The sequence below is a fragment of the Wolbachia endosymbiont (group A) of Therophilus tumidulus genome (assembly GCF_964277345.1).
Classification (GTDB): domain Bacteria; phylum Pseudomonadota; class Alphaproteobacteria; order Rickettsiales; family Anaplasmataceae; genus Wolbachia; species Wolbachia pipientis.
The window spans coordinates 1-115,343 of sequence record NZ_OZ195515.1 but is presented as its reverse complement, the minus strand read 5'-3'; the positions used below and the strand labels follow the sequence as shown (position 1 = coordinate 115,343).

Here is a 115,343-nt window from a genome sequence, read left to right as displayed (position 1 = left end):
TCTACGAAGCAGTCTGTTGTTAAAGAGGAGCTAATAAAAAACATATTCTAAGATAATATTAAATCTCATATTATATTTTTTCTAAAGTAAACAAATGAATCTTGCATTTTGCCTGAGTTATTGATACTCTGAGTAAAGAAGTCGGGGCGTAGCGCAGCCTGGTAGCGCATTTGGTTTGGGACCAAAGGGTCGGGAGTTCAAATCTCTCCGCCCCGATGTTAGTATAATTGTAAGAACGCTGTAACATAAGAGCAATCTCCATCAGTAAGCAAGTAGCTGACACTGGAATGACATTATTTACCATGTAAATTATGGCATATTACATTTTAACGCTCAAGTTTATAAAATAATTGACAATGTTAATTTTCTAATTTATAAATAGATTTTGAAATGATTACCGAAGGAGGTATAGAGTTTGATAGAAGTATCAGTCCATTATGGTGATGTAGACAGAGCTCTTCCAGTATTGAAAAAAACAATTCAAAAGGAAGGAAGAGGGTTGAAAATGAAAAAACAATATCATGAAAAAAAATCAGAAAAAAGAGCTAAAAAGAAAGCTGAAGCTAAAAAAAAGAGGTACCAACAAGAGTGCAGAAGGCAACGTTATGGTTGGTAGTTTGTACTCAAGTTAATAGTTTATCATTGGTTATTTTATGAATATTCACGAATATCAAGCGAAAGAAGTTTTGCATAAATTTAATGTCCCAGTGCCAAAAGGTTTTGTTGCTACATCTGCAGAAGAAGTAAAGACTCAAGTAAGTCAATTAAAATCTGACGTGTTTGTAGTTAAAGCTCAAATTCATGCAGGTGGTAGGGGTAAAGCCGGTGGCGTAAAGCTAGCAAAGTCAGTTGAAGAAGCTCAACAGTTTGTAAAGGACATGATTGGTATGACTTTAGTTACTCATCAAACAGGGCCAAGCGGGCAGCAAGTAAGAAAAGTGTACGTTGAAGAAGGCTCAAGCATTAAGAAAGAGTATTATTTAAGCCTGGTAATCGACCCGAAGCTCAGTAGGCCAATATTCATATTTTCCTCAGAAGGTGGAATGGACATCGAAGAAGTGGCAAAAAATTCTCCTGCAAAAATTGTGAAATTTGATATTGATCCTGCTACAAGTTTTGATAGCAGCAAGTTAAGCAGCAGTTTTCATTTGAGTCCAGAACAAATAGAAAAGATATCGAACATTGCAAAAAAAATATATGATGCGTTTATTGCAACTGATGCGAGCCAAATTGAAATTAATCCACTGGTTGAAACAAATTCTGGAGATTTTATTGCGCTCGATGCAAAAATTAATTTCGATGATAATGCTTTATATCGTCACCCAGAAATTATGGAACTTCGTGATTATGATGAGGAAGTGAAAGAAGAGATAGAGGCTTCAAAGTATGGGCTCAGTTACATCAAAATGGATGGCAGTATTGGTTGCATGGTAAATGGTGCAGGTCTTGCTATGGCAACAATGGATATAATAAAATACTACGGAGCAGAGCCTGCTAACTTTTTGGATGTTGGTGGTGGAGCGAGTAAAGAAACTGTAACTGAAGCATTTAAAATCATATTGTCTGATAGCAACGTAAAAGGAATTCTGGTTAACATATTTGGTGGTATAATGCGTTGCGATATTATCGCAAGTGGAATTGTTGCGGCTGCAAAAGAAATGAGCATTAAAGTTCCTCTAGTGGTTAGATTATCAGGTACTAATTTTGAAGAAGGAAAAAAAATTTTAGAAGAGTCAGGATTAAATATTATTGCTGCAGATGAGCTAGATGAAGCTGCGCAAAAGATAGTAAAAGAGGTAAAATAAAGCATGTCCGTTTTAGTAAACAAAGATACAAGATTAATATGCCAGGGTTTTACTGGTGCACAAGGCACATTTCATTCAGAGCAAGCTATTGACTACGGGACGAAAATGGTTGGCGGTGTAACTCCTGGAAAGGGTGGGAGCACTCACCTTAATTTACCGGTTTTTAATACTGTAGCAGAAGCCAAAGAAAAAACCGGTGCAAATGCTACAGTTATATATGTACCTGCTAAATTTGCTGCTGCTGCAATACTTGAAGCAATAGATGCAAAAATAGAATTGATAATTTGTATTACAGAGGGCATTCCTATACTTGATATGGTGAAAGTTAAGCGTGCGCTTATCGGCTCAAAAAGTCGATTGATTGGTCCTAACTGCCCGGGAATTATTACACCTGAAGAATGCAAAATAGGAATTATGCCTGGTCATATCCATAAGCGTGGACACATAGGAATTATGTCTCGCTCTGGAACTTTAACTTACGAAGCAGTAGCACAAACAACCGCTGTTGGTCTTGGTCAATCCACATGTATCGGAATTGGGGGAGATCCAGTTCATGGTATGACATTTGTCGACTGTATGGAGCTCTTTTTAAAAGATAACGATACTCATGGTATTGTAGTTATTGGTGAAATAGGTGGAAACGAAGAAGAAGATGTATCACATTTTGTGAAAACAGAAAAAACTAAAAAGCCAATCGTTGGTTTTGTAGCAGGCCAAACGGCACCTCCAGGAAGACGTATGGGACACGCTGGAGCAATCATCTCTTCCAGCGGTGGAAGTGCTGGTGCAAAACTAGAAGTTATGCGAAGCGCTGGAATTGCAATTGCAGAGACTCCTGCGGTGATTGGTAAAAAAGTTTTGGAAGTAATGCATCACTAGAATTAGGGTTACAAAAATCCTATATCACCGGTCATGAATACGTTATTTGCCCATTCGATTAATAACTTACCTCCTGGTAAATCTACTGAAGTCTGTTGGGCAGTCAGATATCCACGTAGTGTGGATGCAACAAGTGCCGCACAGGCTGCACTACCGCATGATGCAGTAATGCCTGTACCTCTTTCCCAAACTCTTAAAGTTATTTCTCCAGACTTTTCAACTTGTGCAATACTAATATTAATTTTCTGAGGAAATAATACGTGATTTTCCAGCTTTGGTCCTAAACTTTGCAATGGTATTTCATTTACGTTATCAACAAAAAAAACTATGTGAGGATTACCAATATTTACTGCAACGGGCTCTTTTAGCATTTCAAGCTCTATAGGTAAGTAAAGAGTGTCACACTCAGTAGATAAGGGAATTTCATGCCATTTTAGCAAAGGTTTACCCATGTTAACCTTTATGGATTTATCACCCACTTTAAAACACTCTAAAATGCGTTTGTTTACCAGCTCAATAGTGATATACTCAGTACCTTTTTCTGACATTAGCAAATATCCAACGCAACGTGCTGCATTTCCGCACATTTCAGCTTTGCTACCATCAGCATTATAGATATGCATAAAGCAATCGGCTAAACTGGAGTTTGTTATCACTATGACTTGATCGCAACCGTTTTGGTTAGCAATTTTTTTATAGTTCCAATTTAAATCATTTGCTGAACGTGAGTCTATGATAACGAAGTTGTTACCAGTTCCGTGCATTTTGATAAAATTTTCAGGACCTTGGCCACTCATCATAAAAAAATATTTCTTCTATTGGTCTTCTTTTCTTCTTACTTGTTTCAGCACCCTCTTCTTCGTAACCAACCGCTATCACTGACATTACGTTAAAGTCATTGGGTATATTGAACTCTTTCACTATTTTATCTCTATCAAATCCACCCATTTGATGGGCCATTAAGTTCATAACTGCAGCTTGTAACATAAGTCCATAATTCGCTGCACCAGTATCGTGATTAGCCCAAAAATTTTCACCTTTATCAGATTTGCGGAAATTCTTAGCGCTTAAAGATATGATTAACACTTGTGCATCTTTTGCCCACTTTTGATTAGATTCATCAAGGCAATTTAGCAGCTTTTCCCATGCGCTTTGATTGTTCTGTTTGTTGCATATTACGTATCTCCAGGGTTCATCACCAAAACATGAGGGAGTCAGCCTTACAGCTTCCATTAAAATATCCATGTCTTCCTGAGATATTGCTCTTGTAGGATCGTATGAACGTCCGCTGTGTCTTGCTTTCATCAACGATAATAGATCTTGTTTACTCATCATTTTTAATTTAATAGTGCATAAATAATTCATTGTAGCACAATATAAGCAAAATTTAAATTGCAAAACCTCTCATACACATATATTACATTTAATAAGTTATTTTTATTGGGAAGGTATGTTTATAACACAATCTAGCAGCAGATCAACACTGGCTGAAATATTGTCTTGCGTTTTACTTTTATTCTTGATGGCTCAAATAAGTATACCATTGCAGCCTGTGCCTATCACATTGCAAACTTTAGGAGTAATGCTTATTGGGCTTAAATTTAACCGCAGAACAGCATTCTATTCTGTGCTTACATATCTATCACTTGGTGCAGCAGGATTGCCTGTTCTTGCAAATTTTTCTGGTGGTTATCACGCTCTCCTTGGACCAACAGGTGGATATTTAATTGGCTGTTTAGCTGCTGTTATGGTAATGAGCAAAGTAAATGAATTACTGAACTCTAAATATAAATCATTTGTGTGTAATTCTTTAAGTTGTCTGGCTGGTACAGTTGTAATCTTTATTTGTGGTGTTAGTTGGCTTGCTGTTTACTTGGGTCTGGGACAAGCAATAATGGTGGGTGTTTTACCATTTATCCTTCCTGGTTTGATAAAAATTTTTCTACTTGTAGCAGCTTTGCAATATTTGAAAAAATGATAAAATTTCGCCCTCATCATTTTATGTGCACCCTCGCGTTTCGGGGATATGGGTATTCTCAGGGTTTTGTAGAAAATTATAAAAGGATAGCAAGCAAAGTAATTAGTACTCAAATCGAAGTAGTTGGTAACCTTGATAATATCTGTAGTGCTTGTCCAAATCAGACTAAACAAGGTAAATGCACCACACAAGCTAAAGTTTTAGAGCTAGATAGAAGGCATATGGAAATTTTAGGAATTAAAATTGGCGAGACTTTGACCTGGAGTGAAGCGGTAGAAAAGATTAGGGAGAAAATGTCTTTAGAGAAATTCGAGTACGCATGTGAGGGGTGCAACTGGCAGCCATATGGAATATGTAAAAATGCCCTTTTAAATCTACAAAGGTAGTTGACAAAATGTTAAGATAAATTGAAGCATTTTTGTGGAAATAAAGCGAAATATGGAAGACAAAAGATAAATGCATTCTGAAAGGCTACACAGCATGTTCGTCCCGCTAATTAATAATATCTTTATTATTGTATGAGATAGGTAATTTAGCATTTATGAATTTGTAATGTGTTGCATATAGCTCAAAGAAATAAGGTTTACTGGTTACACGCTGCAGCCAATGCCACAACACTAGGACCTATGTTTATCTGCATGTTAATTTGCGTTGTGATTTTATGGAGGTCTTCTGTTACCTATGCTAGTGAAAATTTGGAGATACAGAAGGCCTTTGATAGTGTTGTCAAGCATATAAAAGCTGATAAAAAATATAAAGATCTTGATGTTATTGAGAGAAAAAGTGATAAATTTAACATCAAAATTGCGCAGAATTCTGGCAAGAGTTTTGACATATACTCTACTTTAAAAAAAGCAAAAGATTCCTTTGAATCAGGAGATAATGAAACAGCTATTTCTCTCCTTAATCAGATCATTGCAAAGTTTCCTTATCATAAAAATGCTTTAATTGGATTGGGAAATATTTATTACGCTAATAAAGAATACAAAAAAGCTGTAGAGATTTACACAAGACTGTTAAAAGAACACCCTAGTAACCCTTACATATTAAAAAATTTTCTGACGATAATCTCACAATATGATCCTGATCTGGCGTTGAGTGAAATGTTAAAATTGTATGATATACATAAAAATTATGCTCCTTTATTAGCAAATTTAGGTCTGATCTATATGAAAAAGGAGGATTATGTAAAAGGTAAAGAGTATATGATAACTGCTATTTCCCTCGATGAAAACAATATTTTTTATACTTATAATTTAGCTGTTATTCTAGATAAACTTTCAGATTTTCAAAATGCTACAATATTCTACTTAAAGTTGTTAAACATGGCTACAACTTCGAAAGATGTGAGTGAAAAAATACCTTTATACAAAGTGACAGCAAGACTAAAATTTATAAAACTTCACAGCACGCACCCAAAGATTTCATAAAAGCTTATAGCTTACCTAAAGCTAATTTATCGTATCTGTTCAAGGGAGTGGCTAATGTGCAAATATTGAAGCAAAGTGTGTGACACACAGCTGTACGAACATTTGTTTGCAAAGGTAATTTGCACAACAAATGCATAACTGTACGAACATTGTGATTTTGGCCCATCAGGAGGGTGTCATCCAAGTGCTTGACACTGGGATGGCTTTGTTGCATCGCTACTTATGAAAGGCTAACTATAGTTAGAATTATAATCAACCTATTGAAAATCTTGTTTTTTTGCAATCAATCTGATCAAATTTAAGAATAGTAATTTATTATTTATATTAATAAATTTAATTCTATTGAAAATAGCTAAAGCATTGAAATTCTTGAATTTTAGCCAGATTAGTGAGTGGTAGTGAAATTTCTTTTACTCAAATTTAGGTATTCACTGACCGTTCTTATTATAAATACCAGAATAATAAGCTACTGATATTCTCCATCTTTTTTATCTTTAATCCATCATAGCTAGCGATGCAACAAAGCCCACTGGGATCCAGGAATTTTATTAAGTTGGCGAGCATAAAAATAGCTGTTTTATGTAAAAATACAACGTTTTAATGATTATGAAAAAGCTGGATTCCAGTGTCAAGCACTGGAATGACACCATTCTTTTTTCTGGATCCCAGTGTCGGCTACTTGGATGACACCATTTATTGTAAGGACTTACCTCACATTTACTCTATGATTATCTTTTTAGATCACCTTGTCTACCTATTTTGCCACTCTGCTGAACGGACAATGGCGTCAACTTAAGGAAAAATATCAGCGATAGTGTATAAAATTTCTCTCTAAAACTTTTACCATTAAATTATCCAGAAGCCGCAGGAAACAGCACTTTTGTTTCTATTTTATTTCAACAAAGAAGTTTAAAATGTGTCCTTTTTAGGTGAAACATGCAAAAAGGAAAAAATTTTATTCTACAAATTAAAAATATAATATACTCGAAAGCTTTTCAGAGAATCCATTGTGTTGAGTTTTACACGAACAAGAAAACTTCCTTTTTCGACAGTATTTTCTATGATTTTAAAGTTAGTTAAAAAAAGTTTGGGAATAGAATGTGAACTTATGGAGCCATTGACATGTACCCTCAAAGCAAGCTTTTTCTAAAGCAAGGTATAAGATTTACCATACAGGCTTTCAAGAATTTAAGCATCCAAACAGCCTATCAGGATGAACCTGAGTTGGAGAGGCTATAGACTTATTGCAGCAGATGGTTCTGGTATGAGATTACCCAGCTCTGAGGAAATTGTATCCGAGTTTGGCCGCTTTAAACCAAATGGAACAACAGGCACAATGCCACCATTGGCAATTTGTTTGTTGATTTGTGTACTTCGCTGATTTGTAGTGCTCGTCTTGCGGCTTGGAATATAGGTGAACAAACGTTGGCGGAAGAGCAATTACCCGAAGTTATCACTCAAATGCGTTCATTAAATCAAATTATTTATCTATGATCGTGGTTATCCTTCAGTAAAATTCATTCAGCAGCATTATGATTTGGAAGTAGATTTTATTTTTCGCTTGCAAAAAAGAAATTATAGCAAGCTATGGGAACGAATTGCATCTGGCGAATTAGATTTCGATTTTATATTAGAAAATGAAAAGCTAAAAAATAAAATGAAAGGACAGAAAGTAAGAGTTATAGTGCTGACATTAGCCAACGGAGAAACAGAGGTATTGATTACTTCACTTTTTGACCGAGTAAAATTTACTTTGGAAGATATCAGCAAAGCTTATGTGTTAAGGTGGCATATAGAGGAGTGCTATAAACGACTCAAAATAGGTGCAGAATTAGAGAATTTTTCTGGCGTAAATTTAGAGGCTGTATTACAAGAATTTTGGGCAAACTTAGTCATGTGTAATATATTGTCGCTTCATATGTGTGATGCACAAGGGCCTTGGAATCCAGATCAAATTGCTGAGTATCGTTTAAATTTTTCAGTTTTATTTGGTGTAATGAGGCAGAAACTCTATCAGGTACTTATTGCGCCAAAAAACTTTCAAGCCCTTTTTAAGTATACGCGCTAAAGTTAAAATCCGACCAGGACGATTGTATAGCCGCGATAAGGTAGATAAGCCCAAACGCCATCATGTCTTTAGGAGAGTTTGCTAATGGAGGCTCTTAAGTTGACGCCATTGCCTGAACGGATACAATTTATTGCTATTTTTGTTTACAATAATAATATTGAGCTATAGAATTAGATCTAAAGGGGCAATTAGCTCAGCTGGTAGAGCATCTCGTTTACACCGAGGAGGTCGGCAGTTCAAGTCTGTCATTGCCCATTTGCTTAACTGAATGTTAGTATTATTAATTACTTCAATCAAAATATAGAAAATGCAGGATAATATAGTACCAATCTCAATAGTAAAAGAGCTGGAAGATTCTTATCTCTCCTACGCAATGAGCGTTATCATAAGCCGGGCTATACCTGACGTGCGGGATGGATTTAAACCTGTTCACAGGCGCATATTATATGCAATGTCAAGAGCTGGATTCGATGCCGGTAAGCCATATAAAAAAGCAGCTCGTATAGTTGGGGATGTAATGGGGAAATATCACCCACATGGTGATGCAGCTATTTACGATTCCTTGGTCAGGATGGCTCAAGATTTTTCTCTTCTTTTACCACTTATTGATGGGCAAGGTAACTTTGGTTCGATAGATGGAGATCCACCAGCTTCAATGCGATACACAGAAGCAAGACTTCAAAAAGTGTCACACTTTTTACTAAATGATATTGATGAAGATACAGTTAATTTTAGGCCAAACTACGATGGAAATGAAACAGAACCAGTTGTGCTGCCTGCAGAGTTTCCGAATCTATTGGTAAACGGTGCAAGTGGTGTTGCAGTTGGTATGGCAACCAATATTCCTTCTCATAATCTTGGAGAAATAATAGATGCTTGTATATTATATGTAGATAATCCTGAAGTTACTTTGGATGAGTTACTTGAAGTGATGCCAGGGCCGGATTTCCCAACTGGGGGAACGATTCTTGGAAGGTCTGGAATAAGATCAGCATTTGCAACGGGTCGTGGATCAATTGTTGTGCAAGGCAAGACTCACATAGAAGACCTGCCACAAGATAGGCAAGCAATAGTGATTGATGAAATACCTTACCAGGTAAATAAAGTAAAATTAATTGAGAAGATAGGTGAGCTTGTAAAAGAAAAAAGAATTGATGGCATAACAGAAATTAGGGATGAGTCCGATAAGTCTGGTATTAGAGTAGTAATTGACCTCAGAAGAAATGCTGAAGCAAGTTTTATACTTAATCAAATATTGGGACTAACTCCACTAAGAAGTAGTTTTAGTGTTAACACTTTAGTACTCAATAACAACAGACCTGCTTTGATGTCGTTAAAAGAAATCATAGCTGCTTTTGTTGACTTTAGAAAAGAAGTGTTAATCAGGAGAACAGAATTTCGTCTAAGAAAAACGAGAGAAAAAGCTCATATATATATAGGGCTCTACATTGCGGTCCTCAGCATAGATGAAGTGATAAAAATCATCCGCGGTGCAAAAGATCCTGCGGAAGCAAGTAGAGAACTTTTAAATAAAGAATGGAAAACTTCGAATGAAATCAACACTATCATCGAGTTGATTTCAGATAGCGCAAGCTTTTTGAAAGATGGAGTGTATAGATTAACTGAGCTACAAATTAAAGCTATCCTTGATATGAAACTGCAGCGTTTAACAGGCCTTGAAAAAGACAAATTAGAAGCTGAGCTAAGTTCAATGATCAACCTGATAAAAGAATATATCGCTTTTCTTGGCTCAGAAGAGAAGTTGATGAAGGAAATAAAAAACAATCTACAAGAAATAAAGAACAGATTTGCTGTGCCGCGAAAAACTTCAATAGAGGAATCAGATACGGACATTGAAGCTGAAGATCTAATTCCACAAGAGGATATGGTGATAACCGTAACTATGAATGGTTATATCAAGCGTGTAAAACTTTCTCACTACAGAACTCAGCGTCGTGGTGGAAAAGGAAAGCTAGGACAGGGATTAAAAGAAGAGGATGTAATCACAGAATTATTTGTTGGAAATACCCATACTAGCTTTTTATTCTTTTCTAACATTGGTCGAGTTTATAGATTAAAAGTTTATAAGTTACCTCTTGCAGAGCCAACCGCACGTGGAAGAGCACTTGTTAACATATTTCCGCTTAGCGATGGTGAAACTATAACTAATATCATGCCATTGCCAAGTGAAAATGACGAAAATCAAAACATAGTTTTTGCTACTGCCTATGGAAACATAAGGCGTAACTCCTTAGCGGACTTTCACTATATTCCAAGCAATGGAAAAATAGCAATAAAGCTCGATGAAGGAGACAAATTAGTATCGGTTAAGGTATGTAATGAAATTGACCATGTTTTACTTTCAACAACGCTTGGAAAAAGTATCAGATTTGTTGTAAGTGATGTGCGTCAATTTAAGAGTCGCAATTCAGATGGCGTAAGAGGTATCAAACTTGTAAAGAATGACAGCGTGATATCCATGACCATATTAAATGGGATAGGTGTAGCAACAGAAACAAAAGAACTTTACTTAAAAGTTCCACTTGCAAAAAGACTGGGGAATGCAATTAATAACTCCATTGATTCTAAATTGGAAAAGACTTTGAATGATTTAGGAATAGATAACGAATTATTCTTAAAACTTGCAGTGAATGAGGAGTTTATATTAACTATTACTGAAAATGGCTTTGGTAAAAGAACTTCTGCGTATGAGTATAGAGTAACTAACAGGGGTGGTGTTGGTATCACCAATATTCTTACTACTAGCAGAAACGGTAATGTTGTTGCTAGTTTTCCAGTTGAGCAGGGTGATAATATAATGCTTATTACAGATAAAGGAAAGTTAATTCGCATTTCGGTCAATGAGATTAGAATTGCAGGACGCAGCACTCAAGGAGTCACTCTGTTTAAAACAGAAAGTAGAGAAAAAGTGGTGTCAGTAGCGAAAATTGAAGATCCTGATTCCACTGAAGATAGTATTTTTGAAGTTGAAAACTCTATCGCTTCTTAACCGTAGTATAGGTTAAACAAAAAGCGCAAGTTTTTGTTGATTAATACGCAGTATTTAAATTAAAATATATACTTATGGCTAAGTAAAGATCAATGGACAAAAAATTAACTAAAAATAAAAAACCACTGGCAGACAAAGAGGATAAAAAAACACCTCCTGTTAAAGATCTTACTAAAAATAAGAGTAGGAGAGATTTTATAACATTAACTACATGCGCTATGGCAGGTATAGGAGCTGCAAGCGGACTTTGGCCACTGGTTAAATCTATGAATCCTTCTGCTGAAGTTCTAGCAACTTCCACAGTGGAGGTGAATTTGTCTGGAATTCAGGAAGGACACGGAGTAAAAGTAAAGTGGCAAGGTAAACCAGTATTCATTCGTAGACGCACAAAGCAAGAAATTGAGGCTGCAAGAGCTGTGAATGTGAAGAGCTTGAGGGATCCTCAATTAGATGAGCAGAGAGTATACGAAGGAAAAGACGAATGGTTAATTATGCTTGGAATATGTACACATCTTGGGTGTGTACCGGTTGACCACGCTACAAGAGATGGTAATGGTTGGTTCTGTCCTTGCCACGGTTCATATTATGATACATCAGGTCGAGTAATTGGGGGTCCTGCACCGAAAAATATGGCTGTACCTGATTATTTTTTTCCCAGTGAGAATGTTGTGGTAATTGGCAAGAAGGCTTAACGAATATAAATAAACTCGTTAAAAAAAACTCACAGGATCAACATCTATTATCACTGCAATACTCGAATTCAAGTTACAATTTTTAATCCAATATTTCAGCTTTTTTTGTATGGATAGACTATGCTTATTGTGTATTTTTAATAATACCCTATACCGATACTTATTATTTAAAAAATTTATCGCTGCTGGTGATGGGCCAAGAATTTCAAATTCCTTTTTGTCTACACCTACATTTTTTTCCTGGATACAAATAGTTGAGCTACTTGAATGACAGAGAAGAGATTTTACTATTTCATTCGCTGCTTTTTGTGTTGCAATCTGATTCTTACCACAGATTATAAGCGCTATTAATCTGCTAAATGGTGGCATTTTGGCTTCGCGTCTTGACTTAAGTTCGATTTCATAAAATGAGTCTCTTTTTTGATGCAGCAATGCTTTTATTATTGAACTTTCAGGATTATTGGTTTGCACTATTACCATTCCTTTTTCATTAAACCTTCCTGATCTGCCTGCAACTTGGTGCAATAATTGATACGTCTTTTCCGCTGCTCTCAAATCAGAATTTTCGAGACTCAAATCTGCATTCATTACTCCAACCAAAGTTAATTTGGGAAAATTGTGCCCTTTAGCAATTATTTGTGTGCCGATTATAATGTTCACCTCTTCTTTCAATATCAAGTCAATTACGTTACTAACCGACTTCTGATCGCTGCTTATCATCGCAGTTTTTGCGTTTGGTATTAATTTCACCATTTCTTCAAGCAACCTTTCAATTCCTATGCCGTAGAGGGACAATGGCTGTTCACTTTGGCAATTAGAGCATTTTTCTGGAAGTTTCAATTGATAAGAGCAGTGGTGGCACAAAAGAGCATTTTTTTTCTTGTGATATGTAAGCCAAACAGCACAATTTAAGCAGGAAATTTTATATCCACACTTTTTACAAATTGCCAGTTGTGCATACCCTCTGCGGTTTAGAAAAAGCATAACCTGCTGTTTTTTCTCTATGGTTTGTTTGATGCTTTCAAAAAGCTCAGAGGAGATCCATTGCTTGTTGTTCCTCATATCTACTACTTTAATGAGTGGCAATTCTGCACCACCAAATCGTTTAGTTAGCTTTACATGATTGTAATTCCCGTTTTTAACATGATGAATCGTTTCAAGCAGTGGAGTAGCTGATGATAAAATAATCGGAATATTTTCAAATTTGGCTAAGATTATCGCCATATCTCGAGCATTATATATAATTCCCTGTTCTTGTTTAAAAGATGAGTCGTGCTCTTCATCAACGATAATCAATTTTAGGTTTTTATAAGGCAAAAAAAGCGCTGACCGTGCACCAATAATTATCTGCGCATTTCCATTTGCTATATTGAGCCAATTATTCCGGCGAGTTTTTGGAGTGAGCCCTGAGTGCCATTCAACTAAGTTTTTTGATATCTGACCGCGAACACGATTTACCAATTGTGAAGTTAAAACAATTTCAGGTAGGAGGATTAAAATTTGTGTATTACCTTCTCCTGATGTCATTTCAACATATTCTGGTGTCATACTAGTACGTGGCAAAGACGGTATGCTAAATGTTACAGTGGGTTTTGCCTTGAGTATAAAGGTGTCATTCCAGTGCTTGACACTGGAATCCAGGAATTTTGATTGTAAATTAGGTATTGGTTTTAAGTTAAAATAAACATTTGTAATGAGGTTATATGAAAAACTGGATCCCAGTGTCAGGCTACTCGGATGACACCCTCTTGGTAGACCCAAATCACAATGTTCGTACAGTTGTGTCTCTGGGCACTGGGATGGTAAAGTCTGAGCAGCATTTGGAACGGCAGTGTAATTCTTAATCAATTGTGCAATCACAGAGAGATAAACTTCCGTTTTTCCAGATCCTGTCTCACCGTCAAGCAAAGTCACTGAATACTCGTTCAAATTGCTGATTATTTTATCACTAGCTATCTGCTGTTCAGGGCTTAATTGGCAACTTATTTCACTTGTTTCCTGCTTTTGTTCAACACAAACCAATTTATCTATGTGATTTACTTTTAACACTCCTCCCATTATCACTTTGGCAAGCATACCAATAGGTATTAAATTGTATTGTGCAACCCACTCTGCAAATGCAATCAATTTTGGTCTAATATTTGGTAAATCGATTTTTTGCTCAATAAATTTTAATTCTCGGTTACTTTTATCACTGTATTTCCAAACTATTCCGATTAAGCGTTTTTTGCCAAATGGCACTACTACGTAATCTCCAAGTAAAATCTCAGTACTTTCCTCAATTGCATATGAAAATAACTGATCAATTGGAAGTGGTAGTAATACGTCAACTGTTTTTGCCATAGTGATTGAGTTTAACATTGTTTTAAAGAGCTTGTAACTTTATTAAGCTTGGCAATATAGATGAATCGGTACAGAGAAAATCTTAATGTTTAACACATTTTTCATAGTACAGACCGTATGATTGATAAATAAAATGATTTATAGAATTTGTGGAGGCTACCAATGGTCAACGACAAGATTACTTTGAACTTTGAAATAGAAAAAGGCGAACCTATAGATCGATACTACTTTTCTGCACATATAAAGCTTACAGATGAAAGCAAAAATCTTTTGCGGGAGAAGCTTGGCAGTACAATTCAATTCGATAATCTAGATGATCACTTCAATCTTAACCATGAGAATTTTTATATCTACTACAACAAATATAGTGAGCACAATGGTAGAAGTGAGCTACACGTTAGGGATGATAACGGTAAATATTTAACCTCCAATCTTCCACTTAATTACTATGGATTCTCAATGGAACTATCACCTGACGGAGCGTCAATTGCAGATTATGGTTTTTATCCTCTGTATGCAATCTATAACCCAAATCACTATGATAAAGCAAAGGAAAAAGTATTTGATGATCACGGTGAATTGTCACCAATTGCATCAAATGTGTTAGATAATTTTTTAAGCAACACAAATAGCTTAACCACACAAGATATATTACAAAATGTATTCTCACAACTGCAGAAGAAAGCTGATGAAGAAGCAGAAAGATTGGCAAGAGAAAGAGAAGCAGAAAGACAAAGGGAGGAAGAGTTAAATGAAAAGAACGAGGAGTTAAAAGAACTTGTAGAAAAGGATGAGATTAAAATATTCAAAGTGGTAAAAGGTAATGATTTAGGTAATGGGCATTCAGCAGTAGTTTTACAACTTGATGGGGAAGAAGGTGACAAGATACCTCTCGACTCTAGTAAATACTACATAGCAGAGTATAGACACCACCCAGAATGGGAAGGCGATGAATATTTAAATTTTGTTAGCCCTGATAGTGATATGCTGGTTAATTATGAAAACTTATTTTTTGTGCTCAATCAAAGCTCCTACTCAGACTTTGAAAGTGGGTTTTATTCAGAAAACAGAACCGATCCCCATAATTATGCTAAATATTCAAAGGAACCATATTTGAGTGGTGACCAGCTATCTGAAAAATTATCTAATGAATTGGAGGAAGATAGCAATCAGATAGGTACTGAATTTACAATTGATGATGAGCAAGTAGACGAAGAAGTTGTGGTAGAGAGTGAAGCCAAGTCTGGGGAGAAAGGAACGGTTGGTGAGGATAACGCAAAAAATACTATACAGGAAGAAGAATCTAACTATAGTACTTCCCAAAGTAAATGATAAAGGTATAATAAGCTATTTGAGTTATAATGGCGTATAGTGTGGATTTAAGGGAAAGGGCAGTATCGATGATAGAAAAAGGGAAGTCAAAGGTTGAGGTGGCAGAGCTTTTGGAGATAGGAATAGCAACTCTGTACCGCTGGTTAAGAAAGAAAGCCGCTGGTGAAAGCCTAAGGCCATCGAAAAACGGCAGCTTTATTCGAAAAATAGACCCAAAAATACTCGAAGAATATGTTAAAAAGAATCCAGATCATACGCTGGCAGAGATGAAACAAAATCTTGGATTTGGAATAAATTCAATTTGGTATAGGCTGAAACAGCTAAGAATTACTTTAAAAAAAAGTTACACTATATCAAGAGCGCAATCAAGAAGATAGGCAGCGATTTACCGATAAAATCTCAAAAATAGACCATTCCAGCATCTTATATATAGATGAAGCAGGAGTTGATAATAGGTTATACCGAGAGTATGGACGTGCTCCAATAGGAAAGAAAATTTATGCAGATATTCCAGGAAGAAAACGAGAGAGAATCAGTATAATAGGCGGGTGGATTGGAAAGAGATTTATTGCACCAATGACTTTCAAAGGTGGGTGTGACAAAGAGGTATTCAATACATGGTTAGAGAAGATGTTATTACCTAAATTGCCACATGGTACTACAATAGTTATGGACAATGCCACATTCCATAAAACTCCCAAAACAAAGGAGTTAATAGATAATGCTAGATGCCGTTTGCTCTATCTACCAACATATTCACCAGATTTGAACCCTATAGAGCATTGTTGGAATACCATCAAAAGCCGCCTCAGACCTTTAATGCATAAATATACAGACTTACAACTTTTGGTTGGTAATACCATAATGGAAATTTATCATTCATTTTAGAAAATACTATATATAGATCAAATGCAAGCGGATGATAGCAGCAGTTATAAACCAGCTTTGCAAAGCAATCGTGATGATTATGCTGATACGAAAAAAGCTCTGCAGAAAAAATTGCATGGAGATGAAATACACAAGCAAAGTAATGAGAAAGCTCAAAAAGATATAGAAGTAAAAAAAGTAACTGTGGAAACTGACAGTAGCAGTAATAAGACTGAAAAACAAACAGAAGATGAACAAGAAACTGTTATGGCAAGTGTGATAGAAAATATGGATAAAAATTCTGATATTGAAGCAGAAACTTCTAACAGTGTTGCAAATTCACAACATCCCTTAAAAATAAAGACAGGAAGTCCTCTTGAAGTGGGAAAGTATAAGGTGGAGCTGCAAGTGACATATGATGATGTAAAGAATTTTTATGATACCGTACGTGGTAAATATCATGCTGGCGATGGATATAACTACGAACAAGTAATGGTTTTATATAATGAAATTGTTAGGCCCGCTCACAATCATCATTACGAGCTGTTTACTCTTGATGAAGCACATGTTGCTAATGATCACCTGTTTATCAAGGGTCAGGATTTTGGAACTCTAAATGATTTTAATGAGATGTTCTATAAAAGTGATGAGTTAATGTGATGTAAAAAGCAAGATTCAATCTGGTGAACGAGAGTTAACTGACAGAGGAGATTGACACGTATGCCTTTATCTTTAAGATTGTTTATCAAGTATAGACATCAGCTCGCCCCATTCTCTTTTACCAATATTACTTTCTTCTCTAGTAACGTTTTCCCCTTTAATTAATTTGCGAATTATTTCTAGACCAGTTCTTGAAATACAGGCTGATTCTAGGCAATATTCAACAAAGGCATTGTAGGCCAGTGGAACCCATTTTTTTATTATATCCAGCATAACTTCTGCATAAACTCTGATTTCATATTGGGCATGCTTATCAGCTCTAAGCTTCAAAAAATGAAGGAGATTATGCAGATCTATTTTCCAATAAAATTGTGTGTAGTAATTAAGCATTAGGTTAGTTCTGGCAATTTCTCTTGCAAGCCCCTGCTCAATAAATTTTTCATAATGAGAATATACTAAATTAGAGTCATTTGTTAGAGAATCTATTATTTCCTTTGAGGTATCTGGATCAAAAGCTTCCCCGCTACCTTGTTTATTATTGTCAGATTGTTTTGCAACTTGTTCTGGTTTAGGTGTATAAAATTCATTATCAAGTATTGAATACCTTGCTGAATATTCATTCACATTTGCAGTTCTATGCCTTATCCATTGCCTTGCAACAAAAATTGGAAGTTTCACGTGAAACTTAATTTCACACATTTCAAATGGAGTTGTATGATGATGTCTCATTAAATACTTTATAAGTGCTTCATCCTGACTTATCTGTTTTGTTCCCTTGCCATAAGAAACACGAGCAGCTTGAACTATAGCGCTATCAGAGCCCATATAATCCACTACTCGAATAAATCCATGGTCTAATACCTTATGTTCTTCATATAAGATTGCATCTATTTCTTTTACTATAGTTCGTTTGGTTGCTTCATTCATAAAATATCCTCAAGACGAAATGGAGATATCAGCTCCACATGAATTGAGTTTTTCATGCATTGCTTCATATCCTCTCCATAAATGATGTGAATTATTTATTATAGTTTCTCCACCGGCTACCAAAGAAGCAAGCACCAAAGCTGCTGTTGATCTTAAGTCAGTAGCATATAGATTAGCTCCAGATAAGCTTTTTATTCCACTTATAGTAGCTTTGCTTTTCTCGATGCTGATATTAGCACCTAACTTTCTCAATTCATCTGCATGTGTAAATCTGTTTTCAAAAATGTTCTCTTCAATTACTGATATCCCATCAGCGATGCACATTGCAGACATCAGTTGTGGTTGCATATCACTGGGAAAATTGGGATATGGATCTGTCGCAACGTTAGCAGACTTAATAGAGCCATTTTTTCTGGAAATAACAATGCCTCCATCATACAGTTCAACCATAGCTCCTATAGTCTCCAACTCATTTGTAATACACCTTATATCAGATAGATTTATTCCTTCCAACTCCAACTTACCACCGGTTATTATAGCAGCTAGTGCATAGGTGCCTGCTTCTATGCGATCTGGTATTATTTTATGAACACATCCATTTAGTGCTTCAACTCCTGTTATTATGACCTTTGTATTATCAATTTCAATATCAGCACCCATTTTCTTCAGAAAATCTATTAAATCAAGAACTTCCGGCTCAGTTGCAGCATTGTTTATTGTTGTCACTCCTTCTGCAAATGTTGCTGCCATTATTACATTTTCTGTTGCGCCAACACTTATTTTCTCAAATGTGATTTCTTTTCCTTGTAGCTTTCCTTTCACTGTTGCAATTATATTATAGCCGTCAATTTCAATTTTAGCTCCCATTTCTTCTAATGCTTTAATATGCATATCAACGGGACGCTTTCCAATGTTGCATCCACCAGGAAATGCTGTTCTCGCTTTGCCAAATCTGCTAAGCATTGGACCCAATATTAGAAAAGAAGTTCTTAGCTTACTTGCGGTTTTATATGGCATCACGTGATTGTTGATATTGCTGCAGTCAATTTTCAAAGTATGGTTCGCTTTATAATTTTTATTGTGCATAAAGTTCACTTCTGCTCCAAGACTTTCAAGCAACTTAGACATTAGATGCACATCAATTAAATCAGGTACATTATGCAAAATTACCGGGGAGCTACTTAATAGACTTGCTGCCATTATTGGTAAAACAGCATTTTTTGAGCCATTAATCTTGATTTTTCCGACCAAAGGTTTGTAGTTATTTCTTATTAATATCTTGTGCATTTAATTAGATATAAAGTATAATTCATTAGTTTATTGAAGTCTTACTAAGTATAATAGATTGACCGTAAAAGGCAAAATTTGCTTTTTCTTCCTCATCATCCCAGTGTCATGCTACCTGCATGACACCTGATGCGAATTGCCCCCGAAATTTTATACTATGAATTACTCAAATGACGCTCTCGAGCTTTATCAAACCAAATAACACCAATTGCAACAATGAAATAACCAGCTGCTCCTAATGTAAGGCGAATTACTGCATCGAAAGTTGACAGAGGAGGAGACGGCATTAGAATGCTCAAAACACTATACACAAGATTATTTGTTGCATGAGCAATAGTTACTGGCCAAATCGAGTTGTCTTTTTCAAACAACCAGGTAAACATTATAGACATTGCACAAATATAAAGGGTATAAGCACAAATAGTCGGGAATGTAAAGCCATCCTTCCACAAAGCTGAGCCAGCAACCACATAAGTTGGTATGTGCCATACTGACCAAATAATACCGACAATAATTGCTCTGATATAAAAATTTGATATTTTGCTTTTAAGATTTTTCAAAAGATAGCCACGCCAACCGATCTCTTCACCAAGAGACATAATGATCCACATCACAAAGGTTGATAATAAAACAAATAACATCACTAATGGACTCAAAACTGCACTCAAATCCTTTACACGGTCTAACGTAAAAGACTCTCGGAAAAATGAAAAACCGCAGTAAATTGACAAAAGACCATTGGAAATTAGCATACTTACCAGAATAAGTATAAACCCTAATAGACAGTTTTTTGGCGAACTAAGTTTAAAAAGATCCCTTACCTTCTGTTTATTATAAATGGTTAGCAAAATTGCAACTGAAGCCGGAACAAATGTTGTTAATAATGTTATGTCTTTGAAAGGTAAGCACCAAGCTATAATGCACGTCAAAAAATATGTAATTACAACAAATAATGTACAATTAATAGTGGTTAAATTCATGCATACGCCCATCAATTCCTTTTCTGCATTATTGATCTTTATTCATAAATTGTCAATAAAATACTTCTTCAGGGATGAATAGAATATTTTTTCTTTTTGAATTGCTATTGATAGTTTAATTTTTATATGTATTCCCTTTCACAACCGTTTGTCATCCCAGTGTCACGTGCTGGGATGACAGTAGGAGAGCTGCTTGCATGACAAGAGGAGGGTACTGGAATGACAAGAGGAAGACACTGGGGTGACATCAACTAAACTTGTCCAAATATGAGCGATGCATTAGTGCCACCAAAACCAAACGAATTAGAAAGTGCATATTGAATTTTATGCTCCTGAGCTTTAAACGGTACAAAATTTAAATCACATCCTTCTGAAGGCTTGTGTAAATTTAAGGTTGGCGGAATAATTCCATTATTTAACGCAAGAATACTGAATATTGCTTCAACGCTCCCTGCAGCACCAAGTAAATGTCCTATAGAAGATTTAGTTGAAGAAACAGGTATTTTATAAACGTAGTCACCGAATAACTGTTTCATTGCTATTACTTCAATTTTATCTCCAAGTGGCGTTGAAGTTCCATGTGCATTGATATACCCTACTTGATTGGGATTAATTTGTGCGCTCTTTAAAGCAAGCTGCATTGCCTTAAATGCGCCTCTTCCTTCTGGATGTGGTGCTGTAATGTGGTGCGCATCTCCTGTGAGTCCGTACCCAACCAGTTCAGCATGTATTTTTGCCCCCCTTTTTTTCGCATGTTCGTATTCCTCCAGCACCAATATACCTGCTCCTTCACCCATAACAAAACCATCGCGTTCTTCATCCCATGGCCTTGAAGCTTCTTCCGGTTTATCGTTAAATTTAGTTGATAACGCCTTCATAGATGCAAAACCTGCAATTCCAACTCTACACAGTGCACTTTCTGCTCCACCTGCAATCATAACATCCGCTTCACCAAGTTTTATAGTTCTTGCTGAGTTTATGATTGCATGCGCACCTGTTGCACATGCGGTTACTGCTGAATCGTTTGGACCTGTAAATTCGTATTTAATAGAAATATGGCCAGATATCAAATTTATTAGACTTGCAGGGACAAAAAATGGACTGACACGTCTGGGCCCTTTTTCCTGCATGGTAATAACATTTTCCTGAATTGACGGAAGACCACCTATACCAGAGCCAATAGTCACACCAACACGTTCCCGATTGATATTTTGGCTTTCCAAAATTAATGAATCATCTACTGCCTGAATAGCTGCTGCAATACCGTAATGGATAAAACGATCTGTCCTTTTTGAGTCTTTCTCAGAAATATAATCTAGTGGATTGAAATGGTGCTCAATGTTGTCTGATTGCAACGGCACCTGCCCTGCAATTTTGCAAGCAAGATCAGAAGAGTCAAATCTATCCGTATTGATTGCTTTTATGCCAGACTCACTTTTTATTAGCCTTGACCAAGTGTTGTCAACATCTGCCGCTAGTGGAGTGATTAAACCAACACCAGTGACTACTACTCTTCTGCTCATTTAACACTAACTATTAGCCTTTTTTATTATTAATGTACTCAACTATTTGCTCCATAGTTTCCATTTTTTGTGCGTCTTCATCTGGAATTTCTATTCCAAACTCTTCTTCTGCTGCCATGATGATTTCAACTGCATCTAAGCTGTCTGTACCATGCTCCGAAAGCTTTGAAGAGCTGTTGAATTTCTCTACATCCTTACTAATATGCTCTAGTATAATCTTTTTCACTTTTTCTTCTATGTCTTCTCTAGTGCTCTTTGCTAGTTCGCTATTCACATTTCTTACCAAAAAAATAACCTATTCTTTGATGTTATAAAAAATTTTTATGTTTGCAATATCTTTTATAACTGGTAAACTACAGTAAAGTTTTCTACTGCCCTAGCTGGCTAGCGTTACGTGCTAAACAATTAACAATTCAAAAATGCTAGACGAAACAACAAAAAATTTGCTTATTGTAGAAGTAAATAAACTCTTACCCGAAAATAGCGAGAATAAGCTTATATCAGCTATGCGTTATATACTCCTTGCTCCTGCAAAACATATACGCTCCTTTTTAGTCGTAGCTTCATCGCGAGTGTTTAACGCGGAAGCTAAAAAAGTAATATCAGTTGCTGCAGCAATTGAATTTGTTCATGCTTACTCTCTAATTCACGATGATTTACCGTGCATGGACAACAGTGATACTCGCAGAAGCCAGCTAAGCTGCCATAAAAAATTTGATGAAGCAACAGCAGTGCTTGCCGGAGATGCACTACTTACTCTGGCTTTTGAGGTATTATCTTCGTTAAATGAGAAACGCTGTGAGATCATAAAAGTTCTTTCTCAGGCAATAGGAATTAGGGGAATGGTGGGAGGACAGGCTTTAGATATTAACAGTGAGCATATAGATTTTAGCCCCCAACCCTCTGTCATTCAAGTAGCGGACACTGGGATCCAGAAGGCTTTGCCTACAAGCATTTCGTGCAAAAAGCCATGCGATAGTGGAGCTGAACATGAAATGGATTCCAGTGTCAGCTACTTGCATGACACCCTTTCTACCTTAAAACTACAACATTCGTACGGCTGTATGTATGACGCTGGAATGACGTCGGGCCAAGCTGATAAAATAAAAGAAATTCATTTGATGAAAACCGCAAAACTATTTGCAGCTTCATGTGAAATAGGTGCTATAATAGGGGGTGCTACAGACAAGCAACGTAAAGCGTTATATAACTATGGAATAAATCTAGGGCTTATCTTTCAAGCTAAGGATGATATTGAAGACTACGAACAAGATAAAACAAATAATCTTATGTCTGTGCTTGGTAAAAGTGAAGTAGAGGACTATATAGACGGCCTCTTTAAACAAGGCTTGGATAATTTGAGTGCGCTTTCAGGGGATACTAATTATTTATATGATTTATTGAATCAAGTAAAGAAAGATGGTTAGAAAAATTATATTACAAATGCTTATTTCCGTAGTAATGATTCTCACTTTAACTTCTGCTTTTGTGTTTACTATTGTCTATATAAACAAAGGTAAACCGGAAAAAAAGGACAAGCTTTATGAGATAAATGCCACGCATGGTGGTTTGATACAGACGATAGCACATTACCTAGTGAAGCCAATACTTGAATCAGCACTTGACCGCTATATTGAAAAGCATGGGCTGACAGAATATTTAGAAGAAATAACGCAGCAAAAGGAAGAAGATTCAATAAATTTTTATGAAATTACTGAAGGCAGTGGCAGCAAGGCTTTTTGTGGCCTGGAAGTCCTATTGCAAATATATAAAATTTCTAATAATAACTCAGCAACACTCCCTAGCAAAGTTTCTGATGTTACTTTGAAAATAGGTCAAGATGACCTAAAAGAAGTGAGTTTAGGGGTAATAGGTATGAAAGAAGGCGGAGAGCGTGTAGTTACTATTGCCAATGAGAACAAAATGAATTTTAATTCTTATTACGTCAAACTGATCGAAGTAAAGGATAAATATCCCGACTCAGTAAATAATCTGATGGTTTTTAATGACTTAATTAACAAGACTGGAAAACAAGTAAGGTGCGGTGATGAGATATCGGTTAAATATAGCGTAAAGGAGCATAATGGGGAATATATAGTCAAAGATCAAACAGTGCAATTTAGGGTTGGCGATAAAAAAATACCACTTGCTATAGAGCTTGGAGTTGTGGGAATGAGAGCTGGTAATAAAAGAACTATTCTTTCTCCGCCTGACCTTTTGACTATTACTGACGATATGTTAATAAAAGACATAGATTATGATGAAGAAAATATCTCAATAATTGACTTAAGCTTAGATGTTAAGCAAGAGGTCGCAGCACACCATTCTACTGTTGAAAAACAGCCTAAAGAATATAGCTGAAATTTTAGGTCTACTGGCTAATCTTCTGAACACTCTCTATACTACTTAAAGTAGGCTTTTCGTTTTTCCTAAAGTATAAACTTAGATAAATCAAGCTGCTTCGAAATTGACTCAAGTTTATCTTTTACATACTTGCTGTCTATAATGAATTTTTCGCTATTTTTCTCAGAAGCAATGAAACTTATTTCATCTAAAAGCTTCTCCATGACAGTGTGAAGCCTTCTTGCGCCTATATTTTCCACTTGCCTATTAACTGTAAACGCTATTTCAGCTATGGTTTTTATACCATCATCAGTGAACTCAAGTGTCACATTTTCTGTTTTCATTAAAGCTATGTACTGCTTTAACAAACTAGATTCTGGTTCCTTTAATATTCTTATTAAATCCTCTTGAGTAAGTGCCTTAAGTCCTACCCTGATCGGTAATCTGCCCTGCAATTCCGGTAAGAGGTCAGATGGTTTAGACTGATGAAAAGCACCAGATGCAATAAATAATATATAGTCTGTTTTTACATGGCCATACTTAGTTGTAACAGTTGTTCCTTCAAGTAATGGTAACAGATCGCGTTGCACTCCTTCTCTGTTTACTTCACCTTTTACTTCTGTACGCGCTGCAATTTTGTCTATTTCATCCAAAAATACTATACCGTCATTACTAACAAGATCAATGGCTTCTTTGATTATCTTATCTTCATCCATTAGCCTTTCACTTTCTTCATTAATTAATATTTCACGCGCTTCTTTTACCTTCACCGTAATAGTTTTTGTTTTTTTGCTCCCGTTAAACATCTTGCCCATTATTTCTGTTACATTCATCACACCAACTTGCCCACCTGGCATGCCTGGTATATCGAAAGTAGGTAACATACTCTTGCTCTCTCTGACGTTAATAGAAACTTCTCCGTCCTCAAACTCTTTATTCCTCAACCTTTCTCTAAAAATTTTTTTACTCTCTTCGGTTGCATTTTCGCCTACCATAGAGTTTACTATTGTTTTCTCAGCTAAAATTAAAGCCTTTTTAGCTAAGGCTTTACGGGCTTTCTCTTTAACTAAAACTATTGCTGCATCAACTAAATCGCGTATTATCGAATCAACGTCACGTCCAACGTACCCTATTTCAGTAAACTTCGTTGCCTCAATTTTTATGAACGGTGCACCGGCAAGTTTTGCTAAGCGACGAGCTATTTCAGTTTTACCAACCCCTGTATGACCGATCATCAATATATTCTTAGGTATGATTTCATCACGCAATGGAAATGGAACCTGATTGCGACGCCAACGATTTCTGAGCGCAATAGCAACAGCACGCTTTGCATCATCCTGTCCGATTATGAATCTGTCCAATTCTTTAACTATCTTCTGTGGTGGCAGGTCATCTAACAAAACTTGAGTGCTGTCATTAACTTGAACATCGCTGTCATTTGAATCAAAACCACTCTTAGTATCTTTATAGAGGTTATCTTTTTCATCGTAGGTGTCACTACTACAAGACCGCCCTTCTGAAAGGGTTATGGGCTGATTGGAAAAATTGGTGCATAAAGTTTTTTGCTTGGAAGACATATCACTCCTCTATCTTTTCAATAACTACATTATGATTTGTATAAACACATATATCGCCAGCTATCTTCATAGCCTTTTTCGCAATTTCCTCTATTGATATTCCTTTAATGTCAATTAAAGCTCTTGCTGCAGATAGAGCAAAATTTCCCCCAGAGCCAATAGCTGCGACTCCATCTTCAGGTTCAAGAACATCACCTGTTCCCGTAATTACTAATGAAATAGATTTATCTGCAACGATCATCATAGCTTCTAATTTCCTCAGATATTTATCCATTCTCCAGTCTTTTGCAAGTTCAACACATGCTCTCATTAATTGCCCTGGGTGCTTGTCAAGTTTAGATTCTAATCTTTCAAAAAGAGTAAATGCGTCGGCTGTTGCCCCGGCAAATCCAGCAATTACGGAATCACCAGAAAGACGCCTAACTTTTTTTGCTCCAGATTTTATAACAGTGTGGCCCAGTGAAACTTGTCCGTCACCTATTACTACTACACTTTTATCTTTTCTAATTGATAATATAGTAGTGCCATACATTTTATTGTTATCGTGTTGAATCATTTTTCTATCACTTTAAATAAGAATCTCATTATACTTTAATCTTTAGTCAAATTTACTAAATATGTTCAACTATAGCTTATAATATAATACCTTCCTTATAACATTTAAAGTGCAGATGCAAAACATAATTCACCCAGATTTGGAAAAAAGTATAAATAATTGGTTCGAAGCAAAATTTAATGGCCTTACATCGCCATTTTATAGCTCTATAGATCTTAGAAACTCTGGCTATAAAATCGTTCCAGTAGACGCTAATTTATTTCCTGCGGGGTTCAATAACTTAAGTGAAGAATCAAGAACAATGGCAGCAAGATTGATAAAAAGCTACTTTAAAAGACATCAATACAAAAAGGTTCTTATAATACCGGAAAATTATACACGCAATAAAATGTATATAGAAAACGTATTTGTTATAGAGAAAGTACTACAACTCGCAGGTTTTGAAACTAGAATTGGCCTTTTACATAATGAAGTATACAATTTAATAGAACAGTATGAAACTGTTGTGAAAGAAAACTCTCTGCTAAAGACAACTTCAGGATTTGTGCCTGATGTTATTATACTGAACCGTGATATGACGAGCCACATTCCAGACACGCTAAAAGACGTAAAGCAAGATATAGTACCAAGCCCACTATACGGTTGGCATAGCAGACAGAAATTTAAGTATTTTGAAATCTATCAAGAATTAGCGTCTGAGTTTTGTAGCGAATTTAAAATGGACCCATGGCTAATTTCTGTGCTTACAGAAAGCTGTGATGGAGTCGATTTTGATGATGATTCATCACTAAAAGCAATAGCGGCTAAAGTTGACCAAATATTATCTCTAGTGCAAAAAAAATACGAAGAATATAAAATAAAAACACAACCTTACGTTTTTATCAAAGCAAGCAATGGCACATATGGGATGGGCATTATAACAGCAACAAGTGGAGAGGAAATATTAAACCTCAATAAAAAAAAGCGTCATAAAATGAAAAAGATAAAAGAAGGAATAGCAATCAATAGCGTTATTATACAAGAAGGTGTACCAACCATTGACATGTTTAAAAGCAGTTCTGCAGAACCGCTAATATACTATATAGGAGATACTTCAACATGTTACTTATACCGATGTAATAGCAGAAAAGATGTATATTCTAGCTTGAATGCCACTGACTGTGAGTTTCATGATGTTAGCCAGGTTGTGGAAGGTAAAATTCTATCACTTTGGAGTATTGTTAGCAAATTAGCAGTACTAGCGTTGGCAGTAGAAATAAAATCTTTTCATCCCTAATTCTTATACCTCTACAGTGCTGTCATTAGAATGACCGTTTATATTATGAACATCATCAAGTTCAGTGGAAGGATCATCATTGACAGGTTGATTAAACAACTTATCAAGTTGAACTGCAAGAAATACTGCACTATATATTATGCTGACTGTTACGCTTAAGTTGAAATTATAGATTATACCACTACCCAAGTTTATTGGTATAGTTGGAGTTTCTATCCTTCTTAATATGAAGTTTAATAAACCTAACGACAAAGTTAATGTGCTGATAATAAGGTCCTTCTTACACTTAGCAGACTTTTCAGGATCCTTATTATCCAGATATTTCTTGCATGTATAATAATAGCTTATAGGTTCTGAAATGAACAAAAATAGGATCGTTGATGTTGAACTAATATAACTTGTTACATCTGCATTACCTCTAGCCAAAAAATGGATGACTTTCAACATCATCAATGCTTCTATGGTGCTGCTTGCAAGGTTAGCCGATTTACCCAAAATTTTTGCTAATTCTTTTTTACCCTTAGGGTCTTTATAATCTTTTACCAAATCCCGTAAGATAAATGCAGAATGGGCAATGTATAGGGTAGATGTCGGAAATTTCACCCATCGGGCAACATTCTTTATAAAGGAGATATTGGATCTATTATTGTCAATGAACTCGCAGCAAAATTGCAGTGAAATCTTACACAATAGGGCTGTTAAACCTGTTGTGATGCAGATTACCTTTCTGATATCATGATTATAAGCATCATGTACCTTTTGTGCGGGCGTGTTAGATTTCTTTTTTAGCTTGTTTAGCATAAAATAGTTAATAAAATAATAACTTTCTGTTATTCTATCACATAAAATCCTAAAAGAAAAGCCCTATGAATCAGGACTTTAAGGGAGATTTATGCACAAATCGGCTAAGCATTTTATAAACAAGGGATCGGTACTGAGAGTTGGCACACGAAAGTAATATCCATCCTTGATAATTGCTTTATATTCTATATCAAGTTCAACTAGAGTTTCTGAATGCTCAGAAACAAAAGATATAGGTGATAGAACTACAGGTACACCATCAGCTTTTGCGCGTAATAGCTCACTTTCAGTGCTTGGCTCTAGCCATTTTACAGGACCAATCTTACTCTGATAACATATTGACCAATCTAAGTTATTGATAGCTAACTTTTCTACTATTAACTCTACGCTTCTTTCTACCTGTGAAGCGTAAGGGTCGCCCTTTTTAATGATACTAAGAGGTAAGCTATGGGCTGAAAATAGGACTCTTGGTTTACCGATTTTGCTAGCCAATTTATAGTACTTAGCTATCAGATTAGCGTGAGCTTCAATAAAATCTTGGTTATCATAATAACGGTGAATCATTTTTGTATTGCATTTTAGGCCATACCGTTTAGCATTTTTTTGCCAATTCTCGATGGATGACAGAGTTGTGGTAGTTGAATATTGTGGATACAGTGGCAACAGAATTACTTCGTCAGGATCAAATTGTTTTACACTTTTAACAACTTCGTCGGCAAAAGGGTGCCAGTAGCGCATGCAGATGAATACCTTGTATACATGGTTTCTATCTTCATTTAATTTTAGTTCTAAAGCATTAACTTGTGCTTTCGTATTATCCAAAATCGGCGATTTGCCTCCGATTTGCTCATATATTTCTCGTGCAGTATTTTCTCGTTTCGCAGATATAAACTTTGCTAAAAGAAACCGAAAGGGATTCGGTAGATTGATTATTCTCCTGTCATAAAAAAGGTTGAATAAAAAAGGACGAACCGCATTCAATGAATTAGGTCCGCCAAGGTTAAATAAGATAACTGCCTTTTTCACCTACGCACTACTACAACAAGTTACTTTTGGGGTGCCTATAAAATTAGCTACACACTCATCAAATTTAGTTATGGGCACTAAATTTCTTACACTTGCATACAATAAATGACCTGATCTCTGCAGGTTACTCTTGGTAGATGTGAAGCTCCAATCGAAAAATGTATCGACAAAAAGACTTGGTACCGTTTCAAGAAGTTCAACAGCAGCTAAAGATAGCATTATACAACTTTGCAGGACATTCAGAAGAACCTTGAGGGGAAAAAGTAAAACTTTAACGAAAAGAGAGGTGCTATTTGTTTCATCCAGTAGTCGCCCTGAGTTAGGCGAATTATACTCGGTGTGTTTTCTATTTTGATCAAAGATAGGAAATTTTATAGTATCTTTCTTAAATTCCGCGTCTATTTCTTTTCTACTATGGTTAGTGATTTTTTCCATTAACTTCTCACGCAGATGAAAAGTTCTGACAATAAAACATGTGGCAATCATTAAGGAAGCACATAAAAGTGCGCATTGCATGAGGCTCATACTGCCTAGCATAGCTGGCAGTGCAAAACAAACAAGCGGTGCTATGATTGTCATTTCAAGAAATGGAATAGTGTTTCTTTTCATTGCAAAAGCAGCACCTTTTTTTAATTCTGTATTATGATGTAAGCTATATTCCAAAAAGCTTAAAAAGGCCAAATTAAAAGTTAAAAATCCTTTTGTTCCACAAAAAAGTGATGACTTAAAGTTACTTACTAATTTTTTAGTAGTAGATTTAGCTTGTTTTTTAGTGGTAGGCTCAGCTTGTTTAGTAGTGTTATTTTTACAACATTCACCCATACAATACCTCCTTGATGGTTTATTCTTAACTATAAATAAAAAATCACTTTTATGAAATTAAAATTTATAATAAGATAAATCTATAAATATACTATTTTACTTAATATGAGGGAATAATATGGCAATTGAGAAGACACTTTCAATATTAAAACCTGATGCAGTAAAAAATAATATTACAGGCAATATAAATTCCTACATCGAACAATCTGGGCTGAAAATCACAGCACAAAAAATGATGTTACTAACAAAAAAACAAGCAGAGCTGTTTTATGAAATTCATAAAGATAGGCCTTTTTTTGGGGAATTAGTAGAGTTTATGACCTCTGGTTCTGTGGTAGTTCAAGTTTTAGTTGGTGAAAATGCAGTAAGTAAATACAGACAAATCATGGGAGCTACCAATCCAAAGCAGGCAGATAAAGGCACAATCAGGGGTGATTTTGCTGATGATATTAGTGAAAATAGAGTCCACGGCTCGGATAGTCTAGAAAATGCTCGTAAGGAGATAGCTTTCTTTTTTGCTGAATGTGAGTTGGTGTAGTTAACTCAGATTGGCGTCATCCAAGTAGCTGACAACATAGAAACGAAAAAACTTGCTTGACACCCTCCGCCAGCCCCCTTATCATGAAACTGAAGCTATTGTATTTGCTTTCGCCAATCTGCAGATTAAAAGGTAAGGATTACTTAATGTATCGGCGTCTTATGTTCAATTTTTTGCAGTATATAGATACTGTATGTCTTTACAAAACTTCATCTACATCTAGGTTTTTATCTAAATAAGCTGAACGCGCTTATAAAGCGTTACAAGACATCAAAAAATGCCAATACTCGACAGAGATAGTAAAAGACTAGCTAACTCGGGGATTCTTTGTCTTTTTTTCTGCTTAGTAAATTTCTTAAACATTTGCAGCGTAAGTTAGTTGCAATTAAAAGCGGCTGAATCTCGCTTGTCAAGCGTTTAAAACATAAAAAACGCCAATATTTTAAAGCGGATAATAACCCCAGGGCTTCTTTTGCCTTTTTTTTCATTTGGTAAATTTCTTAATATTTATAGCTAAAGTAATTTAAAAGTCCGTGAAGGGTGTCATGCCAGTGCTTGACACTGGCATCCAGTTTTCCATATAATCTCATCAAAAATGTTTATTTTCTAGCTACTTTTATACTTATCAACCCAGTATGCTTACTTACAATTAAAATTTCTGGATCCCAGTGTCTGGGCACTGGGATGACAGCTAGCCTGACAACCGTCATCCCGCTACGTGTTAGCGGCCAAGAGATACCGCGGCGGTATGAAGGTTCGCGGCGGGACCCAAGTAGTCAAGGCTACTCAGATGACAAAGGAGAGCTGCTCGGATGATACCTTTTTCTACTTAGTTTGGGTTATGCAAGAAGTTTATTATAATCAGGCTTTAAGTGTGCGGAAGTAATTTTTTTCGTTAAAGTAAAAAATTTTTTCTATAGCTAATCGAAGTAAGATCAAGAGAAACTTACCACTTTCTTTACAAAGGGTTTGATGTTACCATTTGACTGCCTATTCTGAATTTATTGAATGAACGTTAACATAAAAAATCTAGTTCATGCTTTCTCTAAATTGCCAAGTTTAGGGCCATCATCATCACGCAGGTTAGTTATACATTTACTCCAAAACAAAGAAAAAGTTATGCTACCACTTGCATCTTTGATTAAAGAGCTAGCAGATCTTATAATAGAGTGTGAAGTTTGCGGAAATCTAGATACTAAGTCACCTTGTTCTATTTGTACTAACCCAAAACGTGACACTAAGTTACTGTGTGTAGTAGAAGAATTAGGTGATCTATGGGCGTTTGAAAAAGGAAATATATATTCAGGTTTATACCATGTTTTGGGTGGCAGATTGTCTGCAATAAATGGCATAGGTCCAAAAGAACTCAACCTTGACACTATTCTGAAAAGAGTGACAGAGTCTAAAATTGAAGAGATAATTATCGCAATTAATCCGACATTAGAGGGCCAAGTTACTGCACAATATATAATTGAATTGCTAAAAAATTTGGATGTGAAAATATCACGCCTTGCTTGCGGCATACCAATGGGCGGAGAAATTGACTATCTTGATGAAGGAACGCTGAGGATAGCACTTACTTCAAGACAAGAATATGAGTTAAATATAAAATAAGACATGTGCTTAAAAAAACTTATATCGCTAATAACATTCAAAAAGAAAAAAATAGTGCCACCACTTAAAGTGGTGGCTTGGGAAAATGACCACCTAAACTATAAGCAATTTTCAGGTAAATTCAACACTATAATTAAAACAATTGATCAGTCTTTTACAATAATATCTTTGGAAGGATATGATGGATGGGGCAAGACGTTTTTTTTGAAAGAATGGGTAAAAGAGTTAAAACAGCAAAATGAAATTGCAGCTTATTATAGTGCATGGGATATCAATGCATTGGACCAACCACTGCCTTCTTTTTTAAATTTCCTATTTGAAGATTTATTTGTATCGTATAAAGTAAAAAGAAGTGTTATACAACAGTTCAAGAACATAAACCAAGAGCTATTTTCTCTAAACACACTAGGAAAGCTGATCAGTAAATCTCCACTTGCTATGCTTTCAGTATTTCTTGATGCTGCAAAAGAGGCTGATAAAAAAGACATAGGTTTTGTCTTGAGTGAATTAAGTCTTCTCCAAAGAAGAAAAGAGAGTACTAGAGATTTTAAAACACAGTTAGCGGATGTGGTTAATAAAATCAGAAAAGACAAAAACATTTATATAATGGTGGATAATCTTGATGTGTGCCGTCCTAAATTCGTTGTCGATTTTTTGGAATCTATAAAGTATATGCTTGATGTGGAGGGGCTGGTTTTCATTATTTCTGTAAGTAAAGATAAGAGTAATGTACAAAGAGCAATCAGCACAATACTTGGACCAAATTTTGACCTAAAATCTTTTACTGATCTCTCTTTACATTTGCCAAAACAACCGATAGAAAAATTTACAAAAGAACTATTTGAAAATATTAAATTACCGAAAAAGTCAAAAAATTTGATTGTAGATAGTTTTATATTTTATGCAGAAAGCCTGTCACTATCGTTAAAAACAATAGAATACTGCGTAAAAAAAATAAAGCTGTGTCTTCTGAATCACACAAGAGAAGAATTACCTGATCCGAATTTGTTTTCATTTTTGGTAATACTGCAATCGATAAATATTGATATATATGAGGAATTAGGTTTTTCATATCAAAGAGCATTGGAAAAAATTGAAAATGAATATAAATCTTTAGTTCTAAATGGTCAAGAAGAATGGGAAAAACTTAAAACCTCTCTAGAAACTGCTTTTGCAGAGAGGGAGTCAAAAATTAACAAAGCTATAAAGGATATACTATTTTGAAAAGATACCCTACCTTTACATATACAAAGATAGGGTAACATTTGATTAACGCCCTTTTACTATGTCATTACCTTGTTCAAACTTTCTGATTAATTCGCTTACATTGACATTAGATAATTTTTTACCTGCAGATTTGTCATTATGTGAAGCATCAGGTTTACGAAGGTCTTCCTTACTGTTACTCCTAGTAATATTACATCTAACAATGTTTGAATTATTAGACTTATCGCTTACATCTGAAATATTGCTTTTTTCACTACATGAAGACGAATTACTCGACATATTGCCTAAGCTAAAGAGCTTTTTACCTTGATAGATTGGATTCCAATCAAGTGGATTATAAGTTTTTTTGCTAGTCTCAACCTTTTGGTTATTTTGCTGTTTAGGAGAAAAACCAAGTTTTTCTCTTTCTTTCTTGCTTAGCGTTTTGAGAAATTTTACGGTTTCTAATTCATCAGTTGCTTGTACTTTATGTAAATCAAAGCTTTTTTGATGGTTATCCTGCTTAACATTTTCCATCATTTTATCTTTTATTGTTCTATCCTCATCATCAGAAGTGCTGCTACTAATATCACTGATACCACTATCCCCTGAATTGCGGCGTTGTTTGTTAGGAGTGCTATGAATGTTGTCTTCCATGAGTTTTTGCATTGTTGGGCCAAATGTTCTTCCAAGATTGCTACTCACTGTTTTATTACTATCATTTGCTTGAGAATGAGGTACATTTCGCTCAAAAATTGCTTTTATTCCAGTAAATTTAGCTTGGGAAGATTTCGGAGGAACAGGTGGGGCAACCATGCCTTTTGAGTTAATCTTTCCTTCATTTTGAGGAAAAATTTTTGGATTATTTTTTTCTACTGTAGTATTCATTTTTTTACCTCTAAACCTATTAACTAATAAAAGTATAAACTTAGAGGTATTAATTTTGTAATAACAATGCTAATAGATTACCGCAGTTTCAATAAGCATCACCAGAGGATTCTCTATATAATGCTTAAAGGCATTTAAAAACTTTGCTCCGAGTGCCCCATCAACTGCTCTATGGTCAACAGAGAGCGTTACTGTCATTATTTCTGCTATTTCTATTTTCTCATTCATAACAATTGGTTGTTTTTTAGATGCACCAACTGCCATAATGCAAGATTGCGGCGGATTGATTATAGCACTGAAGGCTTTTATACCAAACATCCCTAAGTTGGAGATAGTAAACCCTCCTCCTTGAAACTCTTCAGGTTTCAATTTTCCAGATCTTGCTCTGCTTACTAAATCTTTCACTTCTTTTGATATAGATAAAATACCCTTTTTATCAGCATTTTTTACTATAGGAGTAATTAGCCCATCTTCAAGTGCCACAGCGATTGAAATATCTATATTTGAATATCTCAGTATTTTATTATCTATCCACGAAGAATTTATATCAGGAAATTTTTTCATGCTGAAAGCCACAGCTTTGATAATTAAGTCATTAATTGTTACTTTATTGTTTTCATCTGCTGAGTTAATCTCGTTTTTTAACGATATTAACTTATCAACCTGGCAGTCTACAGTTAAATAAAAATGTGGAACATTCTGTTTGGATTCAGTCAGGCGCTGTGCTATCACTTGGCGCATGTTGCTTACTTCAACTATGGTATCTTTCTCAGGACTTTCAGTATGTATACCACTGCCTAAAAACTCCAACACATCAGCCTTAATTATGCGACCATATGGTCCTGTACCTTTTAATTGCTGCACATTAACCCCTTCATTTTGAGCTATTTTCTTAGCTAATGGGCTTATTTTTGTTCTACCTTCTGCATAACCCTCTGTCATCTGAGTAGCTGACACTGGGATCCATTCTTCTTTTCTAGATCCCAGTGTCAAGCACTGGGATGACATTGAGGGGTTGGATTCCAGCGTCACGCGCTGGAATGACACCGAAGAATGACTTATTGGCTTTCCGTTTAAATCTTGGTGTTCTGATTTTTGATTATCAACAGCACTTTTTGTCACTTCCTTTTTAACTGCACTATTGATGGAAGTTGAAGTATAGTTGTTAAGTGCACTTTCATCTTCTCCTTCTTCCAGCATTAAAGCTATTGGTTGATTTACAGACACGCCACTTGTTCCTTCTGTTACTAAAATTTTTGCTATGACTCCTTCATCTATAGATTCAAACTCCATTATGGCTTTATCAGTCTCTATCTCAGCAATTACGTCGCCTACTTCAACTTTGTCTTGTTCTTTTTTATGCCACTTTACAATTTTTCCTCCAGTTTTGCTCATTGTCGGTGAAAGAGCAGGCATTAATATTTCTATAGGCATTGATTTTGCATTTAAAGATCTATTCAATTTTTAATTTACTCTTTATCTTATGTCAACCTAATCGTGAATTATGATGAATAAGTCTGTTACACTATCCCTCACGTTATCCCAGTGCGTGACACTGGGATCTTGGTTCAGTACTATTATCCTATTGTTTTTATTATTTAGCCATAGCTTGTTTGCTAACAACTTTGTTTCAACCAAATCAAATAAGATCAACATGAGAACGGGGCCAGGGTTTCACTATCCTGTAAAATGGATATACACTTGCAAAAATCTGCCCCTGAAAGTGATAGAAGAGTTTGAGAGTTGGAAAAAGGTCTGCGATATAGATGAAGACTGCGGATGGATAAAAGGCAATCTTCTTAGTGATAAGCGCTACGCGATTGTAAAAGAAGATACTTATGGATATCAAAAACAGAGTGTAGACAGCAAGATTACTATGAAAATAGACAAGTTTGTTGTGATGAAGATAGAAAAATGCAACGAAGAATGGTGCTTTCTTTCCACCCCAAAACGCAAAGCATGGGTACAAAAAAAACATATATATGGGGTTGATTAGGTTGACAAAAGATCTGAATTAACACTAGTTTCTGGGCCTTCTGTAGCATGCTCTTCAGATGAAGCAGAGGGTTCTTGAGGCTCTGGAGACTGTACAGGGCTATCACAGAAACTCCTTAACATCTCCTCAGCGGATGAATCTAAAATTTGTACAATAGACTTTTCACTTTGTTCTCTTAGCGATTGATCCACTCTAGAAATCAACTCAGAAAACTCGCTACCTGATTTTTCAGCTTCACTTTTTATTTTACTTTCTATGCTTGCAATATTACCTTGGTCAATTTCTTCTTTTGTTATGTTGAATGACTTTGCAACATCTTGATATCCAATCTTGCAATTTCCACAACCAATTATGCAAAAAGTAATAGAATCAGATATTTCGCTTGCAGCCCAATTATGTATAGTGTAAGCCAAATAATTGTCATGGTATTTAATGCTAAATTGTTGTTCTATTAACTCAGAAATTTTATTCTTTAGAGACATAAAGCACCCTCCTACATTCGTTATACCTTTTTGTTAAGATACAGCAATTACACCATTTACTACATGCTTTACTTTAATTAATTATTAAAACAAGAGCATCATTTCCAGAGCTATATCTTTTTACCTTGATAATTCTTTTTTGACTTCCTCTTTAATTATCCCACTTATATTCACGTTAAGATCCCCTACCCAAAAATCAGTCATAGTTTCAAGATCGTATAGATCCTCTATTACTTTTTTAATAGCAGCATTTATTTCTTCTTCGTCAAATTCCTTTATAATAGGTCTAATCTTCACATACCCTGGAGAGCCTTTACCATAAATTCCTTTGCTTTTATTAATGCAGCCACCTGCACCAGATCTACTGCTTCTCAAACCACTTCCACACTCTACTGTTTCATACTTGATTTCACCATTTTCTATATATGCTATTTGATTGTCTTGTGTAGACTTCAGTTTATCTGCCTTTACAATTTTCTCCTCTAGCTTTAAATCTTGCTTATGAATTACTGTTTCCTCATAACCCTTACCACCGTATGTTCTATACTCACCTCCACCTGCAACAGTAATCAGTTGCTGGCAATGTTGCTTCTGCGAATTGCACATTTCTATGAAAACAGGTCCCCCGTCCTTATCTGAGAAGTTACTTTCCTGGTTACCCCCTCCCTCTGTGACTTGCACCTTAATTATAGGATAATTAGGATCGATTTTCAGTTTAGCTTTAATATAATCTCCTGGCATCCCTACTCTGCTTTCAGTAGAATGGCATTTTTGATTGTCACAGCCACTACCTTGTATATGACCTGCTTCACCACTTCCCCACGCTTCTATTTTAATACGATCAAATTTTATTGATAAGTCATCTGTATAAACATCTTTATTTTTATGATCATAGGATTTTTCATTATTTTTTTCAAGATCTGGTTTCTTATTTTTCAGATGTTCCTTGATTATCTCTTTTAATTTTTCTTTTAATTTCTTTTTGAGACCTTCTAAATCGAACCTACACAATTTATCAGCGTAAAAGACCTCCGTTCTGTTTGCTTTAATTGGTGCTTCTTGTTGTGTGACAACGCCATTTGTATTTTGTGAAATCTTTGTATAAAAAGGTTGAGTGTTTTCTTTGTCTACATATCGTGTTGAACGGCTGCATGTCCCAGTAAAGCAGATACAACCATCATCACCTTGATTACATTTTTCTCTATGCTCTACATCCGTCAATCTGTATACTACTTTCAGTCCTTCACCAGATTTTAATTTTTCGTCTATTTTGCTATCTTTCTTCACACAATAACTGCATTCTTCCTTCTTCTGCTCATTTTCATCAGGGAAGAAAACATACTCTTGCTTATTAAATATTATTTTATCCAACCTCTCTTGAGTTTCTTTCAAAGGGTAAACTATTTCCTTGCTTGGAAGATAATAGAACTGATTTGATTCCTTGGAGTAAACAGCATTGTATTTAGTATATCTTGTTCCCATTAATTTTAGTGGTATTATTTTATTTTCTCTTTTAAGAACAAACTCCTCTGGTTCTGGCTGCCATCCAGAAAGACAAAGCATTTTACTGTTAGAATTTCCTTTATACTTTACTTCTATTTCCGGCTGCCCAGAGTTATTAAATTCACATTGAATAGATTTGTCTTTTAACTTTTTCTCAAAATCATTAAAACTATAAAAACTTCCGCCTTTAGAACATTTAATTTGCACATCAGGAACATAGCCATATTCTTTCAGAACTTTAAATTGTTGCGGATTACTTTCTAATATACCTTCTATAATATTATCAATATTACTATCAGTTGTTTTTGCTACTATTGCTGGTTTTACTACTTTTAAAGATAGGGGGCCAATGTTTATAGGATGGTTGAGGTCAGTATTAACATTAAAAGTACAGGAACCATTACTATAGGTTCCATGTGCTTTAGCACAAGTGCTCTCACTCATCTTCATTTCTACTTTCAATGTATTTGCATTTACTATCTCCACTATCTCAGGTTCTGGAGCAGGTGGTGCAGGAAAACAGCGGATGAACTGTGGATTGTTTTCATCTATACTTTGAGTTCCAAGGTATTCAGCGCAGAGCTTATCTTTTTCTCTATAAGTTTTGAAGTAGTACGTGATGCCATCTTTGTCTAAAATAGAGCGCCACTCAGCTTTATTTTCTCCATACCCTTTAGGGAAATCTAATTTTTCTCCAATCTCTCCGTCTCTTCCTTTCAGATCACCAATGATTACCTTAACCTTAGGATTAAAGTAATCATTGTCTTTATCTGTTATAGGAACAATTCTAACTTGTGGAAGCGACATTGCAAGTTGTTCACAAAATGGAGGGGGGCCAGGTGCAAGTGGAACAGGAGCACATTTTACTGCCGTTTGGTAGCAGGTATCACAGACTTTTTCCATCTCCCCAGGACGGAAAATATTCTCACCCGAAAATACTCTAGAACCCCATGAAGAAATTCCTGACATACAAGCCCCTTTTTGACTGCAAGCACATATTTTAGGAGAGTTAGCGAATCTTCTTTTTTCCTCATCAGTAACACCGTCTGCCCATTCCCATTTAAGACCCCGAGCAATTTCTCCTCCAGCTTTTGTTTTATCTCCTTCCCAGTCGATAAAAGCTGCAGCAGAAACTCCAGCTCCTGTACCTTGCGTTCCATATATCTGGCGGCAGGATTCCCCACTTTGTAAGTCATAACAATAACTTTGTCCATCATAAGCACATACTCTAATTTTGGGATTAAAGTAACCATCAACTCCTTGATCTTTTATTGCTTGCACCTTAATTTCCTTTACCCAATCTCCACCAACTATTGCTTCCCACCAAGTATTACTTTCTACAAATGTTGGACAATCAGCATATCCTTGATACGAAAGACCAAGTATCAAAAAAAATATCAATAAGAAATTAAGCCTTACACTTCTCATAAAATACCGGTAACCACTCATTAACTTCTTCTCCTTTTTCTTTTATTGCCTCATACATATACTTTATAGTCTCTTTGTTAGCTGAAAGTACATGTATTTCTTGCATATCCTTCAAATCCAGATTTAAGGTTACTAATCCTTTGTACTGTTTTATCAAAAATAAACCTTCCTGTGTTGGCGTCTGCAGAATTATATTCAGCTCCTCTTTCGATAGAGAAAATGCCTTCATGTATAATCTATTTGCATTGACGTTCGGCATCAAGATTCTTGTATCAACATGTTTATCTAAATATTGAGTAAATTTGCTAGCAAATGCGAGATTTAAATTCTCAGTACTTAGGATTACTACAACATTTAGTTCCGTCATTCTTTGCATCCAGTTATCAAACTCTTTCTCTGTAGGAAAAATATTACTTATCTCCCATGCTTCATCCAAAACAAGTATTGCAGGCGAGCCATCACATTTTGCCTCAAAAGAATATAAAAAATAGTAAAGTATCACGGACATACATTCCTTTTGTTTTGTAAGGTTTGCGGTGTTGAGAGATATAATTTTTGTTTCCCAGTCAATATCTGATTCATCACCATCTTGAAATAAGTAAGCAAAGTCACCATCGTCACACCATCTACTTATCTTACCCCCAAGGAGCAAGAGCACCTCAGAAATTTGTGAAATAGAACGTGATTCCTTGGGTATAGCAAATATAGAATCCACAATTTTTCTTATCTTTTCTTCTACGTCCACCAAGCTCGTATCGGCTACCATTCTTCTGATCAGTTCAACCAACATATTGCGATTGGAAGCACTATCTTCAATGTTTAGTGGATTAAATTTTAGGCTTTTGTCCTTATATTTTGGATCGATTATGTAATATTTACCACTCACTGCTTTAGTAAAAATTATTGATTTTCCAGTGTTATCCAATATGACAATTCTTGGGTTAAACTTTCTTGATTCTGATAATAGAAAATTAATGAGTGAAGTTCTGCCTGAATTTGGAGCTCCGAGTATCGTAGTATGGCCATTATTTCTTTTTCCATGAAAATTAAAGAAGTAAGGATTTCCTTTTTTTGAGAAAAAAATCATTACCGCTTCTTTCCACCTTCTTCCTTTTAATGTACCTGACGTAAAATCGTGCAGCATAGCAAAGCTGCAAGCGTATTTTGTTAAGATATTTTTCGGTTGCGTAATAAAAGCAAAATTGCCTGGAAGTTGTGCCCAAAAATGACTTTCCATATGTAAATCAGTTCTAAACATCATGAAGCCAACTAATGACATTATAGAAGATAAATCACTAATACTTTCAGCTAACTTATTCCTATCATCTGCAAATATTGTAAAAATAATTTTCTGTTGGCAGAAGTCTATACTAGAGGTCTTTTCAAGCTCTATTATTTCTTCAATTCCTGAGCTTTTAAGTAAGGTATTATCCTCACTAATTTGCAGCATGTTGATTTGTTTTTTAAATTCTTTTATTGCTTTGTTATTACTAGTAAATATCATTATTTCTGTAATGATAAATTCAGATTCAAGCTGCAAGCATCTATCTATATTACCTAAAGAGATTTCCCGGTATTCTTTTATGCTGAAAATAGAGCCAAATTTCTGTTGATTTTCAAATATTGTTTGAAACGTATTGAAACCAAAAGCTATTTTAAAATTTCTAATATATTGCGACAGGTCCCTTTCATGTATTGGATAATCTTTGTGCGTTAATGTAACAATATAGTGGAGAAATTCTATCATTTCAGAATATATTTTACCTTCACTAAACCTTAGACTCAGTTTTTTAGCTCCAAAAGGTCCTAAATCATTTTGAATTACGTCAGTTATCTTTTGCAACTCCTGATGGCTTTCTTGTAAAGACAACTTATGCTTATTCTTTATTCTATTGAAAAAAAACGAATTATTAGTATGCTTGCCAAAATCGCTAAACAATATTACAATGTATAGTTCATTTATATACTGTAATTTACTATCAGTTAGTTTATTAAACCACGTTGAATGTAGGTTGTCAGAGAAGTCTTCAGTTTTATTCCATTTCAAGCTCAGTTTATTGCGCTTTCTAACGGTATGAATCCAAACGGTAAAACACAGGCTATTAATATTTTTTGATATGCTTTTTCTAATTTCAGTTCTGAGGTCGCTGTAGTTATCAACAGAAGAATAATCTTCTAACTTGATTATTTTTAACAATTCTCCCTGTTTTGTTAGTATGGTTTCTTCATCGTAATGACAAGCATAAGGAACAAAATCTAAATCAATGCTTTCTAGTAATGCTAAGTTGTTCTTTTTTTTAAGCTTAGAGTTAACTGTTGGTACTTTTAACTGCATATGCGTATTCAATAAAGATAATTAAAAAAGATAAAAATACTATCTTAATTTTTATCTTTTTTTTCGCTATCGGATTGTAATTTTATATCTTTTGCAAAGTTAAATTTTTCTTTTAAGTAGTCTGTTGCCTTTTCTGTACTACCGAACATCAGGACCAGTACACCAAACATTATCATAAAAAAGATTAGACCTCTGAACACTACTGCAAGTATCACTGCAGCTATACACAACCCTATGATTGTTGAAGGACTCATATTTTCTACAGTATCTTTAATTGAAAATGAAGAAATAAAATTTTTTACCGTTTCTTGTACATCCTTTAACTCATCACTCACCGAACTTGCTTCGCTAGAATATGATGCAAAAATGAAACTTAATAAGGCTATAAAAACCAAAACTTTATTCAATTGAATGCGCATCAACTAAATACCTTTTAAACATTTCTTAAATATAACAACTTTTATATCAATAGGCAAGAACTGAATTCACTTATCCACTACAAGTAACACATATTTAATTTTTACAGACGTGAACATGCTGTAAGCTCTTATCATCAACAAGAGGACTCACATTAATGGATGTTAATTTACTTGATAGGAAGTTTGAATGCAATTCAGCTACTGCTGCTATAGCAAGCACTGCAACCATAGCAAGTAGTCCTGCTCCTATCAATCCTGATGTCATTGCTCCTGCAACAATGCACCCTATTGTGGAGAGAGCACAACCTGCTACAAGTGCAACGTGAAGATTTCTGTTATTGGGTTGGTTTTTAAGTAGGATATCTTTCTTAACTTGATCTGGATTTGCTTGACCATCTGAGTTTTCATTTTCTTGCATTTTTGGCTCTTTTTTTACAGTCTGCTCTGGCTGCACTTGAGTCTCGTTTTCTTTTGGGGATTCCAAATTTGATTCTAATAACTCAGTTTTTTCTCCACCCTCTGGTTGTAAGCCATTATCTTCTTCAACAGAGCTCAATGTTGAGTTTAAACTTTCCTCAGATGAAGTGCTTGCTATTGATGTTAAACTGTTTTTTCTACTATTTATTGGTGATATCGAGTTTTTTTCACTCAGTCCAGGTGAGTTTATTCCACTATCTGAGTCATTGCCACTACTGAGTTTAGAAGTTTTCTTCTCCTCTATTTCTTTCACAACCTTGCTATATTTTTCAAACACTTCCTCTGCAACATCTGAATTACTAAGTATTTTATTATCACCACTTTTTTTCTCAGCTACATTCAAGGGTGTTTCTTGTGTGTTGTTTTGCTCTTCAATATGTTTTAGCTGCATTTGATCTTCAATATTTTCTTCAACAGCATTTGGTATTGAGCTTACACTGCTGCTCCTGTTAGTAATATCCAAAATTGTTTTTACTATTTTTCCTCTTATTGTTTGTGGTCTTTGTGATTGTTCTCTTTCATTGTTAAATACTGTAGGTACAGCTAGTTCTTCTGATTTTATTACTTCATCTTTCAATGCAGGAAGAAAGTTTTCGATATAATACTTATAATGTTTTTGATATTCCTCTTGTTTTTCTGGTGATTTTTCTAATTGTTCTCTCAGCGATTTTTCTAATTCAGTTAATACCTCAGGACTAGCTCCTTCCTTGAACAACTCTATGCATTTTTTGATAGTTCCATCTCCATTTTTTTTTGGGCTTTTATGATTATGTGTTTTTTTTGTTACCTTTTTGTATATAGTGTCGTGCAATTGTTGGTTAATATCTTTTTTAGAACTTAGCATAGACTCCTCCATACATAACAAAATGTATAGATACCTCTTTAGCGTTAATTTTACATTAAAACTGGGCAATTATGCCCTATAATGGGCTCTTTCAGAGATAATTATGACTTGCTTACTGGTTAACTATTTGCTTTGCTGCTTCTACAGATTTGCGTTCAATATGATTGTTTGCCTGTTGAACTAACATATTCACTACTTCTTTTACAGGCTTTTCCCTATCAACCATGCCAACACTTTGGCCAGCCATTAGAGATCCTGTTTCAACATCTCCATCAATTACTGCTCTTCTTAAAGCTCCAGCCCAGAATTTTTCTATTTCAAGCTGCCCATCTTCTTTTGAGATCTGGCCCTTTTGGTATTCATCAATAACTTCTTTTTGACGCTTCATGAAGTCATCACTTGCTTTGTTGGCTATAGCTCTTACAGGAATTACAGGAAAATCAGCACTTATCTGTACAGAAGGTATTGCATTACGTGCGGCCGATTTAATAAACACTTCCTTGAAATTTTTGTGGGCAATTGACTCATTAGTGCAGACAAATAATGTACCTATTTGACAGCCACTTGCTCCCATTTCCAGGTAATTAATTATCATTTCACCTCTTCCTATTCCACCTGCAACAAACACTGGTATTTGTTCATTTTTAAAATGAGGCAATATCTCTTGTGCAAGAACAGAAGTGCTAACTGGACCTATATGCCCACCTGCTTCCATTCCTTCTATTATTAATGCATCTACTCCCATTTTTACTAACCTTTTCGCAAGGCTTAATGCTGGTGCAAAGCACATAACTTTAATGCCTGCACCCTTGATTTTTTCTATATTAGGCTTTGTTGGCAGTCCACCGGCAAGCACTATATGGCTCACTTTCGTTTCAATACACACATCTATCAACTCACTCAACTTTGGGTGCATAGTAATTAGATTTACACCAAATGGCTTGTTAGTTAATTGCTGCGTCTCTATGATTTCTTTTTTTAGCAAGTCTGGAAACATTGCACCACATGCAATCACACCAAAACCACCAGCGTTTGAGATTGCTGAGACCAAGTTTCTCTCTGAAACCCAGCTCATAGCACCACCCATTATAGCAAACTCACTGCCAAGAAAATCTGTTCCTTTTTTCCAGAGGCTACTTAACATATAACCTATATCATACGTTTAAAAATGTTTTGTTTATCTATAAATGTGTGTTTTAAGGCGCCAAGTATATGTAAGATTATAAAGAGTACCATAAAATATGCAAGCATCGAATGTAGCTCGTTAGCCGTGTTAGCTAGGTCTTTGTTTTGATTAATCAACAAAGGGATATGAAAAAAATATTTGATCTGTTTGCCAGAAGCAGAAGACATGACATAGCCAGATAGTGGCATTAGCACCATCAAAGAATATAAACCAAAGTGTACTGTTTTACTTGCATTGATTACAAACCGAGAAAAATTTGCTGGAAGTGGTGGAACATAAGTAAAGACGCGAAAAAATATGCGTACTATGATTAATCCAAGAATAGTGATACCGCAAGCCTTATGAATAGCGTATATGTTGAACTTAATTTCATTGCTAAGTGGCAGGCTTTTCATATAAAGTCCAGAACAAAGCATACCGATAATAAAAACAGCCATCAACCAATGGATAACTCTTAAACCTAGGCTATATTTATCGTCTTCCATTTTGATTACCCTAAAGTAGCATTTATATAATAGAAAAACTATTTTTCAATCAAAATCATTAAAGCAATTTAGATTTACCGACAATGTAGCTATACAAATTCGACCCAGCCGGAAGTCAAGGGCACCTAAATCAAGAAACGGATTAAACGAAAAACTTACTTGACAAACTCCGCCAGCCTCCTTATCATGAAACTGAAGCTATTTATTTATCTTCTCTGTACAGATTAAATGACAAAAAAACTCAACGTATCTGGCGTCTCATGTTTAATTTTTTGCACTATGTGTACTCTATGTCTTTATCAAATTTCTAGGTTTTTACCTATACAAGCTGAAATACGCTTATAAAGCATTTAAAACATCAAAAAACGCCAACTTAAAAAATGGATAGTGAATAATTAGCTACCCTAGGGTTTCTTTTGCCTTTTTTTCTGTTTAGTAAATTTCTTAAACATTTATGACTAAAGGTTAGTTGCATTAAAAAGCAGCTAAATCGCGGTTATTAAGCGTTTAGAATAAAAAAACGCCATACTTGAAAGTATAATGTAAGTAATTAGCCAACCACGGGGCTTCTTTTGCCTTTTTTTCTGTTTAGTAAATTTCTTAAATATTTATGGCTAAACGACAATCGTCATCCCTGTAAAGGTCAAGTATCCCGCTACGTGTTAGCGGCTAAGAGATACCCGGCGGTATGACGGTTCGTGATGGCATGACGATAAGGTTCCAGTGTCAAGCGTTTGGCATGCAAATTTCCTTAAACGTTCGTAAGCTTAAAACTTTACTTTAGATCAAACTGCTGTATAGTGACTTTATAGCTTCAATTTTGTAATGAATATACCTAGTATAGAAAATTGTGATCTTCACAATAAAACCGTCTTACTCAGAGTTGACTTCAATGTTCCTATAAAAGATGGAGAAATTCGTGACGTCACTCGTATTTTGAGAGCATTGCCTACTATTCAGTATTTAGTGAATGCGAGTGCAAAGATTATTATTATATCACATTTTGGACGCCCAAAGGCCAGAGACAATAATCTGTCGCTAAAAAATGTAATTGACACTTTATCGCAGTTACTAAATAAAAAAGTGAAATTCATTGACGATTGCTTTGGTGAAAAAGTACAAAGAGCAGTAAGTGTTATGGATGCAGGAGATATAATATTACTAGAGAATCTAAGATTTTATAAAGAGGAAGAGCAAAGTGACTCAAATTTTGCCAAACAACTAGCATCTCTAGCGGATATATATGTAAATGATGCATTTTCTTGCTCTCACAGAGCTCACGCTTCTATTTCACGCATTACAGAATTTTTACCCTCTTATGCAGGGTTTTGCTTGCAAGATGAGCTAAAGTATCTTGAAAAAGCTGTATCGTTTAAAGCTAAACCTATTACTGCGATAGTTGGGGGAGCTAAAATATCAACTAAAATAAAAGTGCTTATGAAGCTAACAGAAAAGGTTAATTACCTAGTTCTAGGTGGTGCAATAGCCAATAATTTTTTGTCATTTAGCAAAGTAAATATAGGGAAATCTTTCTTTCAAAATGGTGTTGACGACCTTCTGCATAATATTCTTGAAACAGCAAATAAAAACAATTGCAAAATAGTTGTGCCAGAAGACGTTCTGGTTGCAGTAAACTCTGATTACAGCACTAGTATTTCAAGAAGAACTGAGTCCATTTTGGACGGTGATATAATTTTGGATATCGGACCACAAACTTTGAGTACAATAAGCAGTATAATAGCAAGCAGTAAGACTCTGCTGTGGAATGGACCTATTGGTGTTTTTGAACATTCAGCTTTTGCAAGCGGTACAATAGGGGTAATGAAAATCGTAAGTGACTTAACGCACAAAGGAAAGTTAACCAGCATAATAGGGGGAGGCGATAGTCTATCTGCAATAAGCGCTGCAGGCCTTGCCGATAAGGATTTTACATATGTTTCCACTGGTGGAGGAGCATTTTTAGATTGGTTAAGTGGCGATGAAATGCCGGGAGTTGCTGCTCTGCAAAAACGATTAGATTAAAACTTTTTTAAATTATTTCTTATAGGCTAGCTTTTTTGTGAACGTGATTATGTCGAAGACAGTTAAACTAATTTTGTGTTTAATAATACCAATAATAGGATTTATTTTTTATATTAAGGATCATTATTTTCACACCGGCTATGTAGAAGAAAATGTTGAAGTCAATTTTGAACCATTTTTCAGTTCACAACCAGCCACCGTTTCAGAATTAACTGACTTCGATAGAGGAGTGTTGAAAGTTTGTGGAGATTGGGGAGCACATCCAGATAAAGAAGATTTCAAAATTTTACTTAGTTGTCCGCAGCATCAAGAAGTAGTGAAAGGAATATATAAGTGATTACGCCAGATGCGGATTTGGAGTTACTTAAAGATGAACTGGCTAACATTTGGTTTACAAATAGTGGAAGTGAAAAAGAAACTATAGGGTTTGGACATATTTTTTGTGGTGAGCCAAACGATAAATTAGGTGGTATGCATTTTGTAGGTAGATATGTTGAAGCTCAAGAGGATAAATGGGCAGTTGGAATCCTGTGCAATGAATCAGATATTAAGCCGCCGGTTTATACATTTGGAATGAAATATTTGGGTAAGGATGGGGAAGTGAAAGTTAAATGCCCAAATGGATACGCATATAACCTTCATGCCGATAATTTCTGCAACTAAGGCGTTTAAGGAATTAGGAAAAGATGGAATGTGTCTATATGAAATGGAAGATGACAATTATCAATCAGTGTTTGTAAGAAAGAATGATGCTATACTCACGTTCTATCCTGACTTAACACCAAAATGTGATGATAAGAGTACTTATTGTAGTTGCGGTAAATCTTAATTTCAAAACCAATAGGGTGAACAAATGATAAAAATGCTATAGGGTGTAGCAAATCTAAATGAGTTAAAATTTTGATTAAAGGGTTTTGTGAATAATAATGAAGAAGGGCATTATTCGTCTAATAAAAGCAATTCAATACTCTTGTGAAGGAATAAAATCAGCTTTTATATCAGAAATTGCGTTCAGACAGGAGTTACTGCTTTTTATAGTATGTGTCTCAGTTTTGTTTGTTTTGGATGTAAGTAATCTAGAACGTGCAGTAATGATAAGCAGCCTATTCCTGGTGTTAATTGTGGAAATTGTTAACACTGCTTTTGAAACGACAATTGAGCGTATTTCCAGTGAACAACACATACTTTCAAAAAAGGTGAAAGATCTAGGTAGTGCAGCAGTTTTTCTTTCATTAATTAACTTCCTGATAACATGGATGATAATATTGACAGGTTAATACGAATGTTATTAAGATATGTTGTCAAACTCACCAATTAAAGTTTTTATATCTTGCGGTAAATCAGAGACAAATTCCATGTATCCCTTACTTTTGGGGTGATATAAGCCCAGTGTATAAGCATGTAGTGCTTGTCTATTGAAATTACGAATAAAACTAGAGTTTTTAGCATATTTTGTGCTTTTACTACTATTTTTCCCATAAACTTGATCACCAACTATAGAATGTCCTATGTGGCTCATGTGGACTCGAATTTGGTGCGTTCTACCTGTTTCTAAAGTGCATTTAACGAGGCTTGCTTGTCCTATAACTTTCTCTACTGAGTAATGAGTGATTGCTAATTTGCCCGTTGTTTTTGTTACACACATCATTTCTTTATTACCGCGTTTGGGAGCAATGTTAGTTTCTATAGTTCCCTGCTGGGAAGATAATGCTCCCCAAACTACTGCTAAATATTCTCGCTTTATTTTACGATTCGATAACAATTCAGACAAAAAACTATGGGCTGCTTCATTTTTTGCAATTACCATTAGCCCACTAGTATCTTTATCGAGTCTATGAACAATTCCTGGTCTTACATCAAGGTGAGCGATAACTGCGTTCAAAAGCGTATCATTGTTTGTCCCAGCACCTGGGTGCACTGTTAATCCACTTTGTTTACTCAGAACTATAATGTCCTCATCTTCATAGACGATATCAAGTTTTATGTCATAATTAGGCTCAATTGATGTGGATATGTCAGGTTGAACGAGATGCACCACATACTCTTCATCTGGTTTTACTATGTAGTCATTATTAATTATCGGTGTGCCAAGTAATTTCACCTGCTCATTTTGTATCAATCTTTGCGCTTTGCTGCGTGATATGTTGCATTTTTCAGCTATATAGGTGTCTAACCTTAATTTCTCTTTATCATTATTAACACTTAAGGTTACTTCTAAGTGGTCTATAACAACTACCCCGCGCGAGCTACTGCAAATGCTGCTTGAATATTTTGATCTACAAAATCAACTTTTGTACTAGGAAGATCACCTTGTTTTTTAATATGGCAAATTGTTTGAGAGCCATCTTTCCAGTGAATTATTATTTTATTATCAAAATTTCGTAATGTTGCCTCAACCTTTTTTTCTTTATTATCTTTTTCTTCCAGCTTAATAGATTCTAATAAATAATATAGAAAGTCACTTGGTTTGCCGTTGATTTTTTCTTTCCATTCATCTGTTTTTTCTTGTTCAGATTTTTTTTGCTCTAACTTTTCCTTCTTTTGCTGCAGCTTATTTTGTTCTGCTTCCAGCTCTAACTTTCTAACTGTGTCACGTAGTTCTTTGACTTTATTTTCTAACACTAATAATTTATTAGTATTATTTCCATTGTTAGCTTCTAAATCAGGCGTACTTGGTTGAGCTTGCTTCTTTTTTATTTCTTCTAATTCATTCCTTACTACGTTTAATTGCTTCTTCAATTCCGTTTTTTCCTTTTCTGTATCCTCTTTTAACTTTTTTAGCATGCTAAGGAACTCGTTATTATTAGACTGCGTAGTTGATTGAAGCCAGCCTACAAAGCGGCTTGGTTCAAATCGTTCAATTTTATCTTCAGCAATTTTAATAGCATTCTCTAACCTAGAAAAAGTACCTTCAATATCTAGTGAATGTGCTTTTTTTGTCAATTCTTTAGTGTTGTTTAAAACTTCTGAAATTTCTGCATGTAGCCAATCTAAATCTTTTTTGATGTCTTCTCTGATTTTTTTTAGGTGATCAAGCGTTTCTTTAATGTTAATATTTGCAGGCTTTAAAAGACTATTATCAAGTAAATCGCAAGCTTTTTTAAGGTTACTGTCAAATGAGTTGCAAAGCGGACTAAGTAGTTTTTTCATTAGAGATATTAGTTCATTTTCCCTTTTACCAAGCTTATTTTCTACTACTGATACAACCATGCCCTTTCCAGACCAGTATGGAAATAGAAGACCTAAAGAACTGTGTTTTCTAATAGTATGATTTTCATGATCCACGCTATTACTTATTAGATTGCTAAGTGTTGATATGATGCATAAAAGAATAGCGACTAATAAAGCTATTAATATTATTGGAGCATTAATGGATTGTGATATTGCTGAAACTACTATAATAGTACCAAATACATATGATCCAGTAAACAAGAGAATCCTATTTCTATTTTCTGCTTCTATATCTTCTAGTATTTCTCTCTGCGTCTTAGAAATTGGTAAAACTATTGAAAGCTTTTCCCCCTTTTTATCTAAATTTGTTACAATTTCAATTTTTTTAGCTTCTTGAGCAATCTGGCTGTACTGTTCATCAACTTGATAGTTTCCTATTTTTTTATCTATTTCATTCTCTTTTATTTTTTGTGTATTTATAAAGTTTATAACAGCAGTAAATAAGAGAACTATAAGAGGAATAAAGGCAAGAGGTGCTGGCGTGAACGCAAACCCAGCAATACTTACTGTAACAGGCTGAATAGAAAAGGCAGTAAATGCTATAAGAGTAGCAATGGTACTTGCTATCGATATAGTACCAGAATACTTTCTTATAGAGCTCAAAATTCTACTGGGCTGGTCAGAAAGTTTTCTAAATCCTAAAAAATCAAAATAGTCTTTGAAAGGATCTTGAGTGTCTGTAACCATAACATTTTTCTAGTTTAAACTTATTTAGGTATACATTAACCAAACCTTAAAATCAAGTTTCTTAATTTTTCAACATGTGCCAAGGCCTATTGGAGCGCACTGTATTAATCTTTACGTAACGATTTGTTAACCAAACAGAATGTGTGCCATACGTTTCTAGATCAGCATGTTTAATAATTTTAGCGTTGCAAGCTGAATAGTCAAACTCACTTAATTGAATTGTTAAATCAACTTTATCACAATTTTCTGAAATATCTTCTTTTTTATAAGCTAGCAGCACTAATTTATTATTTCCTTTATTATATATACAATCATAATCTTCACACTGTAGCCTTCTATTTGAATTGTTATATTTAGTATGATTCAAAATTTGGTTCTGCCCATTTTGTTTCGCCCATGTTTTGACAACAAAGTTCCTATTTTTTCTGGTGAGAGAATATAGTAAGTTATCACTTTCTTTTACAGCAACATTATCAGCACTGATTAGGATGTCGGGGGTTTTATATGCGGTGCTAAAGCAAATACCCAGCACAATAAAGAAAATTCCGAAGAAGCGCCAATTTCTTTCCCACAAGCACAGCCACAATAACCCAAATGTTATTATAATAATTGATGAGGCAGGAAAAGTACGAATGGGAATAACCAAATACTGAAGACTAGCGATAGCGTTTGTTATATACAAAATGCTGTCAATTGGGCGCTCTATAAATGGCGCTATAATCCATTCAATACCGAAAGGAATCAACAAAACATAGATTATTCCAAGTGGAATAATAATTAATGTAACTATTGGTATAGCAACTAAATTTGTGATAATGCCACTAATTGAAAAATAATTAAAATTATATATCGTATACGGAACAGTTGCTAAACTTGCTATTACTGAGCTGATCATTATCGACACAAAATATTTCATTATTTTTATTTTGAATAATTTATTAGCATTAATTTGATAACTGGCAACCAGTGCCAAAACAGCAGAAAATGACATCTGAAAGCCTGGCTTTAAAATTGCTTCAGGTTCTATGATAAGTATCACTGCAGCAGCAAACGCAATTGCTATTAACCCTCGATATTTTCTCTCTATCATTATTGCAACGAGTACTAAAATCACCATAATGTAGGCACGCTGAGCAGAAATTTGCATACCGGTAATCAATAAATAAAACGTGGTTGGCAAGATAGTAAGGAATGCAGATATTTTCTTGGTGTTATACTTAAGAGTCAAAGTTTCAGATATTGCGAATAAATTACGAAACACTACAAAAAACAGACCAGCAACGAATGATAAATGCAAACCAGATATGGCAAACAAATGTGCTATACCTGAATCTCGTATCGCGTCCATAGTTTTTTGATCTATGCCATCTTTTTTACCGATCAGTAATGCAGAGATTATATCCGCATGTGGTTTCTTGATATTTTGCTGCAGGTTTTCATAAATGTATTGACGGAAAGATTCTATATATTCTTGAAATTTCCTTGCTTCAGCCTTTTTGTGCAGGGCTATTTTGCTTGTTGCAAAGCCTGTTGCACTTATTTTCTGGTAATATGCTATTCTTGCAAAATCGTATGCATACTCCGAGGGCGCAATCTTTAGAGGGAAGAGTTTTGCTGATAATTTTACTTGATCGCCTATTTTAATGCCTTTTTCCACTTTGGTTCTAACTGATATTCTGATGTTATCTAGAGCTCTATCCGGTGTCATTCCAGCGCGTGACGCTGGAATCCATATCTTTTTTTTCTGGATCCCAGTATCAAGTACTGGGATGACAAAAGGGGGCGCTGGGATGACAGGAGAGGATTTTGAGATAGTAGGGGATTTTTCAACAGAAAGCAGAAATTGTTTATATGAGCCCCTGTCGTTAATATCCTTCACTGTGGCAACGATATCTTTTACATATCTCTCTTTATCAAGAATTTGAGTATCAACTAAAGCTGTTCTTAATTTACTAGCTGTAAATCCTATGAGCACTGCAATTAAAGCAATGCATAATATTGCGTACTTTCTGTATAATATTGCAATCAAAATTAGTGTGGGTAAAAGCAAAAGAAAAATAGATATGCAGCTTGGTTCAAAACTTAGGGAAAAATATGTTAAAATTCCTGCACACTGAAGAACAGGAAACCACAGTATCAAGTTATATTGTTCATTGCGCAGATTGTTACGTATATAACTAACTATTATGTCAAGAAAAGTTAATAAGTGTGTCGATATTTGCATGTGGTGAAATTTTATTTTTCTTTTTTCATTATTTGTATATATAATAACTAAATAAGCAACGACGCGGGATGGAGCAGCTCGGTAGCTCGTCAGGCTCATAACCTGAAGGTCGTAGGTTCAAATCCTACTCCCGCAACCATTTTTAAGGATATAGTTGTTCCACTTTCCAATCGCTTCCCTCAACAAGAGTGTATCTAAATCTAATATGCTTCCTATATTCACCTTCTTGCCAAAATTCAATTACTTTTGGGATTACGCAAAATCCCACCCAAAAATCAGGACGAGAAACTTGTGTATTGTGAAATTCTTTTTCCTTCAATTTTATAGCTTGCTCAAAATCTTGCCAATCTTTCAGAATGCTCGATTGTTTTGAGCACCATGCGCTAATTTGACTACCCAGCGCTCGAGAAGAGAAGTATTTGTCAGTTCTTTCATCGTTTAGAAGTTTAACCTCTCCTTCAATTCGCACTTGCCTAGCAAATTCTATCCAATGAAACACTAACGCAGCTTTGGGGTTCTCAGTCAATTCTTTCCCTTTTTTACTGTTTACGTTAGTGAAAAACACAAAACCTTCTTTGCTATATTCCTTTAGTAATACCACTCTTGCAGATGGAATACAGTCTTTGCTACAAGTTGCTAGCGTCATTGCAGTTGGTTGTTCACACGGAGAATTAAGTACTGCTTTGTACCACTTTGAAAACAAATCAAATGGATCTTTTTCAAGTGAAAATATCATATCAAAAAATAAAATCTTAATTCTGGCACGCGTTGCAAAAATAAGTGCTACGGCCATTTTGTCGTATAAGTGTTATGATATTATTGCAAATCTTGCAAGGTTTTTGAACTTTACCATATACGTAAAAGTTATTTTGAAAGTATCCAGCAGATCCAGATGGCTGTGCATAATCTTTCAGTGTTGAACCGCCTGCAGCAATTGCATCACTCAGAGTATTTTTTATTTCAGCAGCAAGTTTTTCGCACTCTCTATAGGTCAAGTTTTTTGCTGACCTGAGTGGTGATATACAGGCTCTAAACAAGCTCTCAGAAGCATATATGTTGCCTACGCCAACTATTGATTTATTGTCCATTAACGCTGATTTGATATTCACTTTTTTGTTTTTCAGCAACTCCTGTAAATAGTCTCCACTGAATTCATCCGTGAGGGGCTCTATTCCAAAATCGCTAAAAAAATCCGTTTCTTGTTCTTTATTTAAAACGATAACTAATCCAAATCTTCTTGGGTCATTAAAAATTATTGAAGTATTGTCAGAAAATAAAAATACCACGTGATCATGCTTATTCCGCATTTGATCGTGGTCAGCATATATAAGCTTTCCGCTCATGCCAAGATGTATGATTACAGCCACACTACCATCTGTATTCCAGATGGTATACTTACCTCTACGCTTGATGTTGCGTATGACTTTGCCCTTTAGCATATCATCAATATTTTTTGTTATTGGGGCACGTAAATTCCAATTATTCACTATAACATTACTGATTTGCTTGTTTTTAATTTTATCAAGCAAAAAATTAGAGATTACTTCCACTTCCGGTAGTTCTGGCATGATACCTCCTTCAAAACTTAAGTTTCTGATGGTAATTTTGTCGTTCTCAAATACATTCGAGTATTCTGCGGTGCTTTCTCCTAAAAATTCCTCACCACAAACGAGTTTTGAAAGGGTTCTCTGTCTACTCTGTTGCTGCTTTTTTCTTTTCAAAATATTTTGCTTTAAAGCTTTCGCTAATCTTTTTTTCTCCTCTTCTTTTTCCTTATTCTTTTTTGTGTTATTCATTATCATAATATATAAACTTGCCGTTGTAGCTCAGGTGGTAGAGTACGTCATTGGTAATGACGAGGTCCCAAGTTCGAGTCTTGGTAACGGCACACTGATTATACTTATAATATTGCATAACTTGTAAGCAAGGCTTAGAAGAAAGTTACAGAGGTAAGTTGTCATGCTTTTTCCATATCCTTTCTACCTTCTTGTTTTTGAGTAGCTCTAATGCTTTACAAAAGTGATACCTTGTTTTACTTGGCACTATAATGTCATCAATGTATCCATATGATGCAGCAAAAAATGGGTTAGCAAATTTTTCTTTATATTCTTTAATTAACGTTTGCTGATCTTTTTCGTGTCGAAATATAATCTCAACTGCACTTTCAGGGCCCATCACAGCTATTTCAGCAGTTGGCCAGGCATAATTTATATCACCTTTTAGATGTTTCGAATTCATAACAATGTATGCACCACCATACGCTTTTCTAGTGATAAGGCTAATTTTCGGCACGGTCGCTTCAGCGTAAGCGTAAAGCAGTTTCGCTCCGTGTTGTATTATATTATTGTATTCTTGATTTGTACCCGGCAAAAATCCTGGAACATCAATAAGTGTGATGATCGGAATGTTAAATGCGTCACAAAACCTTACAAACCTCGCAGCTTTTCTTGAAGAATCAATATCCAAACATCCTGCAAGGTGCATAGGTTGATTTGCAACAATACCGACAGTATTTCCTCCAATTCTACCAAAACCAGTTATGATATTACGAGCAAAATCAGGTTTCAGTTCAAAGAAATTCCTTTCATCACAAACTTTTTCAATGAGTTCATACATATCATAAGGAGTATTAGGATTGGTAGGAATTAGAGTGTTTAAGGATTCATCAATGTCGTCAACATCATTACAGATTGGTGCAGATTTTGGTGATTCTTGATTATTTGCTGGTAAGAAAGTAAAGAATTCACGCATTTTTAGCAGCATTTCAACATCATTATTGAATGCAAAATCCGCTACTCCTGTTTTGCTTGTATGAATTTTTGCTCCACCGAGGTCTTCGAAACTTACATCTTCGTAGGTAACCTTTTTTACTACATCTGGCCCGGTTATAAACATATATGAACTGTTTTTCACCATGAAAGTAAAGTCAGTTAATGCTGGGGAATAAACTGCACCTCCTGCACATGGGCCCATAATTAAAGAAATTTGTGGTATAACACCCGATGCATTTACGTTTCTTTGAAAAATTTCTCCATAACCAGCAAGAGAATTTACTCCTTCCTGAATTCTGGCTCCACCAGAATCATTTAGTCCGATAATTGGAACTCTGGCATTAATTGCCATATCCATAATTTTGCATATTTTTTTTGCATGTGACGCACCAAGTGAACCACCAAAGACAGTAAAATCCTGAGAATAAACAAAAACTTTTCTGCCATAAATAGTACCATGACCAATCACTACCCCATCACCTAAAAAATTAGCATTTTGCATGCCAAAATCATTTGCATGATGTTTTACGAATTTATCGTATTCTGCAAAAGAACTTTCATCGAGCAATATACTGAGCCTTTCTCTAGCAGTTAATTTCCCTTTTTCATGTTGTTTGGTAATCCTGTCAGAACCGCCTCCTTTTTCAGCTTCTAGTGCTTTGGTTTTTAGATTTTCTAGTATTTTAAAGTCTTGCATACAATAAAGTAGTTTTCAAATTAGTTGTAGACTTTATTAAGTTTACAAACCCTACTAACTATACACATACACTATTGCTATATGCAACAATGTATGTATGATAATTGTTAATGCTCTGGTGATTCATGGTCACTACTTTGAAAATGTTGCGATGTGTCAACACTTTTCATATTAGAAAGAGGTGGACTAACTGCACTGCTTTTTGTTTGTGCAAAACTTTTAGCAGCTTCAACAACCTTGCTTATACGAGGTTCTTTTTCTAGCTCTTTTAGGTACTTTGAGAAGATTTCACAACTTTTGTCATCCATATGTACCATTATTTTACCAAAACTTTCAGCTTTTTCAGAAGATAAAATCATTTCGATCTTTTCATCGCCTACCCTAAAGGTCATTTTTACTTTGCCTTGCATATCATGATATTGCCAGCTTTTTATTCAGATTAGATTATCTCCTTCTCCTATTCGCAATGCACCATATTCTAAGTCCTTAAATTCCGGGGAGTTCATAAATTTTGCAGGAGTGATCACACTTTTTTCTGGACACTGTACATAATAAAATTTATTATCTCTTTCTACTACAATTCCTTTTTTTTTGTCATTTTCAATACTATCACTTACAATTTGTTTTAGACGTGACAAATATTCGCCGCGTTCTTTCAGTATATCTTCTGGCAATAATCTCCGAACTTCTTGGCTCACATCAGTGCCTGTTGAAACTAGATTAAACATTTCTAACATAAGAGGCCGTAGTTTTTCTTTTCCAGTCTCAGTAACATTTTTATCTTGCTCCATGAGGTGGTATAAGATCAGTATCGAATAATCTATTATTGATGACTTTTTTCTCCTTGGAATACATCAACACTAAACATGACCTTGTGCTTTTTTGCATCGTCTATAGATTTTTGAAGTCTCTTTGCTATGTTTTCGATAGCTTCATCATTAGGTAAGTGTTCAGGCAATGGCGTCAACTTAAGGAAAAATATCAGCGATAGTGTATAAAATTTCTCTCCAAATTTTTTATCATTAAATTATCCAAAGAGTGCAAGGGACAGCACTTTTGTTTCTGTTTTATTTCAACAAAGAAGTCTAAAATGTGTCCTTTTTAGGTGAAATATGCAAAAAGGAAAAAACCTTATTCTACAAATTAAAAATATAATATACTCGAAAACTTTTCAGAAAATCCATTGTGTTGAGTTTTACACGAACAAGAAAACTTCCTTTTTCGACAGTATTTTCTATGATTTTAAAGTTAGTTAAAAAAAGTTTGGGAATAGAATGTGAACTTATGGAGCCATTGACATGTACCCTCAAAGCAAGCTTTTTCTAAAGCAAGGTATAAGATTTGCCATACAGGCTTTCAAGAATCTAAGCATCCAAACAGCCTATCAGGATGAACCTGAGTTGGAGAGGCTATAGACTTATTGCAGCAGATGGTTCTGGTATGAGATTACCCAGCTCTGGGGAAATTGTATCCGAGTTTGAACCAAATGGAACAACAGGCACCATTGGCAATTTGTTTGTTGATTTGTGTACTTCATTGATTTGCAGTGCTCGTCTTGCAGCTTGGAATATAGGTGAACAAACGTTGGCGGCAGAGCAATTACCCGAAGTTATCACTCAAATGCGTTTATTAAATCAAGAGAAATTATTATTTATCTATGATCGTCTTCAGTAAAATTCATTCAGCAGCATTATAATTTGGAAGTAGATTTTATTTTTCGCTTGCAAAAAAGAAATTATAGTAAGCTATGGGAACGCTGGCGAATTAGATTTTGATTTTATATTAGAAAATGAAAAGCTAAAAAATAAAATGAAAGGACAGAAAGTAAGAGTTATAGTGCTGACATTAGCCAACTGAGAAACAGAGTTTTTGACCGAGACTTTGGAGCAAAGCTTATGTGTTAAGGTGGCACATAGAGGAGTGCTATAAACGACTCAAAGTAGGAGCAGAGTTAGAGAATTTTTCTGGAGAGGCTGTATTACAAGAATTTTGGGCAAACTTGGTCATGTGCAATATATTATCGCTTCATATATGTGATGCACAAGGGCCTTGGAACCCAGATCAAATTACTGAGTATCGTTTAAATTTTTCAGTTTTATTTAGTGTAATGAGACAGAAACTCTATCAGGTACTTATTGCGCCAAAAAACTTTCAAGCCCTTTTTAAGTATACGCGCTAAAGTTAAAATCCGACCGGGACAGCCGCAATAAAGTAGATAAGCCTAAACGCCATCATGTCTTTAGGAGAGTTTGCTAATGAAAGTTCTTAAGTTGACGCCATTGGCTGAACGGATACGGAATGACACCATCCTTTTTTCTGGATTCCAGACTGGAATGACACCTCTGGACACTTCCGTCGTAAAGGAACCAGTGTCAGCTACTCGGATGACACCTTTTTTCTACTTAGTTTGGGTTATGCAAGAAGTCTAATGAAGTGAAAATAAATTTATTTACCAAAATAGAGTTGCCTTGGTCTACAGATCTTAGTTTCTTTATCATTTATCATTTCATACCACTGAGTAACCCAACCAGTGGTTCTTGCAAGTGCAAAAATAGGTGTGAACATATTTGAGGGAATATCGATAGCATTCATTATTATACCTGAGTAAAAATCAACATTTGGATATAACTTACGCACAATAAAATATTCATCCTTTAAAGCTATTTCTTCAAGTTTTTTTGCAATTTTAAGCAGTTCATTATTTTGTTCTAGTTTACTTAGAACCTCATGGCAAGCGCCTTTCAATATACGCGCGCGCGGATCATAATTTTTATAAACACGATGTCCAAATCCCATCAATTTAAATGGATCTTTATCATCTTTAGCTTTTTCGATGAATTTATCTATATCTCCACTTTGCTCTATCTCTTTTAGCATATTTATAACTGCCTCATTAGCTCCACCATGTGCTGGTCCCCAAAGTGTAGCAACTCCTGCAGAGAGGCTTGCAAACAGATTAGAACCAGCCGATCCCACCAATCTGACAGCCGCCGTAGAAGCATTCTGTTCATGATCAGCATGGAGAGTAAATATTTTATCCAGAGCTTTTGCAAAAAGGGCGCTTTTATCATTATCAACAGCATCGCCAAATATCATCTTTAAGAAATTTTCACTGTAACTTAATTCATTGTTAGCATTTATGAATTCCTGATTGTTGATATGCCTATAAATCATTGCAACAATTGCAGGAACTTGCGCTATTGCAGAAATTCCAAAGTCTAGATCTTCACCATTGACATTGTTGCCATGCTTTTCATGGTAAGATGCTGACAAACTTGCAAAACATGCAATTAAAATCGACATAGGGTGAGCAGTCTTTGGAAATGCTTTGATTACATTTGTAACTTGCTCTGATACTTTGGATAATTTTTGTATTTTGAGAAGAAATTTTTTGTGTTGCTCTGAACTGGGTAATTCACCATAGAGCAATAAATAAATCACAGCAGTAAAATTATTATTCTCTGCCAAATCAGCTATATTATGTCCCCTATATTTAAGAACTCCTTCATCTCCATCAATGAATGTAATTGTAGAAGAGCATGAAGCTGTAGAAACAAACCCTGGATCGTAAGTGAATAATCCTGTCATCTTATATAAATCCTTGATATTTAACACATCAGGACCTGTTGTTCCGCTTAATACAGGTAGCTCGATTTTTAATCCATTACTTAGTTCTAATAGCACTTTTTTATCCATCACTTAAGCTACTTAAATTTTATACAGAATATACAAACTGAGGAGTATATATTAATACAGTTAACTTTACATTAACCGTATTAAGCGGTCATCAATGCTTTTACTTTTGCATTTAAGCGACTTATTTTACGCGCAGCAGTATTCCTATGAATAACACCTTTATTCACACACTTGTGTAAATTAGATTCAGCATTCCGAAATGCCAGAACAACATTTTCTTTGTCGCCAGACTTGATTATATCAACCAATTTTCTAATAGAGGTGCGAGTTTTACTTTTCCGCATCTTATTTATTAAAGTGCGCTTTGCTATTACCTTTATCATTTTTTTAGCACTCTTATGATTTGCCATATATTAATACCTAAAATACTGTACTTTTCTTTTAATTATAAAGTTTTTTTGTTAATTTGCAATATCAGTTTTTCCTATGGTTAATCTACTGCTTCTCTCTTCAATAATTTTTTCTAAACTTTGCAAGAATTCATTTTTGTTTAACCCAGGATATATTGGGGGCAATATTTCTATTACTGCCTTTCCGGGATTCTTTCTCAGAGAAAGTATGCTTTTTGGCCAAAACAAACCAGTGTTTAAAGCAACCGGTAACACAGGAACAGATAATACGCTATATAAAGCAGCAATACCTGGTTGATATTTTATATTTTGGTTTATAGTTGTTCTTGTACCTTCAGGAAATATTATTATGCTTCTATTTTCTTTTATACGCATTTTTGCTAGTTTGATTATATGGCGTATAGAACTGATACCATCTGAACGGTTAATAAAAATCATTTTCAGCGCTATAAGATGCAAACCAATGAATGGAATCCATTTCAATTCACGTTTTAAAATAAAAACCGCTTTTCTAAATAGTAGTATAAAAATAAATGTTTCAAATGGAGATTGGTGTTTAGATGCAATGATAAAAGGTTGCTTAGGGATGTTTTCCATTCCCCTCACTTCATATTTAATGCCACATAATAAACGCAGCATGAATAATACAACTCTCACCGAACAGACGAGGAAAATGGTTATTACACACTCAGAAAAGAAAATTACAGGGAGAGTAATGAAAGTATAGAATACCTCCCATAATATAAGAAAGAAATTAAACAATAAACTTGAAATCACAAACTCACATAAATTTATTTAAATTTAACTTTATTACAAATTAAAAACAATAAATTTAATTATTGATCATCTGAGTAATAGGATGCGAATCAGCTAATTTGTCCTTTAACTTTTCGTTAGCAATATGAGTATATATTTGTGTTGTAGAAAGGTTAGTATGGCCAAGAACTTTCTGTATCAACACAATATTTGCTCCGCTATTTAGTAGATGGGTAGCAAAAGAATGCCTAATCACGTGTGGAGAGATCTTATTTTCATCAATATTGCATTTTCTTGCCAACTCCTTCATTAATTGACCGACCCTCTGCCTTGTAATTGGTTTATTAGGTTTATCACCTGGGAATAGCCAATCGGATTCCTTTTCTTTAGAGATCAGATTATCACGAACTGATAAATAATTTCTAAGGCTCTGCAATGCTTGTTCATTAAAAAGAATTTGCCTCTCTCTACCACTTTTTCCTTTTATTATTATATAGCATTCTTTGTTATTACTGTTTATTAAATGTGACACTTCACATAATTTCATACTAATTAGTTCAGAAACACGCATTCCAGAAGAGTAAAGGATATCTAAAATCGCACATAGCCTTTTACTGCTTATCTCTTTATTCGATTCGCTTGCTGATTTTCTCACTGTGTCCATTAGCAAAAATATTTCTTCGACACTTAAATACTTAGGCAAAGGACGAGAAACTTTTGGATTCTTTAATTCAGCATCATTAGCCGGCGCTGGATTAAAATCTATTATTCCGTCATTAAATAGACACTTGTAAAAATTTTTCATAGCGGATATTTTTCTTGATATAGAGCTACTTTTATATTTTTTTTGTGTACATAAAGATTTCACATAATCTTTAATATTGGTTTTGTTTACACCAACCAAGGTAGTGCCGCTTTCCAATAAAAATTCTTCAAACTGGTGTAAATCCGAACGATAACTTTCCAGAGTATTTTGTGCAGCGGACCTCTCTGAAGCTAAAGCATCTATGTAATATGTTATGTAAAGATTTTCTTTTTTATTTTGCGACTGTTTATTTTTCATTATCAGTTCCTATATTTATTTCTTTGGCTATAATGTGATTAGAAGTGTTCCCTGTGTTTCTTATGAGAAAATATGAGACAAATAAAGCATTTATCAATAGAGTGAACATCACAAACTTTTGCTTTAACCTTTTTCTTAAATTTAATCTTACTCTTATCATAGTTAAATTATAACGTTAAATCTATAAAAAACACCTTATAAAGTGAGCTCTACTATAAATATAGAATACTTCTTAGCTGTATCTATCTATATTTATTATAACATAACATTGATTATAATTCTAACATGGACAGATAGAGATTCCAATTACGTTAGTGTTATGGGTGTTAATAAATTTTTAATATACACCTTTACAAAAGAAGAAATCAAATGGCATCTTTTTTTAATAAAGTGCTAATAAAAGGAACGGTCACATTTGACCCTATAGATTCATTATCTATCTTTTCTATAATTTTATCAATGCTATAGAAAGAACGTTCTATTCTTGCTAAAATATAATTAATCACTTTTAAATCAATTTTTAACTGTTTATCTGAAAATCGTTTTATTAGCATAATTCTTAATAATTCCTCGCTTGCAGGCAAAATTTTTACGCTGATAGTTGATAATATTCGAGAACTTAAATCTCTTAGTTTGAAGTTAAGCTTTTTTGGTGAAATTGAAGAAGTGATTAGCAGCCTCTTGTCGTTTTCTTTCATGTAATTGTAACAATGTAATAACATTGCTTCATCTTTAATGTTTTGTACGTCTTCTAAAATAAAAGCATCGCTATACCTAATCTCGCTTACGAAGTTATTCACATTGATAAAGATTGCATCGTTTATTGATTGCCAAATATGAGCAAGATGAGTTTTACCGGAGCTTTTAGGTCCAAAAAGAATCAGACATTTCCAAGATAAATCATTAACTACCGAATTATATACGTGCTTATTTTCATCTAAGATGATGTAATTTTGCCGACTATAATCAGCTCGATTATTGTCAAATAAATTTAATTGCACGTTAAGCCTCTTACGTAACCTCTTTCTGGTAGTAATTTTTGCGCAAAAATTTACTTACGCTCCTCAAATGTGTCAGGTATTCTGGGCTCATTTCTCCTCTTACCATAAATTGATTATGCAAAAGGTCTGTTAGCCGTTTTTATAAAGCTCACTTTTAAAATATTTATTGATTGCATATTCTACTGATACATTGAACATTGCTATTATTGGAATAAAAAGTAATATACCTGTAAATCCAAAATATGAAGCGCATATAGTAATTCCCAGAATAATTACAGTTGGATGTATATGAACTTTTTTTCCTATTAATAAAGGAACTAATATGTTTGAATCTATTAATTGTCCAACACCAAATAATAGCAAAACGGCAGCACTTTCAAACCATCCACTAAATTGAGTGATAGCGCTCAAAAACCCAATAATGGTATATAATAATGGCCCTACGTAAGGTATGAACGTTAACATTCCTGATAAAATTCCAATAACAATAGAGTGTTCCAATCCGATTATGCTCAGGCTCACAGAGTAAAAGACCATCATGACAATACATACATTTACCTGCCCCTTTAGATAATTAGATATAATGAAATCCACTTTGGAAAAATAATCTGCAATTTTTCCTCTGTAAGGAATAGGGATTAATTTATTAGCTTTTTCTATAATTAAAGGCCAATCACGTAATATATAGAAAAACACTACAGGAGTAATCACCATTAATGATACCGTGTTAAAGCTTGAACTTAACACTTGGATTATAAAGTTACTAGCAATATCAAGAGCATTCATGAAATAAGATACATAGTTGCTGTAATTTTCTGCTAGATTTTTAGATAAATGATCAAATAAGCTATCCTCGATTTTCATATTAAGAAATTCTAATACAGAGGGGATTACTTTAAACTTTAATGAAGGCACTTTACTCACTAAGAAATTTAATATTGAAGTAATTTGAACATATATAATAGGTAAAACAAATGTTATGACTAGTATAAAAGCTATTAATAAAATAAGTATTATAAAAATTACAGAACATGAACGTGGTATTCTATACTTTTCAAACTTGACTACTAGCGGATTAAACAAATATGCAATAATAATAGATATTAAACATGGAAAAATCATAGGACGCATCAGGAATAACATCCCTATTATAAAAAGCAGTATGAAACAAATAGTTATATGACGTTTTTGCATGTGTTTAGCATAGCTAATTTACTGAAAAATATGCAATTTATTTTTCCTATGTTGAAAGTATTTTACGATTTGTAATACTATCATTTTTTACTAAAATTTAGTTGTTTAATCCGCAGGCAAAGATAGATTTTGAGCTCTCTAAATATCTCTTTTGCTATTATAATTATGCTAGTTAATAGGGGAAGTAACTTTTATATGATGTCAGAAATTTTATTTTTCGGAAAGAATCTTGGATAGAGAGGAAAGCTTCTACAAAAAGAAATATGTGCGCTAAGAAATACAAAATAGCAGCATTAATAGTTGCAGCGGGAGTAGGCAGTAGATGCAATTCTACGATTCCTAAGCAATATATAAAACTGGCAGGTAAATCTGTTTTATTTCATACAATTAAAAGATTTCTGGCTAACCAATATATAGATTACATAAGAATAGCAATTAATAGAGACCATGAAAGTTTCTATGAGAAAGCTATATCACTAATTACAGACACTAAATTACTAAGCCCTGTATACGGAGGAGAAAACAGGCAAAGTTCAGTTAAACTAGGGCTTGAAAGCTTACAAAAAATTAACCCAGATTTTGTAGTTATACACGATGCTTGTAGGCCTTTTGTGTCAGATGTTCTGATAGATAACTTGGTTGAATCTATGATTAATGATCAATATACAGGAGTAGTTCCAGCAATAGAAGTTGAAGACACTATGTCATTGGTGAGTAATAGTTTTATTGAATCTACGATTTCAAGAGGAAAGCTCAGAGCCATACAAACCCCTCAAATTTTTAATTTCAAAGAATTATTATCATGCCATCAATCAGTCAAAGAATTTACTGACGATTCATCACTAATGGTAGAGCACAAAAAACATGTTGCGATTATTAAAGGTGAGAAAAGCAATTTTAAGTTAACCACAAAAGAGGATATCAATATGGCAAAGCTTCTTTTTGAAGAGCCAAAATTTCGTGTCGGAGCCGGTTATGATATACATAAGTTCATTAAAGTTCAAAATGGTGCTGAAAGCTTTATAAAAATTTGCGGTGTGAAAATTGAACACAACATGGCAATAGAAGCGCACTCTGATGGTGATGTTGCAATACATGCAATCGTTGATGCAATACTCGGAGCACTGGGATGTGGCGACATAGGAGAGCACTTTCCTCCTAGTTCCTCTGAATGGAAAGATTGCAATTCATCTCACTTTCTTGACTTTGCTGCTAAAAAAGCAAAGGAAAAAGGGTACAGCGTGTCTAATTTAGATATTACTATAGTTTGTGAAGAGCCTAAAATATCGCCTTACAAAGTAGAAATGAAGAAATTCATATCAAAAGCATTAGAAATTGATGATGAATTTGTAAATATCAAAGCAACCACTGCAGAGAAATTAGGTTATATTGGAAGAAATGAAGGAATAGCAGTGCATGCTTCTGTGTTATTGCATACAAACTTTTATTGGGAATAGAAACGAAAAAACTTACTTGACACCCTTCGCCAGCCCCCTTATCATGAAACTGAAGCTATTTATTTATCTTCTCTGTACAGATTAAATGACAAAAAAACTCACGTATCTGGCGTCCCATGTTTAATTTTTTGCACTATGTGCACCTTATGTCTTTATAAAATTTCTAGGTTTTTACCTAATATAAGCTGAAATGCGCTTATAAAGCATTTAAAACATCAAAAAACGCCGATTTAAAAAATGGATAGTGAATAACTAGCTACCCTAGGGTTTCTTTTGCCTTTTTTTCTGTTTAGTAAATTTCTTAATGTTTATAATTTAGATTAGTTGCGGCTTAAAAGCAACTAAATCGCGGTTATTAAGCGTTTAGAATAAAAAAACGCCATACTTGAAAGTATAATGTAAGTAATTAGCCAACCACGGGGCTTCTTTTGCCTTTTTTTTTATTTGGTAAATTTCTTAATATTTATGGCTAAACGACAATCGTCATCCCGCTACTTGTTAGCGGGATCTAGAGATACCGCGGCGGCATGACGTAGGACTGCTGTCATTCAAGTAGCTGACGCTGGAACCCAGCCTTGCTGTAATCTCATCAAGAACGTTGTGTTTTAACATAAGATCAGCCACTTTTATGCTTACCAACTTAATAAAATTCCTGGATCCAAGTAGTCAGGCTACTCGGATGACACCTTCATAAAGTGAAATGAGATCCCGCTAACAAGCAGCGGGATGACGAGAAAGGGGCTACTCGGATGACACCTTCATAAAGTGAAATGAGATCCCGCTAACAAGCAGCGGGATGACGAGAAAGGGGCTACTCGGATGACACCCTCATAAAGTAAAATGAGATCCCGCTAACAAGCAGCGGAATGACGGGAAAAGAGGTGCTGGGATGACACCTTCACAAAGTGAAATGAGATCCCGCTAACAAGCAGCGGGATGACGGGAAAAGAGGTGCTAGAATGACACCGTTTACTATGTAACATCTCATCATATCACAATGTTCGTACAGTTGTGGCGGTATGACGTAGAAAAACTGTTAACTTAAATCTATATTGACATGTCCCATTTTACGCTTATCCCTAACCTCTTTTTTCCCATATATGGTTAAACTAGCTTTTTCGTTGCTCAAATACTTATGAGAATCATATATATCATTACCTATTATATTTTTCGTCATACAAGGAAAGCGTAATACTACTTCCTGCATAGGTAGCCCGCATATTATCCTAACTAGCTGTTCAAATTGACTAACGTTACATGCATCCAAGCTCCAGTGGCAAGAATTGTGAGGTCTGGGAGCTAGTTCATTAACTAACAATTCGTTATCCTTAGTAACAAAAAATTCAATAGCCAGAATTCCTATTACATCAAGCGCATTTGCTATTTTCTTTGCAGCTCGTTGTACCTCTTGAGTTAATTTACTATCTATTTTAGCTGGCACTGTTGAAGTATCAAGTATTCCATCAACGTGGTAATTTTCTGCTATAGGAAAAAAAGCTACTTTACCGTTTTTATCTCTTGCAACGACTATTGAAACCTCTTTCAGTAAATCAACACTTGCTTCAAGAATGTACTCTGTATTCCAATCAAAGGAAGCAAATTGCTTCACTTCAGAATCATTCTCAAGCACATATTGCCCTTTTCCATCATAACCCATTTCTGTTGTTTTCAGCCTTGTTGGATAGCCAAAAGCTCTACTGTTTTTCAGTAGCTCATTATAATTTTGTATACTTTTGTATTCAGCAGTTTTTATACTCAAGCTTCTAATGAAATCTTTCTCTCTAAGCCTATTTTGCGCAATGTGTAACGCTTTTTTACCCGGATAAAAATTTACATCGATATCAATTGCACTACATGGAATATTTTCAGACTCAATAGTGACCAAATCCACACTCTGTGCAAAAGATTCAAGCGCTTTCTTATCAGAGAAATCTGCTATTGTGAAATCATCAGCAACAGAGCAAGCCGGATCGTCTTTAGCACTGGCAAAAATATGTGTTTTTTGTCCAAGTTTTGTTGCAGCGATAGCAGTCATTTTACCTAATTGTCCACCACCTATTATTCCTATTACTTTTTTGCTAAGCGCATCTGGTTCATTCATACTATAAATTGATATTTCCTAATTAGAGTATACTTGAAAAATCTATGAAAAAAGTATATAATTAGGATACTATCTTTTTATCATGAATATTCTATAATGATTCTAGAATACACACTAACTACCAACTTTGTTGAAGTTACAGTTTTACCAATTTACATTGAAGAGCAATCCATTCCTTATGAAAATTGCTATGTATGGATGTATAACGTTAAGATAAAAAACAAAAGCCAATCAACTATTCAATTGTTAAGTCGTCATTGGCAAATAATAGATTATAAGGGAAAAATAAATGAAATTGCCGGAGTTGGTGTTATCGGAGAACAGCCTGTGATAAAATCTGGAGAGGTATTTAAATACACAAGTGGAACATACTTAAATGTACCGTCAGGAATAATGCAGGGTAAGTATGAATTTCTGAATGAAGAAAGCATAAAAGTTTTTGAGGTTATGATACCACCCTTTTCTTTGGATAGTCCATACGTCAAAACTAGACCCCATTAACTATCAAAATAGTTTATTTGTAACCAGACTGCATTCTGTGATTTTTAGCAAAGCACGATCTTTCATTTGAGCTTTCTTCAATTTAAAATAAATACAGAAACTAGCTATCTTCAAAAATATGGTTGAATAATTGTTAATAATAGTGTATAATTATTAATATTTTCAAGCATTTTTGCCATGGCTCTTTCAAAATTTCTCGATCCTCGCAATGATTTGTGTTTCAAAAAAATCTTTGGAACGGAAAAAAATAAGAATATCCTGATCCACTTTTTGAACGATATTTTAGGGTTTACTGAGATAAATGCAATACAAGAAGTTGAGTTTCTTAGCACTATTATGGATCCCGAAGTTGCCTCTGATAAACAAAGTATTGTTGATGTTCTCTGCAAGGATTCTCACGGAAATAGATATATAGCAGAAATGCAGCTCGCTAGAGACAAGGGCTTCGAAAAACGCGCTCAATTATATGCCGCTAAAGCCTACTCAAGACAATTAGATAAATCTGGCAACTACATTGATTTAAAGAAAGTCTTCTTTATTGCTATATCAAATTGTAACTTACTTCCTGAAGAAGTTGATTATATTTCTACTCACAATATACGTGATATAAAAACTAACGGCCATTACTTAAAAGATTTTCAATTTATCTTTATAGAATTGCCCAAATTTTCAAAAAGTAAAGTAGAGCAGCTAGAAAGTACAATAGAAAGGTGGTGTTTCTTTTTTAAATATGCAGAAGAAACAACAGAAGAGGACTTAAAAGAGATAGCAGAAAAAGCACCAATAATAAAGCTGGCGTATGATGAGTTAGACAAGTTTCGTTGGAACGAAAAAGATTTAGTAGCCTATGAAGAAAGGATAATGGATCTACGCAAAGAAGAAGCCATTCTTGAATACAGACTTGATCTTGCTACTGAAAAAGGCAAAAAAATTGGTAAAGAGGAAGGGAAAATTGAAGGGAAAATTGAAGTCGCAAAAGCAATGCTGGCTAATAATGTTGATGTCAACACTATTGTCAAGTTTACTGGCCTTTCTATTAGTGAGATTGAAGAATTAAGTGGAAATCTGTGAACGGTTACGTTTATTTTTTATCCTTATCATCAAGTGTAAATAAGGTTATTGTAGAGATTAAGCCTATTATAACTATTATTAACGAAAATGGGGCAGCTTCTCTATAGCGCTCATCGCTTACAAGTTCATATATTCTAGTTGATATAGTTTCAAAATTAAATGGTCTTATAATAAGTGTTGCTGTGAGCTCTTTGATAGTATCCATAAATACGAGCAAAAATCCCGATAATATACTCTTCTTGATGAGAGGGATATGAACATTCAAACATGTGGAAATAGGTCCATGACCCATAGTATATGCAGTCCACTCAATTTCATTTGGTGTTTTTTTGAGCCCTGACTCTACCGCCTTGAAAGATATAGCAAAAAAACGAAATAAATATGAGTAAACTAATGCGCCAATAGTTCCTACCAAGCTAATTTCCACAATATATTGAGTAATGAAAGAGGATATTCTGCTTAAAAATATTATTATGCTAATTGCGATAATTGCATTTGGAATTGCGTAGCCTAAAGAAATGAGACGTGCTACATTATTGATTACCTTATTTTTACGCGCCGTATATCCAATAATTATTGCAATGCTAATTGAGATTAGTGCAGTGATGAATGATAAACTAACGCTATTTGCTATTATGTTATAGAATCTTGCTTCATATATGAAAAACCCCTTCTCTATGCTCCAATATATGAGCGGAATCATTGGCAAAATAAAACCTATTAATATCGGCAATACACACATAAGATAAGCAAAGATCAATGGTATAGTGCCACTTATACTCCGTTTGTTGTGATAATCTGAATTGGTATTGATTGAAGAGTAGGATATTCCTTTTTTTTGTAGTTTTTTTTCGATAGCTATTAGTGTTGCAACGAAAATCAACTCTGCAACTGCTAAAACAGTAGTTGAATATTTGTCATGCAGTAAAAACCAGGTGCGATATATTCCTGTTGTGAAAGTATCGATAGCAAGAAACTGTGGTGTGCCGAAATCTGTAATTACTTCCATTAGTACCAAAGACAACCCAGCTATAATTGATGGGCGTATGGAGGGTATGATGACAGAAAACAGGCTCTTCAATGAGGAGAACCCAAGTGTTGACGCAATAGTGACTGAGTTACTAACATTCTTTAGACTTGAGCGGACTAACATATAAACGTATGGATATAGGCTGAATCCCATTACTAATATTCCACCACCTAGGGATTTTATTTCAGGAAACCAATAGTCACCTTTGCTCCAATCTAAAATGTCTCTTAATAAGCTCTGCACCGGACCTGAAAACTCTAGCGTATTTACATAGACGAACGCTACTATATATCCAGGAATCGATATCGGAAAGAACAAAGCAATCTCAAAAATTTTACTTCCAGGAAATGAAAAAAATGTGGTGAGCCAAGCTGGAATTACTCCAAATATGAAAGATATTCCCCCTACTCCTACCATCAAAATTAACGTACTCAGTATATATTCAGGAAAAAGTGTACTGATTACCCATTCGGAATTCGCTGAATCTGTAAATAAGATTGATATTAACGATAGTATAGGACAGACGAATAATATACTTACTAAAAATAAGAATACATTTTTAAATACTCTTAAAAACATTAATTTGAATCTATATTTTATATTAAAATGTTATATGTAAAAACTGAAGATATCCAGTAATTAACAGCCGTACTATTGAATATCTTTATAATTTTGTATATCATGTTTTTAGTTGATAAGTGAATAATCATGAGCTTCGTCATTGCAACTTTCTATCATTTTGTAGAACTTTCTAATTATTATGACATGAAAGACGAAATAAAAGCTGCATGCGACAACATTGAATTAAAGGGTACTATACTCCTTGCAGAAGAGGGTGTTAATGCAACAATATCTGGTGAAAGAAACGCAATTGATAAAATATTCGATTTTCTACGTTCTGATTATAGGCTAAGGAACCTTACATGGAAAGAGAGTGCAGCAGAATATCAACCATTTAGCAAGATGAAGGTAAAATTAAAAAGAGAGATTGTGAATCTTGGTGTAAGCAATCTTGATATTTCCCTTAAGGGTAAATATGTTGATCCAGAGCATTGGGATGATTTTACTTCTCAACCTGACGTTTTAGTAATAGATACACGAAACGAGTATGAAGTGAAATTAGGCAAGTTTAAGAATGCAATTAATCCACACACACAATGTTTCCGTGAGTTTCCTCAGTGGACAGAGTCATTTTCTGAGAGTAAAGACCTGAAAGTGGCTATGTACTGCACTGGTGGGATTAGATGCGAAAAATCTACAGCATATATGAAAAGCCTTGGATTTAGTGATGTTTACCATCTTAAAGGCGGCATTCTTTCTTACCTTGAAAAAACTTATAATAAAAATGGTAATTGGAAAGGAGAATGTTTTGTTTTTGATGATAGAATTGCTGTTGATAACTCACTTACTCCAAGCAACACAATAAAATGCATATTCTGCTCAAATCAAGTTTCAACTGATAAACTGAAATCAGTTCCACGTGGCCAAGTGGTTTGTTCTGATTGTAAACTTCAGTGTTATAGCTATAATAAATAAAACATCATACTGCTGCAGTTGTATGCACGTTGTGATTTGAGAGCAACCTCTACCAGAAAGGGTGTCATGCCAGTGCCCAGACACTGGCATCCAGGTTCTTTTTTTCTAGATTCCAGCGTCACACGCTGGAATGACAAAAAAGCTGATTTTTAACGTAGATAATGGTTATGCAAGAAGTCTACTTCTTACCCTTAATCAACTCTAAAGCCTTCTCCAGATCTATACTCTCAATATCTGCACTCTTGCCCAAAGCAACGTTTGTTTTACCGCATTTTATATAGAATCCGTACCTACCGTTGCAGATAAAAACTTCTTTTCCCTTTTCATTAACCCCGAGAGATTTTAACTCTTTGCGTGGACTGTTTGCAATAATTTGTACAACTTCGCTCAATTCTGTATTCAGCACCTCTTTGGAGCTTTTCTTAAGAGAAAAGTATTTACCATCATAGAAAATATAGTACCCAAATCGTCCAAGGCCTATTTTTACTTCCTTTCCGGTTTCAGGGTGTTCTCCGATTACTTTTGGCAAGGAAAGTAACTGAGTAGCGGTGCTCAGATCAATCTCATTAACATTTATATCTTTTGGTATGGAAACCGTTTTTTTCTTTTTTAACTCGTTATTAAACTCCAGATAAAGTCCAAAAGGACCCTTTTTGATCATCACTTCTTGGTTTGTTATATCATCTATACCTAAACTTTTTGGATATTCTGAATTGTCGTTACTGCCCGTAATTTCTTTTGTATGGTTGCATTCAGGATAGTTAGAACATCCAAGGAACACCCCGGCTTTTCCAAAGTTCAATTTCAATATGCCATCAGAGCAAGCAGGGCATTTTGTATTCACCTCTTTTTTTCCTTCTTCTGAACAAAACCAATCGATTACCAAATCGTGAATGCCGCTGAAAACTTCATCATGCGTCATTTGCTTGACAGAGTTTACATGACCAAAAAATGGCACCCAAAAGTGGCCTAATTCTTTTTTCCAATCTGCATGTCCATTTGAAATTAAATCAAGCTTCTCTTCCATTTGTGCTGTGAAATCATACTCTACACAACGCTGAAAAAAAGTTTCTAAAAATATAGTAACGATTTTACCGCGGCTGCTTGGAATAAACCTTTTGCTATCCAATGAAACGTACTCACGATCTTGTAATACCGAAATAATTGTTGCATAAGTTGATGGTCGACCTATACCGATTTCTTCCATTTTTTTTACGATACTTGCTTCACTATAACGAGGTGGCGGTTGAGTGAAATGTTGTTTTGGCTCAACTGAAATCAGCTTACACGCTTCCCCTTCCTTCATGGCAGGTAGCAGGCCTTCATTTTCGGCTTCTATGTTATCTTGGTAGACTCTATAAAAACCATCAAAGAATATACTTGATCCACTTGCTCGCAGAATTACTTTCTGGTCAGTAGAACTAATTTCGACTACCACTTGATCAAGAATCGCCGACTCCATTTGACTTGCAATGGTCCTTTTCCAGATTAAATCATACAATTTAAATTGCTCTGGCGTTAAGTAATCCTTAATACTACCCGGCGTTCTATTGATATCAGTTGGACGAATTGCTTCATGTGCTTCTTGAGCATTTTTGACCTTTTTTACATATTTACGAGGAGACTGCGGTAAATATTTATCACCATATAATGACTTAATTGACCCTCTAATTGAGTTTATAGCCTCATCTGCAATATGAAACCCATCTGTACGCATGTAAGTTATCAACCCTACAGTTTCACCACCAATATCGATACCTTCATATAAATTTTGCGCTATGCGCATAACACTTTTCACATTAAAATACAGTTTATTCACTGCATCTTGCTGAAGACTTGAAGTAATAAACGGAGGAAGCGGGTTTCTCTTAACTTGCTTGCGTTCTACTGTGCTTACAGCATATTGCCTTGATTCAATCTCCCTGACTAAGTTCTTTGCTTCTTCTTCATTCTTAATATCAAATTTTTCTAGCTTTTTATTGTCATAGTGGCTTAGCATAGCAAAAAAAGCCTCATCTTTGCTATTTTGCATTTCTGCTTTTATGCTCCAATACTCCTGTGTTATAAATTTACTAATTTCATCTTCTCGTTCGCATATAATCTTTAATGCAACAGACTGCACTCGCCCTGCAGACTTGCTTCCCGACAATTTTGTCCACAGCAGTGGTGACAAACTAAATCCAACTAGATAATCCAAAGCTCTACGTGCTTGTTGTGCACGCACTAAATCCATATTAATTTCACGTGGATTTTTTATTGCTTCTTGTACTGCTCTTTTTGTTATCTCATTAAAGACTACTCTATAAATGTTGTTTTCATTACTGATTGCTTTCTTTTCTTTTAATGTCTCTATCACATGCCAAGCCATTGCTTCCCCTTCTCTGTCTGGGTCTGTTGCAAGATATATATCTGATGTTTTGCTTGCGGCTTTTACTAACTCTTTTATATACTTTTCTGCTTTTTCAATGGTTTCATACTTTATAGCAAAATCATTATCCGGATCGACAGAACCGTTTTTTGCTGGAAGATCTCTCACATGTCCAAAGGATGCAGCTACTTTGAACTCTTTACTCAAATATTTACCTATTGTCTTTGCTTTCGCAGGTGATTCAACTATTAATAATGCCATATTGTTAATTATTTTAGTACTTAAAGATAATATGTTGAGAAATATACAATGAAAAGTAAAAAAATATTTTAATGGTTCTTGTGAATTTTACGAACCGGGTTGTGGGACCTTTTCAGAAAACCCTTGGACGTTGCTATTTTTAAGTGACTTTGAAGGCTCATTACAATAGTATATGATCGCAGCAGCAACGAGAAGCTAGATTCCAGTGTCAGCTACTTGCATGACAAAAAAAGGAGCGCTGGGATGACATCCTCCCTTGTGGAAATTGCTCTCAAATCACAATGCTCGTATAGCTGCAACCCTGGAGGTACTGTTTCTCACCCACTGGAGATATTGCACGGTACTATCTACTTGATCATCATGTCGAGTTTCAGGAAACATTAAAATCTCATACTCAAAATCGTTCAGCCATACTGCTTGATGTGGCAGAAAAACCTTGCCAGACTCTATAATCGGAACAATTTGATGAAATCGAGTGAGCTTGTCATCATGTGGCACTATTTCAATAATCGGTAAATCACTGTTTGTCTTTAGCTCTTGCACCAATTGTTGACCACTTGTTTTTGCTTCGATTAAAATTGCGTGTGGCGTCCATCTTGCAGCTAGTGACAAAACCTGTTCTTTAAGCTTTGGATACTCAAGCTTTGCGCGATATACATCAAGTAAATAGAATTTATTATCTATTTTTGCCCAGGTGGTGCAGACACTAAAGTTGCTCATGTCGCTTGTTGAAACCGCAGTATCCCAACTTTGTGTTACATGCGAGAGATTATCAGGAACATTTTTATAGCGCTTTAGCCACTCTCGTTTGACTATACCACTTGAAAGCGGCAGAGGGTTTTGTTGATATTGCGCAGCAAAAGCATAACTCCCAAGTTCAACTTTTATCGTCTCAACTTCTTCTTTTCCTCCATCGAGGGGATATAGCAACTGACCTTCTTCTCTTGAATATAATATCCTTACAGGTGACGCTGGTTTATTATATAATCGCCTGGTCGCACAGTGCTGAGCTACTCGGATGATAGGAACGGGAGGCATTGGCTTTTTGATTGAATAAATAACCTGCTTATTTTCAGAAATCATTGGCAAACAAATATGATGCCATATGTTTTTTGGCTTGGAGAGAAGGTGTCCAGTTAAGTCCTCCTGGTGTAGCCTGTGCATTACAAGAACGATGACTCCTTTTTTTCTATCGTTCAGCCTGGTTACTAAAGTCTGATCAAACCAGTTTGTGGCACGCTTTCTAAGCGTTTCACTCAAAGCTTGAGCAGAACTGAGCGGATCGTCCACAATGATAAAATCACCACCTTCACCAGTTAGTGTTCCACCAACTGATGTTGCGATTCTGTATCCTCTCTGCACTGTTTGAAATTTATATTTGGTATTCTGGTCTTTGGATAGTTCTATCTCTGGAAATAGCGCTCTATACCAACTAGACTGCATCACGCACCTGGTGTCGAGCGAGTGCTTTTCGCTGAGCCGCTGAGAATAACTTGCAACTATTATTCTCGCAGTTGGTTGGTTTCCCAGTATCCATGCGGGCCACGCAACGCTTATGCACATGGACTTCATCGAGCGCGGAGGCATATTGAATATTATTCGTTTCACTTCACCAGCGCTCGCTGCTTCCAGCCTGTCTGATATGACTTTTATATACTGATAATCGTTATACTCACACCCCGGCACTACCGTTTGAAAGCACAGTTCAATGAATTTTAGAAAGTTCATGATATAATGTTGAAACCAACGCGTGACGCTGGGATGACAAAAAAAGGAGCACTGGAATGACACCCTACTTAACCGTCATACCGCGATTCATTCGCGGTATCTCTTAACATAGATCCCGCTAACACGTAGCGGGATGACGAATTACTTAACCATCATTACACCGTCATACCACGATTCATTCGCGGTATCTCTTAGCCGCTAACAAGCAGCGGGATGACGAATTACTTAACCATCATCTACACCGTCATACCGCGATTCATTCGCGGTATCTCAAAGCATAGATCCCGCTAACACGTAGCGGGATGACGAATTACTTAACCATCATCTACACCGTCATACCGCGATTCATTCGCGGTATCTCTTAGCCGCTAACAAGCAGCGGGATGACGAATTACTTAACCATCATCTACACCGTCATACCGCGATTCATTCGCGGTATCTCTTAACATAGATCCCCTACTATACCTTAACATAGATCCCGCTAACAAGCAGCGGGATGACGAATTACTTAACCATCATCTACACCGTCATACCGCGATTCATTCGCGGTATCTCTTAACATAGATCCCCTACTATACCTTAACATAGATCCCGCTAACAAGCAGCGGGATGACGAATTACTTAACCATCATCTACACCGTCATACCGCGATTCATTCGCGGTATCTCAAAGCATAGATCCCGCTAACACGTAGCGGGATGACGGTTGTTGTTTAGCTATAAATATTAAGAAATTTACCAAATGAAAAAAAAGGCAAAAGAAACCCTGGGGTTATTATCCGCTTTAAAATATTGGCGTTTTTTATGTTTTAAACGCTTGACAAGCGAGATTCAGCCGCTTTTAATTGCAACTAACTTACGCTGCAAATGTTTAAGAAATTTACTAAGCAGAAAAAAAGACAAAGAATCCCCGAGTTAGCTAGTCTTTTACTATCTCTGTCGAGTATTGGCATTTTTTGATGTCTTGTAACGCTTTATAAGCGCGTTCAGCTTATTTAGATAAAAATCTAGATGTAGATGAAGTTTTGTAAAGACATACAGTATCTATATACTGCAAAAAATTGAACATAAGACGCCGATACATTAAGTAATCCTTACCTTTTAATCTGCAGATTGGCGAAAGCAAATACAATAGACTTCTTTCGAAACTAGGATAAAGCAGTAAAAATAGTAATTTTGAGGTAAGGAGAAATGAAGTATGAAATAGTGAAAGAGCTCGATAAAGGGGAGTTTCGTCGACTAACAGGAGTAAAGAGATCAACATTTAACAAAATGGTAGGGATTTTATGTGAAGAAAATAAAAAAAAGAAAGCCAAAGGAGGAAGGAAAAATAAGCTAAACGAGGAGAATATGCTGCTCATGGTATTAGAATACTTACGAGAATACCGTACATATTTTCACATAAGTCAAAGTTATGGAGTAAGTGAAAGTACGGCATATAAAACTGTAAAATGGGTAGAGGATACTCTAATACAACACCAAGATTTCGCATTGCCAGGACGAAAAGAACTCCTAAAAAGCGACGTGAAATATGAGATTTTGGTGATTGATGCAACGGAAACACCTGTAGAGAGACCAAAAAAAAGCAGAAAAGATTTTATTCAGGAAAGAAGAAAAAACATACGCTAAAAACACAAATAATTGCAGAAAAGAAGAGCAAGAAAATTATTTGTACGTCATTTTCAAACGGGAGAAAGCATGACTTTCGGCTTTTCAAGGAGTCAAAAGTGCATGTATCAGAAGGTATAAAAGTTTTAGCCGATGCTGGCTATAGAGGTTTTCAGAAAATTCACAAAAATGTCGAGTTGCCACACAGAAGGATGAAAAAGAGTCCCTTAATTAAGGAAAAAAAGGTAGAAAATCGGGAGCTAGCAAGCAAAAGAGTAGTAGTTGAGAATGTAATTGGTCTGTTAAAAAGATTCAAAATTATTGCAGACAGATACCGCAATCGGAGAAAACGTTTTGGCTTGAGATTCAATTTAATAGCAGGAATTCACAATTTTGAGCTGTCTATATGAGTTTCGAAAGAGGTCTAATAGCTTCACTATCATGATAAGGGCGCTGGCGAAGGGTGTCAAGTAAGTTTCTATATAATATTTTCTAAAATAAATAGACTTCTCGCATCCAATTTTGGCAGCGCGCGACACACAACTGCAATGACAAGGTATCGCAAGATAAACATCATATTCACACGAAGTACTTGACTTCACTTGTACTAAGAAGCATTTTATATATGTTGTGTGCCCGTAGCTCAGCTGGATAGAGCAACAGCCTTCTAAGCTGTGGGTCGTAGGTTCGAATCCCACCGGGCACACTCTTTTATCAATACTTTCTATAAATCTTCAAGTACTCTGGCACCACATTTTCAATTGCTAATGGTCGAACCTTCATTGTTTCAAGGTCAACTGACTTTTCGATTGAACTATTCATCATAACTTTCACCTGATCTTGAGTAAGCATAGGGTTCGTATCTCCGGTTATTGGTTTTAGCAGCATAGAAATAATTTTATTTTCTAAAAAGAAAGCTATTAACTTTGCCATTGGAAAAGATACATTGATCAACAAACACTTTCTGTTAGTAACATTCAGAATAAACTTCAATAAGCTTTTGAAAGAGTAAACCTTTGGTCCACCCATGTTATAAATTTTCTTGTCTTGCTTATTAAAACTGATAATACGATATACCACTTCAGCTAAGTCTGTTACACATATTGGCTGAAATTTAGTTGTTCCATTGCCAATTAGTGGTAAGAAAGGAAGAATAGTTGCTAATCTTGCAAATTTATTAAAGAAGTTGTCTTCTTTACCAAATACAAGGCTTGGCCTAATTATTATTGCTTTTTGAAATGCTGAAGTTACAGCTTTTTCACCTTCCAATTTACTTTTGGCATATTTTGACAACTTGCTATTTTCTATTCCCATAGCAGAAAAATGTATCATCATAGGTACATTTTTCATTTTTGCAGCTTTTGCTATCCTTTCAGCTATTTTAACGTGAACAGCGTAAAAATCGTGCTTTTTTGCTTCATATAATATTCCCACTAAGTTTATAGCTACATCACATTCTTCCATACCATCCAGAACTGATTTTTCATCAAAAAAATCGCCTTTAAATATTGATATTTGTCCTAAATTGCCACACAATTTTAAACAAGCAGCTTTTTCCTGATTACGAGTGAATATCTTTATTAAATATCCTTCTGCTGCCAAGCGTCTTACGATGTGTTTCCCTATAAACCCCGTTCCACCAAAAATAATTACACGTTTTGTCACAATTAAAGTTCCTAATAATTTGTTACTGTAAATTAATACAATGATTTCGCTTAATATTTTATTACGAATTCCCGTACAATAAGATCCATTTTCATTCCTCGTGAGCCTTTAACTAGAATTGCGTCATTATTCTGAATAATGTTAGCTAAATCACTTTTCAATTGATTAGAATCATTAAAATGCGTGCCTCTTATATTATCTGGCAAAAGCTCATGCAATTCTAACATAAATTTACCAACTGTATAAACTTTATCTATATTATTTTCTGTGATAATCTTAACCAAATCTGTATGAAACTCTATGCTTTCATCACCAAGTTCCAACATATCACCAAGCAAAGCTACTTTTCTCTGATTAGAATATGTACTCAAAGTTTTTATTGCAGTTTTCATCGAAGCAGGGCTGGCGTTATAGGAGTCATCAATTAAATGTATATATTTTTTATTGCATTTGACCTTATGAATATTGCCTCTACCTTTCGCTACACTAAAATTCTTAAGTGCAAGTGGTAATTTTGATAAATCAAGTCCGAGGCTTTGCACAACTGCTGCAACAGCAAGTAGCGAATAAGCAAAATGCTCACCTTGTACACGTAAATTACAGTTTATAATTTGATTATCACTCAGCCTGATTTTTAAACTTAATCTATTAGCAACTCGGTTTGATGTCATTCCAGCGCGTGACGCTGGAATCCAGTCTTTATTATACAACCGTCTGATATGCTCATTTGCAATTGAACTTCCTGGATCCAAGTAGTCAAGCACTGGGATGACAGAAGATAGTGCTGAAATGACAGAAGATTCATCGTTTCTTATTAAGTTTAGTAAACAAACTTCAGCATTTTTATCTTTACCGAAGCTTATTACATTTCTATTGGCGTGTGATGAGAGATAATCATAATATTTATTATCTCTGCTTAAAACCAAAGTACCGTTATTTTTCATACCATACAGAATTTCTAACTTCGCTTGTGCAACGTCAAATAGTGATGAAAAATTTTCAGTATGTGCAGGTTCGATGTTGGTAATAACTGCAATATTCGGATTACTAATTTTTGATAATTCTTTTATTTCACCAGCTTTATTCATTCCCATTTCAAGAATTAAGTACTGGCAGTTTTTTGGAGCTTTCAGAATTGTCAAAGGCAATCCTATATTATTATTTAAGTTACCTTCGTTTGCATGGGACACTCCATATTGCGATAAAACAGTGTGTAGCATATCCTTTGTAGTGGTTTTTCCGACACTGCCTGTAACTGCAATAACTTTAGCATCAATAAGAACATTTCTAATGTAATATGATGCCATATCGTGCAAAGCTTTCAGGGTATCTTGTACAATAATGAGAGGGAAACTTTTATATTTACCCTCACTCACTATTGCAGCGATAGCCCCTTTTAAAAACGCTTCATGCAAAAAATTATGGCCATCAAAATTCTTTCCCTTGAGGGCAATAAATAAATCACCTTTTTTTATGCTTCTTGTGTCCGTTGAAATATTTGAGCTATGTATCCAATTACAACCATTTACGTCTCTTCCGCCAGTTGCATCAATGATATTATTTGTGTTCCATTTAAACATAATTTAGAGTATTCTTTATAATAAATTGAACAATAAAAGTAGCGAAAATACTACATGTTTTAGACAATGTGCAAATAATGGTTGCAATCCCTATAATTCTATCTTATAATGGATATAGAAGTTTAAATTTTTTCGTCTATAATTAAAATGTATTTAGTTGTAGAAAGTACCTTGGAGGTATGTATGTTCACAGGAAAAAATGAAAAATCTACTTCTATACTAGCTAAAGTTGGTAATGCAGCTTCGGGAGTAGGAAGTTTTCTGGGTAGAGGTGTAAAAGTTCTAGTCAAGGGTGCAGTGTACCCTATATGGCCAAAGAATTGGTTTAAGTCCTGGGATGAAATGCGGCACGACATAAAAAATGGCGGACGTTCTATTATTGGCAACCCACTTGAAGAATATGATCCACCTATAGAAACCACACAAGCTAGTGAGGATCTTGGTGTCCAAATAATGGAGCAAAAGAAAGGAACAGGAAAGGTAACTTTTTTAGCATCAAGGACTCTGACAGGGGATATACCCTATTTGACGCCAGAACGATTAGGTGAAATAAAGCAAAACCTGCCAAATGTAACTATCTTTAAAGAAGAAAATAAAATTGTAATTGAAGTTGATGTTAAAAAAATAATTGAAGACATTAAATATAAAGGAAAGAGTCCAGAGGAGATAAAAAAGCTTGCTATTGAAGAAATTAAACAAAAAGTTGACGGTAACCTTAAAGATCTAGCAAAAATTACTGGTGGAGAATTTAAAGTTCACACAGACTTAAAATTGCTGTATGGTATTGCAGAAAAATTGTATAAGGAATATGATAATCAAAAGCAGTCATCAGACAAAGTTGTGAAGTCTGATGTTGGTCAGCCTTCAGAAACTATAGCTTCAGGTGAGAAAAAATGGGCGCAAGAAGCTATAAAAGCAGGTAAGTCGCAAAGTTGTGGAATGCAAAAATAAGTTATAGGGGAGTATTATGAGTGAAGCTAAAAAAATAGAGGAAAGACATCATAGTCTAACTGTTCCTGGGGATATGTATCACTTACAACCAGGAGTTATTACTGGAAAAAGGGTAAGTGGAATAGAACCCTTTTTGAAAGAACAGCAGGACATGGTAAAAGTAAGGGAACTTGTAAGCTCTTTAAATCTTGAAGATGCTTCTGGTGATGCGATAAAACCACTATCTACACCTAATGTAGAGAAAAACGAAGAAAGAGGGAAAGGTCGCTCTTAAAATATGAGCAATGAAGTTTATGATAGCGATAACATCTTTGCTCAAATATTAAGAGGTGAGTTACCTTGTGAGAAGGTACATGAAAATGAAAATGTACTAGCTTTTCATGATAAGTACCCTGACGCACCAGTTCATATTTTAGTTATATCAAAAAATCAATATATTTCATATGATGATTTCATTCTAAAAGCTCCTGAAGAGGAAATAGCGGATTTCTTCAAAACTGTAAGAGAGATAGCACACAAATATAATCTAGAAAAAACAGGATATAGATTAGTCACTAACTACGGTGAAAATGGAGAGCAGGTTGTACCACACTTTCACGTGCATATTTTAGGTGGTAAAAAGTTAGGAAAGCATGTAAACTCATAGTGTTATATGTTTTGTTAAATGAGCGAATATTTAACCATAGTAATCTTTATCTGCGTATCAATTGTAGTATCTTTTGCTTTAGGTATATTGCCTATGTTTCTTGCAGTGAGTAAGCCAGATGGTGAAAAGCTTTCCACATATGAGTGTGGCTTCAATCCACTATCCAGTGCAAGGAAAAATTTTGACATTAAATTTTACCTAGTTTCAATATTATTTATAATATTTGACTTAGAAATTGCTTTTCTTTTTCCTTGGGCTGTTTCTTTATCTAAGATAAGCTATGGTGGATTTTGGTCTATGATGGTATTTCTTGCAATACTCACTATAGGTTTTATCTATGAATGGTGTAAAGGTGCATTAGAGTGGGAGTAGTTTATGACAAATCAAATTCTATCTAATGATGACTGGGGTCGTTATAAAAAAGAAGGGTTTCTTGTCACTAAATTTGGTGATTTAACAGATTATGTAATGAATTGGGCAAGGTCTGGTTCATTGTGGCCAATGACATTTGGTCTTGCATGTTGCGCAGTTGAGATGATGCATACTGCATCCAGCCGTTATGATCTTGATAGATATGGTATAATGTTTCGTGCAAGCCCACGTCAATCAGATGTGATGATTGTTGCTGGCACACTAACTAATAAAATGGCAGCAGCATTGCGCAAGGTTTATGATCAAATGGCAGACCCGAAGTATGTTATTTCCATGGGAAGTTGTGCAAATGGTGGTGGTTATTACCATTACTCTTATTCAGTAGTCCGAGGCTGTGATAGAATTGTGCCAGTTGACGTGTATGTCCCTGGATGCCCACCAACCGCTGAGGCGTTGCTATATGGAATGCTATGCCTACAAAACAAAATAAAACGGACTCGGAATGGATAAAACTGCAAAGTATATACAAAAAAAGACCAAATGCGAGTGCATTCAAAAAGATGATGGCATTATTGTAATATATTCAACTTTAGATGAAATTGAAAAGTACCTATTCTTTCTACGTGATGATGAAAAGTGTAGGTTTGAACTATTAGTTGATATTTTTGGGGTTGACTATCCAAATAGAGAGAAGCGTTTCGAGCTAATATACAATCTGCTCAGCATTGTGCATAATATTAGAGTACACATAAAGCTTCAGTTATGTGAAAGCGACATGCCTCCAAGTGTAGCGAAGATATTTAGTACGGCTTTGTGGTTTGAGCGTGAAGTGTTTGATATGTATGGAATAGAGTTTTCTGATCACCCTGATTTGCGTAGGATTCTAACAGACTATGGATTCAAAGGTCATCCAATGTTAAAAGATTTCCCTCTCACTGGTTATGAGGAAGTAAGATATGATATAGAGACAAAAAAGGTTGTGTATAATCCTATAGATTTACCGCAAGATTTTCGTATGTTTGATAGCTTATCGCCTTGGGAAGGTAAAACCATAAAAGTAAATACAAAGGAGTAGAAAATGACAGTACAAAGAAAAAAAATATCTTTAATCGGTGCAGGAAATATCGGTGGAACTCTCACCCATATGATTGCACTAAGGGAACTCGGTGATGTTGTTTTACTTGATATTAGTGATGGAATACCACAAGGTAAAACACTCGACATAGCAGAATCATCCCCTATTGATGGATTTAATGTCAATATTACTGGCACAAATAGGTATGAAGATATAAAAAACTCCGATGCAATTATAATAACCGCTGGCATCGCTAGAAAACCTGGAATGAGCAGGGATGACCTCCTGCAAACCAATGCTAAAGTAATGAAGGAGGTTGGCGAAAATATTAAAAAATATTCTCCAAACGCGTTTGTAATAGTGGTTACCAACCCTTTAGATGCCATGGTTTCAGTGGTGCATAAATTTTCAAACCTTTCAACTAATATGATTGTTGGCATGGCAGGAGTGCTTGATTCTTCCCGTTTTCGTTACTTTCTTGCAAGTGAGTTAAATATCTCAGTTGAAGATATATCTGCTTTTGTGCTTGGAGGACATGGCGACACTATGGTACCACTAATCAATTGTGCTTCAGTTGCTGGAATTCCACTTACTCAAATTATCGATATGGGTCTTATCACACAGAAAAAAGTCGATGAAATAGTTGAACGCACTCGCAATGGCGGTAAAGAAATAGTTGATCTGCTTAAGTCTGGATCTGCATACTACGCTCCTGCATCTTCAGCTATATGCATGTTAGAATCATATTTAAAAGATAAGAGGCGCATATTACCATGTGCTGCTTACCTTAATGGTGAATATGGTGTAGAAGAGTTGTTTATTGGTGTTCCTGTAATTATTGGAAAAAACGGAATTGAAAAGATCCTAGAAGTTAAAATGAATGATAGTGAACAAGAAATGTTTAATAAGTCTGTAAACTCGGTGAGAGAGCTGGTGAAATCTTTAGGTTCATAAGCAAATTAATGGTTTTATAGAGCTTCTTTATAGCTCAAACAGCCTAAAAAAGTTGCTTGTGGTTACCTTCGCTACTTGTTCTGGTGACTCATTCCACAACTCTGCCAAACAATCAACAACGTATTTCACCATTGCTGGTTCATTCTTTTTTCCCCTATAAGGCTCAGGTGATAGATATGGTGCATCAGTTTCGACTAAAACACGCTCGCGTGGTACATTTTGTGCAATTTCTCTGAGTAAGCTCGCATTTTTAAAAGTAATAATTCCAGAAAATGAAATATATAACCCCAAATCTATAGATTGATAAGCAAGTTCTTTAGAGGAAGCAAAGCAGTGCATTACTCCACTAAAAGCACCGGCTTTCATTTCTGACCTTAACATATCGATCATCTCATTATCAGCGCTTCTTGTGTGAATAACTAAAGGTAGTCCAGTTATTCTTGACGCTTCTATATGTAATGCAAAACTTTTTTTCTGATTGTCTTTGTTGTCAGATTTATAAAAATCTAACCCGGTTTCACCGATACTAATTACCTTTTGGTTCTTGGTAAATTCAACTAATTCATCAACATGTATACACTCACCGTTTTCTATAGCAGCATCAAGCGGATGTATACCAACAGAGGAGTAGACCTGATCATAGGATGAAGAAATTTTTAATAACTTAGGAACATCGTCAATGCTTACACATATGTTATGCAAAACCTTTACACCATTTTGCTCTGCCCTTGAAATTACTTTTGGTATTTCATCGTCAGAAAAATAAATCAAGTGGCAATGAGAATCTACTATCATGAGCTTATTGTTGAGGCTTTTATTATAGAAGAAAACTCTTCTATCACTGTTTTATAAACTTCTTTTTTAAATGATATAGCACTGGCTACTAAACTATCTATACCTTGCCAACGCCACTCTTTGAACTCTGGATGACCAGTATAATTAATATCAATGTCCTCATCCTCTCCGCAAAACTTCATTAAGAACCACCTTTGCTTTTGACCAGAATATTTTCCATTCCAGCATATTGGTATAACTTCTTCAGGCAAGTTGTAGTATATCCAATCCTTGCTTTTAGTTATAACCTTTACTTTATTAGTACCAACCTCCTCTAGCAACTCACGTAACGCTGCTTGTTCCAGTTCCTCACCATCATCAACACCTCCTTGTGGCATCTGCCAGTAAGAATCGCTATCAAAGCGTTTTCCAATAAAGGCATGTCCTTGTCTGTTAAATAGCATTATGCCAACACAAGGACGGTACTTATCTTTCTGCTCAACCACGAGTACGCTCTGTTTTTAAATGATTTGTTACAGAAGTTTTAATTAATTTTCCATTTTTTTCTTTCTTCATCTCTTCAACAATTTTCTTTGCAACTTCCTTTGCACTCAAGTTCGAGTTATCAATTTCAAGCGAACCCTCAGGTATAAATAGCCTTTTCCCTTCAATTTTCTTTATAGCAAAATCCGGATCAGTAATTTTATTTTCCTGATATCTCTCTTCTGATTGGACACGTCTTACTAGTTTTTCATTATTACAATGTAATACTACAGAAAAAATTTCCATGTCCATTTTTTTACTTAAATTTACCACTGAGTTATATAATCTTTGGTCATAGGGATCACCCTCTATCAATTCATTTGTAAATATATAATGTTTTGATTTTACGTAGTGTTTTTCCAGTATTGCTAATACATTTTCCCTAACTGCAAAAATTTTTTCCCATAGGTCATCTGGAACTTCAGCGTTTTGTAATTTAACAATATCAAATATAATATTATTGAATAGATTATTGCTTACTATTACTGCACCAATGATTTTACACAGTTCCTTTGCAGTAGTAAACTTACCACTGCCTGGAAAGCCGATTAAGTAGATGAGAGTCTTGCCCATAATGAATACTAGTAAAAAGCTATTTTCAATTATATAAAAAGTATATACATTGTACATGCTAAAAACATGATGATAAAATAGATGCAGGTAATACCTTTAACAAGTAGTTGCGTTGAAAATAGTTCATATTTAGAAATTTTGAGTATATAATTATAAATGAATCATATAACCTGTAAACAATGCTTAGCGATATGGAATCGATAAGAAGTACAATTGAAGAGATAATAGATCAAAATAAAGGTCATGATATAGTAACTTTTGATGTGCAGAATAAAACCGTTATTGCAAAATATATGATTATTGCATCTGGTGATTCAAGCCGTCACGTTAAAGCTTTAGCTGAGCACGTAATAAAAAGCCTCAAGCCACATGATAAAATAGATGTAGAAGGTATGGATGAAGGCAATTGGGTAGTTTTGAATTTTCAAGGCATAATGGTTCACATATTCAGGCCGGAAGTAAGGGAGTATTATAAAATAGAAGAGTTATGGAACTGATTGCCTGGATAGCTGGTGCACAACTGCACAAACGTTGTAATTTTGAAGGCAACTCCTGCACAGGTAGTGGTGTCATGAAAGTAGCTGACACTGGAATCCAGTTTTTCATGCAATTTCATCGAAAACGTTGTATAGTGTGCTTGTTTATAATTAAGTTCCAGTGTCTGGGCACTGGCTTCTCTATTAGGGTTACCTTCGGCATTAATGACAGGATAGACTGGGGTTTATAAAATGAAACACGCATCTGAATTTTTAAATTTCATCCAAGAAAGAGGGTACCTATACCAATGCACAAACATTGAAGGACTAGATCAATTATTATTGCAGAGCAATTATATAGTTGCATACATTGGGTTTGATTGCACAGCACCAAGTCTTCATGCTGGTCACCTAATTCAGATTATGATGCTCTGTCACCTACAAAAATTTGGTTATAAGCCGATAGTCTTACTTGGAGGTGGCACAACAAAAATTGGTGACCCATCCTTCAAAGATAAAGCAAGAAGCATCTTGCCTGTAGAGAACATCAATCAAAATACATCCAGTATAAGGAGAATATTAGAGAAAATGGTGTCTTTTAATGACAGCAAGACTGGTGCAATGATAGTAAATAACGCAGATTGGTTGGATAACATAAAATACATAGATTTTTTGCGTGATATAGGAGCTTATTTTTCTGTAAATCGTATGCTAAGTTTTGATAGTGTGAAAACCAGGCTGGATAGAGAGCAAACCTTAAGCTTTCTGGAATTTAATTACATGCTATTGCAAGCTTACGACTTTATTGAATTAAACAAAAAATATGATTGTCGTCTGCAGATTGGAGGGTCAGACCAGTGGGGAAATATAGTAAACGGAATTGAACTTGGAAAAAAGTTGAATTTACCTGAGCTATTTGGCCTTACCATGCCTCTTTTATTAAATGCACAAGGAAAAAAAATGGGCAAAACTGAAAGTGGAGCAGTGTGGCTTGATGATAATATGCTAAAGCCTTACGACTACTGGCAATATTTTCGCAACGTTGATGATCAAGATGTTGGACGTTTTTTAAGATTGCTCACTGATGTGCCAATTGATGAGATTAGAAAATTAGAGTCTTTAAAGGATCAAGAAATAAATGAAGCAAAAAAGGTCTTGGCAACAGAAGTGACAAAAATATGTCATGGTGACAAAGAAGCGGAACTTGCACAATTTGCTGCAATTTCTGCTTTTGAGAATGAAGATAGCTCACTACTTCCTGATTACATCATAAAAAAAGAACAAGTTGCAAGCGGCATATCCTTAGTAGACCTACTACATGACACCGGTTTTGAACCTTCAAAAGGCGCTGCAAAGCGTTTAATACAGGGCAACGGATGCAAGATTAATGATAATGTTGTAAACAATATTGATCATGTAATAAATTTCGAAAGCTTTAAAGATCAGCCATTTATAAAATTATCTGCAGGAAAGAAACGCCATATAAAAGTTGTGGTAGATTAGGTCTCGAAGTAAGAAAACAAATTTTATACAAGTGAGAAATTAGATATGGAGCAAATTTTCAAAATTCGAGAATTATGTATAAAACAACTGGAAAGATAGTAGAAAGCGAAATTCTATTATATATAGCTAAAGTGGCTTAGGTTTACCTACAATTTGAAAAACAACAAATTCGTCATTCCGCTACTCATTAGCGGAATCTATACCGCGAATGAATCCATAACTGTACGGACATTGCAATTTGGGCCTACCAGGAGGGCAATGCCTCTTATCCAAGTACCCTCTTCTTGTCATCCAAGTAGCCGACACTGGGATGGCTTTGTTGCATAGCAACTGAAAAAATCTGGTGGCTACTGACAAAATTCATTATAAAATAGCCATTTAACCTTGAAAGAAAAAATATGCCACAAAAAATGAGGGTCAGTAACCATAGCGAATATAACAAATTTCTAGAAAAAAGAGGAAATATTTTTCATTATATCAACGAAGCCATAGAAAAGTGGTACGAGAATGGTCCAAAAATACCAGGTGGCAACAATATTTATAGCGATAAAGTTGTAATTTTGGTGCACATAATAACTTGTTTATTTAGAATAGGCCTGAGGCAAACAGTTGGGTTTATAGCAGGATACCTTGAGCAAATTGGGAAAAATTTGCAAGTTATCAGCTATTCACAATCATCAAGAAGGTTTAAGAAACTCAATATTAAGATCAATGATTGCAGAAAATAATATGGAAGATATCGAAATTGCTATAGACAGTACAGGAATTAGTATATACAACAACACTCCTGGTCATAGCAAAGAAAATAGCGAAGATAGAAAGTATCGCAGCTATGAACAGACAAGAAAATTGCATGTAATGTTGAATACAAACAGCAAAAAAGCCATAGCTGTAAAATACAGTAACGGCTGATCACTATGGAGCTTGTGATTTGCTAAAAGAAGTCGATTTTCAGTATGTCATAAAAGTACTATATGCAGATAGGGCATATGACAGAGAAAAGCTCTATAAGCTGTGTAATCAATATGGTATAAAAACGAAAATTCCTCCGAAAAACAACGCAGCAGAGCATCCAAAGTTAGACTATATGGCTGAGAGAAATTCTGCAGTCAAGCTCATAAAGTCATATGATGAAGATAGAGGTTGTCCGGAAACAAGTAAAAGGCTATAATATCTGAAATTTTAGTACGGGGTAAAGATGAGAAAAAAGTATCCAACAGATCTAAGCGAAAGGGAATGGGCAAGAATAGAAAAACACTTCAGAGTATCATACAAGAAAGGAGGAAGGCCGCCAAAGTATAGCAAAAAAGAAATATTAGAAGCAATTTTCTATGTATTGCGTACAGGGTGTCAATGGCGGTATTTACCAAATGATTTTCCGCTATGGAAGACTGTGTATGAGCAGTTCAGGCAATGGAAGAAGCAGGGAATTTTTGAGAAAATGAATTATGAAATTACAAAATATAGTAGAAGAAAAATAGGAAGGAATGAGCAGCCGAGTGCCTGTATAGTAGATAGTCAATCTGTAAAGACTACAGAAAAGGGGGGATCAAAGGCTATGATGGAAGTAAAAAAGTAAAGGGTAGAAAAAGGCATATAATTACAGACACTCAGGGTTTTATACTAGGTTGTTACGTAGGCGCTGCTAACGAAAATGATAGAGATGGTATTAAAATAGCATTAAACAATATGAGAACAAAATATACTAAAGTTAAAAAAATGTGGGCTGACATGGGATACCAAGGAAGAAATTTAAAGAATCACATAAAGGAAGAATATGACATAGATATTGAAATTGTTAAAAGGCCTCCATGTAGATTTTGGGTGCACAAAGATACGCCACCTGAGCTACTACCAACAAGAGAACAAGGGTTTAAAGTACAGCCAAGAAGATGGGTTGTAGAAAGGACTTTTGCTTGGGTTAATAGGAATAGAAGGCTATCGAAGGAGTATGATTTACTCACAACATCCACTGAGAATTTCATATACCTAGCTATGAGTAGGGTTATGTTAAAGAGGGAATATGCTTGAATTTACTAGTTTCCGGACAACCTCATATAGTACTTCCCAAAGTAAATGATAAAGGTATAATAAGCTATTTGAGTTATAATGGCGTATAGTGTGGATTTAAGGGAAAGGGCAGTATCGATGATAGAAAAAGGGAAGTCAAAGGTTGAGGTGGCAGAGCTTTTGGAGATAGGAATAGCAACTCTGTACCGCTGGTTAAGAAAGAAAGCCGCTGGTGAAAGCCTAAGAGCCTGTCTTGAAAAGAAATGAGAAAGAGAATATGATGAGATAAGTAAAAAATAGTAGGTAAAAATGTATCCAAGTGATATAAGTGACAAAGAATGGGAAATTTTGGAGCCAAGTGTTGCACAAGGTGCAGTAGGACGGCCAAGAAAGCACAATATTAGAACAATTATTAATGCAATAAGATATATAATGAAAGGTGGTTGCCAGTGGAGAATGCTGCCAAAAGATTTTCCGCCATGGAAAACGGTGTATGATTATTTTCTCAGGTGGCGTAATAGTGGCAAATTGGAAGAAATACACGATATGTTAGTAAAAAAGGTAAGAAAAATGGTTGGCAAAAATGAAATACCTTCGGTAGGAATAATTGATAGTCAATCAGTGAAAACCACTCAAAAAGGGGATCCAGAGGATATGATGCTGGCAAGAAAATAAAGGGTAGAAAACGTCACATCATTGTGGATACAATAGGCCTAATTATTACAGCTGATGTTCATAGTGCAGGCATTCAAGATCGTGATGGTGCTCTAAATCTTTTTACTCAAGCTAAACGAAAAGCTCCAACGCTACAAAGGTTTCTCGCTGATCAGGGATATATTGGTAAATTGCAAAATTACTGTTTATTGAAAACAGGATGTTTATTGACGATTACTAAAAAAGCAGCTGATGCTGTAGGATTTCAAGTTATTCCTAAACGGTGGATTGTTGAAAGAACTTTTGCTTGGCTTTCCAATTTTAGACGTATGAGCAAGGATTATGAGCATTCTCCTCTTACTTCAAAAACTAATATCTCCTTTAATATGATTACTATTATGCTTGCTAAATTAGCTGCTTAGTTCCTTTCAAGACAGGTTCTAAGGCCATCGAAAAACGGCAGCTTTATTCGAAAAATAGACCCAAAAATACTCGAAGAATATGTTAAAAAGAATCCAGATCATACGCTGGCAGAGATGAAACAAAATCTTGGATTTGGAATAAATTCAATTTGGTATAGGCTGAAACAGCTAAGAATTACTTTAAAAAAAAGTTACACTATATCAAGAGCGCAATCAAGAAGATAGGCAGCGATTTACCGATAAAATCTCAAAAATAGACCATTCCAGCATCTTATATATAGATGAAGCAGGAGTTGATAATAGGTTATACCGAGAGTATGGACGTGCTCCAATAGGAAAGAAAATTTATGCAGATATTCCAGGAAGAAAACGAGAGAGAATCAGTATAATAGGCGGGTGGATTGGAAAGAGATTTATTGCACCAATGACTTTCAAAGGTGGGTGTGACAAAGAGGTATTCAATACATGGTTAGAGAAGATGTTATTACCTAAATTGCCACATGGTACTACAATAGTTATGGACAATGCCACATTCCATAAAACTCCCAAAACAAAGGAGTTAATAGATAATGCTAGATGCCGTTTGCTCTATCTACCAACATATTCACCAGATTTGAACCCTATAGAGCATTGTTGGAATACCATCAAAAGCCGCCTCAGACCTTTAATGCATAAATATACAGACTTACAACTTTTGGTTGGTAATACCATAATGGAAATTTATCATTCATTTTAGAAAATACTATAGTATAAAGAAGTGGAAAAAAGAGATGAGTTATGGAAAAAGATCTTATATAGAAAGTTTTTTCTCGCGACTGAAACAAACATTCGGGTTTAGTTTTAGGAATAAATCTGAGACAAATAGAGAGAAGGAACTACTTGTTAAATGCTATTTGCTCAATAAGTTCACTGATATTGGTATGGCTAAATTTGAGATAGCTTCATAAATTTATTGTGCGTTACCTACTATCCGAAGAGCGATGCAACAAAGCCCACGCACTGGGATGACAGCAGTCCTACGTCATACCGCGATTCATTCGCGGTATCTCGGCCGCTAACAAGAGATCCCGCTAACACGTAGCGGGATGACGAGCTTATCGTCACGCTGCCACGAACCGTCATACCGCCGCGGCGCTAACAAGAGATCCCGCTAACACGTAGCGGGATGACGAATTACTATCTACACCGTCATACCGCGATTCATTCGCGGTATCTCTTAACATAGATCCCTTACTTAACCGTCATACCTTAACATAGATCCCGCTAACAAGCAGCGGGATGACGGTTGTCGTTTAGCTACAAACATTAAGAAATTTACCAAATAAAAAAAAGGCAAAAGAAGCCCCGTGGTTGGCTAATTACTTACATTATACTTTCAAGTATGGCGTTTTTTTATTCTAAACACTTAATAACCGCGATTCAGCTACTTTTAAACCGCAACTAATCTAAATTATAAACGTTAAGAAATTTACTAAACAGAAAAAAAGGCAAAAGAAACCCTAGGGTAGCTAGTTATTCACTATCCATTTTTTAAGTTGGCGTTTTTTATGTTTTAAACGCTTTATAAGCGCGTTTCAGCTTATGTAGGTAGAAATTTTATAAGACATAAGGTGCACATAGTGCAAAAAATTAAACATGATACGCCAGATACGTGAGTTTTTTTGTCATTTAATCTGTACAGAGAAGATAAATAAATAGCTTCAGTGTTTATGATAAGGGGGCTGGCGGAGTTTGTCAAGTGGTTTTTTAGCCACGTTTCCCTGTTATAATGTTCGTTTGCTTGACCTAAGATCCGGGAGTATTTAAACTGAACTCTATATAGTGTTAAAAATGATAGGAAATCTAAGCGGAATAGTTGATGAAGTGCGCAGTGATCACATAATCCTGAATGTGAATGATGTTGGCTATATGGTGTATCTTTCAGCCAAAACTTTAAGTGCTTGTGCAATTGGAAGTAGAATCAAATTACTTATCGAAACCTATGCAAATAACAGAGAAAACACTACTCAGCTATATGGTTTTATAAGCGAAGAAGAACAGCAGTGCTTGAGGTTGCTAGTTAAAGTAAGCGGCGTTAGCTATAAAACTGCAATGTCAATTTTGGGCAAATTAACTCCAGAACAGCTATTTTTGGCAATTATGAATGAAGATAAAGTAGCACTCAAGATGAGCGGACTTGGCCTGAAACTCATAAATCGAATCATCACTGAATTGAGTGGCAAAGTGAGTAAACTAGAAATAAATAACAATAATTTTCATCCAATTAATGAAGATGCCCTTTCAGCATTGATCAATCTTGGGTATGAAAAAATGAAAGCTTATGATACGATAAAAAAATACAGGCCAAATCTGGACACTAAGGATATTATTCGCATGGCGCTTAAGGAGCTTTCAATACTATGAAATCAATATCGTGCGGTAAAGAATATACTGAAGATGTGCGCAATATCAACATCAGGCCTGAACAACTTGATGATTTTGTCGGGCAAAAAGACTTAATACAAAATTTAAAAGTGTTTATAAACGCTGCACAGACGAGAACTGAAGCTTTAGATCACGTTTTATTATATGGTCCTCCAGGGCTTGGCAAAACAACTTTAGCACAAATTGTTTCTAAAGAATTAAGAGTTAGCTTTCGCGCAACTTCTGGTCCTTTACTTAGTAAAGCTGGAGATTTGGCCGCAGTGCTTACCACTTTAAATGCAAAAGATGTTCTATTTATCGACGAAATTCATAGATTAAATCGCAGCATCGAAGAAGTTTTATATACTGCTATGGAAGATTTTTGCCTGGACATATTAGTAGGTGAAGGTCCATCTACTCGCACTTTAAGGATAGATCTACCACCATTTACGCTAATTGGAGCAACAACACGGCTTGGATTACTTTCTGCGCCACTCAGAGATCGTTTTGGCATTCCTTTGCATCTTGAGTTTTATTCCTTTGAGGAGCTGGTTAATATTATAAAAAGAGGCGCAAGAGTTCTTTCTGCTGAAATTGAAGAGGATGCAGCACGGGAAATTGCCTGCCGTGCGCGCGGCACTCCAAGAATTGCTTTGAGGTTACTCAGAAGAATAAGGGATTTTGTTGAAGTGAAAGATGATAAAAAAATTACTTATGAAGTCGCTGATTCTGTATTACTAAAATTGGGTGTAGATAAAATGGGACTCAATAAACTTGATATGAATTATCTAAGATTTTTATTCAACACTTCAGGCCCTGTTGGAATTGACACCATATCTATTGCGCTATCCGAAGATGTTGGCAATATTGAAGAAACAGTAGAACCTTATTTAATCAAAATTAGTTTTGTAAAGCGCACACCAAGAGGGCGCGTTCTAACCGATCAAGCAAAGGAGTATTTGAGCTTTCAACATTAAACATCATAATTTATATTGACTAATTGACATGATATCTATATGCTAATATTTATATATTAAAAATAATGGAGGCATATATGTTAAATAGCACTGAAACTGTATCTTTGATTGGAACTTCTTCTAATCTAAATATCAGTTCTTCTGATAATAATCCAATTTCGGATACTAAAAATGTACCTAAATACGTCACTCTTAATAATGAAGAAGAATGGAATGAGTTCTTTATAATGCAGAACAACACTTCTACTAATATCACTAATAAAAAGAAACCAAAACCTTATATTCATAAGGATAGTAATGGTATATATACATATACTGCTCGGGACGAGAATAAATATGGTGGTAAGAACATTATAGGCAAAGTTGCTGAACAAATTAAAGAAGCGATATCTAAGAGCCTGTCTTGAAAAGAAATGAGAAAGAGAATATGATGAGATAAGTAAAAAATAGTAGGTAAAAATGTATCCAAGTGATATAAGTGACAAAGAATGGGAAATTTTGGAGCCAAGTGTTGCACAAGGTGCAGTAGGACGGCCAAGAAAGCACAATATTAGAACAATTATTAATGCAATAAGATATATAATGAAAGGTGGTTGCCAGTGGAGAATGCTGCCAAAAGATTTTCCGCCATGGAAAACGGTGTATGATTATTTTCTCAGGTGGCGTAATAGTGGCAAATTGGAAGAAATACACGATATGTTAGTAAAAAAGGTAAGAAAAATGGTTGGCAAAAATGAAATACCTTCGGTAGGAATAATTGATAGTCAATCAGTGAAAACCACTCAAAAAGGGGATCCAGAGGATATGATGCTGGCAAGAAAATAAAGGGTAGAAAACGTCACATCATTGTGGATACAATAGGCCTAATTATTACAGCTGATGTTCATAGTGCAGGCATTCAAGATCGTGATGGTGCTCTAAATCTTTTTACTCAAGCTAAACGAAAAGCTCCAACGCTACAAAGGTTTCTCGCTGATCAGGGATATATTGGTAAATTGCAAAATTACTGTTTATTGAAAACAGGATGTTTATTGACGATTACTAAAAAAGCAGCTGATGCTGTAGGATTTCAAGTTATTCCTAAACGGTGGATTGTTGAAAGAACTTTTGCTTGGCTTTCCAATTTTAGACGTATGAGCAAGGATTATGAGCATTCTCCTCTTACTTCAAAAACTAATATCTCCTTTAATATGATTACTATTATGCTTGCTAAATTAGCTGCTTAGTTCCTTTCAAGACAGGTTCTAAAAATATAGAAAATAATGATATAGAATTTATAAAACTTAAAGAAAGCAAAAATGAAGATAATATTATTGAGCCTGCCGTAAGAATTGCGATAGGTAGTAATACAAAAGAAATAAGCATGAGTGACATTCTAAATAACGATTTGTGTAAACAATATGGCGTGAAAGCAATTACATTATTGCTACCTCAAAGTAAAGCAAGGGGGCTACGTTGCCGGGTTGATGAACATGGAACAAGAATTTATGAAGTAGCTAATGGGTCATATCAAATGACTTTAAAGTGGAATGCTCAAGGAAAAGAATGTAATATTAAAATTAATATTCATGATAATGGCTCCGTAGAACTTATTGAGGGTAATGGTGTTACTATGGAGCAATTAGCTGCACATAAAGAAGTAAAAGTAGGAAGGCAATATGAAGCAAAGCCTTTACATGAAGTGTTAGCATCACAATTGCCACAAACACAATTACAACAAAGCTCTGAAGAAGTAAAATTTTTGGAGCAGCATTCAACAAATGTAGAAGACTTGAGCGGCGCATCACAAAAGCATCAAGCTCCTGCTGCTTCAAAATAGGTAAAGTAGTGAAAATTCAGTATAAGTTGCTTGCATCTGCAAGTAACTTATACTTTTATGATGAGCAACACAATACTACCAAGAAATTTCTACGAGCGGCCAACTTTGGTTGTAGCCGGGGAGTTACTAGGAAAGATGCTGAAATTTTCTAACTTTAGTGGAATAATAACCGAAGTTGAAGCCTATATAGGAATGAATGACCCAGCTTGTCACGCGGCAAGAGGCTATACTAATCGAACCTCAGTAATGTTTGGTATGCCGGGGTTTTCATACGTGTACTTTATATATGGAATGTATTACTGTTTAAATATTGTAACAGAAACAGAAGGGTTCCCAGCAGCAGTGTTAATACGAGGATTAAAGCTCATTGAACCGCTTGAAGCAAACTTAGGCGGACCAGGAATACTGTGCAAAAGATTAAACATTACAAAAGAACATAATAAGCAAGACCTTACTATAAGCCACAAATTTTGTGTTTATGAATCTCACCTCAACCCGGATTATGTGTGCACTCCGAGAATCGGAATTAGTAAAGGCCAAGAGAAATTTTGGCGGTTTAAGATTTTCTAAACTTAAGCTCCAGTGATCTTGCGTAGACTATTTGCCAATTGGATAATCACCAGTGAAACAAGCATCACAATATTGTGGTGTAGCATTGTTACGCACTTCTCCTTTAACAGCCTGATATAATCCATCAATACTCAAGAAGGCTAGGCTGTTTACTCCTATAACTTCCTTAATTTCCTCTACAGATTTATTTGCAGCAATTAAATCTTTGCACTCTGGCGTATCTATTCCATAAAAACAAGAATGCTTAATTGGTGGGCTTGAAATTTTGAGGTGAATTTCTTTTACTCCTGCATCCTTTAACATAACTATTATATTTGTTAACGTACTACCACGCACTATACTATCATCTATTAAAATTATGTTTTTACCCTTCAAAGTGTGCCTATTAGCATTGAATTTTAATTTTATTCTAACTTTACGTACTTCAGCGGTTGGTTGTATAAAAGTTCTTCCTATGTAATGATTACGAATTATTCCCAGTTCCATAGGTAATCCTGAATGCTTTGCATATCCAATAGCTGCAGGTATTCCAGAATCAGGTATTGGTACAACCATATCTACATTGTTTTTTGGTGGGCTCTCTTCTGCAAGTATTCTTCCTATTTCTTTTCTTATATCATATATGGACCTATTCTCCATTATGCTGTCTGGTCTCGAAAAGTAAACGTATTCAAAAATACAAAAACTTGATTTTTGCTGTGGGAAAGGAAATGCTGAAGCTAGATTATCATTTCGATCAATGGTGACTAACTCACCTGGTTCTATTTCTCTAACAAACTCTGCATTTACTATATCAAGAGCACAAGTTTCAGATGCAAGAACGTAAGAACCGTTTAACTTCCCTAAAACAAGAGGCCTGATTCCAGATGGATCACGTACTCCAATAACTACTTCTTGATTGATTGCCACAAAAGAATAAGCACCCTGTATTTGCTTTAATGCATATATAAAACTCTCTAAGAAGCTATTTTTTTCACCCCTTGCTGTCAGATGCACTACTACTTCTGTGTCAATATCTGACTGAAAAACGCACTCTTGTTTAATTAATTGTTCGCGTATCGGAGAAATATTAATTAAATTACCATTATGTGCTATAGCAAAATCCCCAAATTTGTTACTTTTGCCAAGCATGGGCTGCGCTCCAAATTTACTACCACTTGTTGAGTATCGAACGTGACCTATTGCACAATCTCCAGGCAAGGATTTTTTTATTTCATCTATATCATCAAATACGCTGCTCACTTGACCTTGAAAGTGATAAGAGTGCAGCTTATCGTTGTTACTGGTTACTACGCCAAAAGACTCTTGACCTCTATGCTGCAAAGCATGGAGAGCAAGTATAGAGTTAAAAGCAGCGCTTTGGTTGCAGCTTATGCCAAATACCCCACATTCCTCACGCATTTCATCTAGCATAAAAACTATTAAGTAAAGTTTAATTTTACTTTAGCATAGGTAAAATACAAGTATTTTGTTGTTCATCTGCTTTTATTGCCAGCAATAATCCTATGCATATCAAGCTTGCAGCAGTTGTACTTCCTCCATAAGAAAGAAATGGCAGTGGATCGCCTATCACAGGCAAGAGGCCTATTGACATTCCGATGTTTATAAAGAAATGAGCGCTAAAAAAGGCGAAAATGCCGATAGATACCGACTTAGAAAAATAATTTTTCGACCTATAAGCGATAGAGAAAATTATGCCAAGTAATGAGGTATAAAGCAAAATTAAAGTCATGCTACCTAAAAAGCCCCACTCCTCACTCAGCACTGCAAAAGCAAAATCTGTACGTTTTTCCGGCAAAAATCCAAGTTGAGTTTGACTTCCACTCACAAAACCTTTACCAAGTAAACCTCCTGAACCAATAGCTATCTGAGATTGCTGCGCATTATAACCTATTCCAAGTGGATCCACTGATGAATCCAAAAACGACAATATCCTTTGCTTGTGATAAGGACGTAAAAAAGGCCAAATAGCCGGTACTGCAAAAATGCCAAGCGTTCCACATATTACCGAATGAGATCTTTTTATTATTGCTGTGAATATAATTGATATCCCTATAAATAACATTATCACAGCTGTGCCTAAATTAGGTTGCTTTAACACCAAGAACACGGGTAAGAAAATAATTATAAGTGCCTTAAGCAATCTTTTAAATTCCATCATTTTATATACACTCTGCTTATCAAAATAGCGAGCAAGCGCAAGTATTAAGCCTACTTTTGCAAATTCTGATGGTTGCAAACTAATTGATCCAATTCTTATCCACCTTGTTGCACCCATTATGTGTGAGCCAAAAAAATTCACTACTAATAGCGAAATCACTGCTGCTACATAAAAAAAGTAGGCGTGCTTCAAATAAAAATCTAGCTCTATGAATGACATAGCTATAGCAAGTAGGAAAAAGAAGGAGAATATGACCAGTTGGTGAATCGCAAATGGCACCCACTTTCCTCCAGCAGAAGAGTATTGAACAACAATGCCAACGCAAAACAGCGCTATCACGTTAATGACTAACAACCAATGAATCTTCTTCAGTCTATCCACAATAAAGACCTTATAACCTTAAAGTATAGTAAAATATGAAACAAAGATAAAAATCAAAAAACCAACTTCTCAACTATAGTATTTTCTAAAATGAATGATAAATTTCCATTATGGTATTACCAACCAAAAGTTGTAAGTCTGTATATTTATGCATTAAAGGTCTGAGGCGGCTTTTGATGGTATTCCAACAATGCTCTATAGGGTTCAAATCTGGTGAATATGTTGGTAGATAGAGCAAACGGCATCTAGCATTATCTATTAACTCCTTTGTTTTGGGAGTTTTATGGAATGTGGCATTGTCCATAACTATTGTAGTACCATGTGGCAATTTAGGTAATAACATCTTCTCTAACCATGTATTGAATACCTCTTTGTCACACCCACCTTTGAAAGTCATTGGTGCAATAAATCTCTTTCCAATCCACCCGCCTATTATACTGATTCTCTCTCGTTTTCTTCCTGGAATATCTGCATAAATTTTCTTTCCTATTGGAGCACGTCCATACTCTCGGTATAACCTATTATCAACTCCTGCTTCATCTATATATAAGATGCTGGAATGGTCTATTTTTGAGATTTTATCGGTAAATCGCTGCCTATCTTCTTGATTGCGCTCTTGATATAGTGTAACTTTTTTTTAAAGTAATTCTTAGCTGTTTCAGCCTATACCAAATTGAATTTATTCCAAATCCAAGATTTTGTTTCATCTCTGCCAGCGTATGATCTGGATTCTTTTTAACATATTCTTCGAGTATTTTTGGGTCTATTTTTCGAATAAAGCTGCCGTTTTTCGATGGCCTTAGGCTTTCACCAGCGGCTTTCTTTCTTAACCAGCGGTACAGAGTTGCTATTCCTATCTCCAAAAGCTCTGCCACCTCAACCTTTGACTTCCCTTTTTCTATCATCGATACTGCCCTTTCCCTTAAATCCACACTATACGCCATTATAACTCAAATAGCTTATTATACCTTTATCATTTACTTTGGGAAGTACTATACTAACCGAATTGGAGTGCTATATATTCCAGTTACTACTGTTAAAACTGCCATAAACAATAGACAGAAAAGCATAGGAAATGGCACATCATTAATTTTGTCCGGTGTCATTCCAGTGCGTGACGTTGCATCATTTTCAAAATACATTTTCTCTACCATCTTCCACATATATATCAATGCAAGGAAAGAGCCAGCAGCAAATGTTACAAGGGAAATCCACGCATGAGATTCGATAATTGCTTTCATTATATACCACTTGCTTACAAAGCCATTTGTTAAAGGCACACCGATTAATGCTAAACTGAGTAGAGTGAACGCAAGTGCTGTATAAGGCATTGATTTCTTGAGTCCCGATAAATTCTCTATTTTTGTTGTATCAAATTTGTAAGAAATACATCCTGCAGCCATAAATAAAGATGTTTTTATTATGCTGTGGTTTACTATGTGAAGAATTGCTGCAAATACACCTGTTTTTGAGTTAAAACTCAGTGCTAAAATTATATAACCAATTTGGCTAATACTAGAGTGAGCAAGCAGTCTTTTTATGTCTTTTGCGGTTATTGCAAATATCGACCCAAATATAACAGCGCAAAGTGCGAGGATAATTATCACGTTGCTTAGTGATGGTTTAAATAAGAAGAAATTTTGATGAAAAACAGTATAAAAGATTCTGATGAAAACATATATCATCACTTTTGTCACTGTGCCTGAAAAGAATATGCTAATGAAACTTGGCGCCTCACTATATTCATTAACCAGCCACCTGCTTAATGGAAACAGTGCCATTTTGATTGAGAGACCAATAAAAATGAACAACGTGCCAAGTTTTATGATGTTGTTATCGTGTAATGGAACTATTCTTTCAGCCATGTCAGACATATTGAGCGTTCCAGTCATTGAATACAAGAGCCCGATGCCAAATAAATAAAATGTTGCGCCTATTGTTCCACTAATTAGATATTCAAATGCTGCAACCAAGGCTTTTTTATCCCTTCCCATTGAAACTAATACATAAGAAGAAAGAGATGAAATTTCCAAGAAAACGTAAAGGTTAAATATGTCGTTTGTTACTAGAATCCCGAGCAGTCCGCTTAAGCACAGTAGAAATAGAGAGTAAAAACCAGTGATTTTGTTTTTGCTAATTTCTTTTTCGTTAATATAAAAGCTATAAAGCACGCTAATCAGCGCTATAAAATTCACCAAAGTTAGAATCAAGGAGTTTAACACGTCGATTCTTAACTCTATTCCATACGGAGGAGCCCAATTTCCAAGGTGATAAGTTATAATTTCACCTTTATATGTTTTAATGAGTAGTATTGATGAAATGATAAGAGTGATTGTTGTTGCAATAAAAGAAATAAACCAAGATACCTTGTGTTTCTTGGCAAGAAAGCAAAACATTGATGCAATTATTGGTATAATAACTTGTAAGATTGGTAATTGCATTAAATTGTTGTTAATATATCGTTAAAGTATTAGTATATATAATACTTTTTGTTTTAATACCCTTATGTTATCTAAAATTTGTAACGCAATAAAACGCCTATTACGAAGAGAAGATAAATTTGTAGGAAGAGATGAAAATGGAAATTCTTACTATGAATCAAGTAAAGGAAAAAGGTGGGTTATGTATAGCAGTGTCTCTGAGCCTACAACAGTGCCTCCGGAATGGCATATATGGCTTCACTATACTGATAATGTAGTACCAGTTAATAATAAAAAAAGAAAAGTAAAACATACTCCTAATTTAACGGGTACAAAAGATGCATACTATCCAAACCAAAAAGTGAAAAATTACTATAAAAGCTGGAGTCCTGATAACTAAAGATGCGAAGGTCAAATATACTTGAAATAACCGCTGGATTATTTGTATTAATTTTCACTATTTTTCTGATTTTCTTTGCTATTGATAAGCTATCTTACATAAAGAAAAACTATAAGGATTGCAATAAAATATATGGTCTTTTTGCTAACGCTAACGGTATAGGAGTTGGTGATAGTGTCAAGATCTCTGGTGTAGATGTTGGAAGCATAACTGGTGTATCACTTGACAAAGCTACCTACGTAGCACGAATCGATATGTGTATAAGCAAAGACATAAAATTGCCAATTGATAGTTCAGCTCTGATCACTAGCAGTGGAGTTGTTGGCAGTAAATTTGTTAATATATCACCTGGATCAGATATTAAACTAATCTTGCATGGTGGTAAAATAGAGTATACTCAAGCTGAAGCAAATATGGGTGGAATAATGGACAGAATTCTTGGTATGTTTACAAAGTGAAAATGGCAGGATTCCAAGTATATCCGTTCAGGTAAAGCCTCCTGTAGTTCTAAAGTATTTAAGGAGTTTGCCTTATTTCTTGCCTTTTCTACCGCTTGCTTTGGGGTTTATAGTATAGAAAGTGCCTTAATAGTTGCAGTGCATGTCTATCAATGATAAAATGAAAATTAATTTATTTTGATATTATGATTGGTTTACTGTTTGCCGTACTGTTGTTCCTCTGTGGTAGTGATGCACTTGCAAAACAGGAGCCACGTTCAATAGCTGGAGATAATCACATAAAGGTGATAAATTATAACCCACAAGCTATACATAAGTATACGGGTTTTTATGGTTATCAGTCCAGTATATTGTTTGAACCAGGGGAGGTAATACAAAACCTTTCAATGGGTGATTCAACTGGTTGGCAACTCCTTCCTCAAGGTAATAGATTGTTTATTAAGCCTATAGATGATATTGCCGATACTAATGCAACTATAATTACCAATAAAAGAGTTTATTACTTTGAACTTCATGCTGAAGAAGCAACTGGACTAGATGATCCAAGATTAGCATATGAAGTAAGGTTTCTTTATCCACTATTTAGCAGTGATGAGATTTACACAACAAATAACGGTGATATCTTCGAACAAGCTAGTCATACCATTATTCCTGATATCAATGATATTGAAGTTGTAAAGAAGGGATTAAATTTTAATTATTCCATCTCGCACGTCAAAGGTAGTCAGTCAATAATACCAATTAAGGTTTTTGATGACGGAAAATTTACATATCTACAATTCAATAAAATAAACTCTGATTTTCCGGCAGTTTTTATGGTTGATTCTGCAGGATATGAGTCTTTAGTAAATTTCCGTACAGTTGATAACTACCTGATAATCGAAAGGGTAAGTTCAGTGTTTACCTTAAGGAATGGATCGAGTACAGTTTGCCTATTTAATGAAACCATACCTTTCAAAAAAGGGTAAAGGCTATAATGCCCGAGATATGGGTGCAAAATTTTTTCTATGATGTTCTGTAATTCCATAAAGGCCAATAGCGTTAAGGTGCTCTTTTGTCCCATATCCTTTATTTTTATACCAATTATATTCAGGATGCTTATTATGCAATTCTTGCATAAGCCGATCTCTCGTAACTTTTGCAACGATTGAAGCTGCTGCAATTGATGTACTCAAATTATCACCATTTACTATGGATTTCACTTGCCATTTCACTTCAGGTGGTTGATTACCATCAACTAGTACATAATCTAATTCTAGGTCCAAGTCTATCAACGCACGTTTCATTGAAAGCTTTGTTGCTTGCAAGATATTGTATGAATTTATTTCTTCTACGCTTGCCATTCCTATACCAAATTTTGCAACGGATGTTATTTTTTCATATAGGACTTGCCTACATTGAGGAGTCAACTTTTTCGAGTCGTTGATTCCATCAATAATTGTATTTCTATCAATAAATACTACGGCTGCGGATATTACTGGACCAGCTAGCGGACCTCTTCCAACTTCATCCACTCCTGCTATCACTCCTGATAATTTATTTTCTAATGTAAAGTCTGGGTATTTCATAGGTTTTTATAATAAGAAAGTTATAGTAAAAACTGAACAGATAATAGAAATTATCCAAAATTTCATAACGATTACATTTTCTGACCATCCCTTCTTCTCAAAGTGATGATGTATTGGTGCCATAAGAAAAACTCTTTTTCCTTCTCCATATTTAAACTTTGTATATTTAAAATATGATATCTGAATAATAACAGATAGAGTCTCTATTACAAAGATTATTCCAATAATGGCAAAAAGCATTTCTCTTTTAATTAGGACACTAGTTAACCCTAAAGCCGCACCTACCGACAAGCTACCAACATCACCCATAAATATTTTTGCTGGATGTGTGTTAAACCACAAGAAACTTAGAATAGCTCCTATAAATGCAATGCAGAATAAAGTAATATTCATATCTGCCTGAGTTATATATGCAATTAGCCCCAAAAAAGCAAAGGAAGTGATAACTTGAGTTGCAGCAAGGCCATCCAAACCATCTGTGAGATTCACAGCATTAGAAGAGCCGACAATTACAAACGCAGCAAACGGAACATATAGATAGCCAAAATCTATTATTACTCCTTTAAATAGGGACGTTTTTGTAAAACATTCAGCAGAGTATAGCTTAAGTATAAACACACCAACCAGAGCAACAATAAACTGAATAAGTATTTTGGTTTTTGCACTTAAACCTCGATAGTGATTTGTCTTCAATTTTAAATAATCATCAATAAATCCAAGTAGAGCAAAAAATAGAGTTATCAATATCAGCAGCAAAATTTCTGGTGTTAACTGAGCCCAGAGTAAAATTGGTAATAAAGAAGAAATCAGTATTATTATTCCGCCCATAGGTGGTACATTCTTTTTTGTTATTAAATGACTTTCTGGTCCACATGATCTAATTGGTTGCCCATCTTTGCTTATTTTTTTTAGAAGCTTTATAAAATAGGGAAAAAGAATAAACCCAAAAACAAATGAGGTAAAAAATACTTTTGTAGCTAAGATCATCTGCTTACTTAAATTGACTAAGTGTCATACCACCTATAGCTAATAAAGTCAACTTCTGTCATCCTATAGCCTGACCCACAACTGTACGAACATTGTGATTTGGGCCCATCAGTAGGGTGTCATCCCAGTCTGGAATCCACAACTGTACGAACGTTGTAGTTTGGACCACCAGTGGGGTGTCATCCCAGTGCCCAGACACTGGTTCTATGCAACTTAATTAAAAACGTTTGTTTTAGTGTAAGACAATTACCTTTAGCTTATCAGCTCAGTTATAAGCAAAATTTCTGGATTCCAGACTGGAATGACACCATTTGCTGTGCAATTTACCTTCAAAAATGAATGTTCGTACAGTTGTGAACCTGTGGCAGGTATTACATAAGAGCATTTCCCTCTTCTAAATTAAAACGCACTTTTGCCTCCTTTGCAGTCTATACTTTAGATGTATTTAATTTACAAATACTAATTATTTATTAATAATGGTGATATGTAAATATAGTTATAAAATAATTGTTACACTTGAATTCCTTCCTGGTTTCTGTTGTTATCAGAACATTTAAAACACTTTAAGAAAGCTGCTTAGTTAAATTAACTTAGACAAGTAAATAGCAGTTTTGCAGCCTGTTTTTATGAATGATGATAAAATGTTGTAGCCAAATGCGCTTTCAGCATTGTGCTGAATTGCAATATCTTTGTGCTCTAACTCCTCGTCGCGAAATTTACTTATAGTTTCTCTTAATTCCCCATCTTCTAAATGTGAAACTTGCTCTTTGTAGTGCTCCCCGATAACTTCTTCAACTGCAGCAGTGCAAGCCATAGCAGCTTTTTTGCCCATAATGGCAGTTGCAACGCCAAGCGACACTCCTAAAACACGCCAAACAGGCAACAAAACAGTAGGACGAACTTTTTGCTCTTTGATTTTCTCATTAAAATAGTGAAAATGCTTTTTTTCCTGCTCTTCCATTTCAATTATTTCATTGATTATAGAAGATTTCTTAAGAATAAATTTTTGACCAGAATAAATGCAAATAGCTCCATATTCTCCAGCGTGATCTACTCTAATTGCCTGTTGCAAGAACTGATTGTTGCTGTACCTTAAATTATTTAGATTTCTTTCTTTCTCCACAATACACCTTACCTGATACGAACAGAGCTACTATGAGATAAATTAGATTCCATGTTGCTAAGGAAACACCTAGAACGTAATGAGGTCTGTCACAAGATGGAGAGTAATTAGGATTTAGTAGATTATTTCTGAGCTCTTCTATACTAACGTTACTACTTGCTTGCTCTGTACAACCTAAAACATCATGAAATAAGTGGAGTTCAAGACCTATATGATAAAAAGATATTACTGCACCTATGAGGTAGCTGCAAAACATTGCATAGATTAGAATTTTGTTGTCTTTAAGCATGCACGCTACTGCAAGTAATCCAGCGATATAGTAAACTATTCGCTCGTATGTACATAACTTGCATGGCAGCATGTTGAAAAAATATTCTAGCACATATGCAAAAATTAGAGCAGCGGCACTCGACAGCAGAAAGATTGCAGGAATTCTGGAATTATTACACATAACTTTAAGTAAATTATCCCTGAAAGTATAAAGCAGAGTATTCATTTTACATAGGGATTTTTATTTTTTTTCAAAAGCAATCTAACTGGCACACCGTCTGCAAAGAAATTTTTTCTGAGATCGTTAATTAAATAGCGTTTGTAACTTTCATCAACACTTTCAGGTATGTTACATATCAAAGAAAAAGCTGGAGGTTTAGTACCAATTTGAGCGATATACTTCATTTTAACTGCTTTGCCTTTTACAAGAGGGTGAGAATGTTTTCCTACAGCATCTATGAGCCACTTATTCAGTTTTGCAGTGCTGATCTTCTTGTTCAAGGATTCACTCACTTCAAGACACTTATCTATCACATCACCGCAGCGCATGCCTTTTAACGCAGAAATTGTTATAGTTGGCACTTCCAAGAATAACCTGGTTACTTCCTGTTGTTTGACAAATTTTATTAACCTGCTTCTGTCATCCTTACCTATTAAATCCCACTTATTTAAAACAACAATAATCCCTTTCCCTCCCTTAATTGCAGCTTCACCAATTGATAAATCCTGCTGCTCAATACCAACTAGGGAGTCTAGCATTAAAACTACCACATGAGAGCGCTTGATTGATTCCATGCTTTTCTCAACAAATCTTGATTCTAAGCCATCTACAACATTCGCCTTTCTGCGGATTCCGGCAGTGTCAATTAGAGTAATTAACTCTCCATCATGATCATATGTAATATCCACAGAATCACGTGTGGTACCTGGCTCTGAACTTGTTATTAGTCTGTTTTCTGCAAGTAAACCATTTAAAAAAGTTGATTTTCCAACATTCGGACGGCCGATGATCGCGATCCTCAGCCTACTCAGTTCATTGTTAGGTAACTCAGTGTTCTCGTTAAAATTTTCAATAACACCAGCTAATGCATCATAAAGATCAACCATGCCAAGATTATGCTCGGCAGAGATATACACCGGGCCAAGAAAATCAAAAAACTGCAAATAATCAACATTTTCGGATTTATGACTCTCGCATTTATTTGCTACTAGTATTACAGGTTTATTTATTTTTCTCTTCAGCCACTTTGCAAACTCTTCATTTCGCTCATTTTGCACTTTTGCATCAACAAGAAAGAAAATTATGTTTGAATTGGATAAAGAAAATTCGATTTGTTCAATAACTTGTAGTGAAAAATTAGTTTGGTCGTTCCATCCTCCTGTATCTATAACTTTAAACTCCAAATCGCTAATTCTCCCCATTCCCTCTCGCCTATCCCTTGTCACTCCTGGAATGTTACTCACTACTGCTGCTTTTCTTCCTACTAATCTGTTGAATAGGGTCGATTTTCCAGCATTTGGTAGGCCTACTATGGCGATTTTTAGCATAATTCAAGGGCATGTTCTATATGAAGTAAATTATAACCGAAACTTTTCAATTTAACTATTGACTTCGTAGATTATATAAGCATACTACAGTTAGAATTTTTTTATTTCGTTATGTAAAATATGGGGTAGTTATGCTAGTGTCAGAGCAAATAGAGAGTGTAGATAGAGAAGAATTAAAGCAACAAAATCATATACATAAAGATACAGAGTATTCGGAAGAGACGACAATATATGGGCATATTAATCAACATATGGAAAAAAACATCTCAAATACATTGCATGAAATATATGATGCTCTTATGTCATATAACGAATCGGAACAGCCAATGGCGTCAACTTAAGAACTTTCATTAGCAAACTCTCCTAAAGACATGATGGCGTTTAGGCTTATCTACTTTATTGCGGCTGTCCCGGTCGGATTTTAACTTTAGCGCGTATACTTAAAAAGGGCTTGAAAGTTTTTTGGCGCAATAAGTACCTGATAGAGTTTCTGTCTCATTACACTAAATAAAACTGAAAAATTTAAACGATACTCAGTAATTTGATCTGGGTTCCAAGGCCCTTGTGCATCACATATATGAAGCGATAATATATTGCACATGACCAAGTTTGCCCAAAATTCTTGTAATACAGCCTCTCCAGAAAAATTCTCTAACTCTGCTCCTACTTTGAGTCGTTTATAGCACTCCTCTATGTGCCACCTTAACACATAAGCTTTGCTCCAAAGTCTCGGTCAAAAACTCTGTTTCTCAGTTGGCTAATGTCAGCACTATAACTCTTACTTTCTGTCCTTTCATTTTATTTTTTAGCTTTTCATTTTCTAATATAAAATCAAAATCTAATTCGCCAGCGTTCCCATAGCTTACTATAATTTCTTTTTTGCAAGCGAAAAATAAAATCTACTTCCAAATTATAATGCTGCTGAATGAATTTTACTGAAGACGATCATAGATAAATAATAATTTCTCTTGATTTAATAAACGCATTTGAGTGATAACTTCGGGTAATTGCTCTGCCGCCAACGTTTGTTCACCTATATTCCAAGCTGCAAGACGAGCACTGCAAATCAATGAAGTACACAAATCAACAAACAAATTGCCAATGGTGCCTGTTGTTCCATTTGGTTCAAACTCGGATACAATTTCCCCAGAGCTGGGTAATCTCATACCAGAACCATCTGCTGCAATAAGTCTATAGCCTCTCCAACTCAGGTTCATCCTGATAGGCTGTTTGGATGCTTAGATTCTTGAAAGCCTGTATGGCAAATCTTATACCTTGCTTTAGAAAAAGCTTGCTTTGAGGGTACATGTCAATGGCTCCATAAGTTCACATTCTATTCCCAAACTTTTTTTAACTAACTTTAAAATCATAGAAAATACTGTCGAAAAAGGAAGTTTTCTTGTTCGTGTAAAACTCAACACAATGGATTTTCTGAAAAGTTTTCGAGTATATTATATTTTTAATTTGTAGAATAAGGTTTTTTCCTTTTTGCATATTTCACCTAAAAAGGACACATTTTAGACTTCTTTGTTGAAATAAAACAGAAACAAAAGTGCTGTCCCTTGCACTCTTTGGATAATTTAATGATAAAAAATTTGGAGAGAAATTTTATACACTATCGCTGATATTTTTCCTTAAGTTGACGCCATTGCCTGAACGGATACAACTTAATTTTTAATCTGCAGGAGTCAAGTTGAGAATGTCCAATTTTCCACTTTCTTTATAGCATAACATACTTCAGCGCCTCTTGCTCCTCTTGAAGTCCAATGGGCTCACCACTTATGTGTAAATTAATCGTTAATGTTGTACACGTTCTTTTCTTTTTCTACTCTCTCTTGCTCTTCAATACAATATATAGCAAGCGGATTAGCTTTAAGTCTTTCGACTCCTATTTCTTCTCCTGTTCCATCGCAGTAACCATAAGTGCCTAATTTTATTTTTTCTAACGCCTCCTTAATTTTTTCTTTTCTATCTTTTCGACGCTTGATTAATTCCTCGTTTCCACTATCTTCATCAGAATAGTATGTATCAATACTATTATCTTCTAGTTCTTGTTTCTCTAACTCAGCGAGTATTGATTGTAACTTTAAGCTGAAGTATTCCATTTGTTTTACGCTCATATATTCTTCATCTTCTGAAGGAGTGTAATCTTCTGGTGACTTTATTTTTGGTAACTTTTCCATAATTGCATTATCAAAAAAATAATAAAACCTATATAATTTATGAACAAAAAATTATACTACCTCAAAGTAAACACTATAATTTATAATAAACATTTAAAAGCCTAGTATGATCGACTCAGTAAAAAAAATTAGTAATAGATGATAAGAACTTTACCTATATAGTATGTATTTTTATCATAATGTTAAGTTTATCTTCATTTACACTTAAAAACAACAATAAACAAGAAGTTATGTTAACATTAACATGGATATGTGCTACATTTGTTTTGCAGATTTCTACAAATAATTTGTTTACATCTGATTATCATGATGGAATATTAGAGCAAATCTTTGTACAGCCACTCTCTTCTAGGCTTATAGTTGCTTATAAAATTTTCGCTCACTGGTTATTATTTGGGTTACCGATTTCAGTAATTTCTTCCATATTCAGCTTTGCAATTCTAGGCAATAGTATTGAACACTCAATAGCAGTTGGAGTGTCTTTATTATTTAATACGCTGATAATCACTAATATTTCAGCTACTGGAAATGCATTGATGATTGGTCAAAACAACTTAGCATCAGGAGTATCGCAAATTCTTGTTTTGCCAATGATAATGCCAACCTTTGTGTATTTTAAAATGCTAACTCAATTTGAAAATTTATCCTTGAATATTTATACACTACTAATCACCATCTTAGTTTTTGTTATTTTGATTGTTAACAGCACCATAACTACTCACATGGCACTAAAATTTGCTGTGGAACAGGATTGAAAAATCTTACTGTTATTCAGTAGACTTCTTGCATAACCTAGAAAAAAGGCAAATAGTTATTATAGATTTAGGTTTATCGACAATTTGAAAAACCTTCATTCCAGCATCCTTCCCTGTCATCCAAGTAGCCCTTCGTTGTCATCCCAGTGTCAAAAACTGGGATAACAGCTAACCTGACAACCGTCATCCCGCTACTTGTTAGCGGCTAAGAGATACCGTGACGGTATGACGGTTCGCGGTGGCATGACGATAAGCCTCATCATCCCGCTACGTGTTAGCGCCGCGGCGGTATGACGATTCGCAGCGGCATGACGAGAAAGGGGCTACTTGGATGATACCTTTTTTCTACTTAGTTTGGGTTATGCAAGAAGTCTATTCCTTCATAAGGAGAAGTAGTTAAAGGAATTTACTCTATTTCTCCCTCTTTTTTTATTATTTTTAATCTATAGTTAACGTAAAAGAGATATGCAAAAACTCTATTGATCCATAGTCTGCAAATTATTAATAACACTTACTTTAAAGAACCTCACTTTACGCTGATCTTTGAGCGCTCTTCTGTGGTATTTTGTAAGAGTATAACTTGTGAAATCGTCTTCCCTATAGATTAAAGAGTTACACTGCTTTATATGTGATGCTATCCACTCTGCATAGTCCTGATGATCGGTTGCAATGAATATTTCCCCTGTTATAAGTATTTTTTTTGCTAATAAATTTAAAAATTCCGTATTAATTAATCGTCTTTTATTGTGACTTCTTTTTGGCCATGGATCTGGAAAGAGAATAAAGAATCTTTCAACACTGTTATCAGGAAAATTTGCAATCAATTCTCTTGCATCTTCTGTCCACATTAAAATATTTTTTATGTTCTGTATTTCTATGTTTGTTAGCAAGCGAGAAACCCCCTTTAAGTAGGGCTCACATCCTATAAATAATAGATCAGGTTCATTGAGCACCTGGTAAAGCATATTTTCACCGTTGCCAAAGCCTATTTCTACCCATATTCTTTTTTGTGAATTTACAATTTTCTCTATAGATTCCTTGCTGTTTTGAATAGAATATTTTTCCAATATTTCATCAACATCAGGTTTTAGCCTGGACCTTCTGGAGAACGATCTAATCCACTTGCTATTCTTAAATAGCATATTCTTGATACATATATAATTTTCTCACTATATTTTATATAGCTTAAACAATTCTCGAAATGAGTTAATGAAAAATTACTTGTCAATAATTGTTAATATTATATAATATATGAGTTCTAATAAAGTTTAAGTTAAAGGTATGAATAATAATAATCCAGTCGTAAATCTACCGGTTACTATCAGAAAGCTATCATCAAACAAATTTATAGAAGAGATATGTCAAGGCCAATTTGAGGATCAAGATAATACCTTGTTTGAAGATTCTTTTGTTAACAAAATTAAAGAAGGAGATGTGGTAGAAGGTGTAATTACAAGAATAAACCCTAACGACGTTGTGGTTGATATTGGTTTAAAATCTGACGGGAGAATTCTGATCAAGGAACTCGGTTGTAATGATGAGGTCATTATTGGCTCGAAAATCAGAGTTTATGTGGAAAGAATTGAAGATTATCATGGTAATGTTGTTCTTAGTCGTGAAAAAGCAATTAGGGACGAAAAATGGAATAAGTTGGAAGAAGATACAGTTACAAGGGCTGAAGTAAGCGGAGTTATTAAACGCTCAATTAAATGTGGCTTTATTGTTGATCTTGGTGACGGAATAAGCGCTTTTTTACCGCTGAGTCATGTGGATTTGAAGCAAGTAAAAGATGCGAAGCACCTTATTGAAACTGAACAAAAGTTCATCGTGCTTAAAATGGATAAGAAGCAGGGCAATATTGTAGTATCAAGAAAGCTGGTGTTAGAAAAATTGCACGCTGGTGAAAAAATTAAATTTTTAGAATCTTTAAATGAAGGCGATATAATAGAAGGGAAAATAAAAAGTATCACTCATTACGGTGTATTTGTCGGTATTCATGAATCAGATGTAGTGGGAGTTATAGATGGATTGTTACATATTACAGATATCTCTTGGAGTAGGGTAAGTCATCCGTCTGCAGTTTTTACTTGTGGTCAGACTATAAAAGTTAAAATTATAAAAATAGATAAGGAAAATGCTAAAATTTCCTTGGGTGTGAAGCAGCTAGAAGATAGCCCTTGGCAAGAT

120 protein-coding genes, 5 tRNA genes and 4 pseudogenes are annotated in these 115,343 nt (G+C 35.0%); 68 read left to right on the top strand and 61 right to left on the bottom strand.

All coding sequences use genetic code 11. From position 1 onward, the window contains the following. The first annotated feature begins 142 nt into the window (after nucleotides 1-142). From ACICQD_RS00660 to sucD, 4 genes are all read left to right on the top strand, one after another. A tRNA-Pro gene (locus tag ACICQD_RS00660) sits at nucleotides 143-216 on the top strand. Nucleotides 217-415: 199 nt separating this feature from the next. Continuing rightward, nucleotides 416-616, top strand: a complete 201-nt coding sequence (gene rpsU / locus ACICQD_RS00655) for a 30S ribosomal protein S21 (protein ID WP_006279819.1) — start codon at nucleotides 416-418, stop codon at nucleotides 614-616. Between the two features lie 37 nt (nucleotides 617-653). Further along, on the top strand, nucleotides 654-1,805 hold the full coding sequence (sucC, locus tag ACICQD_RS00650) for an ADP-forming succinate--CoA ligase subunit beta (RefSeq protein WP_006279820.1): 1,152 nt from the start codon (nucleotides 654-656) through the stop codon (nucleotides 1,803-1,805). 3 nt (nucleotides 1,806-1,808) lie between these two features. Then, nucleotides 1,809-2,684 carry a succinate--CoA ligase subunit alpha gene (sucD, locus tag ACICQD_RS00645; protein WP_264339708.1) on the top strand — a complete coding sequence of 292 codons (876 nt, stop codon included), beginning with the start codon at nucleotides 1,809-1,811 and terminating at the stop codon, nucleotides 2,682-2,684. An 8-nt stretch (nucleotides 2,685-2,692) separates the two neighbouring features. Here sucD and dapF read toward each other — a convergent pair whose 3' ends face one another. Further along, nucleotides 2,693-3,481 (bottom strand): diaminopimelate epimerase, encoded by a 789-nt coding sequence (gene dapF, locus ACICQD_RS00640; RefSeq protein WP_338482134.1) that lies wholly within the window; start codon nucleotides 3,479-3,481, stop codon nucleotides 2,693-2,695. Beyond that, complete coding sequence (locus ACICQD_RS00635) at nucleotides 3,462-4,049, bottom strand: nitroreductase family protein (RefSeq protein ID WP_341820398.1); 588 nt, start codon at nucleotides 4,047-4,049, stop codon at nucleotides 3,462-3,464. The genes dapF and ACICQD_RS00635 overlap by 20 nt, the downstream gene beginning before the upstream one ends. 85 nt (nucleotides 4,050-4,134) lie before the next feature. Here ACICQD_RS00635 and ACICQD_RS00630 point away from each other — a divergent pair, with 85 nt between their 5' ends. The 7 genes and pseudogenes from ACICQD_RS00630 (at nucleotide 4,135) to petA (ending at nucleotide 11,862) form a co-directional block, all read left to right on the top strand. Next, on the top strand, nucleotides 4,135-4,662 hold the full coding sequence (locus ACICQD_RS00630; RefSeq protein WP_015589442.1) for a biotin transporter BioY: 528 nt from the start codon (nucleotides 4,135-4,137) through the stop codon (nucleotides 4,660-4,662). Next, nucleotides 4,659-5,048, top strand: coding sequence for a DUF1284 domain-containing protein (locus ACICQD_RS00625; protein WP_209472357.1), 390 nt, complete (start codon nucleotides 4,659-4,661; stop codon nucleotides 5,046-5,048). The genes ACICQD_RS00630 and ACICQD_RS00625 overlap by 4 nt, the downstream gene beginning before the upstream one ends. Nucleotides 5,049-5,216: 168 nt before the next feature. Then, nucleotides 5,217-6,092, top strand: a complete 876-nt coding sequence (locus ACICQD_RS00620; RefSeq protein ID WP_007548480.1) for a tetratricopeptide repeat protein — start codon at nucleotides 5,217-5,219, stop codon at nucleotides 6,090-6,092. A gap of 936 nt (nucleotides 6,093-7,028) precedes the next feature. Next, nucleotides 7,029-8,245, top strand: a pseudogene (locus tag ACICQD_RS00615) (IS4 family transposase). A gap of 97 nt (nucleotides 8,246-8,342) precedes the next feature. Beyond that, nucleotides 8,343-8,415: transfer RNA gene (locus tag ACICQD_RS00610), tRNA-Val, on the top strand. Between the two features lie 52 nt (nucleotides 8,416-8,467). Beyond that, entirely contained in the window at nucleotides 8,468-11,170 is a 2,703-nt protein-coding gene (gyrA, locus tag ACICQD_RS00605) for a DNA topoisomerase (ATP-hydrolyzing) subunit A (RefSeq protein ID WP_395461462.1), read from the top strand. A gap of 92 nt (nucleotides 11,171-11,262) precedes the next feature. Next, nucleotides 11,263-11,862: a ubiquinol-cytochrome c reductase iron-sulfur subunit gene (gene petA / locus ACICQD_RS00600; RefSeq protein ID WP_010963095.1), complete on the top strand. Its 600-nt coding sequence runs from the start codon at nucleotides 11,263-11,265 to the stop codon at nucleotides 11,860-11,862. 18 nt (nucleotides 11,863-11,880) lie between these two features. Here petA and priA read toward each other — a convergent pair whose 3' ends face one another. Beyond that, nucleotides 11,881-14,223: a primosomal protein N' gene (priA, locus tag ACICQD_RS00595; protein WP_395461461.1), complete on the bottom strand. Its 2,343-nt coding sequence runs from the start codon at nucleotides 14,221-14,223 to the stop codon at nucleotides 11,881-11,883. Between the two features lie 144 nt (nucleotides 14,224-14,367). On the opposite strand from priA, the gene ACICQD_RS00590 reads away from it, so the two are divergent. The 4 genes from ACICQD_RS00590 to ACICQD_RS00575 are packed head-to-tail and all read left to right on the top strand — an operon-like array spanning nucleotide 14,368 to nucleotide 17,064. After that, nucleotides 14,368-15,537, top strand: coding sequence for a hypothetical protein (locus ACICQD_RS00590; RefSeq protein ID WP_395461460.1), 1,170 nt, complete (start codon nucleotides 14,368-14,370; stop codon nucleotides 15,535-15,537). 29 nt (nucleotides 15,538-15,566) lie between these two features. Next, nucleotides 15,567-15,914: an IS630 transposase-related protein gene (locus ACICQD_RS00585; RefSeq protein ID WP_155968342.1), complete on the top strand. Its 348-nt coding sequence runs from the start codon at nucleotides 15,567-15,569 to the stop codon at nucleotides 15,912-15,914. A gap of 19 nt (nucleotides 15,915-15,933) precedes the next feature. After that, the gene (locus tag ACICQD_RS00580; protein WP_155968340.1) at nucleotides 15,934-16,425 is read left to right on the top strand and encodes an IS630 family transposase; all 492 of its coding nucleotides are present in this window, start codon (nucleotides 15,934-15,936) and stop codon (nucleotides 16,423-16,425) included. A gap of 21 nt (nucleotides 16,426-16,446) precedes the next feature. Next, entirely contained in the window at nucleotides 16,447-17,064 is a 618-nt protein-coding gene (locus ACICQD_RS00575; RefSeq protein WP_395461459.1) for a hypothetical protein, read from the top strand. A 72-nt stretch (nucleotides 17,065-17,136) separates the two neighbouring features. Here the strand turns inward: ACICQD_RS00575 and thyX are convergent, their stop codons facing one another. The 3 genes from thyX to ACICQD_RS00560 form a co-directional block, all read right to left on the bottom strand. Beyond that, nucleotides 17,137-17,991 carry an FAD-dependent thymidylate synthase gene (gene thyX / locus ACICQD_RS00570; protein WP_015589436.1) on the bottom strand — a complete coding sequence of 285 codons (855 nt, stop codon included), beginning with the start codon at nucleotides 17,989-17,991 and terminating at the stop codon, nucleotides 17,137-17,139. A gap of 9 nt (nucleotides 17,992-18,000) precedes the next feature. Continuing rightward, nucleotides 18,001-19,278, bottom strand: a complete 1,278-nt coding sequence (gene murA / locus ACICQD_RS00565; protein WP_006279833.1) for a UDP-N-acetylglucosamine 1-carboxyvinyltransferase — start codon at nucleotides 19,276-19,278, stop codon at nucleotides 18,001-18,003. Between the two features lie 155 nt (nucleotides 19,279-19,433). Then, nucleotides 19,434-20,030 (bottom strand): CPBP family intramembrane glutamic endopeptidase, encoded by a 597-nt coding sequence (locus ACICQD_RS00560; RefSeq protein ID WP_010082032.1) that lies wholly within the window; start codon nucleotides 20,028-20,030, stop codon nucleotides 19,434-19,436. An 85-nt stretch (nucleotides 20,031-20,115) separates the two neighbouring features. Between ACICQD_RS00560 and ACICQD_RS00555 the strand changes: the two genes are divergently transcribed. Next, entirely contained in the window at nucleotides 20,116-20,340 is a 225-nt protein-coding gene (locus ACICQD_RS00555) for a hypothetical protein (protein WP_010082031.1), read from the top strand. A gap of 40 nt (nucleotides 20,341-20,380) precedes the next feature. Here ACICQD_RS00555 and ACICQD_RS00550 read toward each other — a convergent pair whose 3' ends face one another. Genes ACICQD_RS00550 through acpP form a run of 3 tightly spaced genes read right to left on the bottom strand, consistent with a single transcriptional unit; the run spans nucleotide 20,381 to nucleotide 22,019 of the window. Next, nucleotides 20,381-20,506 carry a hypothetical protein gene (locus ACICQD_RS00550; RefSeq protein WP_255322260.1) on the bottom strand — a complete coding sequence of 42 codons (126 nt, stop codon included), beginning with the start codon at nucleotides 20,504-20,506 and terminating at the stop codon, nucleotides 20,381-20,383. 3 nt (nucleotides 20,507-20,509) lie between these two features. After that, the gene (gene fabF / locus ACICQD_RS00545) at nucleotides 20,510-21,781 is read right to left on the bottom strand and encodes a beta-ketoacyl-ACP synthase II (RefSeq protein WP_010082030.1); all 1,272 of its coding nucleotides are present in this window, start codon (nucleotides 21,779-21,781) and stop codon (nucleotides 20,510-20,512) included. 13 nt (nucleotides 21,782-21,794) lie between these two features. Beyond that, nucleotides 21,795-22,019 carry an acyl carrier protein gene (gene acpP / locus ACICQD_RS00540; RefSeq protein WP_213863337.1) on the bottom strand — a complete coding sequence of 75 codons (225 nt, stop codon included), beginning with the start codon at nucleotides 22,017-22,019 and terminating at the stop codon, nucleotides 21,795-21,797. A 181-nt stretch (nucleotides 22,020-22,200) separates the two neighbouring features. Between acpP and ACICQD_RS07440 the strand changes: the two genes are divergently transcribed. Next, nucleotides 22,201-23,208 (top strand): polyprenyl synthetase family protein, encoded by a 1,008-nt coding sequence (locus ACICQD_RS07440; RefSeq protein ID WP_010082029.1) that lies wholly within the window; start codon nucleotides 22,201-22,203, stop codon nucleotides 23,206-23,208. Then, nucleotides 23,201-24,142, top strand: coding sequence for an FKBP-type peptidyl-prolyl cis-trans isomerase (locus ACICQD_RS00520; RefSeq protein ID WP_010963087.1), 942 nt, complete (start codon nucleotides 23,201-23,203; stop codon nucleotides 24,140-24,142). The genes ACICQD_RS07440 and ACICQD_RS00520 overlap by 8 nt, the downstream gene beginning before the upstream one ends. Nucleotides 24,143-24,210: 68 nt before the next feature. On the opposite strand, the gene hslU is transcribed toward ACICQD_RS00520, so the two are convergent. Further along, nucleotides 24,211-25,701, bottom strand: a complete 1,491-nt coding sequence (gene hslU, locus ACICQD_RS00515) for an ATP-dependent protease ATPase subunit HslU (protein ID WP_395461458.1) — start codon at nucleotides 25,699-25,701, stop codon at nucleotides 24,211-24,213. Nucleotide 25,702: 1 nt separating this feature from the next. Further along, nucleotides 25,703-26,257 (bottom strand): ATP-dependent protease subunit HslV, encoded by a 555-nt coding sequence (gene hslV / locus ACICQD_RS00510; RefSeq protein WP_006280198.1) that lies wholly within the window; start codon nucleotides 26,255-26,257, stop codon nucleotides 25,703-25,705. Between the two features lie 115 nt (nucleotides 26,258-26,372). Between hslV and gshA the strand changes: the two genes are divergently transcribed. After that, complete coding sequence (gene gshA / locus ACICQD_RS00505) at nucleotides 26,373-27,533, top strand: glutamate--cysteine ligase (RefSeq protein ID WP_341821940.1); 1,161 nt, start codon at nucleotides 26,373-26,375, stop codon at nucleotides 27,531-27,533. Between the two features lie 3 nt (nucleotides 27,534-27,536). On the opposite strand, the gene ACICQD_RS00500 is transcribed toward gshA, so the two are convergent. The 3 genes from ACICQD_RS00500 to ACICQD_RS00490 all read right to left on the bottom strand — a co-directional run bounded on the left by ACICQD_RS00500 (nucleotide 27,537) and on the right by ACICQD_RS00490 (nucleotide 30,182). Continuing rightward, the gene (locus ACICQD_RS00500; protein ID WP_209472377.1) at nucleotides 27,537-28,334 is read right to left on the bottom strand and encodes a hypothetical protein; all 798 of its coding nucleotides are present in this window, start codon (nucleotides 28,332-28,334) and stop codon (nucleotides 27,537-27,539) included. A 78-nt stretch (nucleotides 28,335-28,412) separates the two neighbouring features. Further along, nucleotides 28,413-29,360: a ferrochelatase gene (hemH, locus tag ACICQD_RS00495; protein WP_209472379.1), complete on the bottom strand. Its 948-nt coding sequence runs from the start codon at nucleotides 29,358-29,360 to the stop codon at nucleotides 28,413-28,415. Next, nucleotides 29,361-30,182 (bottom strand): hypothetical protein, encoded by an 822-nt coding sequence (locus ACICQD_RS00490; RefSeq protein ID WP_209472381.1) that lies wholly within the window; start codon nucleotides 30,180-30,182, stop codon nucleotides 29,361-29,363. 118 nt (nucleotides 30,183-30,300) lie between these two features. On the opposite strand from ACICQD_RS00490, the gene ndk reads away from it, so the two are divergent. The 3 genes from ndk (at nucleotide 30,301) to ACICQD_RS00470 (ending at nucleotide 33,558) form a co-directional block, all read left to right on the top strand. Beyond that, complete coding sequence (ndk, locus tag ACICQD_RS00485) at nucleotides 30,301-30,720, top strand: nucleoside-diphosphate kinase (protein ID WP_182309846.1); 420 nt, start codon at nucleotides 30,301-30,303, stop codon at nucleotides 30,718-30,720. 1,008 nt (nucleotides 30,721-31,728) lie between these two features. Further along, a complete protein-coding gene (gene recR, locus ACICQD_RS00475) occupies nucleotides 31,729-32,334 on the top strand; it encodes a recombination mediator RecR (RefSeq protein ID WP_010963080.1) in 606 nt (201 codons plus the stop codon). A 3-nt stretch (nucleotides 32,335-32,337) separates the two neighbouring features. After that, a complete protein-coding gene (locus ACICQD_RS00470; protein ID WP_253303549.1) occupies nucleotides 32,338-33,558 on the top strand; it encodes a P-loop NTPase fold protein in 1,221 nt (406 codons plus the stop codon). Between the two features lie 45 nt (nucleotides 33,559-33,603). Here ACICQD_RS00470 and ACICQD_RS00465 read toward each other — a convergent pair whose 3' ends face one another. Next, nucleotides 33,604-34,428 (bottom strand): hypothetical protein, encoded by an 825-nt coding sequence (locus tag ACICQD_RS00465; protein WP_209472386.1) that lies wholly within the window; start codon nucleotides 34,426-34,428, stop codon nucleotides 33,604-33,606. Nucleotides 34,429-34,497: 69 nt separating this feature from the next. Then, the gene (locus tag ACICQD_RS00460) at nucleotides 34,498-35,862 is read right to left on the bottom strand and encodes a pyruvate dehydrogenase complex dihydrolipoamide acetyltransferase (RefSeq protein ID WP_395461457.1); all 1,365 of its coding nucleotides are present in this window, start codon (nucleotides 35,860-35,862) and stop codon (nucleotides 34,498-34,500) included. A gap of 70 nt (nucleotides 35,863-35,932) precedes the next feature. On the opposite strand from ACICQD_RS00460, the gene ACICQD_RS00455 reads away from it, so the two are divergent. After that, nucleotides 35,933-36,424, top strand: a complete 492-nt coding sequence (locus ACICQD_RS00455) for an SH3 domain-containing protein (protein ID WP_007551030.1) — start codon at nucleotides 35,933-35,935, stop codon at nucleotides 36,422-36,424. On the opposite strand, the gene ACICQD_RS00450 is transcribed toward ACICQD_RS00455, so the two are convergent. The 7 genes from ACICQD_RS00450 to ACICQD_RS00420 form a co-directional block, all read right to left on the bottom strand. Next, nucleotides 36,421-36,906, bottom strand: a complete 486-nt coding sequence (locus ACICQD_RS00450; RefSeq protein ID WP_265024126.1) for a hypothetical protein — start codon at nucleotides 36,904-36,906, stop codon at nucleotides 36,421-36,423. The genes ACICQD_RS00455 and ACICQD_RS00450 overlap by 4 nt on opposite strands. Before the next feature lie 120 nt (nucleotides 36,907-37,026). Continuing rightward, nucleotides 37,027-39,837 carry a hypothetical protein gene (locus ACICQD_RS00445; protein ID WP_395461456.1) on the bottom strand — a complete coding sequence of 937 codons (2,811 nt, stop codon included), beginning with the start codon at nucleotides 39,835-39,837 and terminating at the stop codon, nucleotides 37,027-37,029. Then, a complete protein-coding gene (locus ACICQD_RS00440) occupies nucleotides 39,818-42,172 on the bottom strand; it encodes a hypothetical protein (RefSeq protein ID WP_010082026.1) in 2,355 nt (784 codons plus the stop codon). The genes ACICQD_RS00445 and ACICQD_RS00440 overlap by 20 nt, the downstream gene beginning before the upstream one ends. 44 nt (nucleotides 42,173-42,216) lie before the next feature. Further along, complete coding sequence (locus ACICQD_RS00435) at nucleotides 42,217-42,591, bottom strand: hypothetical protein (protein WP_265026661.1); 375 nt, start codon at nucleotides 42,589-42,591, stop codon at nucleotides 42,217-42,219. Between the two features lie 94 nt (nucleotides 42,592-42,685). Further along, nucleotides 42,686-43,912, bottom strand: coding sequence for a hypothetical protein (locus ACICQD_RS00430; protein WP_395461455.1), 1,227 nt, complete (start codon nucleotides 43,910-43,912; stop codon nucleotides 42,686-42,688). 112 nt (nucleotides 43,913-44,024) lie between these two features. Further along, a complete protein-coding gene (locus tag ACICQD_RS00425; RefSeq protein ID WP_395461454.1) occupies nucleotides 44,025-45,056 on the bottom strand; it encodes an NAD(P)H-dependent flavin oxidoreductase in 1,032 nt (343 codons plus the stop codon). Nucleotides 45,057-45,061: 5 nt separating this feature from the next. Further along, a complete protein-coding gene (locus ACICQD_RS00420; RefSeq protein ID WP_264329819.1) occupies nucleotides 45,062-45,583 on the bottom strand; it encodes a cytochrome b in 522 nt (173 codons plus the stop codon). An 825-nt stretch (nucleotides 45,584-46,408) separates the two neighbouring features. Here ACICQD_RS00420 and ACICQD_RS00415 point away from each other — a divergent pair. From ACICQD_RS00415 to ACICQD_RS00395, 5 genes are all read left to right on the top strand, one after another. Continuing rightward, the gene (locus tag ACICQD_RS00415) at nucleotides 46,409-47,605 is read left to right on the top strand and encodes a phosphoglycerate kinase (RefSeq protein WP_010963073.1); all 1,197 of its coding nucleotides are present in this window, start codon (nucleotides 46,409-46,411) and stop codon (nucleotides 47,603-47,605) included. 49 nt (nucleotides 47,606-47,654) lie between these two features. Next, on the top strand, nucleotides 47,655-47,942 hold the full coding sequence (locus ACICQD_RS00410; RefSeq protein WP_012673373.1) for a hypothetical protein: 288 nt from the start codon (nucleotides 47,655-47,657) through the stop codon (nucleotides 47,940-47,942). Continuing rightward, nucleotides 47,939-48,268 carry an EndoU domain-containing protein gene (locus ACICQD_RS00405; protein ID WP_010082007.1) on the top strand — a complete coding sequence of 110 codons (330 nt, stop codon included), beginning with the start codon at nucleotides 47,939-47,941 and terminating at the stop codon, nucleotides 48,266-48,268. The genes ACICQD_RS00410 and ACICQD_RS00405 overlap by 4 nt, the downstream gene beginning before the upstream one ends. Beyond that, on the top strand, nucleotides 48,246-48,434 hold the full coding sequence (locus ACICQD_RS00400) for a hypothetical protein (RefSeq protein WP_010082006.1): 189 nt from the start codon (nucleotides 48,246-48,248) through the stop codon (nucleotides 48,432-48,434). Before ACICQD_RS00405 ends, ACICQD_RS00400 begins: the two co-directional genes overlap by 23 nt. 97 nt (nucleotides 48,435-48,531) lie before the next feature. Further along, on the top strand, nucleotides 48,532-48,882 hold the full coding sequence (locus ACICQD_RS00395; protein WP_375603952.1) for a diacylglycerol kinase: 351 nt from the start codon (nucleotides 48,532-48,534) through the stop codon (nucleotides 48,880-48,882). An 11-nt stretch (nucleotides 48,883-48,893) separates the two neighbouring features. On the opposite strand, the gene ACICQD_RS00390 is transcribed toward ACICQD_RS00395, so the two are convergent. From ACICQD_RS00390 to ACICQD_RS00380, 3 genes are all read right to left on the bottom strand, one after another. Then, complete coding sequence (locus tag ACICQD_RS00390; RefSeq protein ID WP_395461808.1) at nucleotides 48,894-49,832, bottom strand: RluA family pseudouridine synthase; 939 nt, start codon at nucleotides 49,830-49,832, stop codon at nucleotides 48,894-48,896. 5 nt (nucleotides 49,833-49,837) lie between these two features. Beyond that, the gene (locus ACICQD_RS00385) at nucleotides 49,838-51,523 is read right to left on the bottom strand and encodes a hypothetical protein (protein WP_395461453.1); all 1,686 of its coding nucleotides are present in this window, start codon (nucleotides 51,521-51,523) and stop codon (nucleotides 49,838-49,840) included. Between the two features lie 61 nt (nucleotides 51,524-51,584). Next, nucleotides 51,585-53,747, bottom strand: coding sequence for a ComEC/Rec2 family competence protein (locus ACICQD_RS00380; RefSeq protein ID WP_395461452.1), 2,163 nt, complete (start codon nucleotides 53,745-53,747; stop codon nucleotides 51,585-51,587). 62 nt (nucleotides 53,748-53,809) lie between these two features. Between ACICQD_RS00380 and ACICQD_RS00375 the strand changes: the two genes are divergently transcribed. After that, nucleotides 53,810-53,886: transfer RNA gene (locus ACICQD_RS00375), tRNA-Met, on the top strand. A 3-nt stretch (nucleotides 53,887-53,889) separates the two neighbouring features. Here the strand turns inward: ACICQD_RS00375 and pdxH are convergent. Together pdxH and mutM are read right to left on the bottom strand one after the other, a co-directional pair. Further along, the gene (gene pdxH / locus ACICQD_RS00370) at nucleotides 53,890-54,483 is read right to left on the bottom strand and encodes a pyridoxamine 5'-phosphate oxidase (RefSeq protein ID WP_022626142.1); all 594 of its coding nucleotides are present in this window, start codon (nucleotides 54,481-54,483) and stop codon (nucleotides 53,890-53,892) included. 16 nt (nucleotides 54,484-54,499) lie between these two features. Continuing rightward, nucleotides 54,500-55,315: a bifunctional DNA-formamidopyrimidine glycosylase/DNA-(apurinic or apyrimidinic site) lyase gene (mutM, locus tag ACICQD_RS00365; RefSeq protein ID WP_015589411.1), complete on the bottom strand. Its 816-nt coding sequence runs from the start codon at nucleotides 55,313-55,315 to the stop codon at nucleotides 54,500-54,502. Nucleotides 55,316-55,562: 247 nt separating this feature from the next. Here mutM and ACICQD_RS00360 point away from each other — a divergent pair. Beyond that, nucleotides 55,563-55,635 (top strand) — tRNA-Thr (locus tag ACICQD_RS00360). Nucleotides 55,636-55,688: 53 nt separating this feature from the next. On the opposite strand, the gene ACICQD_RS00355 is transcribed toward ACICQD_RS00360, so the two are convergent. The 4 genes from ACICQD_RS00355 to ACICQD_RS00340 form a co-directional block, all read right to left on the bottom strand. After that, entirely contained in the window at nucleotides 55,689-57,215 is a 1,527-nt protein-coding gene (locus ACICQD_RS00355; protein ID WP_015589410.1) for an acyl-CoA carboxylase subunit beta, read from the bottom strand. Nucleotides 57,216-57,322: 107 nt separating this feature from the next. Beyond that, nucleotides 57,323-57,625 (bottom strand): hypothetical protein, encoded by a 303-nt coding sequence (locus tag ACICQD_RS00350; RefSeq protein ID WP_231115838.1) that lies wholly within the window; start codon nucleotides 57,623-57,625, stop codon nucleotides 57,323-57,325. A gap of 24 nt (nucleotides 57,626-57,649) precedes the next feature. Then, entirely contained in the window at nucleotides 57,650-58,006 is a 357-nt protein-coding gene (locus tag ACICQD_RS00345) for a hypothetical protein (protein ID WP_223823154.1), read from the bottom strand. 32 nt (nucleotides 58,007-58,038) lie between these two features. Then, complete coding sequence (locus ACICQD_RS00340) at nucleotides 58,039-58,173, bottom strand: hypothetical protein (protein ID WP_255324782.1); 135 nt, start codon at nucleotides 58,171-58,173, stop codon at nucleotides 58,039-58,041. Between the two features lie 154 nt (nucleotides 58,174-58,327). On the opposite strand from ACICQD_RS00340, the pseudogene ACICQD_RS00335 reads away from it, so the two are divergent. Next, nucleotides 58,328-59,471 (top strand): annotated as a pseudogene (locus ACICQD_RS00335) (transposase). Between the two features lie 189 nt (nucleotides 59,472-59,660). Here ACICQD_RS00335 and ACICQD_RS00330 read toward each other — a convergent pair. From ACICQD_RS00330 to ACICQD_RS00300, 7 genes are all read right to left on the bottom strand, one after another. Beyond that, nucleotides 59,661-60,911, bottom strand: coding sequence for a citrate synthase (locus ACICQD_RS00330; RefSeq protein WP_341811627.1), 1,251 nt, complete (start codon nucleotides 60,909-60,911; stop codon nucleotides 59,661-59,663). Nucleotides 60,912-60,991: 80 nt separating this feature from the next. Continuing rightward, on the bottom strand, nucleotides 60,992-61,261 hold the full coding sequence (gene rpsT / locus ACICQD_RS00325) for a 30S ribosomal protein S20 (RefSeq protein ID WP_012673338.1): 270 nt from the start codon (nucleotides 61,259-61,261) through the stop codon (nucleotides 60,992-60,994). Between the two features lie 51 nt (nucleotides 61,262-61,312). Beyond that, the gene (locus ACICQD_RS00320) at nucleotides 61,313-62,038 is read right to left on the bottom strand and encodes a lysophospholipid acyltransferase family protein (protein ID WP_010963063.1); all 726 of its coding nucleotides are present in this window, start codon (nucleotides 62,036-62,038) and stop codon (nucleotides 61,313-61,315) included. A 55-nt stretch (nucleotides 62,039-62,093) separates the two neighbouring features. Next, nucleotides 62,094-63,080, bottom strand: coding sequence for a tyrosine recombinase (locus ACICQD_RS00315; protein WP_151808093.1), 987 nt, complete (start codon nucleotides 63,078-63,080; stop codon nucleotides 62,094-62,096). Beyond that, complete coding sequence (locus ACICQD_RS00310) at nucleotides 63,070-63,240, bottom strand: hypothetical protein (RefSeq protein ID WP_174516059.1); 171 nt, start codon at nucleotides 63,238-63,240, stop codon at nucleotides 63,070-63,072. Before ACICQD_RS00310 ends, ACICQD_RS00315 begins: the two co-directional genes overlap by 11 nt. Before the next feature lie 205 nt (nucleotides 63,241-63,445). Next, nucleotides 63,446-64,081, bottom strand: coding sequence for a DnaA ATPase domain-containing protein (locus tag ACICQD_RS00305; RefSeq protein ID WP_213863258.1), 636 nt, complete (start codon nucleotides 64,079-64,081; stop codon nucleotides 63,446-63,448). 129 nt (nucleotides 64,082-64,210) lie between these two features. Beyond that, nucleotides 64,211-65,275 (bottom strand): AI-2E family transporter, encoded by a 1,065-nt coding sequence (locus ACICQD_RS00300; RefSeq protein WP_341821923.1) that lies wholly within the window; start codon nucleotides 65,273-65,275, stop codon nucleotides 64,211-64,213. A 263-nt stretch (nucleotides 65,276-65,538) separates the two neighbouring features. On the opposite strand from ACICQD_RS00300, the gene ACICQD_RS00295 reads away from it, so the two are divergent. Then, nucleotides 65,539-66,732: a bifunctional 2-C-methyl-D-erythritol 4-phosphate cytidylyltransferase/2-C-methyl-D-erythritol 2,4-cyclodiphosphate synthase gene (locus tag ACICQD_RS00295; RefSeq protein ID WP_209472538.1), complete on the top strand. Its 1,194-nt coding sequence runs from the start codon at nucleotides 65,539-65,541 to the stop codon at nucleotides 66,730-66,732. Between the two features lie 1,036 nt (nucleotides 66,733-67,768). Here the strand turns inward: ACICQD_RS00295 and ACICQD_RS00290 are convergent. Continuing rightward, complete coding sequence (locus ACICQD_RS00290; protein ID WP_395461451.1) at nucleotides 67,769-68,833, bottom strand: 5-(carboxyamino)imidazole ribonucleotide synthase; 1,065 nt, start codon at nucleotides 68,831-68,833, stop codon at nucleotides 67,769-67,771. 99 nt (nucleotides 68,834-68,932) lie between these two features. On the opposite strand from ACICQD_RS00290, the gene apaG reads away from it, so the two are divergent. Further along, the gene (apaG, locus tag ACICQD_RS00285) at nucleotides 68,933-69,334 is read left to right on the top strand and encodes a Co2+/Mg2+ efflux protein ApaG (RefSeq protein WP_174516141.1); all 402 of its coding nucleotides are present in this window, start codon (nucleotides 68,933-68,935) and stop codon (nucleotides 69,332-69,334) included. A gap of 177 nt (nucleotides 69,335-69,511) precedes the next feature. Further along, entirely contained in the window at nucleotides 69,512-70,405 is an 894-nt protein-coding gene (locus tag ACICQD_RS00280; RefSeq protein ID WP_209472536.1) for an Rpn family recombination-promoting nuclease/putative transposase, read from the top strand. Between the two features lie 10 nt (nucleotides 70,406-70,415). Here ACICQD_RS00280 and ACICQD_RS00275 read toward each other — a convergent pair whose 3' ends face one another. After that, entirely contained in the window at nucleotides 70,416-72,014 is a 1,599-nt protein-coding gene (locus ACICQD_RS00275) for an ABC transporter permease (RefSeq protein ID WP_395461450.1), read from the bottom strand. Nucleotides 72,015-72,143: 129 nt separating this feature from the next. Between ACICQD_RS00275 and ACICQD_RS00270 the strand changes: the two genes are divergently transcribed. After that, complete coding sequence (locus tag ACICQD_RS00270; protein ID WP_395461449.1) at nucleotides 72,144-72,971, top strand: rhodanese-related sulfurtransferase; 828 nt, start codon at nucleotides 72,144-72,146, stop codon at nucleotides 72,969-72,971. 178 nt (nucleotides 72,972-73,149) lie between these two features. Here ACICQD_RS00270 and topA read toward each other — a convergent pair whose 3' ends face one another. Both topA and terL read right to left on the bottom strand, forming a co-directional pair. Further along, the gene (topA, locus tag ACICQD_RS00265; protein WP_395461448.1) at nucleotides 73,150-75,600 is read right to left on the bottom strand and encodes a type I DNA topoisomerase; all 2,451 of its coding nucleotides are present in this window, start codon (nucleotides 75,598-75,600) and stop codon (nucleotides 73,150-73,152) included. 276 nt (nucleotides 75,601-75,876) lie between these two features. Continuing rightward, entirely contained in the window at nucleotides 75,877-77,328 is a 1,452-nt protein-coding gene (gene terL / locus ACICQD_RS00260) for a phage terminase large subunit (RefSeq protein ID WP_395461447.1), read from the bottom strand. Nucleotides 77,329-78,518: 1,190 nt separating this feature from the next. Here terL and ACICQD_RS00255 point away from each other — a divergent pair. Further along, nucleotides 78,519-79,345, top strand: a protein-coding gene (locus ACICQD_RS00255; protein ID WP_395461446.1) for an IS5 family transposase whose coding sequence is annotated in 2 segments (ribosomal slippage) — nucleotides 78,519-78,906 and nucleotides 78,906-79,345 — 828 coding nt in all. Because the reading frame shifts where the segments join, the coding sequence is not laid out codon by codon here. Nucleotides 79,346-79,567: 222 nt separating this feature from the next. Continuing rightward, nucleotides 79,568-79,641: transfer RNA gene (locus tag ACICQD_RS00250), tRNA-Arg, on the top strand. An 8-nt stretch (nucleotides 79,642-79,649) separates the two neighbouring features. Here ACICQD_RS00250 and ACICQD_RS00245 read toward each other — a convergent pair. Then, a complete protein-coding gene (locus tag ACICQD_RS00245; RefSeq protein ID WP_010082395.1) occupies nucleotides 79,650-80,600 on the bottom strand; it encodes a complex I NDUFA9 subunit family protein in 951 nt (316 codons plus the stop codon). Between the two features lie 50 nt (nucleotides 80,601-80,650). Further along, on the bottom strand, nucleotides 80,651-82,180 hold the full coding sequence (locus ACICQD_RS00240; protein WP_022626416.1) for a UDP-N-acetylmuramoyl-tripeptide--D-alanyl-D-alanine ligase: 1,530 nt from the start codon (nucleotides 82,178-82,180) through the stop codon (nucleotides 80,651-80,653). 183 nt (nucleotides 82,181-82,363) lie between these two features. Between ACICQD_RS00240 and ACICQD_RS00235 the strand changes: the two genes are divergently transcribed. From ACICQD_RS00235 to mdh, 7 genes are read left to right on the top strand one after another with little or no spacing between them, the layout of a single operon-like run. Next, nucleotides 82,364-83,131 (top strand): hypothetical protein, encoded by a 768-nt coding sequence (locus ACICQD_RS00235; protein ID WP_070356981.1) that lies wholly within the window; start codon nucleotides 82,364-82,366, stop codon nucleotides 83,129-83,131. 16 nt (nucleotides 83,132-83,147) lie between these two features. Beyond that, nucleotides 83,148-83,405: a hypothetical protein gene (locus ACICQD_RS00230; RefSeq protein WP_010082357.1), complete on the top strand. Its 258-nt coding sequence runs from the start codon at nucleotides 83,148-83,150 to the stop codon at nucleotides 83,403-83,405. Between the two features lie 3 nt (nucleotides 83,406-83,408). After that, nucleotides 83,409-83,777: an HIT domain-containing protein gene (locus tag ACICQD_RS00225; protein WP_010082356.1), complete on the top strand. Its 369-nt coding sequence runs from the start codon at nucleotides 83,409-83,411 to the stop codon at nucleotides 83,775-83,777. Between the two features lie 18 nt (nucleotides 83,778-83,795). After that, nucleotides 83,796-84,149, top strand: coding sequence for an NADH-quinone oxidoreductase subunit A (locus ACICQD_RS00220; protein ID WP_006279576.1), 354 nt, complete (start codon nucleotides 83,796-83,798; stop codon nucleotides 84,147-84,149). 3 nt (nucleotides 84,150-84,152) lie between these two features. Continuing rightward, entirely contained in the window at nucleotides 84,153-84,659 is a 507-nt protein-coding gene (locus tag ACICQD_RS00215; RefSeq protein WP_006279574.1) for a NuoB/complex I 20 kDa subunit family protein, read from the top strand. Beyond that, the gene (locus ACICQD_RS00210) at nucleotides 84,652-85,224 is read left to right on the top strand and encodes an NADH-quinone oxidoreductase subunit C (protein WP_006279573.1); all 573 of its coding nucleotides are present in this window, start codon (nucleotides 84,652-84,654) and stop codon (nucleotides 85,222-85,224) included. Before ACICQD_RS00215 ends, ACICQD_RS00210 begins: the two co-directional genes overlap by 8 nt. Nucleotides 85,225-85,227: 3 nt before the next feature. Continuing rightward, on the top strand, nucleotides 85,228-86,178 hold the full coding sequence (gene mdh, locus ACICQD_RS00205; RefSeq protein ID WP_264374018.1) for a malate dehydrogenase: 951 nt from the start codon (nucleotides 85,228-85,230) through the stop codon (nucleotides 86,176-86,178). 27 nt (nucleotides 86,179-86,205) lie between these two features. On the opposite strand, the gene ACICQD_RS00200 is transcribed toward mdh, so the two are convergent. Genes ACICQD_RS00200 through ACICQD_RS00190 form a run of 3 tightly spaced genes read right to left on the bottom strand, consistent with a single transcriptional unit; the run spans nucleotide 86,206 to nucleotide 88,068 of the window. Beyond that, on the bottom strand, nucleotides 86,206-86,973 hold the full coding sequence (locus ACICQD_RS00200; protein ID WP_010082353.1) for a TatD family hydrolase: 768 nt from the start codon (nucleotides 86,971-86,973) through the stop codon (nucleotides 86,206-86,208). Beyond that, on the bottom strand, nucleotides 86,970-87,458 hold the full coding sequence (locus ACICQD_RS00195; protein ID WP_006279569.1) for an RNA pyrophosphohydrolase: 489 nt from the start codon (nucleotides 87,456-87,458) through the stop codon (nucleotides 86,970-86,972). The genes ACICQD_RS00200 and ACICQD_RS00195 overlap by 4 nt, the downstream gene beginning before the upstream one ends. Continuing rightward, on the bottom strand, nucleotides 87,451-88,068 hold the full coding sequence (locus ACICQD_RS00190) for an AAA family ATPase (RefSeq protein WP_022626414.1): 618 nt from the start codon (nucleotides 88,066-88,068) through the stop codon (nucleotides 87,451-87,453). Before ACICQD_RS00190 ends, ACICQD_RS00195 begins: the two co-directional genes overlap by 8 nt. Before the next feature lie 179 nt (nucleotides 88,069-88,247). Between ACICQD_RS00190 and rsfS the strand changes: the two genes are divergently transcribed. The 18 genes and pseudogenes from rsfS to ACICQD_RS00100 all read left to right on the top strand — a co-directional run bounded on the left by rsfS (nucleotide 88,248) and on the right by ACICQD_RS00100 (nucleotide 98,902). Next, entirely contained in the window at nucleotides 88,248-88,565 is a 318-nt protein-coding gene (gene rsfS, locus ACICQD_RS00185; RefSeq protein ID WP_006279567.1) for a ribosome silencing factor, read from the top strand. Next, nucleotides 88,556-88,795, top strand: a complete 240-nt coding sequence (locus ACICQD_RS00180; RefSeq protein ID WP_010963049.1) for a hypothetical protein — start codon at nucleotides 88,556-88,558, stop codon at nucleotides 88,793-88,795. Before rsfS ends, ACICQD_RS00180 begins: the two co-directional genes overlap by 10 nt. A 1-nt stretch (nucleotide 88,796) precedes the next feature. Beyond that, nucleotides 88,797-90,047: a tyrosine--tRNA ligase gene (gene tyrS / locus ACICQD_RS00175; protein WP_007548582.1), complete on the top strand. Its 1,251-nt coding sequence runs from the start codon at nucleotides 88,797-88,799 to the stop codon at nucleotides 90,045-90,047. Nucleotides 90,048-90,445: 398 nt separating this feature from the next. Further along, a complete protein-coding gene (locus tag ACICQD_RS00170; RefSeq protein WP_007548762.1) occupies nucleotides 90,446-90,775 on the top strand; it encodes a transposase in 330 nt (109 codons plus the stop codon). A 1-nt stretch (nucleotide 90,776) separates the two neighbouring features. Beyond that, entirely contained in the window at nucleotides 90,777-90,959 is a 183-nt protein-coding gene (locus ACICQD_RS00165) for a transposase (RefSeq protein ID WP_167347183.1), read from the top strand. A 19-nt stretch (nucleotides 90,960-90,978) separates the two neighbouring features. Next, nucleotides 90,979-91,218 carry a transposase gene (locus ACICQD_RS00160; protein ID WP_395461445.1) on the top strand — a complete coding sequence of 80 codons (240 nt, stop codon included), beginning with the start codon at nucleotides 90,979-90,981 and terminating at the stop codon, nucleotides 91,216-91,218. 27 nt (nucleotides 91,219-91,245) lie between these two features. Further along, nucleotides 91,246-92,078, top strand: a protein-coding gene (locus tag ACICQD_RS00155; RefSeq protein ID WP_209472412.1) for an IS5-like element ISWpi1 family transposase whose coding sequence is annotated in 2 segments (ribosomal slippage) — nucleotides 91,246-91,615 and nucleotides 91,615-92,078 — 834 coding nt in all. Because the reading frame shifts where the segments join, the coding sequence is not laid out codon by codon here. Nucleotides 92,079-92,156: 78 nt separating this feature from the next. Next, nucleotides 92,157-92,324, top strand: a complete 168-nt coding sequence (locus tag ACICQD_RS00150; RefSeq protein ID WP_395461444.1) for an IS630 transposase-related protein — start codon at nucleotides 92,157-92,159, stop codon at nucleotides 92,322-92,324. A 42-nt stretch (nucleotides 92,325-92,366) separates the two neighbouring features. After that, nucleotides 92,367-93,133, top strand: a protein-coding gene (locus ACICQD_RS00145; protein WP_395461441.1) for an IS5 family transposase whose coding sequence is annotated in 2 segments (ribosomal slippage) — nucleotides 92,367-92,694 and nucleotides 92,694-93,133 — 768 coding nt in all. Because the reading frame shifts where the segments join, the coding sequence is not laid out codon by codon here. Nucleotides 93,134-93,148: 15 nt separating this feature from the next. Beyond that, a pseudogene (locus ACICQD_RS00140) lies at nucleotides 93,149-93,358 on the top strand (IS630 transposase-related protein); the annotation flags it as partial. Nucleotides 93,359-93,377: 19 nt separating this feature from the next. After that, the gene (locus tag ACICQD_RS00135) at nucleotides 93,378-93,869 is read left to right on the top strand and encodes an IS630 family transposase (protein WP_155968340.1); all 492 of its coding nucleotides are present in this window, start codon (nucleotides 93,378-93,380) and stop codon (nucleotides 93,867-93,869) included. Between the two features lie 34 nt (nucleotides 93,870-93,903). Further along, a complete protein-coding gene (locus ACICQD_RS00130; protein WP_395461443.1) occupies nucleotides 93,904-94,080 on the top strand; it encodes a hypothetical protein in 177 nt (58 codons plus the stop codon). An 883-nt stretch (nucleotides 94,081-94,963) separates the two neighbouring features. After that, entirely contained in the window at nucleotides 94,964-95,536 is a 573-nt protein-coding gene (gene ruvA / locus ACICQD_RS00125) for a Holliday junction branch migration protein RuvA (protein WP_209472514.1), read from the top strand. Continuing rightward, nucleotides 95,533-96,513, top strand: a complete 981-nt coding sequence (gene ruvB / locus ACICQD_RS00120) for a Holliday junction branch migration DNA helicase RuvB (protein WP_010963048.1) — start codon at nucleotides 95,533-95,535, stop codon at nucleotides 96,511-96,513. Before ruvA ends, ruvB begins: the two co-directional genes overlap by 4 nt. A 77-nt stretch (nucleotides 96,514-96,590) precedes the next feature. After that, nucleotides 96,591-96,920 (top strand): hypothetical protein, encoded by a 330-nt coding sequence (locus tag ACICQD_RS00115; RefSeq protein WP_395461442.1) that lies wholly within the window; start codon nucleotides 96,591-96,593, stop codon nucleotides 96,918-96,920. Nucleotides 96,921-96,972: 52 nt separating this feature from the next. Then, nucleotides 96,973-97,739 (top strand): IS5 family transposase gene (locus ACICQD_RS00110; RefSeq protein ID WP_395461441.1). Its coding sequence is split into 2 segments (ribosomal slippage): nucleotides 96,973-97,300 and nucleotides 97,300-97,739, totalling 768 coding nucleotides; the frame shifts between segments, so codons are not numbered across the junction. 137 nt (nucleotides 97,740-97,876) lie between these two features. Then, the gene (locus ACICQD_RS00105) at nucleotides 97,877-98,332 is read left to right on the top strand and encodes a hypothetical protein (RefSeq protein WP_264705938.1); all 456 of its coding nucleotides are present in this window, start codon (nucleotides 97,877-97,879) and stop codon (nucleotides 98,330-98,332) included. Nucleotides 98,333-98,392: 60 nt separating this feature from the next. Further along, nucleotides 98,393-98,902: a DNA-3-methyladenine glycosylase gene (locus tag ACICQD_RS00100; protein ID WP_264329834.1), complete on the top strand. Its 510-nt coding sequence runs from the start codon at nucleotides 98,393-98,395 to the stop codon at nucleotides 98,900-98,902. 27 nt (nucleotides 98,903-98,929) lie between these two features. Here the strand turns inward: ACICQD_RS00100 and purF are convergent, their stop codons facing one another. The 5 genes from purF to ACICQD_RS00075 all read right to left on the bottom strand — a co-directional run bounded on the left by purF (nucleotide 98,930) and on the right by ACICQD_RS00075 (nucleotide 103,885). After that, nucleotides 98,930-100,315, bottom strand: coding sequence for an amidophosphoribosyltransferase (purF, locus tag ACICQD_RS00095; protein WP_264329488.1), 1,386 nt, complete (start codon nucleotides 100,313-100,315; stop codon nucleotides 98,930-98,932). Between the two features lie 25 nt (nucleotides 100,316-100,340). Then, on the bottom strand, nucleotides 100,341-101,444 hold the full coding sequence (gene rodA / locus ACICQD_RS00090; protein ID WP_264329487.1) for a rod shape-determining protein RodA: 1,104 nt from the start codon (nucleotides 101,442-101,444) through the stop codon (nucleotides 100,341-100,343). Between the two features lie 85 nt (nucleotides 101,445-101,529). Next, the gene (locus ACICQD_RS00085; protein WP_231115908.1) at nucleotides 101,530-102,012 is read right to left on the bottom strand and encodes an IS630 family transposase; all 483 of its coding nucleotides are present in this window, start codon (nucleotides 102,010-102,012) and stop codon (nucleotides 101,530-101,532) included. Between the two features lie 28 nt (nucleotides 102,013-102,040). Next, nucleotides 102,041-102,388, bottom strand: a complete 348-nt coding sequence (locus ACICQD_RS00080) for an IS630 transposase-related protein (protein ID WP_155968342.1) — start codon at nucleotides 102,386-102,388, stop codon at nucleotides 102,041-102,043. A 48-nt stretch (nucleotides 102,389-102,436) separates the two neighbouring features. Next, nucleotides 102,437-103,885 carry a proton-conducting transporter membrane subunit gene (locus ACICQD_RS00075; RefSeq protein WP_395461440.1) on the bottom strand — a complete coding sequence of 483 codons (1,449 nt, stop codon included), beginning with the start codon at nucleotides 103,883-103,885 and terminating at the stop codon, nucleotides 102,437-102,439. A 64-nt stretch (nucleotides 103,886-103,949) separates the two neighbouring features. Between ACICQD_RS00075 and ACICQD_RS00070 the strand changes: the two genes are divergently transcribed. From ACICQD_RS00070 to virB9, 3 genes are all read left to right on the top strand, one after another. Next, a complete protein-coding gene (locus ACICQD_RS00070) occupies nucleotides 103,950-104,264 on the top strand; it encodes an NADH-ubiquinone oxidoreductase subunit NDUFA12 family protein (protein ID WP_007548590.1) in 315 nt (104 codons plus the stop codon). Between the two features lie 2 nt (nucleotides 104,265-104,266). Then, nucleotides 104,267-104,722, top strand: a complete 456-nt coding sequence (locus ACICQD_RS00065; RefSeq protein WP_010082331.1) for an outer membrane lipid asymmetry maintenance protein MlaD — start codon at nucleotides 104,267-104,269, stop codon at nucleotides 104,720-104,722. A gap of 185 nt (nucleotides 104,723-104,907) precedes the next feature. Further along, nucleotides 104,908-105,690 carry a P-type conjugative transfer protein VirB9 gene (gene virB9, locus ACICQD_RS00060; RefSeq protein WP_010082330.1) on the top strand — a complete coding sequence of 261 codons (783 nt, stop codon included), beginning with the start codon at nucleotides 104,908-104,910 and terminating at the stop codon, nucleotides 105,688-105,690. A gap of 3 nt (nucleotides 105,691-105,693) precedes the next feature. Here virB9 and ACICQD_RS00055 read toward each other — a convergent pair whose 3' ends face one another. The 5 genes from ACICQD_RS00055 to der all read right to left on the bottom strand — a co-directional run bounded on the left by ACICQD_RS00055 (nucleotide 105,694) and on the right by der (nucleotide 110,218). Continuing rightward, on the bottom strand, nucleotides 105,694-106,290 hold the full coding sequence (locus ACICQD_RS00055; protein ID WP_010082329.1) for a ribonuclease HII: 597 nt from the start codon (nucleotides 106,288-106,290) through the stop codon (nucleotides 105,694-105,696). 6 nt (nucleotides 106,291-106,296) lie between these two features. Next, nucleotides 106,297-107,277, bottom strand: coding sequence for a phospho-N-acetylmuramoyl-pentapeptide-transferase (gene mraY / locus ACICQD_RS00050; RefSeq protein ID WP_209472500.1), 981 nt, complete (start codon nucleotides 107,275-107,277; stop codon nucleotides 106,297-106,299). Nucleotides 107,278-107,857: 580 nt separating this feature from the next. Next, nucleotides 107,858-108,400, bottom strand: coding sequence for a demethoxyubiquinone hydroxylase family protein (locus tag ACICQD_RS00045; RefSeq protein ID WP_006279362.1), 543 nt, complete (start codon nucleotides 108,398-108,400; stop codon nucleotides 107,858-107,860). Further along, complete coding sequence (locus tag ACICQD_RS00040) at nucleotides 108,375-108,896, bottom strand: disulfide bond formation protein B (RefSeq protein WP_010963042.1); 522 nt, start codon at nucleotides 108,894-108,896, stop codon at nucleotides 108,375-108,377. Before ACICQD_RS00040 ends, ACICQD_RS00045 begins: the two co-directional genes overlap by 26 nt. Further along, nucleotides 108,893-110,218 (bottom strand): ribosome biogenesis GTPase Der, encoded by a 1,326-nt coding sequence (gene der / locus ACICQD_RS00035; protein ID WP_010963041.1) that lies wholly within the window; start codon nucleotides 110,216-110,218, stop codon nucleotides 108,893-108,895. Before der ends, ACICQD_RS00040 begins: the two co-directional genes overlap by 4 nt. A gap of 131 nt (nucleotides 110,219-110,349) precedes the next feature. Between der and ACICQD_RS00030 the strand changes: the two genes are divergently transcribed. Next, nucleotides 110,350-110,559 carry a hypothetical protein gene (locus ACICQD_RS00030; protein ID WP_010081834.1) on the top strand — a complete coding sequence of 70 codons (210 nt, stop codon included), beginning with the start codon at nucleotides 110,350-110,352 and terminating at the stop codon, nucleotides 110,557-110,559. A gap of 9 nt (nucleotides 110,560-110,568) precedes the next feature. Here the strand turns inward: ACICQD_RS00030 and ACICQD_RS00025 are convergent. After that, a pseudogene (locus ACICQD_RS00025) lies at nucleotides 110,569-111,712 on the bottom strand (transposase). 296 nt (nucleotides 111,713-112,008) lie between these two features. Further along, the gene (locus ACICQD_RS00020; protein ID WP_395461439.1) at nucleotides 112,009-112,401 is read right to left on the bottom strand and encodes a TraR/DksA family transcriptional regulator; all 393 of its coding nucleotides are present in this window, start codon (nucleotides 112,399-112,401) and stop codon (nucleotides 112,009-112,011) included. 179 nt (nucleotides 112,402-112,580) lie between these two features. On the opposite strand from ACICQD_RS00020, the gene ACICQD_RS00015 reads away from it, so the two are divergent. Beyond that, complete coding sequence (locus tag ACICQD_RS00015; RefSeq protein ID WP_395461438.1) at nucleotides 112,581-113,156, top strand: heme exporter protein CcmB; 576 nt, start codon at nucleotides 112,581-112,583, stop codon at nucleotides 113,154-113,156. Nucleotides 113,157-113,632: 476 nt separating this feature from the next. Here the strand turns inward: ACICQD_RS00015 and trmB are convergent, their stop codons facing one another. Next, nucleotides 113,633-114,298, bottom strand: a complete 666-nt coding sequence (gene trmB / locus ACICQD_RS00010) for a tRNA (guanosine(46)-N7)-methyltransferase TrmB (protein ID WP_012673367.1) — start codon at nucleotides 114,296-114,298, stop codon at nucleotides 113,633-113,635. 139 nt (nucleotides 114,299-114,437) lie between these two features. Between trmB and ACICQD_RS00005 the strand changes: the two genes are divergently transcribed. Then, nucleotides 114,438-115,343 (top strand): S1 RNA-binding domain-containing protein (locus ACICQD_RS00005; RefSeq protein WP_395461437.1); only part of this gene is annotated, 906 nt, incomplete at its 3' end.

Coding starts and splice junctions, on each gene's coding strand:
- sucC (WP_006279820.1), top strand. CDS start 654: ATGAATATTCACGAATATCAAGCGAAAGAAGTTTTGCATAAATTTAAT.
- sucD (WP_264339708.1), top strand. CDS start 1,809: ATGTCCGTTTTAGTAAACAAAGATACAAGATTAATATGCCAGGGTTTT.
- dapF (WP_338482134.1), bottom strand. CDS start 3,481: ATGAGTGGCCAAGGTCCTGAAAATTTTATCAAAATGCACGGAACTGGT.
- ACICQD_RS00635 (WP_341820398.1), bottom strand. CDS start 4,049: ATGAATTATTTATGCACTATTAAATTAAAAATGATGAGTAAACAAGAT.
- ACICQD_RS00630 (WP_015589442.1), top strand. CDS start 4,135: ATGTTTATAACACAATCTAGCAGCAGATCAACACTGGCTGAAATATTG.
- ACICQD_RS00625 (WP_209472357.1), top strand. CDS start 4,659: ATGATAAAATTTCGCCCTCATCATTTTATGTGCACCCTCGCGTTTCGG.
- gyrA (WP_395461462.1), top strand. CDS start 8,468: ATGCAGGATAATATAGTACCAATCTCAATAGTAAAAGAGCTGGAAGAT.
- petA (WP_010963095.1), top strand. CDS start 11,263: ATGGACAAAAAATTAACTAAAAATAAAAAACCACTGGCAGACAAAGAG.
- priA (WP_395461461.1), bottom strand. CDS start 14,223: ATGTTAAACTCAATCACTATGGCAAAAACAGTTGACGTATTACTACCA.
- ACICQD_RS00590 (WP_395461460.1), top strand. CDS start 14,368: ATGGTCAACGACAAGATTACTTTGAACTTTGAAATAGAAAAAGGCGAA.
- ACICQD_RS00585 (WP_155968342.1), top strand. CDS start 15,567: ATGGCGTATAGTGTGGATTTAAGGGAAAGGGCAGTATCGATGATAGAA.
- ACICQD_RS00575 (WP_395461459.1), top strand. CDS start 16,447: ATGCAAGCGGATGATAGCAGCAGTTATAAACCAGCTTTGCAAAGCAAT.
- thyX (WP_015589436.1), bottom strand. CDS start 17,991: ATGAATGAAGCAACCAAACGAACTATAGTAAAAGAAATAGATGCAATC.
- murA (WP_006279833.1), bottom strand. CDS start 19,278: ATGCACAAGATATTAATAAGAAATAACTACAAACCTTTGGTCGGAAAA.
- ACICQD_RS00560 (WP_010082032.1), bottom strand. CDS start 20,030: ATGCTAATTTCCAATGGTCTTTTGTCAATTTACTGCGGTTTTTCATTT.
- ACICQD_RS00555 (WP_010082031.1), top strand. CDS start 20,116: ATGGTTAGCAAAATTGCAACTGAAGCCGGAACAAATGTTGTTAATAAT.
- ACICQD_RS00550 (WP_255322260.1), bottom strand. CDS start 20,506: ATGTCACCCCAGTGTCTTCCTCTTGTCATTCCAGTACCCTCCTCTTGT.
- fabF (WP_010082030.1), bottom strand. CDS start 21,781: ATGAGCAGAAGAGTAGTAGTCACTGGTGTTGGTTTAATCACTCCACTA.
- ACICQD_RS07440 (WP_010082029.1), top strand. CDS start 22,201: ATGCTAGACGAAACAACAAAAAATTTGCTTATTGTAGAAGTAAATAAA.
- ACICQD_RS00520 (WP_010963087.1), top strand. CDS start 23,201: ATGGTTAGAAAAATTATATTACAAATGCTTATTTCCGTAGTAATGATT.
- hslU (WP_395461458.1), bottom strand. CDS start 25,701: ATGTCTTCCAAGCAAAAAACTTTATGCACCAATTTTTCCAATCAGCCC.
- hslV (WP_006280198.1), bottom strand. CDS start 26,257: ATGATTCAACACGATAACAATAAAATGTATGGCACTACTATATTATCA.
- gshA (WP_341821940.1), top strand. CDS start 26,373: ATGCAAAACATAATTCACCCAGATTTGGAAAAAAGTATAAATAATTGG.
- ACICQD_RS00500 (WP_209472377.1), bottom strand. CDS start 28,334: ATGCTAAACAAGCTAAAAAAGAAATCTAACACGCCCGCACAAAAGGTA.
- ACICQD_RS00490 (WP_209472381.1), bottom strand. CDS start 30,182: ATGGGTGAATGTTGTAAAAATAACACTACTAAACAAGCTGAGCCTACC.
- ndk (WP_182309846.1), top strand. CDS start 30,301: ATGGCAATTGAGAAGACACTTTCAATATTAAAACCTGATGCAGTAAAA.
- recR (WP_010963080.1), top strand. CDS start 31,729: ATGAACGTTAACATAAAAAATCTAGTTCATGCTTTCTCTAAATTGCCA.
- ACICQD_RS00470 (WP_253303549.1), top strand. CDS start 32,338: ATGTGCTTAAAAAAACTTATATCGCTAATAACATTCAAAAAGAAAAAA.
- ACICQD_RS00465 (WP_209472386.1), bottom strand. CDS start 34,428: ATGAATACTACAGTAGAAAAAAATAATCCAAAAATTTTTCCTCAAAAT.
- ACICQD_RS00460 (WP_395461457.1), bottom strand. CDS start 35,862: ATGCCTATAGAAATATTAATGCCTGCTCTTTCACCGACAATGAGCAAA.
- ACICQD_RS00455 (WP_007551030.1), top strand. CDS start 35,933: ATGATGAATAAGTCTGTTACACTATCCCTCACGTTATCCCAGTGCGTG.
- ACICQD_RS00450 (WP_265024126.1), bottom strand. CDS start 36,906: ATGTCTCTAAAGAATAAAATTTCTGAGTTAATAGAACAACAATTTAGC.
- ACICQD_RS00445 (WP_395461456.1), bottom strand. CDS start 39,837: ATGAGAAGTGTAAGGCTTAATTTCTTATTGATATTTTTTTTGATACTT.
- ACICQD_RS00440 (WP_010082026.1), bottom strand. CDS start 42,172: ATGCAGTTAAAAGTACCAACAGTTAACTCTAAGCTTAAAAAAAAGAAC.
- ACICQD_RS00435 (WP_265026661.1), bottom strand. CDS start 42,591: ATGCGCATTCAATTGAATAAAGTTTTGGTTTTTATAGCCTTATTAAGT.
- ACICQD_RS00430 (WP_395461455.1), bottom strand. CDS start 43,912: ATGCTAAGTTCTAAAAAAGATATTAACCAACAATTGCACGACACTATA.
- ACICQD_RS00425 (WP_395461454.1), bottom strand. CDS start 45,056: ATGTTAAGTAGCCTCTGGAAAAAAGGAACAGATTTTCTTGGCAGTGAG.
- ACICQD_RS00420 (WP_264329819.1), bottom strand. CDS start 45,583: ATGGAAGACGATAAATATAGCCTAGGTTTAAGAGTTATCCATTGGTTG.
- ACICQD_RS00415 (WP_010963073.1), top strand. CDS start 46,409: ATGAATATACCTAGTATAGAAAATTGTGATCTTCACAATAAAACCGTC.
- ACICQD_RS00410 (WP_012673373.1), top strand. CDS start 47,655: ATGTCGAAGACAGTTAAACTAATTTTGTGTTTAATAATACCAATAATA.
- ACICQD_RS00400 (WP_010082006.1), top strand. CDS start 48,246: ATGCCGATAATTTCTGCAACTAAGGCGTTTAAGGAATTAGGAAAAGAT.
- ACICQD_RS00395 (WP_375603952.1), top strand. CDS start 48,532: ATGAAGAAGGGCATTATTCGTCTAATAAAAGCAATTCAATACTCTTGT.
- ACICQD_RS00385 (WP_395461453.1), bottom strand. CDS start 51,523: ATGGTTACAGACACTCAAGATCCTTTCAAAGACTATTTTGATTTTTTA.
- ACICQD_RS00380 (WP_395461452.1), bottom strand. CDS start 53,747: ATGCAAATATCGACACACTTATTAACTTTTCTTGACATAATAGTTAGT.
- pdxH (WP_022626142.1), bottom strand. CDS start 54,483: ATGATATTTTCACTTGAAAAAGATCCATTTGATTTGTTTTCAAAGTGG.
- mutM (WP_015589411.1), bottom strand. CDS start 55,315: ATGCCAGAACTACCGGAAGTGGAAGTAATCTCTAATTTTTTGCTTGAT.
- ACICQD_RS00355 (WP_015589410.1), bottom strand. CDS start 57,215: ATGCAAGACTTTAAAATACTAGAAAATCTAAAAACCAAAGCACTAGAA.
- ACICQD_RS00350 (WP_231115838.1), bottom strand. CDS start 57,625: ATGCAAGGCAAAGTAAAAATGACCTTTAGGGTAGGCGATGAAAAGATC.
- ACICQD_RS00345 (WP_223823154.1), bottom strand. CDS start 58,006: ATGGAGCAAGATAAAAATGTTACTGAGACTGGAAAAGAAAAACTACGG.
- ACICQD_RS00330 (WP_341811627.1), bottom strand. CDS start 60,911: ATGGATAAAAAAGTGCTATTAGAACTAAGTAATGGATTAAAAATCGAG.
- rpsT (WP_012673338.1), bottom strand. CDS start 61,261: ATGGCAAATCATAAGAGTGCTAAAAAAATGATAAAGGTAATAGCAAAG.
- ACICQD_RS00315 (WP_151808093.1), bottom strand. CDS start 63,080: ATGAAAAATAAACAGTCGCAAAATAAAAAAGAAAATCTTTACATAACA.
- ACICQD_RS00310 (WP_174516059.1), bottom strand. CDS start 63,240: ATGATAAGAGTAAGATTAAATTTAAGAAAAAGGTTAAAGCAAAAGTTT.
- ACICQD_RS00300 (WP_341821923.1), bottom strand. CDS start 65,275: ATGCAAAAACGTCATATAACTATTTGTTTCATACTGCTTTTTATAATA.
- ACICQD_RS00295 (WP_209472538.1), top strand. CDS start 65,539: ATGTGCGCTAAGAAATACAAAATAGCAGCATTAATAGTTGCAGCGGGA.
- ACICQD_RS00290 (WP_395461451.1), bottom strand. CDS start 68,833: ATGAATGAACCAGATGCGCTTAGCAAAAAAGTAATAGGAATAATAGGT.
- ACICQD_RS00280 (WP_209472536.1), top strand. CDS start 69,512: ATGGCTCTTTCAAAATTTCTCGATCCTCGCAATGATTTGTGTTTCAAA.
- ACICQD_RS00275 (WP_395461450.1), bottom strand. CDS start 72,014: ATGTTTTTAAGAGTATTTAAAAATGTATTCTTATTTTTAGTAAGTATA.
- ACICQD_RS00270 (WP_395461449.1), top strand. CDS start 72,144: ATGAGCTTCGTCATTGCAACTTTCTATCATTTTGTAGAACTTTCTAAT.
- topA (WP_395461448.1), bottom strand. CDS start 75,600: ATGGCATTATTAATAGTTGAATCACCTGCGAAAGCAAAGACAATAGGT.
- terL (WP_395461447.1), bottom strand. CDS start 77,328: ATGAACTTTCTAAAATTCATTGAACTGTGCTTTCAAACGGTAGTGCCG.
- ACICQD_RS00240 (WP_022626416.1), bottom strand. CDS start 82,180: ATGTTTAAATGGAACACAAATAATATCATTGATGCAACTGGCGGAAGA.
- ACICQD_RS00235 (WP_070356981.1), top strand. CDS start 82,364: ATGTTCACAGGAAAAAATGAAAAATCTACTTCTATACTAGCTAAAGTT.
- ACICQD_RS00230 (WP_010082357.1), top strand. CDS start 83,148: ATGAGTGAAGCTAAAAAAATAGAGGAAAGACATCATAGTCTAACTGTT.
- ACICQD_RS00225 (WP_010082356.1), top strand. CDS start 83,409: ATGAGCAATGAAGTTTATGATAGCGATAACATCTTTGCTCAAATATTA.
- ACICQD_RS00220 (WP_006279576.1), top strand. CDS start 83,796: ATGAGCGAATATTTAACCATAGTAATCTTTATCTGCGTATCAATTGTA.
- ACICQD_RS00215 (WP_006279574.1), top strand. CDS start 84,153: ATGACAAATCAAATTCTATCTAATGATGACTGGGGTCGTTATAAAAAA.
- ACICQD_RS00210 (WP_006279573.1), top strand. CDS start 84,652: ATGGATAAAACTGCAAAGTATATACAAAAAAAGACCAAATGCGAGTGC.
- mdh (WP_264374018.1), top strand. CDS start 85,228: ATGACAGTACAAAGAAAAAAAATATCTTTAATCGGTGCAGGAAATATC.
- ACICQD_RS00200 (WP_010082353.1), bottom strand. CDS start 86,973: ATGATAGTAGATTCTCATTGCCACTTGATTTATTTTTCTGACGATGAA.
- ACICQD_RS00190 (WP_022626414.1), bottom strand. CDS start 88,068: ATGGGCAAGACTCTCATCTACTTAATCGGCTTTCCAGGCAGTGGTAAG.
- rsfS (WP_006279567.1), top strand. CDS start 88,248: ATGCTTAGCGATATGGAATCGATAAGAAGTACAATTGAAGAGATAATA.
- ACICQD_RS00180 (WP_010963049.1), top strand. CDS start 88,556: ATGGAACTGATTGCCTGGATAGCTGGTGCACAACTGCACAAACGTTGT.
- tyrS (WP_007548582.1), top strand. CDS start 88,797: ATGAAACACGCATCTGAATTTTTAAATTTCATCCAAGAAAGAGGGTAC.
- ACICQD_RS00170 (WP_007548762.1), top strand. CDS start 90,446: ATGCCACAAAAAATGAGGGTCAGTAACCATAGCGAATATAACAAATTT.
- ACICQD_RS00165 (WP_167347183.1), top strand. CDS start 90,777: ATGGAAGATATCGAAATTGCTATAGACAGTACAGGAATTAGTATATAC.
- ACICQD_RS00150 (WP_395461444.1), top strand. CDS start 92,157: ATGGCGTATAGTGTGGATTTAAGGGAAAGGGCAGTATCGATGATAGAA.
- ACICQD_RS00130 (WP_395461443.1), top strand. CDS start 93,904: ATGAGTTATGGAAAAAGATCTTATATAGAAAGTTTTTTCTCGCGACTG.
- ruvA (WP_209472514.1), top strand. CDS start 94,964: ATGATAGGAAATCTAAGCGGAATAGTTGATGAAGTGCGCAGTGATCAC.
- ruvB (WP_010963048.1), top strand. CDS start 95,533: ATGAAATCAATATCGTGCGGTAAAGAATATACTGAAGATGTGCGCAAT.
- ACICQD_RS00115 (WP_395461442.1), top strand. CDS start 96,591: ATGTTAAATAGCACTGAAACTGTATCTTTGATTGGAACTTCTTCTAAT.
- ACICQD_RS00105 (WP_264705938.1), top strand. CDS start 97,877: ATGAGTGACATTCTAAATAACGATTTGTGTAAACAATATGGCGTGAAA.
- ACICQD_RS00100 (WP_264329834.1), top strand. CDS start 98,393: ATGAGCAACACAATACTACCAAGAAATTTCTACGAGCGGCCAACTTTG.
- purF (WP_264329488.1), bottom strand. CDS start 100,315: ATGCTAGATGAAATGCGTGAGGAATGTGGGGTATTTGGCATAAGCTGC.
- ACICQD_RS00080 (WP_155968342.1), bottom strand. CDS start 102,388: ATGGCGTATAGTGTGGATTTAAGGGAAAGGGCAGTATCGATGATAGAA.
- ACICQD_RS00075 (WP_395461440.1), bottom strand. CDS start 103,885: ATGCAATTACCAATCTTACAAGTTATTATACCAATAATTGCATCAATG.
- ACICQD_RS00070 (WP_007548590.1), top strand. CDS start 103,950: ATGTTATCTAAAATTTGTAACGCAATAAAACGCCTATTACGAAGAGAA.
- ACICQD_RS00065 (WP_010082331.1), top strand. CDS start 104,267: ATGCGAAGGTCAAATATACTTGAAATAACCGCTGGATTATTTGTATTA.
- virB9 (WP_010082330.1), top strand. CDS start 104,908: ATGATTGGTTTACTGTTTGCCGTACTGTTGTTCCTCTGTGGTAGTGAT.
- ACICQD_RS00055 (WP_010082329.1), bottom strand. CDS start 106,290: ATGAAATACCCAGACTTTACATTAGAAAATAAATTATCAGGAGTGATA.
- mraY (WP_209472500.1), bottom strand. CDS start 107,277: ATGATCTTAGCTACAAAAGTATTTTTTACCTCATTTGTTTTTGGGTTT.
- ACICQD_RS00040 (WP_010963042.1), bottom strand. CDS start 108,896: ATGAATACTCTGCTTTATACTTTCAGGGATAATTTACTTAAAGTTATG.
- der (WP_010963041.1), bottom strand. CDS start 110,218: ATGCTAAAAATCGCCATAGTAGGCCTACCAAATGCTGGAAAATCGACC.
- ACICQD_RS00030 (WP_010081834.1), top strand. CDS start 110,350: ATGCTAGTGTCAGAGCAAATAGAGAGTGTAGATAGAGAAGAATTAAAG.
- ACICQD_RS00020 (WP_395461439.1), bottom strand. CDS start 112,401: ATGGAAAAGTTACCAAAAATAAAGTCACCAGAAGATTACACTCCTTCA.
- ACICQD_RS00015 (WP_395461438.1), top strand. CDS start 112,581: ATGTTAAGTTTATCTTCATTTACACTTAAAAACAACAATAAACAAGAA.
- trmB (WP_012673367.1), bottom strand. CDS start 114,298: ATGCTATTTAAGAATAGCAAGTGGATTAGATCGTTCTCCAGAAGGTCC.